The organism is Lacipirellula parvula, from assembly GCF_009177095.1.
Taxonomy (GTDB): Bacteria; Planctomycetota; Planctomycetia; order Pirellulales; family Lacipirellulaceae; genus Lacipirellula; species Lacipirellula parvula.
On record NZ_AP021861.1, the window covers coordinates 4,663,432 to 4,778,774 of the forward strand.

Annotated in this window: 89 protein-coding genes, 1 tRNA gene and 2 pseudogenes (1 of these 92 running past the window's edge); 51 read left to right on the forward strand and 41 right to left on the reverse strand. The window is 60.6% G+C overall.

Going from position 1 to position 115,343, the window contains the following annotated elements; translation table 11 throughout:
* Positions 1–429: 429 nt before the first annotated feature.
* The 6 genes from PLANPX_RS18285 (at position 430) to PLANPX_RS18310 (ending at position 5,196) form a co-directional block, all read left to right on the forward strand.
* Positions 430–612, forward strand: coding sequence for a hypothetical protein (locus PLANPX_RS18285; RefSeq protein ID WP_152100124.1), 183 nt, complete (start codon positions 430–432; stop codon positions 610–612).
* A gap of 126 nt (positions 613–738) precedes the next feature.
* A complete protein-coding gene (locus tag PLANPX_RS18290; RefSeq protein ID WP_152100125.1) occupies positions 739–2,145 on the forward strand; it encodes a primase-helicase family protein in 1,407 nt (468 codons plus the stop codon).
* Positions 2,142–2,465 (forward strand): hypothetical protein, encoded by a 324-nt coding sequence (locus PLANPX_RS18295; RefSeq protein WP_152100126.1) that lies wholly within the window; start codon positions 2,142–2,144, stop codon positions 2,463–2,465. Before PLANPX_RS18290 ends, PLANPX_RS18295 begins: the two co-directional genes overlap by 4 nt.
* Positions 2,466–3,045: 580 nt before the next feature.
* The gene (locus tag PLANPX_RS18300; protein WP_152100127.1) at positions 3,046–3,711 is read left to right on the forward strand and encodes a hypothetical protein; all 666 of its coding nucleotides are present in this window, start codon (positions 3,046–3,048) and stop codon (positions 3,709–3,711) included.
* Positions 3,708–3,968: a hypothetical protein gene (locus tag PLANPX_RS18305; RefSeq protein ID WP_152100128.1), complete on the forward strand. Its 261-nt coding sequence runs from the start codon at positions 3,708–3,710 to the stop codon at positions 3,966–3,968. The genes PLANPX_RS18300 and PLANPX_RS18305 overlap by 4 nt, the downstream gene beginning before the upstream one ends.
* A 715-nt stretch (positions 3,969–4,683) precedes the next feature.
* Positions 4,684–5,196, forward strand: coding sequence for a hypothetical protein (locus PLANPX_RS18310; protein ID WP_152100129.1), 513 nt, complete (start codon positions 4,684–4,686; stop codon positions 5,194–5,196).
* 36 nt (positions 5,197–5,232) lie between these two features.
* On the opposite strand, the gene PLANPX_RS18315 is transcribed toward PLANPX_RS18310, so the two are convergent.
* Both PLANPX_RS18315 and PLANPX_RS18320 read right to left on the reverse strand, forming a co-directional pair.
* The gene (locus tag PLANPX_RS18315; RefSeq protein ID WP_152100130.1) at positions 5,233–5,625 is read right to left on the reverse strand and encodes a hypothetical protein; all 393 of its coding nucleotides are present in this window, start codon (positions 5,623–5,625) and stop codon (positions 5,233–5,235) included.
* A gap of 13 nt (positions 5,626–5,638) precedes the next feature.
* Positions 5,639–5,854, reverse strand: coding sequence for a hypothetical protein (locus PLANPX_RS18320; RefSeq protein WP_152100131.1), 216 nt, complete (start codon positions 5,852–5,854; stop codon positions 5,639–5,641).
* Between the two features lie 150 nt (positions 5,855–6,004).
* Here PLANPX_RS18320 and PLANPX_RS18325 point away from each other — a divergent pair, with 150 nt between their 5' ends.
* Complete coding sequence (locus PLANPX_RS18325) at positions 6,005–6,325, forward strand: hypothetical protein (protein WP_152100132.1); 321 nt, start codon at positions 6,005–6,007, stop codon at positions 6,323–6,325.
* A 118-nt stretch (positions 6,326–6,443) separates the two neighbouring features.
* On the opposite strand, the gene PLANPX_RS18330 is transcribed toward PLANPX_RS18325, so the two are convergent.
* Positions 6,444–7,688 carry a tyrosine-type recombinase/integrase gene (locus tag PLANPX_RS18330; protein WP_172992156.1) on the reverse strand — a complete coding sequence of 415 codons (1,245 nt, stop codon included), beginning with the start codon at positions 7,686–7,688 and terminating at the stop codon, positions 6,444–6,446.
* An 88-nt stretch (positions 7,689–7,776) separates the two neighbouring features.
* Between PLANPX_RS18330 and PLANPX_RS18335 the strand changes: the two genes are divergently transcribed.
* On the forward strand, positions 7,777–7,962 hold the full coding sequence (locus PLANPX_RS18335) for a hypothetical protein (protein WP_152100134.1): 186 nt from the start codon (positions 7,777–7,779) through the stop codon (positions 7,960–7,962).
* 509 nt (positions 7,963–8,471) lie between these two features.
* On the opposite strand, the gene PLANPX_RS18340 is transcribed toward PLANPX_RS18335, so the two are convergent.
* Positions 8,472–9,233 (reverse strand): hypothetical protein, encoded by a 762-nt coding sequence (locus PLANPX_RS18340; RefSeq protein WP_152100135.1) that lies wholly within the window; start codon positions 9,231–9,233, stop codon positions 8,472–8,474.
* A gap of 142 nt (positions 9,234–9,375) precedes the next feature.
* On the reverse strand, positions 9,376–9,894 hold the full coding sequence (locus tag PLANPX_RS18345; protein ID WP_152100136.1) for a hypothetical protein: 519 nt from the start codon (positions 9,892–9,894) through the stop codon (positions 9,376–9,378).
* A gap of 365 nt (positions 9,895–10,259) precedes the next feature.
* Between PLANPX_RS18345 and PLANPX_RS18350 the strand changes: the two genes are divergently transcribed.
* From PLANPX_RS18350 to PLANPX_RS18370, 5 genes are all read left to right on the forward strand, one after another.
* Positions 10,260–10,505, forward strand: coding sequence for a hypothetical protein (locus PLANPX_RS18350; protein ID WP_152100137.1), 246 nt, complete (start codon positions 10,260–10,262; stop codon positions 10,503–10,505).
* A gap of 470 nt (positions 10,506–10,975) precedes the next feature.
* Positions 10,976–11,587 carry a hypothetical protein gene (locus tag PLANPX_RS18355; protein WP_232536170.1) on the forward strand — a complete coding sequence of 204 codons (612 nt, stop codon included), beginning with the start codon at positions 10,976–10,978 and terminating at the stop codon, positions 11,585–11,587.
* Between the two features lie 789 nt (positions 11,588–12,376).
* Entirely contained in the window at positions 12,377–13,363 is a 987-nt protein-coding gene (locus PLANPX_RS18360) for a hypothetical protein (RefSeq protein WP_152100139.1), read from the forward strand.
* Between the two features lie 188 nt (positions 13,364–13,551).
* Entirely contained in the window at positions 13,552–15,489 is a 1,938-nt protein-coding gene (locus PLANPX_RS18365; RefSeq protein ID WP_152100140.1) for a right-handed parallel beta-helix repeat-containing protein, read from the forward strand.
* A gap of 227 nt (positions 15,490–15,716) precedes the next feature.
* Entirely contained in the window at positions 15,717–15,965 is a 249-nt protein-coding gene (locus tag PLANPX_RS18370) for a hypothetical protein (protein WP_152100141.1), read from the forward strand.
* On the opposite strand, the gene PLANPX_RS18375 is transcribed toward PLANPX_RS18370, so the two are convergent.
* Positions 15,962–16,585 (reverse strand): hypothetical protein, encoded by a 624-nt coding sequence (locus tag PLANPX_RS18375; RefSeq protein ID WP_152100142.1) that lies wholly within the window; start codon positions 16,583–16,585, stop codon positions 15,962–15,964. The two genes, PLANPX_RS18370 and PLANPX_RS18375, sit on opposite strands and share 4 nt — an antisense overlap.
* Positions 16,586–16,605: 20 nt before the next feature.
* Complete coding sequence (locus tag PLANPX_RS18380; protein ID WP_172992157.1) at positions 16,606–17,499, reverse strand: recombinase family protein; 894 nt, start codon at positions 17,497–17,499, stop codon at positions 16,606–16,608.
* Between the two features lie 432 nt (positions 17,500–17,931).
* On the opposite strand from PLANPX_RS18380, the gene PLANPX_RS18385 reads away from it, so the two are divergent.
* From PLANPX_RS18385 to PLANPX_RS18405, 5 genes and pseudogenes are all read left to right on the forward strand, one after another.
* Entirely contained in the window at positions 17,932–18,615 is a 684-nt protein-coding gene (locus PLANPX_RS18385) for a hypothetical protein (protein WP_152100144.1), read from the forward strand.
* Positions 18,576–18,935, forward strand: a pseudogene (locus tag PLANPX_RS28505) (MotA/TolQ/ExbB proton channel family protein); the annotation flags it as partial. The gene PLANPX_RS18385 and the pseudogene PLANPX_RS28505, both read left to right, overlap by 40 nt.
* A 55-nt stretch (positions 18,936–18,990) precedes the next feature.
* The gene (locus PLANPX_RS28510; protein WP_152101925.1) at positions 18,991–19,071 is read left to right on the forward strand and encodes a PEP-CTERM sorting domain-containing protein; all 81 of its coding nucleotides are present in this window, start codon (positions 18,991–18,993) and stop codon (positions 19,069–19,071) included.
* A gap of 882 nt (positions 19,072–19,953) precedes the next feature.
* Entirely contained in the window at positions 19,954–21,093 is a 1,140-nt protein-coding gene (locus tag PLANPX_RS18400) for an efflux RND transporter periplasmic adaptor subunit (protein ID WP_172992158.1), read from the forward strand.
* Between the two features lie 98 nt (positions 21,094–21,191).
* A complete protein-coding gene (locus tag PLANPX_RS18405; protein WP_194175132.1) occupies positions 21,192–24,488 on the forward strand; it encodes an efflux RND transporter permease subunit in 3,297 nt (1,098 codons plus the stop codon).
* 311 nt (positions 24,489–24,799) lie between these two features.
* Here the strand turns inward: PLANPX_RS18405 and PLANPX_RS28105 are convergent, their stop codons facing one another.
* The gene (locus tag PLANPX_RS28105; protein WP_232536173.1) at positions 24,800–27,091 is read right to left on the reverse strand and encodes an ATP-binding protein; all 2,292 of its coding nucleotides are present in this window, start codon (positions 27,089–27,091) and stop codon (positions 24,800–24,802) included.
* 90 nt (positions 27,092–27,181) lie between these two features.
* Between PLANPX_RS28105 and PLANPX_RS28110 the strand changes: the two genes are divergently transcribed.
* Complete coding sequence (locus PLANPX_RS28110) at positions 27,182–27,568, forward strand: hypothetical protein (RefSeq protein WP_232536174.1); 387 nt, start codon at positions 27,182–27,184, stop codon at positions 27,566–27,568.
* A 141-nt stretch (positions 27,569–27,709) separates the two neighbouring features.
* Here PLANPX_RS28110 and PLANPX_RS28515 read toward each other — a convergent pair.
* A pseudogene (locus tag PLANPX_RS28515) lies at positions 27,710–28,327 on the reverse strand (ATP-binding protein); the annotation flags it as partial.
* A gap of 5 nt (positions 28,328–28,332) precedes the next feature.
* Entirely contained in the window at positions 28,333–29,574 is a 1,242-nt protein-coding gene (locus PLANPX_RS18415) for a metallophosphoesterase family protein (RefSeq protein WP_152100148.1), read from the reverse strand.
* A 374-nt stretch (positions 29,575–29,948) separates the two neighbouring features.
* Here PLANPX_RS18415 and PLANPX_RS18420 point away from each other — a divergent pair, with 374 nt between their 5' ends.
* Positions 29,949–30,200 carry a hypothetical protein gene (locus tag PLANPX_RS18420; protein WP_172992159.1) on the forward strand — a complete coding sequence of 84 codons (252 nt, stop codon included), beginning with the start codon at positions 29,949–29,951 and terminating at the stop codon, positions 30,198–30,200.
* A gap of 128 nt (positions 30,201–30,328) precedes the next feature.
* Here the strand turns inward: PLANPX_RS18420 and PLANPX_RS18425 are convergent, their stop codons facing one another.
* Together PLANPX_RS18425 and PLANPX_RS18435 are read right to left on the reverse strand one after the other, a co-directional pair.
* Complete coding sequence (locus PLANPX_RS18425) at positions 30,329–31,858, reverse strand: protocadherin (RefSeq protein ID WP_172992160.1); 1,530 nt, start codon at positions 31,856–31,858, stop codon at positions 30,329–30,331.
* Positions 31,859–31,930: 72 nt separating this feature from the next.
* Positions 31,931–32,869 carry a YybH family protein gene (locus tag PLANPX_RS18435; RefSeq protein WP_152100151.1) on the reverse strand — a complete coding sequence of 313 codons (939 nt, stop codon included), beginning with the start codon at positions 32,867–32,869 and terminating at the stop codon, positions 31,931–31,933.
* Between the two features lie 377 nt (positions 32,870–33,246).
* On the opposite strand from PLANPX_RS18435, the gene PLANPX_RS18440 reads away from it, so the two are divergent.
* The 3 genes from PLANPX_RS18440 (at position 33,247) to PLANPX_RS18450 (ending at position 37,211) form a co-directional block, all read left to right on the forward strand.
* Complete coding sequence (locus PLANPX_RS18440; RefSeq protein ID WP_152100152.1) at positions 33,247–34,668, forward strand: DUF1254 domain-containing protein; 1,422 nt, start codon at positions 33,247–33,249, stop codon at positions 34,666–34,668.
* 132 nt (positions 34,669–34,800) lie between these two features.
* Entirely contained in the window at positions 34,801–35,493 is a 693-nt protein-coding gene (locus tag PLANPX_RS18445; RefSeq protein ID WP_232536177.1) for a DUF4239 domain-containing protein, read from the forward strand.
* 41 nt (positions 35,494–35,534) lie between these two features.
* Positions 35,535–37,211, forward strand: coding sequence for a serine/threonine-protein kinase (locus tag PLANPX_RS18450; RefSeq protein ID WP_152100154.1), 1,677 nt, complete (start codon positions 35,535–35,537; stop codon positions 37,209–37,211).
* Between the two features lie 553 nt (positions 37,212–37,764).
* Here PLANPX_RS18450 and PLANPX_RS18455 read toward each other — a convergent pair.
* Positions 37,765–40,656 (reverse strand): beta strand repeat-containing protein, encoded by a 2,892-nt coding sequence (locus tag PLANPX_RS18455; protein WP_172992161.1) that lies wholly within the window; start codon positions 40,654–40,656, stop codon positions 37,765–37,767.
* A 393-nt stretch (positions 40,657–41,049) separates the two neighbouring features.
* On the opposite strand from PLANPX_RS18455, the gene PLANPX_RS28125 reads away from it, so the two are divergent.
* Positions 41,050–41,313: a hypothetical protein gene (locus PLANPX_RS28125; RefSeq protein WP_232536178.1), complete on the forward strand. Its 264-nt coding sequence runs from the start codon at positions 41,050–41,052 to the stop codon at positions 41,311–41,313.
* 240 nt (positions 41,314–41,553) lie between these two features.
* On the opposite strand, the gene PLANPX_RS18465 is transcribed toward PLANPX_RS28125, so the two are convergent.
* The gene (locus PLANPX_RS18465; RefSeq protein WP_152100156.1) at positions 41,554–41,970 is read right to left on the reverse strand and encodes a DUF2177 family protein; all 417 of its coding nucleotides are present in this window, start codon (positions 41,968–41,970) and stop codon (positions 41,554–41,556) included.
* 67 nt (positions 41,971–42,037) lie between these two features.
* On the reverse strand, positions 42,038–42,904 hold the full coding sequence (locus PLANPX_RS18470) for a MerR family transcriptional regulator (RefSeq protein ID WP_152100157.1): 867 nt from the start codon (positions 42,902–42,904) through the stop codon (positions 42,038–42,040).
* Between the two features lie 218 nt (positions 42,905–43,122).
* On the opposite strand from PLANPX_RS18470, the gene PLANPX_RS18475 reads away from it, so the two are divergent.
* From PLANPX_RS18475 to PLANPX_RS18515, 9 genes are all read left to right on the forward strand, one after another.
* Positions 43,123–44,424, forward strand: coding sequence for an NAD(P)/FAD-dependent oxidoreductase (locus PLANPX_RS18475; protein WP_152100158.1), 1,302 nt, complete (start codon positions 43,123–43,125; stop codon positions 44,422–44,424).
* Positions 44,424–45,278, forward strand: a complete 855-nt coding sequence (locus PLANPX_RS18480; protein ID WP_152100159.1) for a DUF1365 domain-containing protein — start codon at positions 44,424–44,426, stop codon at positions 45,276–45,278. The genes PLANPX_RS18475 and PLANPX_RS18480 overlap by 1 nt, the downstream gene beginning before the upstream one ends.
* Positions 45,275–46,702, forward strand: a complete 1,428-nt coding sequence (locus PLANPX_RS18485) for an SAM-dependent methyltransferase (protein ID WP_152100160.1) — start codon at positions 45,275–45,277, stop codon at positions 46,700–46,702. The genes PLANPX_RS18480 and PLANPX_RS18485 overlap by 4 nt, the downstream gene beginning before the upstream one ends.
* Positions 46,642–47,424 (forward strand): DUF1295 domain-containing protein, encoded by a 783-nt coding sequence (locus PLANPX_RS18490; protein WP_232536179.1) that lies wholly within the window; start codon positions 46,642–46,644, stop codon positions 47,422–47,424. Before PLANPX_RS18485 ends, PLANPX_RS18490 begins: the two co-directional genes overlap by 61 nt.
* 468 nt (positions 47,425–47,892) lie before the next feature.
* Positions 47,893–48,897: a LacI family DNA-binding transcriptional regulator gene (locus PLANPX_RS18495; protein ID WP_152100161.1), complete on the forward strand. Its 1,005-nt coding sequence runs from the start codon at positions 47,893–47,895 to the stop codon at positions 48,895–48,897.
* Between the two features lie 183 nt (positions 48,898–49,080).
* Complete coding sequence (locus PLANPX_RS18500) at positions 49,081–51,243, forward strand: dockerin type I domain-containing protein (RefSeq protein WP_152100162.1); 2,163 nt, start codon at positions 49,081–49,083, stop codon at positions 51,241–51,243.
* A 318-nt stretch (positions 51,244–51,561) separates the two neighbouring features.
* Positions 51,562–53,106: a dockerin type I domain-containing protein gene (locus PLANPX_RS18505; RefSeq protein ID WP_152100163.1), complete on the forward strand. Its 1,545-nt coding sequence runs from the start codon at positions 51,562–51,564 to the stop codon at positions 53,104–53,106.
* Between the two features lie 77 nt (positions 53,107–53,183).
* Positions 53,184–54,311, forward strand: a complete 1,128-nt coding sequence (locus tag PLANPX_RS18510; RefSeq protein WP_152101927.1) for a DUF1559 domain-containing protein — start codon at positions 53,184–53,186, stop codon at positions 54,309–54,311.
* Between the two features lie 93 nt (positions 54,312–54,404).
* Positions 54,405–55,232 (forward strand): PEP-CTERM sorting domain-containing protein, encoded by an 828-nt coding sequence (locus PLANPX_RS18515; protein ID WP_152100164.1) that lies wholly within the window; start codon positions 54,405–54,407, stop codon positions 55,230–55,232.
* Positions 55,233–55,327: 95 nt separating this feature from the next.
* Here PLANPX_RS18515 and PLANPX_RS18520 read toward each other — a convergent pair whose 3' ends face one another.
* The 8 genes from PLANPX_RS18520 to PLANPX_RS18555 all read right to left on the reverse strand — a co-directional run bounded on the left by PLANPX_RS18520 (position 55,328) and on the right by PLANPX_RS18555 (position 67,046).
* Entirely contained in the window at positions 55,328–56,548 is a 1,221-nt protein-coding gene (locus PLANPX_RS18520) for a sialidase family protein (protein ID WP_172992162.1), read from the reverse strand.
* Between the two features lie 28 nt (positions 56,549–56,576).
* A complete protein-coding gene (locus PLANPX_RS18525; protein WP_152100166.1) occupies positions 56,577–57,536 on the reverse strand; it encodes a dihydrodipicolinate synthase family protein in 960 nt (319 codons plus the stop codon).
* A 5-nt stretch (positions 57,537–57,541) separates the two neighbouring features.
* The gene (locus tag PLANPX_RS18530; protein WP_152100167.1) at positions 57,542–58,342 is read right to left on the reverse strand and encodes a hypothetical protein; all 801 of its coding nucleotides are present in this window, start codon (positions 58,340–58,342) and stop codon (positions 57,542–57,544) included.
* A gap of 57 nt (positions 58,343–58,399) precedes the next feature.
* Positions 58,400–58,837, reverse strand: a complete 438-nt coding sequence (locus tag PLANPX_RS18535; protein WP_152100168.1) for a hypothetical protein — start codon at positions 58,835–58,837, stop codon at positions 58,400–58,402.
* A 55-nt stretch (positions 58,838–58,892) separates the two neighbouring features.
* The gene (locus tag PLANPX_RS18540) at positions 58,893–60,011 is read right to left on the reverse strand and encodes a DUF1559 domain-containing protein (RefSeq protein WP_172992163.1); all 1,119 of its coding nucleotides are present in this window, start codon (positions 60,009–60,011) and stop codon (positions 58,893–58,895) included.
* A 66-nt stretch (positions 60,012–60,077) separates the two neighbouring features.
* Complete coding sequence (locus tag PLANPX_RS18545; RefSeq protein ID WP_152100170.1) at positions 60,078–64,199, reverse strand: LamG-like jellyroll fold domain-containing protein; 4,122 nt, start codon at positions 64,197–64,199, stop codon at positions 60,078–60,080.
* Positions 64,200–64,336: 137 nt separating this feature from the next.
* Complete coding sequence (locus tag PLANPX_RS18550) at positions 64,337–65,848, reverse strand: exo-alpha-sialidase (RefSeq protein ID WP_152100171.1); 1,512 nt, start codon at positions 65,846–65,848, stop codon at positions 64,337–64,339.
* 88 nt (positions 65,849–65,936) lie between these two features.
* Entirely contained in the window at positions 65,937–67,046 is a 1,110-nt protein-coding gene (locus PLANPX_RS18555; RefSeq protein ID WP_152100172.1) for a substrate-binding domain-containing protein, read from the reverse strand.
* Between the two features lie 357 nt (positions 67,047–67,403).
* Here PLANPX_RS18555 and PLANPX_RS18560 point away from each other — a divergent pair, with 357 nt between their 5' ends.
* The 4 genes from PLANPX_RS18560 to PLANPX_RS18575 all read left to right on the forward strand — a co-directional run bounded on the left by PLANPX_RS18560 (position 67,404) and on the right by PLANPX_RS18575 (position 75,056).
* Positions 67,404–68,375, forward strand: coding sequence for a dihydrodipicolinate synthase family protein (locus PLANPX_RS18560; RefSeq protein ID WP_152100173.1), 972 nt, complete (start codon positions 67,404–67,406; stop codon positions 68,373–68,375).
* An 81-nt stretch (positions 68,376–68,456) separates the two neighbouring features.
* Complete coding sequence (locus PLANPX_RS18565) at positions 68,457–71,117, forward strand: sodium:solute symporter family transporter (RefSeq protein WP_152100174.1); 2,661 nt, start codon at positions 68,457–68,459, stop codon at positions 71,115–71,117.
* A 162-nt stretch (positions 71,118–71,279) separates the two neighbouring features.
* Positions 71,280–73,760, forward strand: a complete 2,481-nt coding sequence (locus PLANPX_RS18570) for a family 16 glycoside hydrolase (RefSeq protein WP_152100175.1) — start codon at positions 71,280–71,282, stop codon at positions 73,758–73,760.
* A 204-nt stretch (positions 73,761–73,964) separates the two neighbouring features.
* Positions 73,965–75,056, forward strand: a complete 1,092-nt coding sequence (locus tag PLANPX_RS18575) for a sugar kinase (RefSeq protein ID WP_152100176.1) — start codon at positions 73,965–73,967, stop codon at positions 75,054–75,056.
* Positions 75,057–75,133: 77 nt separating this feature from the next.
* Here the strand turns inward: PLANPX_RS18575 and glsA are convergent, their stop codons facing one another.
* The 3 genes from glsA to PLANPX_RS18590 form a co-directional block, all read right to left on the reverse strand.
* Positions 75,134–76,138, reverse strand: coding sequence for a glutaminase A (gene glsA / locus PLANPX_RS18580; protein ID WP_152100177.1), 1,005 nt, complete (start codon positions 76,136–76,138; stop codon positions 75,134–75,136).
* Positions 76,139–76,172: 34 nt separating this feature from the next.
* A complete protein-coding gene (locus PLANPX_RS18585) occupies positions 76,173–77,375 on the reverse strand; it encodes a M20/M25/M40 family metallo-hydrolase (protein ID WP_152100178.1) in 1,203 nt (400 codons plus the stop codon).
* Positions 77,376–77,444: 69 nt separating this feature from the next.
* Complete coding sequence (locus tag PLANPX_RS18590) at positions 77,445–79,262, reverse strand: SLC13 family permease (RefSeq protein ID WP_152100179.1); 1,818 nt, start codon at positions 79,260–79,262, stop codon at positions 77,445–77,447.
* A gap of 642 nt (positions 79,263–79,904) precedes the next feature.
* Here PLANPX_RS18590 and PLANPX_RS18595 point away from each other — a divergent pair.
* Both PLANPX_RS18595 and PLANPX_RS18600 read left to right on the forward strand, forming a co-directional pair.
* Positions 79,905–81,608, forward strand: a complete 1,704-nt coding sequence (locus PLANPX_RS18595; protein WP_152100180.1) for an AMP-dependent synthetase/ligase — start codon at positions 79,905–79,907, stop codon at positions 81,606–81,608.
* A gap of 79 nt (positions 81,609–81,687) precedes the next feature.
* Positions 81,688–83,127 (forward strand): PhoPQ-activated pathogenicity-related family protein, encoded by a 1,440-nt coding sequence (locus PLANPX_RS18600; protein WP_172992164.1) that lies wholly within the window; start codon positions 81,688–81,690, stop codon positions 83,125–83,127.
* 38 nt (positions 83,128–83,165) lie between these two features.
* Here the strand turns inward: PLANPX_RS18600 and PLANPX_RS18605 are convergent, their stop codons facing one another.
* From PLANPX_RS18605 to PLANPX_RS18655, 11 genes are all read right to left on the reverse strand, one after another.
* Positions 83,166–84,455, reverse strand: coding sequence for a PhoPQ-activated pathogenicity-related family protein (locus PLANPX_RS18605; protein WP_172992165.1), 1,290 nt, complete (start codon positions 84,453–84,455; stop codon positions 83,166–83,168).
* A 110-nt stretch (positions 84,456–84,565) separates the two neighbouring features.
* Positions 84,566–85,642: a DUF1559 domain-containing protein gene (locus PLANPX_RS18610; protein ID WP_172992166.1), complete on the reverse strand. Its 1,077-nt coding sequence runs from the start codon at positions 85,640–85,642 to the stop codon at positions 84,566–84,568.
* Positions 85,643–85,692: 50 nt separating this feature from the next.
* Entirely contained in the window at positions 85,693–86,685 is a 993-nt protein-coding gene (locus tag PLANPX_RS18615; protein WP_152100184.1) for a hypothetical protein, read from the reverse strand.
* Between the two features lie 459 nt (positions 86,686–87,144).
* A complete protein-coding gene (locus PLANPX_RS18620) occupies positions 87,145–87,588 on the reverse strand; it encodes a hypothetical protein (protein ID WP_152100185.1) in 444 nt (147 codons plus the stop codon).
* A 209-nt stretch (positions 87,589–87,797) separates the two neighbouring features.
* Positions 87,798–88,067: a hypothetical protein gene (locus PLANPX_RS27470; protein ID WP_172992167.1), complete on the reverse strand. Its 270-nt coding sequence runs from the start codon at positions 88,065–88,067 to the stop codon at positions 87,798–87,800.
* Positions 88,068–88,278: 211 nt separating this feature from the next.
* Entirely contained in the window at positions 88,279–89,328 is a 1,050-nt protein-coding gene (locus PLANPX_RS18630; RefSeq protein WP_152100187.1) for a DUF1559 domain-containing protein, read from the reverse strand.
* 341 nt (positions 89,329–89,669) lie between these two features.
* Positions 89,670–91,112, reverse strand: coding sequence for a LamG domain-containing protein (locus tag PLANPX_RS18635; RefSeq protein ID WP_172992168.1), 1,443 nt, complete (start codon positions 91,110–91,112; stop codon positions 89,670–89,672).
* Between the two features lie 107 nt (positions 91,113–91,219).
* Positions 91,220–92,734, reverse strand: coding sequence for a LamG domain-containing protein (locus tag PLANPX_RS18640; protein ID WP_172992169.1), 1,515 nt, complete (start codon positions 92,732–92,734; stop codon positions 91,220–91,222).
* Positions 92,735–92,836: 102 nt separating this feature from the next.
* A complete protein-coding gene (locus PLANPX_RS18645; protein WP_152100189.1) occupies positions 92,837–94,855 on the reverse strand; it encodes a PQQ-dependent sugar dehydrogenase in 2,019 nt (672 codons plus the stop codon).
* 208 nt (positions 94,856–95,063) lie between these two features.
* On the reverse strand, positions 95,064–96,602 hold the full coding sequence (locus PLANPX_RS18650) for an alpha-L-arabinofuranosidase C-terminal domain-containing protein (protein WP_152100190.1): 1,539 nt from the start codon (positions 96,600–96,602) through the stop codon (positions 95,064–95,066).
* A 76-nt stretch (positions 96,603–96,678) separates the two neighbouring features.
* Positions 96,679–96,885, reverse strand: coding sequence for a hypothetical protein (locus tag PLANPX_RS18655; RefSeq protein WP_152100191.1), 207 nt, complete (start codon positions 96,883–96,885; stop codon positions 96,679–96,681).
* A 259-nt stretch (positions 96,886–97,144) separates the two neighbouring features.
* On the opposite strand from PLANPX_RS18655, the gene PLANPX_RS18660 reads away from it, so the two are divergent.
* From PLANPX_RS18660 to PLANPX_RS18675, 4 genes are all read left to right on the forward strand, one after another.
* Positions 97,145–98,377, forward strand: coding sequence for a XylR family transcriptional regulator (locus PLANPX_RS18660; protein WP_152100192.1), 1,233 nt, complete (start codon positions 97,145–97,147; stop codon positions 98,375–98,377).
* A complete protein-coding gene (locus tag PLANPX_RS18665; protein WP_152100193.1) occupies positions 98,374–100,848 on the forward strand; it encodes a PSD1 and planctomycete cytochrome C domain-containing protein in 2,475 nt (824 codons plus the stop codon). The genes PLANPX_RS18660 and PLANPX_RS18665 overlap by 4 nt, the downstream gene beginning before the upstream one ends.
* Before the next feature lie 108 nt (positions 100,849–100,956).
* Positions 100,957–102,393, forward strand: a complete 1,437-nt coding sequence (locus tag PLANPX_RS18670; RefSeq protein WP_152100194.1) for a DUF1501 domain-containing protein — start codon at positions 100,957–100,959, stop codon at positions 102,391–102,393.
* A 76-nt stretch (positions 102,394–102,469) separates the two neighbouring features.
* Positions 102,470–103,291, forward strand: coding sequence for an SDR family NAD(P)-dependent oxidoreductase (locus tag PLANPX_RS18675; RefSeq protein ID WP_152100195.1), 822 nt, complete (start codon positions 102,470–102,472; stop codon positions 103,289–103,291).
* Positions 103,292–103,446: 155 nt separating this feature from the next.
* Here PLANPX_RS18675 and PLANPX_RS18680 read toward each other — a convergent pair whose 3' ends face one another.
* Positions 103,447–103,860, reverse strand: a complete 414-nt coding sequence (locus PLANPX_RS18680) for an Hpt domain-containing protein (protein WP_172992170.1) — start codon at positions 103,858–103,860, stop codon at positions 103,447–103,449.
* Between the two features lie 233 nt (positions 103,861–104,093).
* Here PLANPX_RS18680 and PLANPX_RS18685 point away from each other — a divergent pair.
* From PLANPX_RS18685 to PLANPX_RS18695, 3 genes are all read left to right on the forward strand, one after another.
* A tRNA-Ala gene (locus tag PLANPX_RS18685) sits at positions 104,094–104,166 on the forward strand.
* 77 nt (positions 104,167–104,243) lie between these two features.
* Entirely contained in the window at positions 104,244–104,453 is a 210-nt protein-coding gene (locus PLANPX_RS18690; RefSeq protein WP_152100197.1) for a hypothetical protein, read from the forward strand.
* Positions 104,454–104,532: 79 nt separating this feature from the next.
* Positions 104,533–105,003 carry a hypothetical protein gene (locus PLANPX_RS18695; protein ID WP_152100198.1) on the forward strand — a complete coding sequence of 157 codons (471 nt, stop codon included), beginning with the start codon at positions 104,533–104,535 and terminating at the stop codon, positions 105,001–105,003.
* A gap of 38 nt (positions 105,004–105,041) precedes the next feature.
* Here the strand turns inward: PLANPX_RS18695 and PLANPX_RS18700 are convergent, their stop codons facing one another.
* The 3 genes from PLANPX_RS18700 to PLANPX_RS18710 are packed head-to-tail and all read right to left on the reverse strand — an operon-like array spanning position 105,042 to position 109,978.
* Entirely contained in the window at positions 105,042–106,331 is a 1,290-nt protein-coding gene (locus tag PLANPX_RS18700; protein WP_152100199.1) for a hypothetical protein, read from the reverse strand.
* A 54-nt stretch (positions 106,332–106,385) separates the two neighbouring features.
* Positions 106,386–109,349: a serine/threonine-protein kinase gene (locus PLANPX_RS18705; protein WP_152100200.1), complete on the reverse strand. Its 2,964-nt coding sequence runs from the start codon at positions 109,347–109,349 to the stop codon at positions 106,386–106,388.
* Positions 109,346–109,978 carry a sigma-70 family RNA polymerase sigma factor gene (locus tag PLANPX_RS18710; protein ID WP_152100201.1) on the reverse strand — a complete coding sequence of 211 codons (633 nt, stop codon included), beginning with the start codon at positions 109,976–109,978 and terminating at the stop codon, positions 109,346–109,348. Before PLANPX_RS18710 ends, PLANPX_RS18705 begins: the two co-directional genes overlap by 4 nt.
* Before the next feature lie 218 nt (positions 109,979–110,196).
* Here PLANPX_RS18710 and PLANPX_RS18715 point away from each other — a divergent pair, with 218 nt between their 5' ends.
* The 5 genes from PLANPX_RS18715 to PLANPX_RS18735 form a co-directional block, all read left to right on the forward strand.
* Positions 110,197–111,891 (forward strand): glycoside hydrolase family 9 protein, encoded by a 1,695-nt coding sequence (locus PLANPX_RS18715; protein WP_152100202.1) that lies wholly within the window; start codon positions 110,197–110,199, stop codon positions 111,889–111,891.
* A 338-nt stretch (positions 111,892–112,229) separates the two neighbouring features.
* On the forward strand, positions 112,230–113,240 hold the full coding sequence (locus PLANPX_RS18720) for a LacI family DNA-binding transcriptional regulator (protein ID WP_152100203.1): 1,011 nt from the start codon (positions 112,230–112,232) through the stop codon (positions 113,238–113,240).
* Positions 113,241–113,448: 208 nt separating this feature from the next.
* A complete protein-coding gene (locus tag PLANPX_RS18725; protein WP_172992171.1) occupies positions 113,449–114,003 on the forward strand; it encodes a PEP-CTERM sorting domain-containing protein in 555 nt (184 codons plus the stop codon).
* 311 nt (positions 114,004–114,314) lie between these two features.
* The gene (locus tag PLANPX_RS18730; RefSeq protein ID WP_152100205.1) at positions 114,315–115,220 is read left to right on the forward strand and encodes a hypothetical protein; all 906 of its coding nucleotides are present in this window, start codon (positions 114,315–114,317) and stop codon (positions 115,218–115,220) included.
* Positions 115,221–115,231: 11 nt separating this feature from the next.
* Positions 115,232–115,343, forward strand: partial view of a hypothetical protein gene (locus PLANPX_RS18735; protein WP_152100206.1) — the 5' end (the start) only. The gene runs 362 nt beyond the window's last position; only the first 112 of its 474 coding nucleotides appear in the window; it begins with the start codon at positions 115,232–115,234; the stop codon falls past the right edge of the window.

The following is a 115,343-nucleotide window of genomic DNA, read 5'->3' on the forward strand; positions in this document are numbered from 1 at the left end:
GTTTTACAGTTTTCGCAGTCGAAAAAGCAGTTGTAGCCCGTATTACATCTTCACTACTCACGATTTCAATATTACCCATTAGGTCAAATAAAGATGTAAAAACTGCAAAACCCGCGAGACCCCGTATTTTATAGGGTATTTCGCGCGCAGTTTTCATTCTGCATGAGTTAACGCGCGACGTGCGTTAACTCACAGTGGTCGGGTGGTGTATTGGGTTTGGCGAAAATCCGAGAATCTGTGAAAAATGGAACCGTGCTGCCTGAACTGTGAAGTGTCGGGATATCTCCCTCTCCCGTAACCGCAGCAGCGAGCCAACGCGGCGAGCAAGAGTTTTAGAAAATTGTGAGAAGCTCTGAAAATCCAACCCTTTTTGGTGGAACTGTGAAGTGTAGGGATATCTCTCCCTATGTGTGAACCAAGGAACAAAACATGACCGTCACTTATCATCCCGAAGCTCCGCGCGGCCGGCAGTGGTCCGTTGCCCACGACGGACGCATGATTGCCAATGTAAGCCGCATTGACGCTGCCGCAGCACTGCGCAGCCAAGGCCGCTCGATAAACGAAGCCAGTATCGAACTGGCGAAAGCCAAACTGCAAGTCAGCCGCGCCTGATCCGCGACGGCATTCTGGGTAGTGCGTTCGGGCCGGGCGCACTACCCATTTCCTTTTCTCACGGCCCAAATGAACGGCCCAATGCAAGATGATTTTCATTCCATCTGTCGCAAGGCAGGTGGAGTCGTGACCCTCAAGGGTTACGAGTTCGCCCCCGTCACGAAGTTTACCGCTACTGGCTACCTCACCACGATTCCGACCTGCCTTGCTGACCGTCCCGGCGTGGTAATGCTCCGCGCAAACAGCCTCGTTGTGCAGGTCATTGCAAAACCCGGCGACGATTGCCAATGGTCGCAGACTGAGCGCAAAGGATACTGGACGCTCGTTCTTCCGTTCGACTCTGAACCGACCGATCTCGATTTTATTCGCGTGGTTGTGTACGGCGACGGTGCAATCCAGCAACCCGACGGCACCTACCATAAGAAGAAGGGCGGCGGGTTCACTCGTAGCAGCGACACGACGGCCGGGCGTGTGATTCGAGCCAAACTTGGGGTGGGCAAAAGCGAAGCTGATTGCCTGATTGGTGAATGTCACCTCATCCCGTGGCAACGGGTCTGCATCCCGTTTGCTGGAGAATACCCCGGCGATAGACAGTGGAATATCGGGGCACCGCAGTACGTCTATCAGCCTAGCTGTGGGCCGCATACTAGCTGGGATGCGATCATTGATCACGTCGGCGAAGCATTGAAGATGCCGCCGGAACTTCAAGTAATCGGCATTCGCAGCGGCGGCGACTACCTTCGCGCGTGGTTTGCGTGCATTCTTCGCGATCCTGCCTGTCGCCTACCTTATCTTTTCCTTTTCGGCGACGAGAACTGTGGCAAGTCGATCTTGTGGGAAGCATTCTCGCTTCTCGTTACGGGTGGCGTCGTGAAAGCCGACCGCGCCTTGAACAGTGACTTCAACGGCGAGATCGACGGAGCAATTCTCTGCGTAATTGAAGAGAAGGACGTTAGCGGCATGAACACGCTGCCGCGAATCAAAGACGCCGTAACCGGCCTCACGCTCGCGGTGCGGCGGATGCACACCGACGTTTATCACGTCACTAACTACACCCACTGGATTCAGACGGCGAACAATAGTGGCGCTTGTCGTATTCCGATTGGCGACACTCGATTCGTAGCAATCCACGTTAAGGCACTGACGAGCGAAGTTCCCAAACCTGAACTGTTGGAGCGGCTGAAGGCTGAAGGGCCGGCGATTATGCACACGCTGCTCAACATGACGCTGCCGGAGCCGCAAGGCCGGCTCGCGTTGCCGGTCATCGCGACTGATGCGAAGGCAGGCATTCAGGAAGAAAACCTTGACCCGCTCGCTCACAAGATTGTGGATTTTATGTCGAGCCGTATCGCTTGGGAGGGAAGCGCGAAAGAGCTTCGCGATGCGGTCGGTGGCGCGCCGGGCAACATCGCGGGTCTCAAATCGGCAGTCAGTGGCTTCGCATCGTACCTTCGCGAGAATCGCATCATCGTGAAATTCCCGAAAAGGCAAGTGGATAGACGTTACATCATCAAGCTGCGGAGGGTTGCGTGAACCGCCTAGTCTGGACCGAAAACGGCAATCAGTTCGCGATTCGCGATGCTGACGGCTTCCTCCACTTCCCGAAAGCAACCGAACTCCACGAGTTTGCTAGCACGAAAGAGATCGCAGAAGCTCGCCATCGCTACGAGGCGTCGCAGACGCCGTTGCCTGTCTATGACGTGGCGGCCGACCTCTATCACTGGGGCGACCCGACTGACCTCTGGCCAGCCGAGGACGTAGCCGAAGATATCAGGAAGCTCTGGCCGGGAATGCCAGTTGAGTTTTTACTTGAATCGAGCCGCCAGATGGCAAAGCTCGGCATCACCGATTAGACGGCGGGGCTCTTGCGAATTCCCTCGTCGTCTCGCTCCCCGCCCCTCCACGGGGTGAGCGTTACGCGGGCGCGGTGGCGGGTATCACCGCGCTCGCATTTTCCATAGGACAACAATGAGTACCAATCAGCTAATTCGCCACTGCGCGGCGTTAGGTTTTCGCGACGCGATCAAAGCCGCAACCATTCTGAAACATACCGTCAAAGGATCGGGAAACCTTGAAGCGGCTGTTGAATCGCTAAGGAAGAACGCACCTCACCTCTTCAAATGACACCAAAACCATTCTGGGCAATGCAGCCCGGCGAGCAGCGGCAGCAACTGAAAGTTCGCTACTACGATTACCACGACGCGCGAGACGCTAGTCATTGGCTTGCGACTCACTGCAAACGCTGGGGCATCTTGATGCCCGATATCGTTGAAGCTCGTCATACCGACGACGGGAGAATCCTCCTGCGTCGCGGCGACGGGCGCTTTGAAACAATCAGCAGTGACAGCACTCCTGCCATCCTGCGACTAGTTCTTGAACATTTAAGTCGCGTGCCGCGAGTGCCGGCAAGCGATCAAACCACGGAGAACCCAAATGACTGACTATGCGCGCGGCACCGATGGCCGCTGGTTAAGCAGCGCTGAACGAGTTCAGCGTTATCAAGCTCAGAATCGTTCGCAGCCTGCGAAGGTGACTGAGCCGCTACGGAAACTGTCTAGCGAGCAAATCTCGGAAGCTCAAGAGGCCAAGAGGCAAGGTAAAGCTGAAGCGGCGGAGAAGTTCCGCGAACCGCAATCGCCGAATCCTTGGGAGCGGCAACGGCGGCAGCTGGAAAAGACGGCCGCCACGCCTCGCGACTTCGCGCAGCTGAAGCGATTCGAGCGGCATGCAGCACAGTGGGAACGCGACAATGCGGATCGCCTCCAGCGTGAAGCCGTTGCTGAAACTCGCCGTTCAGACCCCGCCTATAAAAACGCGGTGGAGCATAGCGACGCATTCTTGCGCACCATCGCCCCTGACTTCTTAGCCGCCGCCAGCAATGCCCGTGGTTATCTCGAAGCATCCGGCGACTTCGATGGTTATTGGGCCAAGGTGTCCGCCATCGAATCTGAAGTTTGGAGCCGCGAGGACGCCAAGACGAGCGAACTTGCGCTGAAAGCGAGCGCCTCCATGACTGAATTTAAAGAGCAATGCGACCGCAGCAATGAAGCTGCGGCGCGATTGCGCACTGCCCAATCCCTAACTGGAGAGAGTGAATGAACCCCTATTCAATGATCTTGAATAACATGAACGGTCTGCCGTTTGATGCTGAAGAGGCGATGATCCGCAACACGATTCGCCTGCTTGAAGCGAGCTACGCAAGCGGATACACGCCAATCAGCGGGTATCCCCCTGAAAAGTATCTGGTAGAGCAACTTACGGCACGCTTTGGCGAGGCTGATCTTGCCGTTCGACGGATCACTCGGCGCTTCGCCGGCCCTCTCAACGCGACCTTCAGCTATCCAACGGGGGCGTGATGCAACAGCAAATCAGTCAGTTCCCCGCTCCCGGCACTCCGCTCTACGCGGAGCTTTGCCGGCGGCAGGATGCGATTATTCGCAGCACTGCCATTATTACCGATGAGGAGCGCAAAGCGCTACTCAGCGATGGCGTGGGGCTCTGCTATGTCCCCGACGTACCCCGACCGATTGAACGTCCTCGCTACACTCCCGACGGCGTGATGATTGTCACACCGTCTATCACCGTATTTCCACCCCCGCCACGGCCGACGAAAAATCCGTGGTACTGGAGGCTTATCTATGCGATTTGAGACTACTACGATTCTCGTCGGCAGCGTGCCGACGAGAATTGAGCTAACGGCGTCACGCGAAGTGTGGTTGCGTCCCGCGCCTGATTGCGAGTCTGACTTGTACGTCAGCAACCGGCTTGGCGTCGAGGGATTCCCCGTCCCGTCAGGCGGAATGCGCTTCAACGTGGAAAAAGAAGGTCATCACGTCGTTCTGTACTGTGTTGCGCGGAACGACTTCACCGACAATCAGCTTCATATTCTGGTGCGATAGATGGACCTAATCAAACAAGCGACATACGAGTGCTTAGGGCACGAACGGATTGAGAATCTGATTGAGAGTCAGCCACTGCCGAACATCCCTGCTGGCGCTCGCTGTTGTCTGATTCAACCGACTGCAAACTGCCTACTTTGGCACAGCGCTGGCGAAGACGCCACGCTGGAGAATGGAGCGCATCGGCTCTGCTCGCCGGAAAGCATCGTGCTACAAGTTGAATTGGGCAGCGTTCGCATCGGCCCTGCCGATACCACGGCTGCCGTGTCAATCAGCTACTACAGGTGATGCGATGGAACTAATTCCGAGTGAAGAGAACCCCTACGGCGTTACTGGTCCCGTAGATTGGGCGAGCCTAGACCCACTCGACATCAAGCATGAAATTGCATTGGTGCGAAGCCAGCTTGCGAAGGCGAAGGCGGAAGGCGCGCCGCCGACGATCATCGCGCAGCTAGCGGCAGTTGTCGGCAAGCTCAGTCGCGACTACGCGATCGCATGCGTGAGAAATGGCAAGATGATCCACATTGACCGCGTGAGAGCATTTCTTGGCGATATGGCTGGGCAATTAGCCGTGCAATTCAGCGATGTGCCTAACTGGGAGTCGCGAATTGACGCTGTTGTGGCAAACTTCACACTCGGCAACACGCCGAAGCAAGTGACCGACCTAATTGGCCGCGCAAAATGAAATGAGCCCCTGCCCAACTGGGCAGGGGCTCTTTAGCTAAGCCGATTTAGGTACTTTGCCCTGGAGCCTACCCCAAGATGCCGCCTCAACCTCGGCAGGCGTGAAAGGGGACTGGTCGGGATACTGCGCGAAGAGGGCCGCCTTAGTTAACACTTCAAACGCAAGGGCACCCATCATTGAACGCATCCACGGATGGTTCGGGAACATCGTGAACTCCTCGCCGAGATTAGGCATATAAGCAGGCCACTCGTCAGTGGCGTTCACGCAATCCCAGACGATCAGCGGTAGCAGCTTCAGCACTTGCTCGCGCTCGTGGGGCGTCAAAGTCCAGTGAGTGTCTAGTTTCTCCACAAGGAAGTCGTGGTAGGGGATGTCGATTGTTGGCGTTGGCTGACCCTCAGCGGGAGGGCGGAAACGGATACATTTCATTGGTGTGTCTTAATTATGCAGCGATGGGGTGCCGGGTATAGCCGATGATCCGGACTAGCGAGAAGCGATCCAAGCTGTCGCAAGCGATGAGGAAGTCCGCAGCAGCCTGACCTGAGCTTCGGGCGATTCTGATGCCAGATTGGTGACACAGCTTTACTCTGGCGTACCCTTGCACGAGGGCAACATCGTTGTCACTGAGGGCGTCTAGGCGGGCGAACAGATCGTTCATGGTGAGGACTCCAGAGAAGAGTAGGGCACTACTCAAACATGCAGGCGCCTAGCATCGGCGCCAAATCCGACTCGGGAATAAATCCTCATATTCGAGGCCCGTTTGGCGCCAATTTGGCGCCCGTGCCGGATATGCTGCTATAATGCCCGCATGAAACCTCACATCGTCGGCATGCTGGCTGGATGGGCGTTGTGGGCTGCGTTTTTCGCGGTTGCCTATGTGGTGATGCAGCGGGGAACGGCGATTCTTCCAGAGCCGGGAGTATTTAAAAACTTGATCAGTGTGATAACGATTGCCGCGATGCCGATCGCAATTGGGGGCTTCTTGTTCGTGTGGGGCGATGGAGCTGGGCAGCCGCCGCCGTTCATGACCACGATGTGGTTCAACATAGTCTTCGGCCTTATCCTCTATGGGGCGCTTGGGGCGATGGCTGGGGCCATCTATGGCCGGCTCCGCAAGAAGCGATCGTAGGCTCGTTTGCGCATTTGTCGCGCAGCTTGATATTTTCCGGTGATTACGCAATATTTTTGCAGACTCGAAATCAGGTGCCCCGAAAGGGGTTGTGGGTTCGAATCCCATGCCCTCCGCTCTAGAGTTCGTTGCTCTGCAACGACTTACGCTCTTCACTCGCAGCCGCGCTCGTCGCGGCTGTTGGCGTTTCTGGGGGAATGCTACCTGAAACGTTACCCTGCCAGTTCCAAAGGTCCGCCGAAATGTCGTCGGCGTTGTGCTCCACGTAGTAGCGCATCGTCGTCTCGATCGACGCATGGCGCATCAGCCGCTGGAGCATCACTGGCATCACCCGCTTTGACCACCGGGTTCCGAACGCGCGGCGGAGGTCGTGAGCCGTCGCGCACTTGGGAACCTTGGTGACGGCGCCGGTCTTTTTGTGGACTCTCAGCCGGACGACGTTCGGGTCGACTACGACGAGCGCTTCCTCGCCGATCTTGGCCACGATCCGGCTGGCCCGCTGGGTGTCGATCGGCTTGCCCCGCACCAGCCCTTCGATGCCGAACACCAAGCCGCTGCGTTCCGCCTCGGGAACCGCCAGCAGGAACTCGCCAAACTCCGGCGCGATCGGCAGCAGGGCGTCGCGCTTCGACTTCTGAGCCTCGCCGAAGATCCGCAGCATTGGGTAGCGACCGCCAAGCCGAACGGTGATCGCCGCGTCAGCGTCCCACGACAGCTGCAGCGCTTCGCTGAGCCGCAGTCCCGACAGCCAAAGGCCCCGCAGTAGCCGCTTCCAGAGCTCGGCGTCGCCCTTGCGCACGTTCGCGACCTTTGTCAGCATCCGCTCGTATTCCTCCGCGGTGATCGGCCGGCCGCGCATCGTGCGATCGCCCTTGGTGAGCTTGGGCATATCCACCCGCGGCGCCTTGGTGATCAGCGACCGACGCTCCGCCCAGCTGAACGCGGCGCGCAGCGATCGTAGATGGCTGGCTAGCGTGGTTTGCTTCATACCTCCGGCGAGCAGCTTGGCCTGAAACTGGCTCAGCACGTTCGAGTCGACGGTCGCGAGCAGCTTCGGCGAGACCACCCGCTCGAGGTGATTGGCGGCAGCCTCCCAAGCCGCGAGCGTCTTGCCCGACAGGGTCGCCATCTTCTCCTCTTCGTACCGTTCGCGGAACTCCGCCCAGGTCATGCGGCTCTGACGCTGGTAGCGGCCCTCGCGCAGCTCGGCCTCCCACTTCGCCGCGGCGCGCTCGGCGTCCCGACGGCGCGAGGTCTTGGCAGACTTCGCCACCTGCTTGCCGGTCACAGGGTCGACGTACCGCAGCACGAGGTTAGGTCGTGACTTGTATTTCACGACGTGGACTTTGATCTGGTCACTCATCTGGTGGGTCTCCAAAGGGTTAGGGGTGTCTCGGCATAGCGTTCGCATTGCTTTGCAAAACGAACCTAAGATTCCGAGGAGTCAAAACATGAAACTGCTGCTATCACTTGCCGCGCTGCTCCTTGGCGTCGCGCTATGCGGCGGCTGCTCAAAGTCGGAAGCGCCTGCTCCTAACGACACAACGAGCGGTTCTTCAAATCCGGTGACTGCCCCCGGAACGGGGGGGACGACTAGCGGACAGACGACGCCTGGCGGCGCTGCTCCGAGCAACTAGCTGTGCTCCGTATACCGCCACGATGAACGACTTCTAACCGATCCAGTTCGACGCTTCGTCTCAAGACTGCTCCTGGCTGGGACAAAATGAGGCGAACGTCAAGAGCGGGGAGTCGCCCTGAACCGGCTCTCCGCTTTTCCAATCCTGCCTCGCCGGTTGGCCGTTGCACTTTGGTCCAAGTCCCACCTCGCAACGGCCGCCGGCGAATTTTTTCTCTGCCCGGCAGCTGCAAACTTCTCGTGACAAATTCGCGGTTTTCTGCGATACAACTGCTCGCTTCCGCCGGCGGGCCGCTGTAGATCTCTCAGGCGAGTCTGTGGTGGCCGCCGGTGGTCGCACTCGGACTTCGGTCCCTCTCGATTCGCGGGCTTTTCCCAGGCTTTTCTGCTCGACGTCAACGAAAACGGGCTGATTCGGTCCCGGTTGGTCTGCACCGCTCACTGAGTGGCTTGGTCACCACGCTAAGTCGGATGGTCACAACCGCTTAGCTACGCTCGGCGGTCGTTTGGTCACCGGCACGAGAAACGTAGATACTCCAGGCCCGTTGGTCGATAATTCGCTTCATGGCCGCTAACCGATACTCTCCCGACGAATGGCAACTTCTGATGGCCGCTGAGGCTCGCATTGATACGGCGATGGCCAACCCGCCGGATGCGTTCGATCTCGCGAGCCTTGCACAAATCGCTCCTCTTGAGAGGATTCGAGTCGCTTCCTTTATGGCCTGACGTTCCGCAGCAATCCTTTTCTTGCGTCCAGTCCGACCCGCAGTAGTCGCACTTGTAGTAGACCAGCGACGGCCGAAGCGAAATGTCCTCCCAGGTGATCTCCGATTGCCGCGACATTGCGGAAATGAGCTCATACGAGACGGCAATCGCATAGGGATCGTTGTCGTGCTCACGGCCGCTGGCCATCGTGTCGACCTCCGACGTAGTCTCCCAAAGCAGCTTGAGTTCGGTTAGAACGCGCCCCGACGGCACCTCGATGATCCGATAGCGATCTTCAGTCGAAACGGTGACCGACGAACCGTCGGCGGCAACTTGTTCTACGGCATGGCCCTCACCTGGCTCATCGCCGAGCATCGTTTTCTTGCCAAACCACCGTGGCCAGTTCCTCGGCTCGTATTTATCGTCGCCCTGCGGCTCTGGTCCCAACGCTTCTAGCGCCTGGGCGTAGCTCTCCGGGCTATGGCTAAGAGATAAAGCCTCGCGACCGGCGGGGATTGGCACAGCTGCAAATGATGCTGCTTGGCCAACGGCTTCAGTAACAAACATATCAACTACCTTTCAGAGTCTGCCGCGGTGGAGGCGAGGTACAAAAGCCGGAGAGTACGCACAACGGCCGTCCCCAGGCCTCCAGCGGCACACCAAACGAGGAAATGAGATCGTTCAGTATGATTGGCGTGAGAGGCCGAACTCAGGAAGCGTGTTGTTTCTGCGCTGAGCGAAACGGGCGTTTATCCTCACTCTTCGGCTTAAACAGCTTCACCGTCTCAAACCGCTTAGCCGGGCCAGGTAGCAAGCGACCAAGCTTGAAACCCTGCGCACGGTGGTAGACCTTCCGTCGCACTTTGACGGTGTTCTCGTCAGCGTGTAGTCCGCTGCTGAAGTGGTGAACCTGATACGAGCGCTCGCGCGGATCGTCGGACAGACCGCGGTTGTCGAAGTTCAGTACTTTTCCGGTCTCGTAATCGACGGCTTCAATCCACTCGCCCTCTTGGCAGAAGACCTGCAGCGCCACTTGCTGGTGGGCGAAGCGTCGAGTGACAAACTCAGCGAACACCTTACCCGACGGACGTTCAACGAGTCGGCAAAGACCTTTAACCGACACGACGGCCTTCGCATCAGGCAGCAGTCGGGCGACCGTGAAACGTCCTTGTAAGACCTTGCCGCACGCGCCCCTCAGAGTGGCGGGAAGCTTGGAACCAGCAGCCATGAGTTGCTCTCCATGGCGCCGCTCGGATAGTCGCGAAAAGAAGCCGCCCCAGCGGGGCGATCGCCCCTATCACTGAGGCGACTCTGACAACCCGATGACGACGCGAAAAGACTGTAGGCCCGGTAATGCGGTTCAGAAGGAGCTATGAGACTCCCGCGCGTACCTTGCTCCGGGGCTACCCCCTTCACAGCTTGGCACGCACACACACTACCGGGCCTACGGTCTGACGAAACAGTCATCGAATTGTCCTCATAGATCGGCTTCTGACGGCCGGTCAGCGGTATGCTGACAGGGACAGTATGGACTGCCCCAATGCCCAGTGTCAATATTGCCTCGGCCGCGTTCCCCCTGCGATGGAGAGCACAGTGAAGAAAGACAACCACCCCCGGCACATCCAAATCACCGGGCGCCACATCCGCTGCGACACAATCGACGACCGCGAATTGTTGGCGCAAGCGAAGTCGATTGCTGAAGACCCCTCGGCCGCCGCCGGCATCTCTCTGGCTAACCTCTACGCCATTCGCGATACCTGTCAGCGGTACGCTCTCGGGAGGGCTCAGCGAGCATCGAAAATCGCGATCGACACTAGGTCGCCTACAGGGCCGCGGTAGCGTGACCTCGACTAAGGTGACTCCGCGGTCAGGCCGGCCGCTCCAATCGCACAGAGCGACGTGTCCGGCGTTCACTTTTCTACTCGACTGCCGTTTGGAGCTGGAATGTCGGAACTCATGCGAGCCATGATTGGTTGCATCACGATCACAACCGTCGTGATGGGGACACTGACGTTCATGATGCGATCTTGGCTGCTCAGGCGCCTGAAGGCTTCGCTCCGGTCCGAATTCCAAACCCGGCTCGACCAACTTCGCTCGGAAATGCGGGAGGAGTTCCGTCAACTGCGAGTTGAATCAGCGGAAACTGGACGACGTAACAGGCCGAAGTAAGTAGCCCTCTGGGTATCGCGTCGCCGTAACCCGTTGCCCTACAATGCTCGTCGCTCTGATACGGGATCAGGTGACCTTTTCCAGTCCAGCGGTGCCGAATGATTTGGCTCGACGCAACCCAACGCCATCACCTGCTTCGCATGGAGCCCGACGACAGCGTCATCGCATGGCGCATCAGGCTGCGTGCCCATACGGCTCTTGAGCTGATCGACAATGGCCCCGAGTCGTTCGTTGTCGGCCGCATGCTCGCCGACGAGATCCGTCGCCATGAAGTGACCGAATGGGGCGAGGAAGCATGGGACGTGGCCGACGCTGACAGCCAGGGCTGGGCTGATCTCTACAACTCGTTCCTTAATGCCGACGGCGATTTTGGTGTAGACGAACTCGATACCCTAGCGGACCCGATCGTCTTCCTTTACCGCTTCGACGTGCACCCTGACTTCGCCAACTGGAAGATGGCGGCACTGGACGCCTTTTGCCGGCTCTTTTCGACAGACGCGATCATCGTCGCTCTCTACCGCCAGGCGGAGTTGTCGCTAGAAGAGTTTAAGGCCGTTGGTTTCAACGTCTGGGAAGGCGTTGGGATCGAGCCGCCGATGGAAGCTCGCGAGATCCACGAGACTGCGGTCTGGATGTTAAGGGACAATAGCCTGATGACACCGCTGGCCGTGACGGACTACCCAAAGGAATGCCCGGACGCGACGCGTGAGCACCAGCGATGGGTGAGGGCGCTAAGTGAGAGGCAGGGCTAGGCGCGGCGGGTCCCGCTGGCTGGAGCAGCATGGGCCTTGGCGTGAGTGAGGGACAGTAGTAATGGCGCGGGGGAAGAAGGGAAAGCGAGCCGAGATTTGCGTATACTGCGATCGAGTTGCAGTCACTCGAGATCACGTGCCTCCCAAAGCCATATTCCCTAAGCCGCACCCCAGCACGCTTGTATCAGTTCCTTGCTGTCGAGCTTGCAATCAAGCATTCTCGGCGGACGACCAGTACTTCAGCGTCACTGTGCCGACCAGGCATGACGTTGAGGGAAACGAAGGCGCGTTACAAGTCATGCAAACCGGCCTCCGTGGTCTATTCAGGCCGGAAGCGAAGGGCTTTCGCACTGCAATCCTATCGAGATTGGAGACGGTCAATCTCGTAACACCATCGGGAATTTTTCTAGGTGAAGGGCTCAGAACTGAGGTCGACTACGAACGTCTTGACCGCGTTGTTCGAAGAACCGTCCGCGGGTTGTATTTTCGCGAATATCACGCGCGACTGCCGAAAACAACTCAAATTTCCGCCATGATTGACTCTTCATTCAACGAGGCAGAGGTAGCCGCAAGGAATGGGCGCGATAGAGTTGTCGATTGGCTCCGGGAGTGTCCTCCAAGGGTGATTCAAGCCGGCGTCTTTCATTACTGGCATCGCCTAGATAATGACTCCCCGGAGAACGGCGCCTGGCTGTTGGTGTTCTACGACCGAGTCTGGTATTTAGTGACGACGGCTTCCAGTGAGCGAAAACAGTAATGCCTAATGACCATTCAGCGCCGGATCGATTCGTGATCCGCCGTAGCTTTTCATCGGAAAAAGACTTCGTTATCGAACTAACGAAAGAAGAGTTCACATCGCTCCACGCGGCAAAGAAAGGCGTCTTCGTTGCGCTGGACGTCGAAGAGAAGTACAGCTATATCGTCGGCAATTTTCGCGAGTTTGAACTTGCTCTATTGGAACACTCCCTCGACGGCTTGCTTCGGTTCGAGACCGAATGGAGTCACTTGGCCGGAAACATCCATCGATTCAATCGCCTGCTCGTCAACTTCCTGACAGCGTGCCGGCTTTACCATGACCAAGTAGACCGAGAGATATGTCAGATCTTTGGGCATGAGTCATCTGAACGTGCAAAGCTGAAAGCGGCTCGCAACGAAGAATTTGACGCTAGTGCGTCGTACAGAGTCATGGAGGGCCTGCGCAACTACCTCCAGCATCGCGGATTGCCTCTGCGTCGGGTCAACATGGATATGTTCCGAAACCCTGACGCTCCGTCTGACACCGAATGGAGGTCAATTCCGTACCTTGATGGTCCTGCGCTTGTGGCGGACGGGGGCTTCAAAAAGCAAATCGCCGATGATCTAACATCGCTGGGCAAGCGTGTAGATGTGCGCCGACTTACACGTGATTACTTTCAGTCGATGGCTCGCATTCACCAGCTCGTGCGATCTCTAATCAAGAGCCAAGTAACTATTTGGGTCGAAGAGGTGCTAAGGGGGTTACAGCGTTACGAAGATAAATATCAGCACCGGAAGCACGTTGAGGTAGCGTCGCTCGCGGACGGTAAGTTGGTCGAGCGGTTTGCCATCTTTGAGGAGCCAATCAAAGAACTCAATTCTCTCAATAAAACACTAACTGCAGCCGCAAACATATCTGAGCACTTCGTCAGCAGCCGCCTGTGCCGATCTGGGCCGAGCGTTGAGGAGATTGAAAGAATCGCTGATGAGCGACGATGGGAGCAACTCCACCGTTGGCACGGAAATTTAGGCACGGATTAACACGCCGGCGGTAGCGAAACGAGTAACGACGAGTTTGGGGTTGCGGTTGAACAGCAAGTTTCTTGTGCAAATCGCCTGATCATCAATCAGGTGGCCGACCATTCGCTCGGCAGTCAACAACTATTCGTGAAGAGACGCAAAATTCTTTTTAAGGATTAAGCCACCCCCTCTGTCCAGAAGGAATTGAAATGGAATCCGGAGCGTCCGCCAACAACACGGGTAATCCCATAGGTGGGGGTGAAGGCTACACACGACGCGTAGACCCTGCTCAATCGCAGGTGGTACGGACGTTAGATGAACTCGCAGACGCTCTGCATGCGGCCGATGGCACGCCGCAGATCATTTACGTCGATGATGCAGCAACAATCGAAATCCCTTGGGCGCTAAAAATTCCAGCCAACGTCACCCTAGCTAGCGGACGTGGACTGAATAACTCGAAGGGAGCTTTGCTGACTCGCACGCACGACTTAGAAGACAAGCAGCTTCTTATTGTTGATGGCCCCAGTGTTCGAATCACTGGTATTCGCGTTTGGGGCAGGGATGAGAAAACTGCAGAGTCGCCACGCTCGCGGATTGGGGTTATTAACCAAGAATACGACCGTTTGGAGATAGACAACTGTGAACTTTACGGTTGGACACATGCAGCGATCTTTCTCGGCGGTTTGGATACGATTGGGCCGACAGCCAGCGCTGAGATTCACCATTGCCACATCCACCACAACCAGAAAGATGGCAACGGTTACGGAATCGCCCACAGCAAAGCGCAATCGATCATCGTAGCAAATCGTTTTGAACGAAACCGACATCACATCCAATCAACTGGAACGGCTGGGTCAAATTACACTGCTTCCTTTAACACGTTCCACGCCCGTGGACACAAGACCAATTCCACTGCATGTGACGTGCATGGCGGGTACGACCGACGAGACCAGTCCGATCAAGCCGGCGACCAGTTCGCAATTCAATACAACGATTTCAATGTCCCGAATAGTGATTCCGAACCCGGTGATACGCCGCTGCCGTCAGCGGCGTTCTACCCGCGCGGCAGGCCAAGCAGTGGAGCAGTGTTCTCGAATAATGCCTGCTATGGGTATCGTCAACCTGAGGATGCAATTCGACAGCGATTTCATTTTGGGAACGTTGAAGCTTACAGGAACGAGTTCAACTCACTTAAGCCAGGTTGGTTCGTATCTTGGGGAGGGCGAAGTCCCTGGCTTCGCATTTTCACACCTGGTGATAATCTCGTTGATCCTGGGCAAGCTGCATTCGGCCGGTTTGCGTCCTTTCCTGACCGTCGTCCAAATTGTCAACTATTTGTACGTGGCGAGCGCGTGTCATCTAGTAGCGAGGCGCACTACTGGTGGTGCCTGAGATTTCGTCCCGATTCAGGTGCGTTTGACGATCGCATCAGGTTAGATCTCCACAGTTCGCCTTACCCGGTAGCCGATTTTCTTTTTGGCGACTTCATGGCCGCGGGGTCCACGGGGATACTCAAACTACAAAATGATCGTTTCTATATCACGACGTCATTGAGGCAATGGGATTATGTCAGCCCCGTAGGATTCTCTGTGGGAGTAGATCGCTCCCAGCTTCAAGTCGCTAACGTCGACCTTGATGGGTACACGCGGGTCGTGAAAACGGAGCCTAATTCCACAAACGGCTGCACAAAGATCATGACCTGGAGTTCCGACAACACAGCCGCAGACGGGCCTCGAAATGACTCACAGTGGAAACTGCTTTTCGAAGATCCGTCGCTTCCGAGCATCAATGACATTGCGTTTGCGGATTGGTACGGAGATCGCATATCGCATGCAATGTGGTCGGACGGGAACGAATGGAAGGCGCACTGGTCTACACGGCCTAGCAGCAAGACGGCCACCCTCAAAAAATGGGATCGGCCGTATCCGCTTAGCGATTTAGGCGTCGGACGCTTTTTCCACGACCGGATCGCAGACGTATTCAGGATAGATGGAAATGACTGGCTTGTTTCTCGTGGTGCACGCGAGGACTGGATTAAGATCAACACTGTCCATGCGACTTACAAACCGTCGGATTTTTATTTTGTGGATTTGGACGGCGACGGGATAACTGATATTCTTCGCTTTGGAATCGATGAGCGGATCTAGTGAGGCGGGTCGCCGCAAGGCGGAGATTACGCTGCCAAGTATCATTCGAGGTAGCGTGGTCGATAAATCCTGAATATATCGTGGCGCTATTTAATCCTCGACACCTGATTCGGTGTCAGGCGACCAGCAAAAAAACGCCCCGCGCGATTCGCGACGTCGGCGGGGCGAGTAAGATGTCAAAGAGCGTCAGGCCGGGACCGCCGGCCGCGGGCTGCGAGGATCAAGCTATGTCGACTGTGCCGCCGCCAGTTCAGCCTGCCACGCGTGTCGTCCTGATCGACGGCGACATGCCGTGGCGTTCGGTGTTTCAGCTGACTTGGAAGTTCTCGATCGCGTCGCTGGTGATCTGGACGGTTCTGCTGATTCCGATTCTCACGATTACCAGCGCAGTGCAGTCGTGGCGCGACGCCGGCCGAAGAGCTGATCTTCAGCAGAAGATACGAGACATTGACGCGACGTTCAGGCTTGACCGTTAGTATCCAACCATCAACGCCATCTGAATCTCTGCCATCGCCGCGTTGTTCAACTTCAGTGTTTCGATCATCGAGTTAATCAGGTCGATCTGCTCCTTCTTAAATTCGCTGAACGCCTTCTGAAGCTCCTTCTTCTCGTCTTCAAGTTTGGCGATTGCTTCGGTGCTCGAGAGCCCCTTGGTAAGTTCTTTGAGGGCGGCGGTCATCTCCTGAACGGCAGTCGCCGCCTCCTTCATCGCACCACCATCACCGCCAAGGAACGTGTTACTGTCGATGCCTAGCGAGTCGAATCGCTTGGCGTTGATCTTGTCTGCCTCGCGTCGACCTCGATCACCGCCGTTTCGTTGCAGGGCTTCCATCTCGAACGGATTCAAATCGACGCCCGACTTAAGCTTCATGTCGATGTCTTTGAGTTGGTCAACTTCCATCGGTGACAGCGCGCCGATCTGAGCCTTGAACGACTGAAGCTTCCGTTCCTCCAACTGCAGCTGCCGCTCAGCGTTTGCCAGCATCTTCTCTTGCTGCTGAATAGCTTCAATAGCCGCGTCGCGCTCTGCCATTCGAGCTCGCGCGATCTCTTGCCGCAGGTTGATCTCTTCCTGGAGGTCGCCAATTATCGACATACCTTTCCGGTTCTCAGATTCTAGAATCTCAGCCGCTGCAGCTGGGGCCGATGGATCAGAGAAGGCATTGTCGCGGGCATGCGCACCTTGAAGTCCCAGTCTGGGTCGTCGATGTGGAATCCGTCACTCGCCCCATAGAGCCCGATCTTCATCGTCTTACACATTCCGGCGAGCTTCCATGCTTCTAGATCATTGCGGCTCGCGCGGTCGAAATCGTCGATGATGATTGCTTCGAGCCGTAAGGCTTTGATGCGAACAATCTTCAGCAGATTCTCGAATCCCTGACGGTGGCCTTGAGTGGCACGGCGACCGAAGTCAGCCACAATCAGCCCCCATGGAATAAATAGCCCTCGCGATTTTGCGAACGCAATAGCTTCACGCACCTGGTCTGCGATACTCTTGGGCTGCGAGTTGTGGTCACTGTAGCGGGGGTAGTTCGCCGCAATCTTTAGCCCAACTGTTGCTAGCCGATTCATCGCCTCAACGTCAACTTTGCCGGTCATGTGCCGTTCTTTAAACTCGGCGACCATCGATCCGACAACCAAACTGCCAGCATGAGGGACGTAGCCGCTCGCTAAGTGCTCTGGCCACGCGGCAGCAGCTAGCCGGAGATATTCACGCGCCAGCGATTCAAGTTCGCTGTCCTCCGGTAGCCCTTGCTCTTCGCGGGCTTTGCGGTGCTTCCGAATCGGGCGAGGCAGAATGTCGTCTTCACGATCTGGCGATGAGCCGCCAAGCACTGCCGCGAGGACGAGCGCTAGCAGAACTCCCATCGCACGATGCGCCAAAAAGTTGTCCCGGTTTTGTCCCTGTTGCTGACCTCCACGACGGGATACAACCGGATTTAACGAGAGATGATGGTTACGGCGCAAACCGTTACCGGTATCGACGTTAGGCCCGAAACTGTTCGCCATTAGGCGGTTACGAAAGCGAGGGGGGTAGAATCCCATGCCCTCCGCTTCGTTTCTTCGAGCGCTTCGTTGCAGCGCGTTGAGCTTCTCCCGCACGGTGAATGCGGTTTGGCGAACGGCCCCTTGGGTGTCGCCTCTCTTCTTACCCCGCCCCATAAGCAGCGACCCCATAAGCATCGACGGGCGGTAACGCATAGAAAGCTTGAGAAGCCGGCTTGGCGTCGTTTGAACTCGCCACGTCGATAACGTACCGGTACGCCAAACTGCGAATTGAGACTTACCGATTTTCCAACTACTATTTCCAAGGCGCCGTATTTTCTAAAAATATACATCCACCGGGGCTGATTTGATGCCAGGCGAGCTAGTGACGCGATACTGTCCTTCTTGCGAAGCTCGCGTGAAGGCTCTTGAGCAAGCGTTCTCGCAGCCGCGCAAGTGTCCGAAGTGCCAAACCGTCGTCACGTTTTTCGACTATCCACGGGACGTCCGCGACGCCGTCCCCATCCGCCGGCGCCTGCTCAGACGGAGTGGTTTGATTACGCTCTTTACGCTTCTTTCGCGGTAGCGCCGCTCTTCCTGCTGATCGCGCTCGTTTGCCTCTTGTTCGGCATGGGCGATTTGGCGATGTTTCTGGGGGGGTTCTGCTTCGCCCTGGCGCTGCCGCTGACGCTGCGGTTCGGCCAGCTCAATGCGTCGCTGCTGCTGATGCGGCGGGAACGCGATGAACTTCGCGCCGACAACCTTCAGTTGCGCGATTCGGTCGCCGCCGCCGCTTCGCTGGCGAGTGGATTTCGCAAGAACTTCGATTCAGTGCTCAGCGACTACAAGGACGAAGTCCGCAAACGCTACGCGCGAGCGGAAGATCTGTTCGCCGCCGCGGAGGAGCGGCAGCAAACCGTCGACGCCCTGGGCAAGCGATTTCTCAAGGAAACGGTCGCCAACCTTAGCAGCCGGCTCACGGCCAACAATTTCAATGCTTCGGCCGAACGGCTGCGCAAGACGATCGAGTTCTGCCGCAAGTCGCGTTTCGAGGTACCCGCCTCGCAGGAGCATCAACTCCTGGAAGAACGCGGCACTTCGTGCTTTACAACCGCATCAGCGTCGCGCTGGCGAACCTGAAGAACCTCGGCCGCGTCGGCGACGTCGACGAGATCCTCCGCTCGCAAGCCGAAAACGACGAAGCGGCGCTCGAAACCAGCTACAGCGTCGTCGCCGGGTTCGTCTGGGCGATTCCGGTGCTCGGCTTCATCGGGACCGTGCAGGGGCTGTCGTCGTCCATCGGCGAATTCGGCGGCGTACTGCAATCGGCGGAGAATTTCGACGTCGTCACTTCGAAACTACGGAGCGTGACGGCTGGTCTGACAATGTCGTTCGAGACGACGCTCGTGGCGCTGGTGGCGGCCCTCTGCATCCAGCTGCTCCTGACGTTCATGAAGAAATCGGAGCAGGAATTTCTGGACGAGTGCACCCGCTACTGCGTTTGCTGGCTTTGTAATCACCCCAGAACCGACCAGTCTCGGCCTCGGTGGCGTAGGGGCTATGGCTACAGTCTTACTAACGCGTCGCCGACGGTGAGCAGGCAGCGTGTTTCATGCCATTCTACAGCGGCGGCTCTGATAGTCCCCAACCCGCAGTTTAGTTGGGTGGCAATCTCGTTCACTAGTAGGTCGTGCTGCCACGGTTCCATATTTTCGCTCATCAAGCGCTTGGCTGCACGTTGTTGAGCGACGCGATTTTGGAGCGATCTCCCATCTGGCCGCGACAGACCGTTGGCTTCACACCAGCGCTTTATCGCCTCGTCGACGACTGTATAACTACAGCGATACTTCCTTTCGATATCGCTGATCGATAACCGCGCGTCGAAATCCGACTTGATCTTCTCGGCTAAGAGTTCTTCTTGCGACGCCTCTCAGACGTCAAGTTCGATCTCGCGTACGTCATGGGTGAAGTCGTCTGCGGCAGCGGCGGGCTCAGCGCCGCGTTGAGGCCGACGTTAAATTCTAAGCGATGAAAAGTCGGCATTTGTCAAACGCTCGATTTCAAATACTTATAGGTACGAGAGTTGCGCAATGAGGCTCGCGAGAGTTCTCGTGGTTGACGTTTTCACGTCAGACGCCTCCAGCCGTTGAGTCGTTCAACGAGCGAACGGGAAGAGAGAACTCACGGGCACTCGTCACTGTCGAAGGGCCGACAAAGTACCGTGTAAAGAGCCTGCCCCTGTCATTGTGGTATATTGCCGGTGGAAATAGTAGTGCTTGTCGAATCCCGCAAAGCTCGCAGGTGGAAATACGTTTGAGCTCGCCGCGAGATGCATGCCGACATCGGGTAACCGTTAGACGTGAACGCTTTCCGAACGGCGCTGAAAAAACACGAGCTGCGCAACCATCTGACACGCTCAGAGACGCTTAGCCCAATATGATTACAACAACGAACCTCCACGCACAGTCATGCCTTCGCATGGGCCGACAAGCTCTTCAAACGGCCGCTGCTTTAGTTACAGCGACCTTACTGAGCATTGGTTGTAGTACGACTGCGCCTGTCATCGAGCAGCCGACGCCGCAAGTCACGGTCGCCGAGACGGCGACGCGAGAAATCATCGATACCGACGAGTACACTGGCCGCACGGAAGCGTCGGAGATCGTCGAAATTCGCTCACGGATTTTTGGGTTCCTGAAGTCGATCGACTTCAAAGACGGCAACTACGTGAAGGAGGGGCAGACGCTCTTCACGATCGAGCCGGATGAGTATCAAGCGATTCACGAGCAATCGTTAGCCAAGATCGCCGTCAACAGCGCCAATCTCGAGCTCTCTCGCAGCAAGTTGGCGATGAAGGAAAAGCTGCGGCCCAACGGCGCCATTTCGCAAGAAGAGTATGAGGAAGCCGTAGCCGCGGTGCACGAGGCGGAGGCGACCATCGCGGCGGCCAAGGCCGATGCGAATCGGACCGCCGTCGATTTGAAGTACACCGAGATCAAGGCGCCGATCAGCGGTCGCGTCGACCGGGCACTAGTCAGCAAAGGGAATCTCCTCACTGGCGGGCAGAGTTCCGGCACGTTGCTCACAACGATCGTCAACGAACAGCCGATGTACGTCTATTTCGACGTCGACGAACGTTCGCTGCTGCGCTACATGCGGCAACGCGCGCCCGAAAAGGCGTCGACCGGCAATCTCACCGAGCAGGGCGTGGCGTGCTTCGTGCAACTGGCCGACGAGAAGGATTTTCCGCATCGCGGGCTGATCGACTTTGCATCGGCCGCGGTGAACGCGAGCACCGGCACGGCGCGCCTGCGGGCGGTGTTTGAGAACGCCGACCACGCTCTCGCCAGCGGATTGTTCGTACGAATCCAGATTCCGGTAAGCAAGCCGTACGAAGCTCTGCTCATCCCTGAGCGGGCGCTCTCGACCGATCAGAACGTGAAGTTCGTCTACGTCGTCGGCGACGACGGCGTCGCCAATCGTCGGGTTTTGGAGCTTGGGCGGCGCGAGGGCGATCTGCGCGTAATTACTTCTGGGCTTTCGAAGAGCGACCGCGTGATTGTGAAGGGGATGCAGCGCGTGAAGCCTGGGCAGCGAGTCGAAGCCCAAGTGGAGCAATAAGTTGGAGCCTGGCTAGCCGCTGGCTTCATGCCAGCGGCTAGCCATCGAACGAGTTTGTAAGTAGTTGACGAAGCCGACGCCCCTTGTCTGTTCGATAAATCTTCATGGCGAAATTCTTTATCAACCGTCCGATCTTCGCCGCGGTCATCTCGGTGATCATCACGCTCGCCGGAGCCATCGCCGTAACGGGGCTGCCGGTGGCGCAGTATCCCGAGATCACGCCGCCGACGGTGCAGGTCAGTTGCTTCTACCCCGGCGCCAGTTCGCAGGTGGTCGCCGAGACGGTGGCCGCGCCGATCGAGCAGCAGGTGATCGGCGTCGAAAACATGCTCTACATGAGTTCGCAGTCGACGAACGACGGCGGCTACAACCTAACGGCAACGTTCGCCGTCGGCACGAATCTCGACATGGCGCAGGTGCTGGTGCAGAACCGCGTGAACCTCGCGTTGCCGACGCTGCCGTCTGAGGTGAAGCAGACAGGAGTAAGCGTCAAAAAGAAGTCGCCGAGCATTTTGCTCGTGGTGAATCTTATCTCGCCAAAGGGAACTTACGATCAGCTCTATTTGAGCAACTATGCGACGATCAACCTGCGCGACGAACTCGCACAGATCACCGGCGTCGGCGACGTCACCTTCCTCGGTCAGCTCGATTACAGCATGCGGGCGTGGCTTGATCCAGATAAAGTCGCCGCCCGCAATCTCTCGGCAAGCGACATCGTCGCGGCCCTCCGCGAGCAAAACGTCCAAGTCGCCGCCGGCGCCCTGGGCCGTCCGCCGATTCCAACCGGGCAGGCGTTTCAGTACACGCTTTCGACGCTCGGGCGCCTAACGACGCCGGAAGAGTTCGGCGAGATCGTCGTGAAGACCGGCGGCAGCGGCGAGACGACGCGTCTGCGCGATCTGGTGACCGACGTTCGCACCGACGACGCGGGCGTGGAATTCGGCGGCATTCAGCTTGGCGCCAAGGTCGAAGACACCTCTTGCCGACTCGACGGCCAGCCTTCGGTCGGCTTGGCGATCTTCCAACAGCCGGGCTCGAACGCCCTCGACACGGCCGACGCCATTCGCGCCCGGATGACGGAGCTGAAGCGGAGCTTTCCGCCCGACGTCGACTATGCGATCGTTTACGACACGACGCCGTTCATCAACGAGTCGATCCACGAGGTTTTCAAGGCGCTCCGCGACGCCATCATTCTCGTCGCGGTGGTTGTGCTGGCATTCCTGCAGTCGTGGCGAGCGACGCTCATCCCGCTCATCGCCGTGCCAGTCGCGATCATCGGCACGTTCGCCGTGATGATGGGGCTAGGGTTCAGCATCAACAACCTATCGCTCTTCGGGCTCGTGCTGGCGATTGGCATCGTCGTCGACGATGCGATCGTCGTCGTCGAGGCGGTCGAGCATCACATCGCCCACGGCCTCGCGCCAAAAGCGGCGGCAGAGAAAGCGATGGACGAGGTCACCGGACCGATCATCGCCATTTCGCTCGTGCTGATGTGCGTCTTCATTCCCTGTGCGTTTATCTCCGGCATTACTGGCCAGTTTTTCCGACAGTTTGCCCTCACGATCGCGGTGTCAACGTTTTTCTCGGCGGTGAACTCGCTGACGCTTAGCCCGGCTCTTTGTGCGTTGCTGCTCAAATCAAAAAGCGAAACGCCCGATTCGCTCACGCGCCTGCTGAACCTGGGCCTGGGGTGGTTCTTCAAACTCTTTAACCTAGGCTTCACGAAGGCATCGGACGTCTACGGCCGCGTCGTCGGCATGCTCCTTCGCGGCAGCGTCGTCGTGCTGGCCGTGTACGGCGGGCTGCTCTACTTCACCTACATCGGCTTCACCAGCGTGCCGACTGGGTTCATCCCGAACCAGGACAAAGGCTACCTGCTCGTCGATGTGCGGCTGCCCGATTCGGCGTCGCTCGAACGGACGATGGCCGTCATGAACCAAGTCGAGGCGATTGCCCGCGGCGTTACGTCATCGGCGGCGGACGCGTCGCCTGACGAAGCCGCGCCAAACCAAGTCTCTCTGGTTAACCACGAAGCCTCAGACGAATCGCACGCCCAGGCCAGCGGCGGTATCCCCGGCATCGCCCACACCATCGCCATCTCTGGCCAGTCGATCGTCCAGAACGCCATCGGCTCGAACTACGGCACCGTCTACGTTATCCTCGACGACTTCCACCATCGCCATGGCGCCGAGCTCAACGCCGACGCCGTCGCCGCGAAGCTCCGCGCCGCCTGTTACCGAGAGATTCAAGAAGCGAACGTCGCCGTCTTCGGCGCCCCGCCGGTCGACGGCCTCGGCAGCGCGGGCGGATTCAAGTTGATGGTCCGCGATCTGAGCGCGCTCGGTTTTGAACCGCTCCAAGAAGCGGCCGACGGGCTCGCCGCCGCCGGCAACCAACAACCAGGACTCGTCGGCCTATTCAGCGCCTTTCGCGCCCGCACGCCGCAGATGTTCGTCGACGTCGACCGCGTCCGCTGCAAAGCGATGGGCGTCCAACTCAACGAGGTCTTCCTCACGCTGCAACTCTACCTGGGCGGCTACTACACGAACGACTTCAATCAGTTCGGCCGCACTTGGCAAGTGAACCTGCAAGGCGATCCGAAGTTTCGCCTCAGCCCCGAGCAGGTCCGTCAACTAAAAGTGCGCAACCTGAACGGCGAAATGGTTCCGATCGGCAGCGTCGCCAGTATCCAGGAGATCGCCGGCCCTGCGCTCGTCGTTCGCTACAACGGCAAGACCGCCGCCGCGATCAACGGCGGCTCGCTTCCCGGCGTTAGTTCCGGCACGGTCATCAGCACGATGAACCAGCTTGGCGTTCAAGAACTGCCGCAGGGCATGGACTTCCAATGGACCGAACTAACGCTCCTGCAGATCCTCGCCGGCAATACGGCCATGATCGTGTTCGCGTTGGCGGTGGTGCTGGTGTTCCTCGTCCTAGCGGCGCAGTATGAAAGCCTGACGCTCCCCTTCGCGGTGATCCTCGTCGTGCCAATGTGTTTGCTGTGCTCGGTGATCGGCGTCGCTCTCGCGGGGATGGACATGAATATCTTCGTGCAGATTGGCCTGGTCGTCCTGGTGGGCCTCGCCAGCAAGAACGCGATCCTCATCGTCGAGTTCGCCAAAGAGAAATCGGCCCAGGGCGCCTCGCCGCGCGACGCGACGATTGAAGCCTGCCGTCTCCGCCTGCGGCCGATCATCATGACCTCGCTTGCGTTCATTCTTGGCGTCGTGCCGCTCGCCATCGCCGTCGGGGCCGGCGCGGAAATGCGCCGCGCACTTGGCCTCGCCGTCTTCTCCGGCATGCTCGGCGTCACGCTCTTTGGCATCTTCCTGACGCCGGTCTTCTACTATGTCTTAGCCCGCCGAGCGCGGCGGCCGATGATAGCGACCAACTGATCCGACTGAGCGGAGGTCTGTGCTCATTGCAACTGGCAACGCCGCCTTGTTCCGCAAACCGCCCACAAACCTTGGCCTTGTACGTCTAACTCGACTTGGCTCCAGTGCCGACGCTGTTGAGCGCTTTGATGAATTAAGCAGCGATTTGCGATGTCGCCATCGCGTGGCGCGCTAACGCAGGCCGGCCAACCGAGGGCGAGTCACCGTACTCCATGCTTTCTGTGGGCATCGGCGCCCGGGGGCGGGCCCTCCCCGCTCGCTTGCGAGGGGAGGGCCCGCAATGGTGGAAAGGTGCAAGTTGACGCAAAGACTTAGGTCGAACGATTCCATCCACTTAGGATCTTGCATTGCGTGTCTTCGGCAGCGGATGCGGCTACGTCGCTGGCTAGCTTCGCCACATGGCTGTGGTGGGTGAAGAGCAACACCTGAGTCCTTTTTGAAAGCTCCAGCAATGCTTCAACCGCTGCGCTGGCGCGCTTGTCGTCAAAGGTCAGCAGGACGTCGTCGACGACGAAAGGGATTGGCTCGTGCCGCTCAAACCAGTGTTCTAGCGTCCCCAATCGCAGCGCCAGATAGAGTTGATCGCGCGTCCCTTCGCTCATCGCTTCTACAGCGAGCGCCATGCCATTCTCACGCACGCCGATCAACACCTCCTGGCCGGCGTCGTCGTAGTCTGAACGGAGAGCTTTGAACGCACCGCACGTCAGCTTTGCAAAGTACGTTGAAGCTACTGCGAGGACAGGCCCTTGAGACTTCTCTCGGTACCTTTCCACGGCGAGACGAAGCAGGCGACCGGCAACAGAGGCGATGGCGTACTCTCGCACATCGTCCTCCAGTTGTCGTAACAGGAACTGCCGTTCGTCGGCCTTCTCCGCAGCCGCCGCGGCGCCGGCAAACTGCTGAAGTTTTCCAGTAAAGTTCACGATCGACTTGATCGCTTCGTCGCGTTGCTCGCGTAGCGAAGCGATCTCCGTCTCCAGGTCGTCAATCGCCGACTCCAACCGATCGGCGTCCTCGGACTCCGCATCGGCGTTAAACTCGTCGAGCGTCTTGCCGGCGCAGAATGGGAGCAGTTGGCTTTCAATATCCTGTAAACTCGCTTGTAAGCGGGCTTTCGCGGCGGCGTTCGCGATGGCGGCGGGCAAGTCCGCGAGCGATTCGCACGCCGCCTCTTGGAGTAGCGTCTGAAGCACCGCTCGCGAAGCCCTCAAGTCGCTTTCCGCCTCGCTCAGCTTCCGCCGCTCGGCAAGCAACTGCTCCTCCAACGACTTGCTTTGCTGCAGCGACTCTTTTGCCGAGGCCAGGCGAGCGTTGAGGGTCGCCGCAACGTGCTCGACAGGGGCCGCTGACAGGTCTGGGGCAATCGCCGCGCAGAGTTCTTCGGCAGCTTGAGCGAACTCTTTGGCGGTTTTGTCAATTCCGAATATCCGCGACTTATAACCGTGGGTGCTGTCTAAATTGCGGAACAGCTCATCAAGATTTGCGAGGACCGCTTCTGCCTGCTCAGGAACCGCCTCGGCATCGAGTTGCAGAGGGACAAGAGCGACGCTCCATTCATTTTTCCATGCGATCAGTTCGGCTTGAGCGGCTTCGGCGTCGCGGATGGCGTCGGCAACTTCCGCTTCAAGTCGCGTTTTTTCCGCTTCGCGACGGCAACGTTCTTGGTGCAAGAACTCGACCTCGTCGACGCGGGCTCGCGCGAGCGCCTGGAGCGAATCAAACGGAGTTCCCTGCGGCGGTTGAATGTCGCAGGCAAGCAGTTCGGCTGAGAGGCTCGAGTGCATGGCGTCGATGGACTTCTCGTCCGCTGCCAGCAAGGCAGCTGCAGCGGCCGACTCATCCGCGAGAGTCAATAGTTGGGTATGATTGCGAAGCCAAACCCGCATCTCGCTCGGCGTCATCGGGATGATGTTCGCTCCGCGCCAACTTTGGTTCCACTCCGCTTGCCAGCGAGCTTGCCGTGCATCGGCCTCCATGATCTCGTGGTCGAGCGTTTCGGCCTCTCCCTCCAGAGCGTGGAGTTGCGCCAGCAAGGCGGATTTCTTCGCGACTCGCGCCGACTCGCGACGCAGGCGGTCAACGAGGGCGTCGGAGTGGCGAACGCTCGGTTCCAGCGCTGACGCGACGTCGTCGCCCTCGGCGACGTCGTTGACGAAGGCGGCGCTCGCAGTCGGATCGATTTCCTGCCCGTTCAGCGCCTGCACCGCCATGCGAATGCCGCGATCACGAACGGCTCGCGCCGCTTGCAAGTCTTCTTCTGTTGGCACAGATTCGGCCAGCTCAAGGGCCTCTAACTCTTGGCGCACGCCTTGTGAATTGGTTTGGCAGGAAGCTCTCTGCTTCTGCAACTGATTGAAGGTTCCTTGAATCTCTCTCAGCGATTCGTCGAAAACGTCGGTCGTCTCGATGCTGGGAACCTTGAGCAAGCGAATTTGATCGAGCGAGCCATCGCACAGAGGGAGTCGGGCTGCTGCATCGTTCGCAGCGCCTTGCAACTGCGCGACTCCCCGACGTCGCTCGTCCAAGCGACGGTAGGTTTCCATGAACGCCACTGCCGCTGTCAGCGACTCTTTCAAGGCAGGCGTCGAAGACAACGACGGCATGCCCGCATACGCGATGGTGCACGCTTCTAGCCGACGCCTTAAGCTTTCGACCGCTTGTTGTTGAGAAGAGCAACGTTGCGAGACCTCGCCATGCTTGTGCGCCAGCGCACGCACGCGGGCTTTCTGATCATCGGGCAGCCTACGCTGGGCGGCGTCGTCGAGTTTCAGATCCCACCCCAGCTTCTCGATGGAGCGTTTCGCATTGTCGCGAGCCGTGCGCCTCTGCCCCTCGAGCACGGCTCGGTCGGCAATGGCTTTCTCGTGGCTTCCCAGCCGTCGGTACAGGCTATCGATCTCAATGGCCTTATCGAGCAGGCCGACTGGCACATGAACGGCGTCCCGCCTCGCTTGCAAAAGCTCAATTTCTTCCTTTGTTTGCTTCTCAGCGCCAACAGCGAGAATTTCTTGTTCGCGTGCGCCTTGATAACGCTCTGCCACATCAGCAGACAGGGACACCACATGGGCGAGCGCCGCTAACTCGCTCTTCTTCTGTTTCCAAGAAGCAAGTAAACCGATCGCCGAGTAAATCCTGCCGAGCCGAGCCTTCTTAGCCTCAGATTCGTCAAGCCTCGACTTCAGCGAGCGTTCTAACTCGGTGGCTTGCTGGAGATCTGCGTCGAATTGCGCCCACTCTTCCGGGGAGCGTTGCAACTCGCGAATCTCGTCGTTGAGTCGCTTAACTTGGGAGAGAGACGCATTGATGCGGGGATTTTTTCCCGCCGGCTTGTAGAGCGAATTCGCGGCCTCTTCCAAAGCCAGTTGCTTGTCGCGCAGATGGGCGACGCCGCCAGCGGCAAACAACAGTTCGCCGATCTGGCCTTGCCCGCGCACCACATCCTGGCCGCCTTCTCTGAGGCGCGCATGGTCGATACCGAAAACCGTTAAGAAAAAATCCTCACTCACGCCGCCGAGCATTGACTGCAACAAGGTTTCGTCGACGGGCTTGTCATCGGCGCTGTCCCGGAGCGTCGTCGTGCGGCCTTTCCGTCGAACGCATTCAAGCCGGTTTCCTTGGGAATCGACTAAGACTCCTCCGACGCGCAATTGTTGATAACTGTGAATAAAATTGTCGGTCGTTTTGTGATCGAACCCGAACAAGAGAGAACGAACGGCGCGCAAGGCGGAGCTTTTTCCCGCCTCGTTCGGCCCGTAGAGCACGTTCATCCCTGGATGCAGCGCGATCTTGCATTCCGTGAATGGACCGCACGCGATGAGTTGAAGCTGTTCCAGTCGCATGCAATTTAACCCTTCAACTCGGCAAGCAGCTTGGCTTCCGCATCCGCCAGGATTTCGCGCCACCAGTGGGGATCGGCGGCGAGAATCGTTTCTTTGATATCCACTGGAAGCTTGCGTTCAAGCTCAGCCAAGTCGATGCCGAGTTCGCTGGCCGCGTTCTCCGACGCCGTCAACCGCGCAACGATGGCAGCCACCTCGGCGAGAGGAGAATCGTCGCCCTCGGCTAAGCTTTGTTGCACGGGCATCGAGACTTCGTGCTTCACCTTTTCGACCCACAGCTTCTCTGCGTCAACGTCGATGGCCGTCGCACGAACGTCGGCGTTCCACTGGCGAGAATTGGCCGCAATATCCGCGGCGAGCGGCGTTGTGCCGGTCAACACGATGCGGACCGCCGTCAAACGATTCTCGGAAGCTTCCACGACGCGACGCAAGGCGTCGTCGACGCGTTCTAAAACCTCGCTTTTCGCTTCCGCTCCATCCAGCGGCACCGTCGCCGTCGTCCACCGCAGGACATCTAATGGCACGAACTCCACGGTCGCCTTGTTCTGATCGTCCACCAAGACGCGGAGGCAGCCCTTCGGGCCAGATTCTCTGATGTGCCGGCCTTGGATGTTGCCGGGAAACGCAATCGTCGGCCTTCCTGGCAGCACTTCGCGTTGGTGCACATGTCCGAGCGCCCAGTAGTCGTAGCCGCTCTCCCGCAAGCAAGCTTCCGAGCAGGGCGCGTAGCTCCCGTGCCCTTCGCGGCCGCTCATGCTGGTGTGCAGAACTCCGATGTTGAACCATCCGGGGACGGCGGCGGGATAGCTCCTCGCCAAATCAACGGCCGTGCATTGGCTGGCAAAACTTTGGCCGTGAATAGCAACGTTCAGCTTCTCGATACGCTGCGTGGAGGGAGCGCTCGTCGAAAAGATGTGAACATTGGCAGGAAGCCGAAGGCTGCGAGTAATCTTGCTCGCCGCGTCGTGATTCCCTAGCACGCCGAACACATGGATGTCGGCTTTTCGCAGTCGGCTCATCTGCTCGACGAAGAATAGTCCCGTGTCGAAGTCTTTCCAGTCTCCGTCGTATAAATCGCCTGCCAGAACGACGAAAGCGACTCGCTCGCGGATCGCATACTCAACCAGATTCTCAAACGCTCTTCGACTAGCGATGCGGATCTCTTCAACGGGCGCGCCTTCATAACGATCAAGCCCTCTCAGGGGGCTATCGAGGTGGATGTCGGCGGCGTGAAGGAAAGTGAGCATAACACAGGGCGGGTATCGTGGTTTTTCCGGGGAAAATATTCAAGATGCGGCGAGTATTTCGCCCCACGCGAATCAGTTCGAGGACGCATCGGCAATCAACTTCGACAACCGCTGCAAGCGGCAACCTCCTTCTAGATCGCAAGTTCAATGTAACGCCTCGGAGGCTGTTCGGGCAGCAGGACTGGCGAGCGCCTGCAGGCCAGCCGCCGGCCGTTGGTAAGAATGAACATCCCGGCAGCCGACATCGCGACGCCAAATACATCGGGCAACTTCGCTTAGGGCGCCTGCAACTCGCCGGCGGCTCTTGCGTACGGCTATTTCGGCCTACCAAGATCATGTATGGAGCTGCGACTTCGTCACCGATCAGCGGCGCGATGTTGGCGCGTACGGAGTTCGACGCACTACTGGAGGCGAAGATTCTGATCGAACGGCGGCGCTTCACGCCGGCCGGCCAGAGAGCTCATTCGGCCGTCGAACTCACTGATCAACCGCAAGTTAGCGATTGGCGAACGACCCTGGAGAAGTTGGTTAATCGCTGGCCGCGCAGTCGGCAAACGACGAGCGTCCATGTCGAGCAGGGCGATGGTCGCGTCGATTTACTGAGCTCTCGCACGCTGTTGGTTTAGCACGCTGACCGCTAGTGCGTTTGAGTAACGACGCCATCAAAGGCTTCAACGCGCGATCATGGATGGCTGAAGCGCGTGGCGACTTCAGTCCTCTGGCATCTTGGAGTCTTGCATGCGTGTAGCGGCAGTTAGGGGGCCGGAGTATCAGCGGCGGCTTGCTGCGGTTGCTTGAGCCTCACAAGCAACCACTGCTCGGTCTGATTTTTACCAAGGTGAAGCAAGCAGGGCGCTTCATCCTTTGTAAGGTTATAAAGCCCAGTCTCAATCACGTTCGTTTTGTTGTCGCCGACGGTGAAGGCGACCCGTTGCGTCTTCTTGTCAATCGAACCTTGGACGACTTGATTCTGCTTGGTCGCTGAATCGGTGTAATTTCCGCGGATGACGCCCTCCTTATTCACTGCCAGCTGAATGCTGATGTCGGAATTGGTTTGGTCGGGCTTCATGAAGGCGAAGACGCCTAACGGAAGCCAGTCTCCGTCAGGGGAGGCACTTGCCGCGGCGCCCGCTGCGGCAATCTGATCGGCCTGATCGTAGTACTGCTCAGACGTGCCGGCGTCATCGCCGTTGACGTAGACGTTGCCGTCCTCGTAGGTGACGTTGTTACCGTAGTCGTAGTACGTAGGCGGCACGTCGGAGTAACCGCAGTAGGCCGACGCCGAGTCCCAGGTGCAGGCGTTCCACACAGCGCCCGCCGCCCAACCGGCGGCGAACCAGGCGCCGGGATACTGAGCGTACCAGCCCCGCCCGTAGACGCCCCAGTGCGAGAAGTTGGTTCTCACTGCGGCCCCGGCCACATATCGACCCGACGGCGTGACGCGCGCAAACCCTGCCGCTGCGCCGCGCGGTCCGGCGGTCGCTCCGCGAACGGCGGCTCCCCCTTCAGGACCGCGCACGCCGCCGACGGCAGCGACTTGGCCGCCGGGGCCGACGCCCACCGCACGCCCTGCCTCCGCGCCGCCGGCTCCTTTCACGCCACCTGCCGCGGCGACGCCGCCGCGCGGTCCTTCAGCGACGGCGCGACCAGCCGTATTCCCGCGCGGCCCGGTGACCGAGATCCCCGCCGCTTCGCCGCCGCGAGGTCCCTCCGCAGTTCCCTTGTTCACATCGAACGCGCCGCCGTCTCCCGCGGGAAGCTGACTCGCAGAACGGTTCGTGCCGGCGCTTCGCCCTTGCATGCCTTCATCGGACGGCAGTCCCAAGAAACTGCTGAGCTGATCGCGGCTCGGCGCGGAGTATCGATTGCCCGCGGCGCCAGCGCCGGCTCCGCCAAATTCTCGGCCCGCCGCGCCCCCACCCGCGCGCTCGCCCGCGGCGCCAAAGTTCGCGCCCCCGCGGTTCTGTAAGCCACCTCCACCTGGATTTGCGAGTCGCCCCGGCGAGGGGATCTGCCCGCCGCCAAAATTTGACGGGCCAGGTCGCGCTCCGCCTCCACCGTACGCGCCACCGCCGCCGTAACCGCCGCCACGATATCCGCCGCCGCCATAACCTCCTCCGCCGTACCCGCCGCCAGGCCGCGCTCCGCCGGAGAAGCCGCCGCCTCCGCCGCGACTCATACCGCCGCCACCACCGCCTCCGCCGCGGCCGCGCCCCCACGTAAGATCTGTCGGCAGCAGGCACATCGCGACGCAAACCAGAGTCAGCGCGAATCGAGAAGTCATGGAGATATTCCCAATGAGTTTGTTAAGCATTTGGCAAGCGATCTGCTTTTCAACGTCTTACTTTTGAACGTGTCACTTTTTTACGTTGCGACGCACAATCACTTCGTCGCTGTCTGGCAGCGAAGTTGCGTCGAGCGAACGATCGACCGATTGCCAAGAGTATGCGTTGTCGTCGAGTCGCTGCAGTCGATTGATGGCTGACGTCGTGGCGCCATCGACCGTGACGCCGCTGACTGACGCTTGCCAGCCTCCTTCGGTCGGCGTCCAGACTCCGACGGCGAACGAACCGTCGGCGCCAAAGTTCCACGACTGAACATGCCCCGCTTGAGCGTTCCAGCCGATGATTTGCACGCCGCTGGTCTCGACGCCGTCGGCAGCCTTCGTCGTGTACTTTCTCTCCACGAAGCTCTTGTCGCCGATCCACTTGCATTCAGACTTCGTCGTCACGCCTCCTTCTTCGGCGGTCCACGAACCGATCAGCCACTGCATATCGGCGATGTGCTCGTGAGCCGTGCCGCCGTCCGTACGCGCCTCGCGCACGGAGGCCATTAACCAACGTCCGTCGACTTTGGTGTGGACGACCGAGTAGTCGCTACTCGTCGATTCGCCCGCAGGAGGGAGCGTCAGGACTGTATGCCCATCTTCGATGGCTACCGTCGGACTGACGAACCGCACCGAGTCGATCGCCAGCGCGAGCGAAGCGCCAGGATTCGCCTTGAAGAAATCGGCGTAGCAGCTTTCGATCGCCGCTTGGCCGGCGTGCTCGTTCCCCGATTCGTCGACGTACTCGCCGTTGGCCGTCCAGAGTGCTGCGATCGCCTTCGCATCGCCGCGATTGAATGCGTCGGTAAACGCGTCCGCCGTCTTTTGGATCGCCGCCACGTTTTCGTCGACGGCTTTTGCCGCCGGGGCTGCCGCGCCGCTCGCCTGCGGTTGCTGCGCTCGAGCCAACTGCGAAATTGTTGAGCACGCGACAAGCGAAGCGGCTACGGCTACGGTCCGGAAATTCATGAGAGTGCCTGAAGGAAAAGTCAGCGTCGTTCGGGATCGAACGACTACTTAGATCGGATAGACTGCCGGATGCAGTTTGTTTCAAGCTAGCCGCCGGCAGTCTGGAATACAAGGAAATGCCAAGATGGGGCATGGAGCTCCTAGGGAATCTCTGGGCAGATTCCTGAAAGGACGTCCCGGACGAGCGAAGAGCCGGAGACGTGCAATGCCATTGGGCGGCAAGCGACAACTCCCCTAGCCATGACGTTTATGGTTAAGATTGAGTTTGCGGCTCTGCCATCCCTTGGAGCTGCTCAATACGAGCAACTGCGAGCAAAAGCTCGAAACGACCGAGAAACTGTTAGCGACGCTCCTCAACACCAACAACCGGCGCTTCTATGAGCACTCAACGCTTCATTCAACGTGGCCTTGTCATCCTCGCGCTCTTCGCGACGCTCCGCACAGCGGCAGCCGAAGAAACCGTTTTCGATGCCGTTCCTTCCGGCATCGAGGCGTACATCTACGGCTATCCGTTGGTGACGATGGAAATGACTCGGCGGGCGATGACCAACGTCGAGAAGCCCGCCGGCACACGCGCGCCGATGGGGCAGTTCGTTAGGATGCGCGAGTATCCCACCGCTCAGTTCCGCGATGTGACGGCGCCCAATGCCGACACGCTATATACCACCGCATGGATTGACGTGAGTAAAGAGCCGTGGGTGCTGAGTTTGCCCGATGCCCACGACCGGTACTACCTCTTCCCGATGCTCGATGCTTGGACTAACGTCTTTCAAGTGCCCGGCAAGCGGACCACCGGCACGGGGGCGCAGAAGTATGCGATCACCGGGCCAGGTTGGAAAGGAAAGCTGCCGGCAGACGTCATTGAATACAAGTCGCCGACTTCGATCGTCTGGCTGCTCGGGCGGATCTACTGCACGGGAACTCCGGAAGACTACGCGGCCGTCCACAAGCTGCAGGATGAAATCTCGATCGTGCCGTTGAGTTCCTACGGCAAAGCGTATACGCCGCCGGCCGGCAAAGTCGATCCGAGCGTCGATATGAAGACCGCCGTGCGCGAGCAGGTCAACGCATTGAGCGCGGACGACTATTTCAATTTGCTCGCCAAGTTGATGAAGGACAATCCGCCCGCCGCGGCCGACGCACCAATGCTAGCGAAAATGGCCCGGCTGGGGATCGTCCCCGGCCAACCGTTTGACAGCAGCAAACTTGGCCCCGTGGCGAAGGAAGCGTTTTCAAAAGTGCCGAAGCTCGCCAACGAAAAAATCATGCTGTGGCTGAAGGAAGGCATCGTCGCGGGCGACATGAAGCTAGAGCACGGCTGGCTCTTCACCACCAAAACCGGAGAGTACGGCGTCAACTACATTCAGCGGGCATTGATTACCGCCATCGGCCTCGGCGCTAACCGCCCGCAGGACGCAGTGTATCCCACTTCCGAGGGACCGAACGTTCTCAAGTCGTACACCGGCGCGAAGAAATACGTGATGCACTTCCCGAAAGGCCAGCTGCCGCCAGCGCAGGGATTCTGGTCGCTCACGATGTACGATAAGGACTACTTCTTCGTAGAGAACCCCATCAACCGGCAGAGCATCAGCGCGCGACAACCCTTGAAGTCGAACTCCGACGGTTCTGTAGACCTCTACATTCAAAACGAAAGTCCCGGCGCAGAGTTGGAATCGAACTGGCTACCGGCCCCCAAGGATAAGTTCATTCTCATGCTGCGGCTTTATTGGCCGAAAGAAACGCCGCCGTCGATCATCGACGGCTCGTGGGAGGTTCCGGCAGTTAAGGCGGTGGACTGACCGCCGATCGTCGCGGCATACGCCGTTCCGATTTCCAACCTCTCAACGATCCGCGGTATCGCTTGGCGCATGAACACCGTAGCCACTTCGCTCACCGTTTTTGCATGCGTTTTCGCCGGGGCATTGGTCGGCATGCGCCTACGACGCACGCTGCCGGAACACCATCTCAGTTCGGAGACGAAGGAGACGGTGAAGCTGGCGATGGGTTTCGTGGCGACCATGGCGGCGCTGATTCTCGGCTTGCTGGTCGCATCGGCGAAGGATTCGTACGACACGCAGTCCAGCGGCGTGACGCAATTAGCGGCGAAGGCCGTTTATCTTGACCGGCTGCTGGCCAACTTTGGACCCGAAGCCAACGACGTGCGTCAACTCTACCGTGGCGTCGTGGAGCGGATTACGCACCAAATGTGGCCTGAGCAGTACGCCGGGGAATCTCAACTCGACCCGAGCGCGATGCGAACGGAAGAGCTGTTAGTCGCCATTCAGGCGCTGGCGCCTAAGACCGACTTGCAAAAGACGCTGCAAGCTCAAGCCGTTTCGACGAGCTTGGAAATCGGGCAGATGCGCTGGCTGCAATACGAGCAAGCGGGCACGACGCTTTCGAAGCCGATGCTAGGCATCTTGGTGTTCTGGATCGCCGTACTGTTTGGGAGCTTCGGCCTGTTCGCTCCGAGCAACGGCACGGCGCTAACAGCGCTGCTGCTGGCAGCGCTCTCAGTGGCGGGGGCGATCTTTCTGATTCTTGAATTGCAAAGCCCGTTCACGGGACTGCTGCAGATACCCGACACGCCGTTCCTTGACGCGATCGCCCATCTCGGGCAATAGCGCATCAGGAATTATGATCCCAACATCCGCCCGTTGATCACATGCCATCCGACGAACTCCCAGGCAATCGAACCGTGCGTCCTGACGTGACGATGGACTACGTCGGGGAGCACGATACGTCCACAGCGCCGGGAGATACCTCAGAAGCAGGTCCCGCCAATCTGGGTGATCGTCTCGAAGCTGGCAATCGAGCCGACAAGAAAGCCCGAACTCCCAAGCGAATTGCATCCTACGAAATTCTCGCTGAGATCGGCCGCGGCGGAATGGGAGTCGTCTACAAGGCGGAAGATCCCCGGCTCAAGCGGAACGTCGCCTTGAAAGTGATTCTCGCCGGCGGTCATGCCGGCGACGTCGAACTCGCTCGGTTTCAGATCGAAGCCGAGTCAGTGGCTCGGCTCAAGCACCACACCTTCGTCCAAATCTACGAAGTCGGCGCGGACGAAGGGTTGCCGTTTCTGGCTTTGGAGTACTGCGGCGGCGGTAGCCTGGAAGACCGTATCGACGAGTCGCCGCTAGCGTCGCGCGAATCGGCCGAGTTAGTGGCGAAACTTGCCGAAGCGATGGAGTACGCGCATCAAGCGGGCGTCATCCATCGCGACCTCAAGCCAGGCAATGTGCTGTTCGACGACAGCGGCGAGCCGAAAATCACGGACTTCGGACTGGCGAAGAAAGTTGGCGAGGATGACAGCCACACAAGAACCGTGTCCGTCATGGGCAGTCTCGGCTACATGTCGCCTGAGCAAGCCAGCGGCCACACGCGCGAGGCGACGCCAGCGGTCGACGTGTACGCCCTGGGGGCGATACTTTATCGTTTGCTCGCCGGGAAGACGCCGTTCGAAGGATCGTCGACCGCCGAATCGTTACAACTGGTGATCAACGGCGTCCCCGTACCGATTCGACGCCTGCGGCCCTCGTGCTCGCGAGACCTAGAAACCATCTGCTTAAAGTGTCTCGAAAAGTCGCCCGCTAACCGTTACCAAACGGCCGGCGACTTAGCTGACGATCTGCGTCGCTTCCTCAAAGGAGAACCGATCACAGCCCGCGCGGCCACTCCCTTCGAGCAACTCGTCAGCTGGGCCCGACGCAATCCGCTGCCCTCAACGATTGCTGTGGGCGGCGTCGTCATGCTGGCGTTGCTGGCGGGTGCGATGGCATGGACGACCTATCGCAACTATCGCGTGATCGAAGCCATTCAGCGCCATGAAATGCGCGTCCAAGACCTACGCGCCCAGATACTCTTTCTGGACGAAGTGCTAACCAATTCGTGCTCGCTGGCTGCCGCTACCGGCGAGCCAAGATGGGAAGAACGTTACCGGCGCGTTTTACCCGAACTCGACGCTGCGATTGCCCAAGCAATTGAACTAGTTCCCAGCACACAGTCCGAGCTGGCGGCGGTCGGTGATGCCAACGCCGCCCTTGTCCAATTGGAAGACCAAGCTTTCGCGTTGGTGCGTCAGCATGAAGCAGCGAAGGCCTGGGAACTATTGAACGGCGAAGAATACCTGGGCAAAAAGCACGAGTATACGGACGGACTCGCCGCATTCTCCAAGCGGCTGGAGGAGCTTTCTGAGGTAGCGATCCAAGCGGCGCATCGCGAAGCCATGTCGTATCTCATTGCGGCGCTCGTTTTAGGCGGGGTAGTCGCGCTGATTCTGCTGATGGGGTTTATCAGCCTGTTTCGCGTTCTTCAGCTGCGATCAGTAGTTGGCATGCGTTAGGCCAATCATCTCCGTCGGGTTCGCGCTCTTAAACCAGTTTCAATGACGCTACCGGCGCTAGATTTCTTGCGAGCGTTCTCGCGAAGCAAAATCGAAGAAGAATTGTGTTCTGGAATTCGCGCCGTCTGCATTGGCTCTTCACAATCGTCGGCTAACTTCCATCGAAAGTGGCGCATCGACGCGCACGCTCAGGGCTTTTTAGAGCGCTGCGTGGCACTCTTCGCAACTTTCCTCCCGCGTGTCGGCGCCAACCGTCGGAGGGGCTGCTCTCTACTGCCGGGGCTTCAGATGACCGTTTGCACAGACTGTTACGACACTGGCTGCTGTCGCGCGTGCGGCGGCCGCGGATCGAAGCCTTGCCTCGGGCCGCGCGGTGCGAAACGCCAATGCAGTGTTTGCATCGGCAGCGGCGAATGCACCGAGTGCCGCAGCTTCGATCCAGTAGACCCCGTCCATCTTTATGCCAGGGCGTTGCTGCAAATGGCCGCCGCGGCCGTCCAGAATCGCTCGCCGCTTACGCGCCGCTGAGAAACTCCGCTGATCTTCGCTTGAATCAGTTGGGCGCTTCGTAAGCGACGAATGGCGAGTTGCGGCGGTTCAGCGCCCTTATGGCGAATAGCATGGCAATGAGCGTGAGCGTGCTCGGCTCGGGGATTGAGGCAGCCGCAGTTGCTGACAGTCTCATTCCGGCTTGCCGCTGCCACAGCATGAAATCGGCGCCATCGACGCGGCCGTCTGCATTCGCGTCGCCCTGGGCGCGGCTAGGAGAGTTGGCGCCGAAGCCCGCTTTCCACGCCGCCAGGTCGGCTCCATCCACTGCTCCGTCTGAATTGAAATCGGCTTCGAGCTGCGCGACGACCAATAAGACGCCGGTGGTGTACAACTGCGAACGATCCCAGAACAGCCCACTGAGCTGCGGCAATTGGAGCGACGCAAACTGACCGCTGAGCGTCGCCCAGTTCAGCAGGTCGAACGATTGGCCAGCGGTCGGGGCGAAGTCGCCGAGGAGCGACACTCGCAAGACGCCGTCAAGCGATAGAGCTCCAGCAGCGTTAAGTTGATCGAACTGCGAACCAGCCTCCATTCCGCCAATTTCGATGTCTAGCCGAGAATTCGCGGTCAGCGCTAGATTCTCAAAATTAACCGCAGTTATCCCAAAACCGGGGCTGTAGCTGCCGTCGAACCGAACGTTCCCTGCGAAGCTGCCTGGCCCGCTGACGGCGCCGGTGAACAGCAGGACATCTTCTCCGCTGCCGCCGGTGACGGCGCCCTGATGAAGAAATGCCCCTTGAACGCTACCGAAGCCCGTGAGACGGCGACCGGAGAGGAGATTTAGCCCGTTGAGACTCGCCAACGTTCCGCCGGCGAGCGTGTTGAGCGATCCCAAATTGGCGAATCCGCCGCTCAGCAAATTCAATTGATGAGCGCCCGCCGCCAACGTTCCGTTGAAGCCGCTGAAGCCGTTGATGTAACGGGCATCGCCCAGCGTAAGCGTGCCGCCTGAGGCGGTCCACGACGCACCAACCGGTCCAGAGACCGTGCCGATGACCGTGCCAAAGCCGCTCGCGGCGCCGTTGACGTTCACACCTGCGTTGGCCAGCACGTTTCCCCCCAATATTGTGAGTGCTCCAACGGTAAGCGCTTGCGAATCGCTTACCAAGGAGTGGTAGCCTACAGTCAGCGCCCCCGAAAGCGTTGTATTGCCCTTGAACGTCGTCGCGCCCGTTAGCACTACGGAACTGCCAGGCGCGCTGGCGAGGTCGCCGACAATCATTCCGGCGGCTTGCAACGTGCCGCCGTTTACTTGAACCGCAGCGGTCGTGACTCCCTGGTTTAAGATGAGCGTCCCCGCGCTGACCGTCACCAAACTGGCCGTGAGCGGGGCGTTGACGGTCACCATGCTCGCAGTCGTCTTGCTGACGGCGCCGCTGCTGATTGTCGGCGCGGCGAGCGTGCCGCTTTGCAACGTCATCGAGGCCGGCAATAAGAAGGCGGGAGAGCTGGTGTTGATGGCGCCGCCGGCTAGCGTGACCGCGCCGGTCTTTTGCATGTTGCCCGCGAGTTCGAGCGCGCCGCCGGCAATCGTGACGGCCCCCGTCGTCGGCAGGGCGTTGCTGACGCCGAGCGTCAGCGTGCCGGCTTCGATGCGGGTGCCGCCGGTGTAGGTGCTCGTGCCGGCGAGGATTTGATTGCCGGCGCCAGTCTTGCGAATGCCGCCGGAACCGCCTGGGACGTCGGCGATTGCGCCAGCGTAGGTGGTGGTCGTCGCGACGTCGTCATTGGTGATCTGCAGCGCCGCCGTTGAACCCGCATTCGCTAGCTGAATCAACGGAATCGCGCCGACGTACGTCCCGAGGCGCGGCGTCGTGAACGTTGCTCGATCGACGATCAGCGTGCTGGTCGTGGTGAAGAACCGGGTTTCGGTATTGGCGATCGCCTGGGCGTTTTTGTTCACGGTCATCGTGGCCACGCCGCCGTAGGCCGCGGCGTGATACCCGCCAATCAGGATCGAACCGGCTTGGACGAGCGTGTTCGCATCGGAAACGGTCACTGTTCCGATCGATCCAGCAGAGCCGCCAATCGAAAAAGCGTCCGCGGTCAAAGTAGCGCGCTCGCGAATGGTGGCGGCGCTCCCCAAGGGGCCTTCGTCGTCGATGCCGACGATGAAGATGCCGGTCGAGACGGCGGCGCGATTGCGAATGTCGACGACTCCCGCACCGCCGCCGTGCCCCGCCAGGAAATAGACCGAGCCGGTGGCCGTCGTTCCCTCGCCGTCGAGCGTCAGCACGGGCCGCCCGACGCCTCCGATTCTCAGGAAGCTGGCCGGGGCGTTCGCCAGCGTAGCGCCATGGGTAACGTTCACGGTGGTTTGAAAGTTGAATGCGAAATCGTTCACCAGCCGCGTGCTGACATTCGTCGCATCGATGTTGAGCACGCCCTCCGTCGCCGCAAGCGAGTGGAGGTTGGAGGTTTGGCTTGATAACGTCAGCGTCCCGGCGCCGGTTTTTATCAAGCCGTAGCTGTTGACGCCGTCGGTGACTCCTCGCTCAATCGACAGCGTGGCAGGACCGGCAACGTTGAAGACGCCCGCCGCGCCGAGCGTAAGCGGCGAGCGGATGTCGTGAGTGACCGCCGTGGCGCCGCCGTTGACGTTGATCGCTCCGCTGGCAACCGTGAGCGTTCCGCCGGTGAGGACGTAGGGCTGCGTACCGCCGAAGGTCACGTCGTTGATCGTGCGATCGGTCTGCAGATTGACGGTGGGAGTCGGCGTGTTGGTCGTGAACGCGATCGACTGCGATGCCGAGGGAAGTGCGTTCGGCGACCAGTTTGTGATTAGCCCGTTGAGTCCAGACCACAGACCGTCGCCTGCCGCTCCCGTCCAGGTGTAGGTTGCAGCATTCGCGGAGGAGACGACGACAGCCGTTGCAGCTACGAAGCAAGTCAAACTTAGTGAACGCGTGGCACGGACAAGAAGCATCTGCCGCTGAGAATGAATCATTACTGCTTTCGCGAACCTTGAGATACGTTAGTGAAAAGCCGAGATGCTCTGAGCGAACACCGAGAAAAGCCGCTGTGGACGCTTGCAGGAGAGCAGTATACTCAGCGTCCGATCGTGCGTCATTGCGATTGCGGACCTTGAGTCATTCCCCTCCCAGCAGGGGCGGTGCGGCATGGCGGGTCGCCGACGACTGAAATTTCGCCATCCCGCCCTTATCGATGGTTCGCAAGCCCGCGTCGCGAACCGCTCAGGGCAGGGCGGTGGTTTGAGTGCACGGCGGTCATCAGAGTCCGATAGCGTCCTGCATGCTTCTTAGCGCGACGCCACACGACGACAACCATGGCTCGAAATCCCAATTTGCACCAGAAGCGCGCCGCCGTGAGCGTGCCGGATCAATTCATTCGAGTGAGAGACGCTCGAGAGCATCATCTCGAGAAGATCGACGCCGATATTCCGAGAAATGCCCTGATCCTTTTCACGAGCGTTTCCGGCTCCGGCAAATCCTCGCTGGCATTCAGCATGCTCTATGCGGAAGCTCAATGTCGCTACTTGGAATCAGCGGCGCCGTACGCCCACAGACTCTTTCGTTCCGCAAATCGATGAAATCAACGGACTGCCTCCGACGGTGTCGCTGCAGCGACAACGCGGGACGCCAACCACTCGCTCTTCAGTGAGAAGCGTCATGACGGCGTCCAACTCTCTTGCGAATGTTCTACTCAAGAGCCGGCGATAGAGCTTTCGGGAGTGGAGGCGCAGCGCACCAATCTCGCGACGGAGTTGCAGCGAGCGCAGCGCGGCCGCTAGGACGCGCATTCAGCCGCTACTGGGAGCAAAACTCTCCGCTCAACGCGCCAACCAGCGTTCCAGCAGCGCCATGACGACGCTCATTGACCCGCATAATGTCATTCCCCACGCGACGTCGACGAGGGTCATCCTTACCGTCCATTTCTCAAGCGTCGCCAAGTTTGTGAAGTCGTAGACGCCGTAGAGTATGAAGCCGAAGATGGCTCCGTGAATCAAGGCCGTGATCAAACGGCTTTCTTCGGCAAGCAACGGGCGGACGAATAGGATTAGGCCTGCTGGAATGACCAAGTAGACAAGGAGAGCCGCCCCCCACCTCGGCGTCAACGAACCGCCTTCGCGGCGCGCGATTTCTCCGATCTGGCCCAGGTAAAAGCTTTTCATGAGCACGCCGATCCACAACACGTCGACAATGATCGTGATAGGCGCCAACGCGGCGAACAATTTGATGGAGCTCATTCTTGTTTCTTCGCTAAGGGCGAGACGGATCTCATCGAACGCATGGCGCGCCGTGTAACGCTGCGTTTTAGATCAATCCGCGTTGGAGGGTGTTCGCGAATCTCTCCAGTTGCTGCATCGTGTCGCAGGCAGCGGAATAAACCATGGCGGTTCGAAGTTCGGGCGTGAGTGCTCGGCCGCCGACGACAAGAGCGACGCTCTCCTCATTGCAAGCCGCCGAGAGCCGTGCAAAACCTGTGAGAAACTGCGCGGCGTCGGGCACGTGCGATACGCTTAACCAGAACATCGCCGGCCTGTGCGAACGAACGGCATGAATGCAGGAGTCCGCGGGGATTGACGTCCCGAGCGCAGTCGCGTCCAGGCCGCAGTCGCGCAGTACGAGTTCTGCCATCGTTGACGCCAAGGAGTAGTGGTCTCCGTCGAGCGTCGCACCTAATGCAGACGCGGACGCCGAGGGGGTTTGCAGGGTGCGGATCTCAGCGAGGATGCGGTGAAGGATGACGCAGGCACGACGCTCCTGGTAGACGTCCGCTTCCTGGCATGCCCAGCGCTCCCCGATGATCGCGAAGGCGCCAGCGATCACTTGGTCGCAGAGTTCGCTCAGCGAGTACTTGCTCGCGAGCAGTTCGAAAATAATCTGCCGCACCGATTCGTAGCCGCCCGAGAGGAGCGCAGTAGCCATGGCGTGGGCTTGCTCGGATGCATCGCCGCCAGCGAACTTGCCGCGCGGCGGCAGGCCGACAAGTTCAGGAGCGGCCAAGGGTCGGCCTTGGAGTCGCGCCAGCCTCAAGACTTCGTTAACGGCCAACTTGCGGTGGCCGCCCGCCGTCCGCGTGACCTTTACAATCTCGCGGTCGCACCAGCGCTTGAGCGTCGACTCGCTGACGCCGAGCGCGCGGGAAGCCACTTTTGGTGAAACGGAGGATTCGGGCATGTGGAGCTTAGGCGGCTGAGAACCCGGTTGATATGAACGATTTTACGCCATCGCTAGCTCGGAAGCCACAGATTATATCCGGCGGACTAAGGAATTATTTTCGCAATTTCTCTGAATTATGAGCGAGGAAATCCTTGGCGGCGGCATTCGCCTCCCGTAGGATGAATTGAACGTTTTGAACGTTTTTAAACTCACCATGAGCTGGTGATCGTCCTCCCATGAGAATCGGAATCATCGGCGCAGGTGTTTCTGGGCTCGTCGCTGCCTACAAGCTCGGCGAGCAGCACGAAGTGACTCTCTACGAGGCCAACGGCTACGCGGGCGGGCACGTCAACACGGTCGACGTCGAGGCGGAGGGCGTCTGTCACGCCGTCGATACCGGCTTCATCGTGTTCAACGAGGCAACGTATCCGCACTTCAGTGCGCTGCTCCGAGAACTCGACGTCGCTTCGTCCCCCACCTCGATGAGTTTCAGCGTCGTCGACGCCGCAACGGGGTACGAATACGGCAGCCGCACGCTCTCGGCTCTTTTCGCCCAGCCGCGCAACATCGTCGACCCTGCGCACTTGCGCATGCTGGCTGATGTGCTTCGCTTCAATCACGTTTCACAGGCCGAATTCGCGACGCTGACGGATGAAGCGACGGTCGGCCAATTCTGTGAGCGCCACCGCCTGTCACGATACTTCGTCGATCGCTACCTTCACCCGATGGGCTCGGCGATCTGGTCGTGCCCGCGCGGCGCGTTTCAGCAGTTTCCCGTGAAGTTCATCATTCAGTTCTTCCAGCAACATGGTCTGTTAGCGCTTCGAAACCGGCCGCAGTGGCGCGTTGTCGACGGGGGCTCGCGGACCTACGTCGAGGCCCTAACTCGTGGATTTCGCGATCGCATCCGATTTGGCTCTGCCGTTGTACGCGTCAGCCGCTCAGCCGACCGCGTGGCGCTTACCCTCGAAGGCGGAGAATCGAGAAGCTTCGATCATGTGATTTTCGCATGCCATAGCGACCAAGCGCTGCGTATCCTCGGCAACGACGCGACATGCGTGGAACTTGAGATTCTCTCGGCTTTCCCTTACCAGCGAAATCGGGCGGTTTTGCATACTGACGAGACGCTGTTGCCGCGCTCGCCACGAGCCTGGGCGAGCTGGAATTACCGCATTTGCAAGGAGGATGCGGCGACCGTCACCTACAACATGAACCTGCTGCAAGGGATCGAGTCGCCGCGAACTTACTGCGTCACTCTCAATGATTCGGGGGAAATCAATCCGTCGTCAGTCATTCGCACATTCGACTACGCGCACCCTGTATTCACGTCAAACCGAACCGCTGCGCAGGCTCGCCACCGTGAACTCCTAGACGCGAATCGGACTTCATTCTGCGGGGCGTACTGGCGAAATGGCTTTCACGAAGACGGCGTCGTCAGCGCCCTGTCCGTCGTCGAGGCATTGCAGAGCCGCCTCGGCAGCGTGCCCCAGTGCGTGGTCGCGGATGCTCCCGAAACACTCGTCGCGGAGCATTCCTGATGGTCCGCGCTAGTTGCCTGTACGAAGGCGTTGTCCGACATAGGCGCCATGCGCCGTTCGCGCATGAGTTCGCTTACAAGCTGTTCATGCTTTACCTCGATCTTGATGAGCTACCCACGCTTTTCTCGAACCGCTGGCTGTGGTCGTCGCGCGGAGCCAACGTGGCGTGGTTTCGACGGGACGATCATTTCGGCCCGCCGGCAGAATCGCTCGCTTATTCAGTCCGCGAGCTCGTGAAATCGCGACTTGGCGTCAGGCCGGCTGGCCCGATTCGGTTGCTGACTCACCTAAGATACTTCAGCTTCGTGATCAATCCGATCAGCCTTTATTATTGCTTCGACGCGGAGGAGCGATTAGCGGCGGTCGTGGCTGAGGTGACGAATACGCCGTGGGGCGAGCGACATATCTACGTGCTTGACGCCGGCCAAGTGCAGAACGGCGCGCTTCGAGCGGCGACCGCCAAGCGGTTGCACGTCTCGCCGTTCTTGAAGATGGAGTACGAGTACCGATTTCGGCTAACCGTTCCTGATCACTCATTGGCAATCAAGATTTCGAACGCCAGTACGGAGAATGTTCGAGCGAAGCCGGCCCTTGAAGCGACGATGGTTCTACGCCGCCGCGCGCTGACGGGCTTGGCGCTCGCCCGCGTGCTATGCCGCTACCCGCTGATGACAGTTCAAATCGCCAGCGGAATCTACTGGCAAGCATTGCGACTGTGGCTGAAAGGCGCTGCCTACGTGCCACATCCCAAACACGGCGTGCGGAACGAAATGGCGGGCGCCAGCGACTTCATCGCCGACTCGCGGTCGTCCTCCTCGAATCCAGAAGTGCAAACTCAGGAGGTTTCTTCATGAGCGGCTTGGCTCCGACGTCGCGCAGCCCAATCGGTCCTCAGCGTTGGATCAACGCAGCTGCCCGTCGCCTGGCGTTTGATCGCTTTGCATGCATCGACGACGGCCAGTTGACGTTACGCCTGGGAGACACCGAAACGCTCTTCGGACGCGCGACTGACTTACGCGGCGAGGCGACTGTTCATGACGAGGCGATCTTTCGCCGAGCAGCGCTGGGCGGCAATTTGGCGCTTGCGGAGGGTTACGTCGACGGCGATTGGGATTGCGACGATCTGACTTCCGTGCTGCGAATCTTCGCAAGAAACGCTGCTTCGCTGTCCGCCACCGAGAGTGGCGTCGTGGGAAAGCTCGTGAACCTTGTACGAAGGTTCCAAGCCCGGCGCGAAGACAATTCGCTGTCTGGCAGCAAACGGAACATTGCTGCGCACTACGATCTCGGCAACGAGTTCTTTCGCCTCTGGCTCGACAAAACGATGGCGTACTCATGCGGCGTGTTTCCGGCAGTCAGCTCATCGTTGGAGGAGGCGTCGGTGGAAAAATTCGATCGCGTCTGCCGTAAGCTCAATCTGCAACCCGATGACCGCGTTGTTGAAATCGGAAGCGGATGGGGCGGCTTTGCCATTCACGCTGCCAGTAACTACGGCTGTCACGTGACGACGACGACGATCTCGCCAGCTCAGTTCGACTACGCAACAAATGCCGTTGCCGCCCAAGGACTCCAGGGGCGAGTCGAACTGCTTCAGCAGGATTATCGCGACGTCGCGGGACAGTTTGATAAGCTCGTTTCGATCGAAATGATCGAAGCCGTCGGCCACCAGCGCCTCGACGAATACTTTCGCCGTTGCAGTCAGTTGCTCCGCTCCGACGGCTCGATGCTCATCCAGGCGATCGTCATGCCAGAGCAGGGGTACGATCTTTATCTGAATAGCATCGACTTCATCCAACGGCATATTTTTCCTGGCGGCTGCCTCCCGTCGCTTGGCTCGATCCTCGCTTCGGTCGGCCGAGCGACTGATCTCCGCGTTGTGCACGTCGAGGATTTTGCTCCGCACTATGCGGAGACGTTGCGTCGCTGGCGCCAAACGTTTCGCGACCGACTCGACGAGGTTCGCGACATCGGCTGCACCGAGCGGTTCATACGGCTATGGGATTTTTATTTAAGCGTCTGTGAGGCGGGGTTCGAGGAGCGGACGATTGGCGTGCTGCAAGTCCAACTCGATAAGCCCCGCTGCCGGCGCGAGAAGGCTGATCTTTCGACTCGCATCAGAACGGATGCCGCCTACCAGCTTGCATGTGGACGGCAATCAAACGTTGGGTACGCGAAGATTGACGTTGAACAAAGCGAGATGCGGGGGAACACCGCGCTTTGCGAGAGTTACTCGAACTTCTGCTTCTTAACCTCGCCATCGTCACGACGGCGTCGCTGATGCTATGGGCGGTCAGCGTCCGCCTTCGGGATGCGAGCATCGCCGACGTCTGTTGGGGCTTGGGGTTTGTGCTGCTCGCATGGACTTCGTGGGCCTTTGTCGGGGCGACAGCATGGCGCGTTAAGTGGCTGGTCGCTTTGGTTACCCTGTGGGGGATGCGACTGTCGATCCACTTATTCTGGCGGAAACGCCAAGAACCCGAGGACCGACGATATGCCGCCATGCGGCAACGAGCCGCCGCGCGATTCTGGTGGTCTAGCCTCTTTAGCGTCTTTCTCTTGCAGGCAGCGCTCGTCTGGTTTGTCGCCCTGCCTGTGCAATTAGCGGCTTGGCTCGACGACCGATCTCAATTGAGTTGGCTCGACGGAGCGGGCGCCGTGATCTGGCTGATCGGATTCTGCTTTGAAACAGTTAGCGACTGGCAACTTGCTCGATTCAAGAGCAATCCGTCGAACAACGGGCGCGTGATGGACCAAGGACTATGGCGCCTCACTCGGCATCCAAACTATTTCGGCGACTTCTGCGTCTGGTGGGGAATTTATCTGATTGCTGCAAATGGCGGCGCTGCGGCGATGATCGCGAGCCCGGCGCTCATGTCGTTGCTGTTGCTTCGCATCTCTGGCGTTGCGCTCTTGGAACGGACGCTCGTTGATCGCCGGCCCGAGTATGCAGACTACCAACAGCGCGTTAACGCATTCTTTCCCGGCAAGCCTCGCCGGTGACGTCGCTGCTCCCACGTCAAGAGTAAGGTTCTAACCAGAGATGGAGCGATTCGAGTCGAAAACGATGTTGCATTGAGCTTCGCTGCTAGTCGATTTCGCAAGGCGCCGCGCCAGCGACGCGCAGCGAAATTTGGCGAGGTGGTCCGTTTCGACGTCGGATGAAGGGCAACGAGGATTCAACTTAGTGATGTTGCCTAGCCGCAGCCTGAGCGGTTCCGGCGGGGCCGCCGCTTCGGGCAAACCAGCTTGGCAAACACGCCATCGTCCCGGTTTTGAGAGTCCTGCCCGGAGGACTAAAGCTCTTTCTGTAGCGGCATTGCCGCCGAAAACAGGGCAGGCGCCGGATTCTTTGCACAATTCCGGAGCGCCAATGCAAAACGGAGTAATCGTTGCTCCCGCCCACCGCTCGCCTTATAGTGGCATGAAAGCGCTCTCATCGCCTGGGGAGCGGGCGGAGAAATCGCGATCGTGCCTATTTCGATTCAAGACGTTGCCAAGAAAGCCAATGTGTCGATCAGCACCGTTTCACGGGTGCTGAATCGTCGCAATATCGTCAATGAAGAGACAAGGAAGCGCGTCGAATCGGCAATCAACGACCTCGGCTACAGCCCGAACGTCTTCGCACGGGGATTGATGCTGCGCCGCAGCCACATCTTAGGCTTGGTGCTGCCCGATCTGCATGGCGAGTTCTACTCCGAGATCATTCGCGGCGCCAACCTGCGTGCGCGGGAACTCGGTTACAAGCTGATGATTTCTTCAGCCGTAGCGAAGGACGACGGCAGCGAGTTGATGGCGGCCGTCGCGGACCACGGCATGGTCGACGGTCTCGTCGTGATGATCTCCGAGATCACCTCTCGCATCCGCGAAACGCTGCGCAAGGCGACGGTTCCGCTCGTCATCCTCGACGGAGACGTCGACGGCGTGAAGCATGACAGCGTGGTGATCGATCAACGAACCGGCACCATTGCGATGCTGCGGCATCTCCTGCGGCGTCGTGATCTGCGGCGCATCGTCTTTGTCGGCGGTCCCGTGACGAACATCGACTCGATGGAACGCCTCAACGCCTACCACGAGGTGACGGCGGAATTCGGCATTGAAGTCGGTCCCGACGACGTTCACCATCTTGATTACCAATACGACACGGCGTTTGACCTCGCGGCCGCGAACGTCGGCGAGTGGGCTCGCCGTGGCGCAGCAGTTTTCGCGGCCAACGACGAAATGGCTGCTGGCGTCATCGACGCGGCGCTGGCGGCGCAACTCGCCGTGCCGGCCGATTTGCCGGTCGTCGGCTTTGACGACACCCGCGTTGCTTCCATGACCAGACCGCGATTGACCACCGTTCGCGTCCCGATGAGCGAAATGGGGGCAGCCGCGATTGATCTGCTTTGCCAACGTTTCGACAACGTGGAGCAACCTCCAACGAAACTTGTCCTGCAATCCAAACTGATCGTTCGCGATTCGTGCGGCAGCTGATTGCCTGCCATTGAGAAAACGCCCGCTCGCGTCAGTAGGCCGGAGACGATCCCGCCGGCCGCAGCGGCAAGCGTTCGGCGAGATGCACGCCTGCGAAGGACCGCGATAATTCCCCTACTTTGACAGTCGATTTCTCCTCTTGCACAGCGACGTTAATTTCTCTTCGTAGCTACTCCTTGAACCATGCGACCACTCCTTCTCTTCGCGTTCGGCGTGATGGCTGCCGCTCCGCACTTCCTCGCGGCGCCGCGAGCAGCGGCGGGCGATCTGGCCGTTACGACGCTATTTGACGGCGAGCGAACTGGCCAACTCGGCGCTTCGCAATTTCTCAACAACTGGGGGGGCCCGTTCTCCGCCGGCAACATTTCGGGCGTCACGCGCGAGACGGGCGTCGTCCACTCGGGCGCCGCGTCGATCCGCGCGAACCTCGGCACGATCGCGTCGGGAGGATTTGGCTTCTTCCAAACCTTTGCCAGCCAAACGGCGGGGCAAAGTCTTCGCCAGACCCGCGACCTCACGCGCTACGACGGCTTCGAAACTTACGTGCGCAACGACACGGGCGCGCCGCTCAATCTCAAGTATGAAATCAAAGATTATCGCGACAACGGCGCTCACCAAGCCTACTACAACTTTAGCGTCCCGGCCGGACCTGGTTGGACGAAACTGTCGGCGCCGCTCGACATGAATTCGGCGGGTTGGAACGTCACCGGAACGCCCGATCTCTCGCGAACGTATGTCACGAGTTTCGTCGTCACCCCGCAGTCGGGCAGCGTTTCCGGCTCGATCTACCTCGACGACTTCAAGCTCCGCGAGAAGGGCCCTGCGATTGATTTGCAAACGGCTCCGATCGCAAGCATTGCCGAGCGACTGGCCGAGCGGCAGTTCAGCGGACTTTGGACGGCGCGCAACCGCGCGACCGGCCTCATCTACAACACGTCCAACGACGCCAATGTGGCGGCGATGAACACCACCGGCGGCGTCCTGTGGATGTTGCCGTCGGCCGTCCGCCGAGGTTGGGTGAGCCAAGCCGACGCCGACGCCTTCGCCACTCAAGTCGCGGCGTCGCTGAACACCAACCTCAATCTCACGACGAATGTGCCGACGCGTTTCATCAATCCAGCGTCGGCAGGCCTGCCGGGAGGCGCCAACGAAGAGTCGAGCATTGATGCATCGTTCATCGCGTTGGCGCTTCACCGTTACAAGTCGCAGCCGACGACGCCCGCGCCCCTGGCGGCAGTAATCAATTCGGTCGAGAACAGATTCAAACTCGACGCGTTCGCCGCGCCCAACGGATTTCGTCTCGCCTATCTACCCGCGTCTGGTTTCACTGCTGGCACGTACGATGGCTACACGAACGAAGGAAAGACCATCTCGCTCGCAGCAGAAGTCTCCGATGCACACCATGTGCCGCTGGAGAGCCGCTGGAACGCCGATACCCATCGCTCGCGCGTGTTCCTGGTGAACGCCGACGACGCCCATCTCACGCACAGCCAGTCGCAGTTTCGCGCGCCGTTCGAACAGGCGTTGCTGAACTTGTTCGTCGACACGTCGGATCGCGGCGTCGACAACTACCCGAACCGCTCGTTGGCGACGAATCCCTGGCAAAACTTCGTCCGCTACGAACGCGAAACGGCTGCGAAGCTCGCGCAACTCGGACGCACTGAACTCTTCCAGCCAGATGCAGGCGACGGCGGCACGGGGGGCTATCAGCAGTACAGCCTTTACAACAACTTCGGCCAGTCCGATCTGTTCATGCCGTGGAGCGTCTGCTTCGCGCTGCTGGCCGGCGCTCCGGGCGCCGAAGAGGCGCTCCGCACGCTGCTGGACGACGGCAACTTGCACGGGCCGCTGGGGATCGCCGACTCCGCGCGGTGGGCGACGGGGGCGTCCGGGCCAACGAATGTTCCCGCTTCGCAAGACAACTGGAACGTCGTGTTGTCGACGATGGCCCTCTTGGAGTACTTGGAAGGGGAGCAGAGCGCTTCTCGAGATTTCGCGAATTTGCCCGGCGTCAGGTCAGCCCTCGACGAGGTATTCGTCGACGGCGATCTCAATGGAAATGGCGTCGTCGATGCCGCGGACCTCAGCATTTGGAAAAACGGCTTTGGCGATGCAGCGGGGGCGACGCCAGCTAACGGCGATACAGACGGCGACGGCGACGTCGACGGGGCAGACTTTTTACGCTGGCAACGGGGCTCTGGGAGTGGAGCAGCGAGCGAAACCTCTAGCCAGACCGTTCCGGAGCCTTCGGCCGGCATCATTTTAGCTAGTCTCGTGGGCTGGGCAGCGAAGTTTTGGCCGCGCCAGCACCTTGTCGTATCTGGGATCCATTCGGAAAATCCCTAGAAAAATAGCACTGAAAGCGCTTGCAGTATTCATATCGTCGGCGTAGGTTAAGGGTCAGCGGCAAATCTCATCCAAGCAAGTCTGTTCGCACACGGACGCCTACCCGATCGCGTTCGAGACAATCGATGCGTTGCATCGCGACGAATCAAAACTTTTCAGCTGGATTGAATTGCTAGCCGCTACGTCAATGCGGCCAACTACTCTTTTCGACTCAGCCACTCTTCGAAACCAATCGCTCATCCTCAATTGAGTTCACCGTTAACGGCCGCCCGTGAAGCATTGCTCACGAGCGTCGCGCCGTCTCAGGAGATGTCACCGATGAAACGTTTGCTTCCCTCATGCTTGATCGCTTGCTCGCTCATCGCCTGCGTCATTTCGTCGCCGGTTCGCGCACAGAATCTCTTGCTCAATGGCGATTTGGAAGTTCAGTCGATCGAAGTCCCGAATTGGACGCTGCAAGAATTCCGCACAGGATCATCGGCTGAAGTCAATTCCGTGACTCGCGAGGGCTTTGCCAATCAACCGGCCTCGGTTACCGGCGAGTATGGCATTTGGTTACGCCCTTGGGCCGCGGGCGATACGTCGACGGAAATGGTCAACGGCGTCATCTCGCAAATCGTTCCCGGCGTTGCCAGTGAGAACTACACCTTTACCGGTTGGTCCAAGTTCGAGCAGAACTATGCGGGCGGCGTGACCAATCTCGACTTCTTCTCGCCGCTGGACCCGGGGCAGACCGGTACGGTGCCTTCGCCGACTAACACCCTGTTCGAAATGGCATTCTTGGATGCCAGCAACAGCGTGATCGGCACTCCAATCACCATGGATCTACGCACGGCGCGCGGGCCTGTCCCAAATAACAACACGTGGATTCAGCACACGCTGAGCGGTGCGGCGCCTGCCGGCACGGCAAACATCCGCGTCAGCGCCTCGATGCTCAACGGCGTCTTCAACACGAACCCCAGCCAATCGGCCTTCGTCGACAACTTCTCGCTGACGGGATCGAGTGCGCCGACGACCGAGAAACTCGCGAACCCGAACTTCAACCTGTTGCCGCCCGAGTTCCCCGGCTCCTTCACGCTCACCGAATCGCCCAGTGGTCGCGACACGGCAGGCGGAGCGAGCTTCGCCAATCGTCAAGCGCCGGGCGCTAACGGCGTATGGCTCAAGGCATTCTCCGGTTCGCTGGCCGATCCTTCGGACGCCACGCTCTCGCAAACTGTTGCGGCCACCGTGGGAGGCAACTACACCTTCTCCGCTTGGTCGAAGTGGGAGACGAACTATTCAGGAGGACTGGCGGCGATTTCGGGCTCGCCTTCGCCGACGCAAACGTTGATCGAACTCGCCTTCCTCGATGCAGGCAACGTTGTCATCGGCACGCCAGTGACGGTTAATCTGAAGACGGCTGGTCAGTTGAATGACAATACGTGGCGTCAATACTCGGTGAACGGCATCGCCCCCGCGGGCGCGGTGAATGTACGCGTCTCGGCGATCATGAACGACGGCGTCAACTCCGGAGCCAATCCGCAAAGCGCGTTCTTCGACGATCTGTCGCTGACGCTGGCGGCGGCGCCGGCGAACGATGCAGACTTCAACAACGACGGTATCGTCGACGGCAAAGACTTCTTGATTTGGCAGCGTGGATTCGGCACAGCCGCCGGCGCGACGAATGGCGTCGGCGACGCCAATGCGGATGGCGCCGTCAATGCGGCTGACCTGACTGTTTGGAAGGATCGCTTCGGGCAGCCGTCGGCTGCCGCGGCGGTGCAGGCGGTGCCTGAACCTGCCTCGCTTGCTGGCGCATGCGTTGCGTTGGCACTCATCGGCTATTCCTCGCGCGGACAGCGTGGGCGTCGCAGCAACTGAGCGACGGCGACAGGGCAGGGTAAAAGTGCGTCGGAAACGAAGTGACAGAGAAGTGGCTTTTGGTCGAGGAACTTGTCATGGGACGTCAATTCCGCTCTAGGATTCGCGGCTTCACGCTAGTGGAGCTCCTCGTGGTCATCGCGATCATCGGCGTGCTGGTGGCGCTGCTATTGCCGGCGGTGCAAGCCGCGCGCGAGGCGGCGCGGCGCACTGACTGCGCCAACAGATTGAAGCAGATGGGCTTGGCGATGCAGAACCATCTCAGCGCACAGCGTATCTTCCCTACGGGTGGCGTTGGACCGAACCCCGATATCGCCAATTTCACGAGCGGCGGAACTTCGAACCCAGGCACGCCCAACGGCGCCAACAAGCAGGGGCTCGGCTGGGCGTACCAGCTGCTGCCGTACTTAGAACAAAATGCGGTGAAGGGACTCGTGACCAACGCCCTGCTAACAAAGACAGTGGTGCCGGCCTATAACTGTCCGTCGCGTAGAACATCGACCGGCGGTTCAAACAACGCGTTGATGGACTACGCCGCCGCGCAACCGATGACGCTCAGATGCCCACAGCTCGGCGCCAACGCTGGAGTAAGATACGCACTGTCCCAAGTCAATCCATTCAAAGGCGGCACAGAATGGACCGTTGCCAACGAGGCATTTTGGTGCCGTAGCAATGGGCAACCAGATCCTTCGTCCGTCTTCGACGGCGTCATCGTCCGCACGCCTTGGAAAATGACGACCGCCGCCACAGCGAGCGCTCCAGCCGTTGGCGAACGGCCCAACGGCGCGCCTTCGGCCACGAAGGTCCAAGAAATCACCGACGGCCTCAGCAACACGCTGGTCATCAGCGAAAAAGTCGTCCGCAGCGACCTCTATGAAGGCAATATGGACGGCTCCGGCAACGGCTCGCGATCCGACGATCGCGGCTGGTCGGATGGCTGGGATCCGGACACCATCCGGCTGACGGCCCTTCCCCCGCTGAGCGACGGCGATCTATCAGTCTGCTTCAACGGCGATCCGCAAGTCTCGCAATACTGCACCGGGGGCCAAGACGTGTTCTTCTTCGGCTCCGCTCACACCAGCGGCATCAACTCGGCGTTTGCCGACGGCTCGGTGCACCAGCACAGCTTTAATATCGACGTGGCCGTGTTCAACGCTCTCGGCAGCAAAAATGGCGAAGAGGTCGTCGATGCGAGTCAGTTGTAACTAACGATGCGACGTCTCTTCACCATGCGTTCGCATGGGCGTCGCCGCAATTGTCAGCAGTGGTCAACTTCATTGATTGGGGAGGATCGAATAATGAAAAGAATGTTGGTTCTGTCAGCCGCGATAGCGGCTTGCCTCGGTGCTCAGGTCGCCTTGGCCGGGCCCGCAATCAACGGCCTGAAACTGTCGACGCGAGTCTTCAACGACTTCACGACGACGAACCTCGTCACCGCGAACGGCAACAGCGTCAATCTCGGCGCCCCGAGCACCGTGACGATCAACGAATCTGGATTCGTCAACGACGGCGTCGGCGGCAATTTCGCCAATCGCCACGACGTCACGCTTTCGCCCGACCTAGGCGCCAGCAATCAGCTCTTCAGCATCGACGATTCGTACACCGTGTGGACGACCGTCACGCTCGCCGTCGGCTCGAATTCTCCGCGTAAGGAAGCGGGCTTTCACATCGACAGCCAAATCACGGGCACCGCGTCGTTCATCATCAATTCCGACGCCGGCGAAATCGTCGCCTTCGGCGGCGGGGCTCCCTTCAAGCTCTTCGGCAAGCTCTCCGACGGCAACGGTTACGTCGCCGGCACGCCGATCCTGATGGGCTTCACGATGCGGGCCGCCGGCGACGGCAACGGCCCAGCTCAAAGCACGATCGAGTACTTCATCAATCGCGGCTTGGGGCTCGAAACGAGCGGCCAGCTTCCCTACGCCAATCTGGAAGGCGGCCCGGTGAACTACTCGGTGTCGATGTACACGCAGACGGCTCCGAATCTCACCAACCCGAATGAATTCGCGAACACGACGTTCGCCGACATTCACTATTCGTCGGCGCCCGTGCCGGAACCAGCCTCCATTGCAATGGCGGCGCTGGCTTCGCTGGGGCTGATCAGCATTCGCCGTTCGCGAGCATAAGGGGTAATTGCTCGCAACGATGAACCGAGCGAGCCCTTGCGCCGATGGCGCGGGGGCTCGCTTCTTTTTTTGGCGATCACTCGATTGCCGCGATTTTACTTCTGCTCTTCCTGATCCAACCACGCGCGGTTGAAACGAACCAGCGTCAGCGTGGCGGGGATGAAGGGGCCCTTCGGCTCCAAGCTCTTCGCTTCGTAAAATAGGTAGACCGTTCCATCGGGATCTACCGCAAGGTCGCTGTAGCCGCTGGGGCCGGCGTCGACAACGCGCGGGACACTCCAGGTCTTACCATCGTCGCCGCTAAGGCGGACCGACAGATTGCGGCGTTCGCGGTTGCCCTCCTTGCCGGTCGGGCCAGTGCCGGGACCGCTGTTCGGATAGGAGTAGAGCAGGGCGGTCGTCTTGCCGGCGTCGTCGACGAGCGTCGCGTTCCCACCCATGCAGATCGGCTCGTAGAGAGCTTCTTGGAACTCCGGCTTGCTCCACCCCTTGGCGCCGTCGGCACTGGTTGAGAAGAGCCGGCGGTGGCGTTTCGATTCGTTGCGAACGTTGGCAAGAACGCGGCCGTCGGAGAGTTCGACCAGTTCCGTCTCGCTCGGGTTCGGCGTCTCGTCGGTCGTGGCGACGATTACGTCGCCGGCATGCCAGGTCTCGCCTCGATCGTCGCTGTAGACCGTCGTCGAAATCGACGGGCGATGGCGTTTGTCGGTTGCGAGCCATACTGGCACGACGAGCCGGCCAGTTTTGAGCGTGATGCCGTGGCCGGGGCCCATCGCAATCACTTGCCACTCGTAACCGTCGCGGGTGCGGAACTCGTCGAATGCCGACGTGATCTCGTGCGGGGCCGACCATGTGGCGCCGTCGTCGCGGCTCGTCTTCAAATAGGCGCGCTGGTAAGCGACTTGGTACATCAGGTGAACTTCGCCGTTCTTGGCGTCGACGATGAAGCATGGGTTGTCGACCGTGTTGACGCCATCGTTCACGAGGACTTGCTGCTCGTCCCAAGTTTGGCCGGCGTCGGTGCTGCGGCGGAGCATGAGGTCGGTGTTTGACCAATCGCCGTGGCCGTTGAAACGACCGGCGGCGGCGGCGAGGATCGCCCCCTTCGGCGCGACCGCGATCGCGGGGATGCGGTAGCAGCGATAGCCGTCGCGGCCGGCTTCAAAGAGGGGCTGCGTGTAGAAGTAGGGCTCGGCCGCCGCTGCCGCTTTCGTTTCTGCGGCGATGAGCGGCGCTGGCGCGAAGCAGGCCGAAGAGAAACAGAACGTCGTGGCCAGCAGGGCGCGCGTTACATCAAATAGGCGAAGCATCTTCATAGTCTTGATCAGATTATTGTCTAAATGGCTAAAGGCTGGCGGAAAAACGTTCGGCAGCGAGTTCCTCCGACCACCAATCGCGGAAGTCGGCGGCCAGTCGCCCCGCATCTACGGCCGGCAACGGCTGATAGGGCGAACGCGTCCGGCCGTTATCCTCCAGAAATCCGCTCGCCGCCGCACGGGCCTTGCCAATGATGCCGTGGAGATAACCGCGACGAACGTATTGCTCGACGCACGAAGTTTCCCAGAGGTTGAACTTGCGCTGCATCGCCGACGCCGTGTCCCACTCGCCCCGTTGGCAGAGGTCGACAAGCCGCCTCTGCCATGCGGGAAGCGAGTTCACCCAGAAGCTGTACGTGCCGCGGCCCCCCAGCAGCATCCCGGGGACGACCGTGAAGTCGGTGAGGATGTGCGAAAGCTGCGGCGTGGCGCCAATGATGTCGGAGAGCTCGAGATAGTTCTGCGTGCCGAGCTTCGTGCCGATGAATTGTTCAGGAAACTCGGCGACAAGCGCGCGGTACTCGGCGCCAAGCATGCGAACATGACCACGCGGCGTGTTGTAGTGAATCCAGCGCGCCGCGGGCGCCGCTTCGGCCAGTTCGTTCCAAAACCGCCGCACGTCGCCGGCGTTGAGCGGCATGAAGTAGGGGTAGCAGATGTGGAACGTGTTGATGCCGTGGTCTAGGCAAACTCGTATGCGATCGATGATGCCTTGCGTGTTCGTCCACGTGACGCCGACTTGAGCTCGGCAATCGACGCGTTCCATCGCCCGCGCGAACTGAACGATGATCGAGCGAAACTCGTCGAGTTCAATCGCGTAAAACTCACCGTCGGCGTCGGTGGTGTAAATGCCGTCGACGCGGGCCTCCGCCAGCCGATCGACGTTGCGTGCGAAGATCGCTTCGTCGAGTCGGCCGGCGGCATTCCACGGCATGGGGATGGCCGCCCACAATCCTTTCACGTCATCCGCGACGTTGATCACTTTCATACGAGCTAACCATTCTTTCGATGCCAAGCCAACGCAACCAAGCCGATGACGCAGAGCGAAGCCGTCGTCGGCTCCGGCACATTGAGCGTCTCCATCACCACCGAACGGACATAGAAATCGGCGCCGCGGTTGGCTCCCGACTGGGCTCCGAAATAGAGAGCGGATTCAATCTGCGTCGGCGAGGGATTGACAATGATCGGCAGCGCGACGCTCGCGCCGCCGTCGACAGTATACGAAAATTCGAAGTTGCCGGCGTTCATTTGCCCGCTCACGACCAGCGTGTGGAAGGCGCCGTCGATCGCAGCGAGCGTCGAGCTGAACCCGAGGACTTCGATCGCCTGATCAGCGCCAATGTTGGCGGCTTGCGTTTCGAACTCGGTGCCGTTGAAGCCGAACCGCAGGTTGCCTTTGCCTGAGCTGGTGGTGGCGAGCCCTTGCCAGACCATCGTGAACTTCAAGCCTTGCGTCAGCAACGCCTGCTGCTGGGCGGACGTCCAGGCGTAGTAGTAGTTGGGAAGATCGACCGACGCGTCGGTGAGCGTGTCGCGGATGTGGAGCGCTGGACCGCCGGCGAGCGTCTCCAGCGCGACGTTCGCGTTGTTGGCGGTCGTCCCGCTGCCATTCGCGGCAGTCAACGGGCCGTCGAGGTCGACTTCGTAGGCGAGCCAACCTTGGTCCGTCGGGAGCTGTCCGGTCGAGGCGTCATAGGAGAATAGAAACGCGGCTGATGCCGGCGGAGCACTGAACGCCCCCACAAACACCGCACAAAGTGAGGCGTAGAGAAGCGTGGCACGGGTGTTCATCATTAGTCCCTCGCGGTGGGTTCGAAGTGATGCAGAATTGAAGAGGCGAATCAAGCGTGCTTACTTACTGGTGAGTTGAAAATCTTTTGTTTCAGTGTCAGGCTCGATCGTGGCGGTGAGCGTCGTTTGCGCGTTGTAGCGGGCGTCAAGAAACTGCTCGGCGGCCCCCCCTTCGGCGCTGGCCGTCTTACTCTTCGGATTCGCGCGGTATGCCTTGATCTCGACTTGGTGCGTGCCGATGGGGACGCCTCCTTTAGCTTGAGCGGTGTAGGCTCCATCCTTGATCGCCCCGCCGGAGACTGGTCCAATCGTCCCCGAAGTGGGAATGAAGCGGATCTCGCCGTTGGAAATTGGTTGGCCGTCTAGCGTCACGACGCCGCTAACGACGACTTTGTCGATGGCGGAAGAGTTTCCGCATCCGACGGCGAATAGAAGCGAGGAAGCGACGGCAAGCAGCGACATCCCTGTCGCGCGGACTTCTTGTACTGATAACTTCATGGCTGTTGTTGAGAGGTATGGCGAAACAAATCTGCGTAAGTGCAGGAACGCAGGCTTAGCGCGGCGGCGGGTTGCCGCCGCCAACGCCGTCGCTGCCGGTGACAACGCCGCTCGCTGATCCGCCGCTGACAATGTCGTCGTCCGCTTTGGTGGCGTGAGCCCAAAGAACGAGTGCATCAGTGTTTTCACCGAAAAACTGGACGCTGCCATCGGCGAACGCAAAGTGCGCGCCGCCCGGATGCCAACTCGCAAAGCCATGCTCGCGGTGGAATTCGTCATGGCGATTGCCGCCGTCGCCGTCGAACGGATCGACCGTATCGTCGCGGCCGCCCGGCACCGATTGCGGACCGTTTACCCCCTGGCCCAAGTCGGCGACATTCCGCGTGATCCAACCGTGAGCCACCCAGACTTTTTGCCCAGCGGCGTCGATCCCTTCGGCAGAAACCATTTCACCGATGATGAACGTGTTGCTCAGGCCGTCGGTCACATGGCGGGCTTCGACGGCGCTGAAGTTGTAGAGAATCCCTTTGCCGAACGGCGTCGGCACGAACGGGTGATTTACGTCATCGTCACGTCCAGCCGGCTTGCGGCTGAACGCCTTCCGGCTATCGGCGACGCCGGCCATGTTCGTCATTCGCCAGTCCCACGCGGGAACGCCCGCGTGATCCTTATCGGTGCAACAGTCTATCCATGCTTCCTGATTCCGCTCGCTCGGGCAGATGAAGCTGGGGATGAGCGTCGCCGCCGCTTCCCACGATCGCGGTGCAAAGTTTCCTTGAGCATTGTTGAAGTCAATCATGCTGAAGACTTGCTGCTGCTCCATGTAGGGAAGGATATATGCGCCCCAGCCCATACCGGGATAACTATTCGCGTTGGCGCCGGCCGGGATGCCTTTGGTCGGCGTGAAGTTGTAAACGCCGTTAGTATCGGCCGTGGTGTAGCGTGTGCCGTCTGGAAACGCACCGTGAGCGCTATGGTAGTTCTGCAGCGCGACGCCGACTTGCTTGAAGTTGCTTTGGCAGGTGGAGCGTCGCGCCGCTTCGCGGGCCGCCTGCACCGCAGGGAGGAGCAGCGCGACCAGGACGCCGATGATCGCGATGACGACCAGCAGCTCCACCAGCGTGAAGCCGGCTAGACGAGCAAAGCGGTTGCGGCCGAGTAGTGGCGAGTGCATGTGAGACCTCTTCATGTCGAAACAGGGCGTCCGTGCGACGCGAGATCGAATGGGGGAGTAAGAGCGTTATTGGGCGGAAGATTTCCTGCGACGGCGTGCGTGTGCAATGGCGAGCAATCCCACAGCGGCCATGCCAAGCGTCGTTGGCTCGGGAACGCCGGCAGCAAACACTTCCATGTTCAGTTCCAGTCCGAGTCCCTTGAATGCCTGCCGCAACATAAACGCGTCGTAGAGGTCGACTTCACCGTCGAAGTTGAGGTCGCCTTGCTGCCGCGTCGCCCAATCGCCGAACTGGACTCCGTTGACGAGCTTCGTCGTCCCCCAGCCTTGGAGCATCTTCGTGACGTCGTCGGTCGCGGCGGGGCCCGTCCCTGTTCCGGAGACCACGCCGTCGAGGTTGACGTCGGCGAGCGGCTTGCCGGCCAGCTGCGTCGCGATCCACTCATTGTCGGTGGCAAGGTTGAGCGTGCCATAGTTCGCGGCGTTTGCGGAACTCGTTCCCCAAACCGAGACCTTCACGTCGTCGATCACCCCGCGGAACGGATTGGTTATGGGCAGATCTTGCGTCACCCGCGAGCCGCCAACCGTTAGCAGCTGGTTGACGTTGAACTCGACCGCGTCGTTGCGCGCCGCGACTGCAACGCCGTTGATCAGCAGCGCGCCGCCGACGTTGGACCGGCCGTTCACGCGGTCGCTGAACCCGCTGATCATTTGCACGTGCGACCACTGATTAAAGCCGACGGCGGCGCCGGAGTTGATCACCGGTTCGGCGTCGGAAAGGAGGCCCCACTTGTTGTCTTCGGTGATAACGACGCCATGCTCGCCGGTGTTGTTGATAATCTCCTGGCGAACATTCTGCTGAGCGCTGTTGGGCTTCACCCACAGCTGCATCATCTGGCCGCGAATCCCCTCGTAGTTGTGGGGGAAAGGCGTTGAGGGAAAGAGCGTTGTGCTGTCCCAGACGTCGCTCGGGACAGCCAGATGGATCGGCGTCCACAGATAGTCGTCGACTCCATCGAACGAAGCCCCGCGCGTGCTGCCGGCGCCAGGGCGATCGCTGACGCTAATGTACGTCGGCCCGCCAGCAACATTGAGATCCTGGAGGTCACCGGCGCCATTCGTGCCTGCGCTATCGAAGGTTGAACTAAACCCGTTTCCAGAGCCGAGCACTGCGCCAATCGAGGCGCCTTCGGCTCCGTCGTCGCCGAGGCGGTAGTTGCGGTCGACCGTGACAGCCGCCGTGGCCGTCGTTACCGATAGGGCGAGCATGGCCGCCGTGCCGCACGCGACCGAGCGAGCCGCCGCCAAGCGTTTAGGACGCTGATGCACGACGAGGATCGCCGCCAACGTCAATGCCGCAAGGGCGAACGTCGCCGGTTCAGGTACCGCGGCGACAGTGCTCGTGGCGCTGCCGGGCGTGCCGAACTGGGTTTTCCACACGGTAAGGTCGGCGGCGTTGACGTTGCCATCGCCATTGGCGTCGCCTTGAGCCTTCGTAGCTGACCCGTTGCTGATGCCAAAGTTGCGTTGCCAACGGAGGAAGTCGGCCCCGTCGACGATGCCGTTCGCATCGAAGTCGGCTCCCGAGGCTCCGCCGGTCACATAAGAGACGGCGCCAGTGTAAAGAACCGTCTCGGGCGTCCCAGCGACGTGATATTCGAAGACCAGATCCTTTGCGTTGATCGTCTTGTTGTAGAGCGTGCCCAGGCTGACGTCGGACATGCCAGTCGCCAACAGCGTCGACTCGCCGAAGGCGCCTTCCGAGACCTTGCCAGCCGTCGCCGCGAGTTCGCTCCAGACGTTCGAATCGAAGCTCGAGTCGTCGAGGCTCAGCCATTGCCCAGGAGCCAGCGAGTTGCCGGCGCTGCGAACGCGATAGAGGTCGACGTCGAACGCGACGCCCGACGTGTTCACCAGCGACACGGCGCCCGTCGTCTCGTTCACCTTAAGCGCCAGCTGGGCCGTGAAGGGCGTCGCCGCGTTGATCCCGTTAAGGCCGGCGAGGTAACGGTTCTGTACTTCGCCGTTGGTGAGACGGCCATTCCATACGGCGAGATCGTCGATGGCGCCGTTTAGCGCCCAGGTGTATCCCGGCGTGGTCGTTCCCATCCGGTTGTGGGCGCCAATGGTGACGATGTTGGCGCCAATCGCCGCAGGACTGGCCAAGCCATCGGCAGCGACGCCGCTATCTTCCAGCACGCCGTCGACGTACAAGCTCCAGCCGGAGGTGTTCTGAGCGTAAGTGAGAAATCGCCACTGGCCAGTGTTCACCTTGCTGACCGTGACCGCTTCGCCGGTGCCGACGGTAGGCCGGCCCGAGAAGTCGGCGCTCCCCGACGCGATGCCCAGCGGGCCCTGATCGCTGACGGCCCGGAACATTACTTCTTCGTTCGCGACGCTGTTGTCGGAGATGCTGAACATCGTGCCGAGCGTGGTCGCGGAGGTCTTCACCCAACCGGAGACGGAGAAGTTTTCCCCGAGAGTGAGCAACGCGTCGTTGCTGGCGGAGGTGGCGACTGCTAGATGGTCGGCCGTGGTTCCGCCAAACTGCCAGGCGCTGCCGATGATGCCAGCCGCGCCCGAGTTGACGTTGCCCGCTTTCGTGGCGTTGTGAACGCCGCCGATCGCGTCGGCCGCGGTCGTAGCCCCGGCTGCTTCGTCGAACTTCCAATGGGCGATGAGGTCCGCAGCATTCGCGCCGGTGCTGCCGGTGACGAAGATCGCTGCCGCGACTGTTGTTGCGATCGTTGCCGCTCCGGCACGCCGGGCACGCCCCCGTGCGCGACGGCCGCAAGCGAGCAACATTGCTCCCATGGCCAGCAAACCAGCGGTGGCGGGCTCTGGAATCGCGAACGATAGCGGCGCTGCCCCTGGATTGGCCGCTAGGTACGCGCTGTTAAGCTTCAGAAAGTCGAACTCGTCGACGATCCCGTCTGAGTTGAAGTCGCCCGCCTGATAGCGTTCCGCTTCCGACTTAGCGAGCGTGTTGGTGCCGAAGCTGAGGCGAAACTTTGTTTGGAAATCGGCGACGTCGAAATCGCCGTCGAAGTCGAGATCGCCGAACTTAAAGCGTTGATTGCCGTTACCGTAGTAGCCGATGTGGACTGGCACGACCGATCCATCGGCGAGCAACAACTCGACGGCTAGGTCTTCCGTCGGGCTCTGCACCCAGACATTCCCGAGATTGATCGTTTGCCCCGTGGCAAAGTTCGCGCCGTCGCCGTCCGGTTCGAACTCGGCAAGGTTGTTCCGAACGGAGGCGCCGCTCAGCTTGGCCCATTGATCGTTGGGATCGACCGACTGATTGCCGCCGGCGTCGTAGGCGTCGGTAATCGAAGTCCACCCCGTCGGATCGAGGCCGCCGCCGGCGGATGCGATCGAATAGCCCACGATGTTTAGCGGCGTCGAGTTGTTGACGATCTTCAGCGTGCCGCGCGGGCCGGCGTTGCGATCGATCGTCGCCGTCAGCGGCAACGTCTCCATCGTGATCGTGCGAACAAGAAAGTCGGAACCGAGGCTCGCGCTTGAGTTGCCGCCAAAATAGACGGCCGATTCGAGCTGCGTCGGCGCAGGGTTGACGATGATGCTGCGAGAAACTTCTGCGGCGCCATCGACGCTCAAGCTAAAGATGAACTCCGTGCCTACTTTGCGGCCGTAGATCGTCAGTGTGTGAAACTGGCCATCGAGCGGCGCAAGCGTCGAGCTGAAATTCGTCACCTCGATTGTGCGGTCGGCCGGAATGTTGCTGTTTTGGGCTTCGAACTGCGTGTTGTTAAAACCAAAGCGAACATTGCCGTTGCTCGCTCCCGCAGTGAGGCCTTGCCACACCATGGTGAACTTCACCCCTTTTTGCAGCAGCGTCTCCTGTTGTTGCGTCGTCCAAGCGTAGAGGTAACTCGGCAAGTCGAAGCCGGTGTCGCTAAGCGTGTCGCGCATGTGGAGCGTGGGCACGCCGCCGACGGTTTCGATCACCGCATTGGCGTTCGCTGCTGCCGTGCCGGCGACATTCGCCGCCGTGAGCGGCCCTGTCGTATCGACCTCGAACGCCGTCCATCCCTGCGCCGTCGGCAGCGTGCCGAGCGAGGAGTCGTACGAGAAGACGGCTTCAGCCATCACTGGGTTAGCGATGAGGAGAGTGATCGAGGTAAGGATCGCCGCCGTGAACAATAATTTTGGTATGCGAGTCATCGAGAGTATCCTTGATAAGTCGAAAAGCAGTGCGCGGTCGCCGATTTGCCGTCAGCGCACGCCGCACAGGCCGCACTCTTTGGTTGCCGAAATTTTTTCCACACTGCGTGACGTCGACTCGTCCGGTTGCTGGCCGGTCAAGGCGTGCCGCGCAAGGCGCAGGTGATCAGGCCGATCACGAACAACTGCAGGGAACTGGCTTCAGGGACTTGCGTGAGTTGAGCCAGCCCTTCAGCTGAAAGCCCGCTCGCGATAAGTTGCTGACGAAGTTCGAACACGTCGGCCAAGCTCAGGCGGCCGTCGAAATTAAGATCGCCATTCGCGTAGCTGTCGACGCCGCCCAAAAAGTACTCGCCCGATAGCGGAGTCCAGGCGGCGATGAACGCCGACACGTCTTGCTGATTGAAGACGCCGTCTTGATCGACGTCGCCGTGAACTCCGTTCCACGGCGCGGGATCGAGATCGTCGTAATCCATGTAGGCGAACAGAATCTCGTCGTAGAGCGAATCGCCCGCCTCGAACAGGACGCCGAACCGCTCGTCATTGAGCTTCACGAGATCGGAGTAGGCCGCGGGGCCCTGGTGAATGACTGTCGACTTGCTCCAAGACGCCGTTTCGTCGTTGCTGACGCGAATCGTGAGATCTCGCCGAGCCGATGCATTCCCGGGGCCCGAGTAAAGAATGACGTTCTCCGCATCGCCTTCGTCGACGGCGCGGAAGCGGATTCCGGAGTTCTGCACGACCGGCGTCGTGATCCGTGGATCGTGGACGAACTGCGGCTGATCGTACGTCATTCCGCCGTCGCTACTGTAGGCGAAGACGCGATTGCCAGGATTGTCGGCATGGCCATCGCGAGCATTGAAGTAAACGCGTCCATCAACAAGTTCGACGGCGAAGTTTTCGTTCGGCGACGAGTCGGACTGGCTTCGGACATTCGTGTCGACGGCGCCGATTTGCCACGTTTGGCCGTGATCGTCGCTGTAGAGGACGTGAGCGCCTTGCGCCGCGTTCGGGGCCCCGTGATCGGAGGGGATGATCAGGCGACCGGCGTGATCGCCGCGTGTTAGTTGAATTCCTTGCACTGGCCCCGTCGCGTACCAATCCCACGTTGGATTCTTAGCAGTCGACGTGATTTCGACCTGGTTCGACCAAGTAACGCCATGGTCGTCGCTGTAGGAAATGAAGACGCGATCATTCTCCAGCGTGAACGGCAACCAGATCCGGCCGGGGTGGGCAGGATCGAGCATGTCGACCACCGGCGATTGATTGCCGACGGTAATCGGCGGCGGCGTTTGGCCGGCGGGGAAATATTGGCGAAAGTCGGCGTTGTCTTGCACGACTTCAAGCGGGCTCCACGTTTTACCAGCGTTCGTCGAGCGTTTGACGACAATGTCGATCTCACTCGCGTCGCCTCCCTCGCGGGCTTCGGCGAAGGCAAGCAAATCGCCGTTGGCCGCCTTCACCATCGTGGGAATGCGGTAGATGTTGTAGCCCTCGGTTCCCGACTGGTAGACCGGAACTTTGAAGACGCCGGCAGTCGCCTGGGGCGCCGGCGCGCAGGATGCGGCGACCACGCCCGCAACGACGGCTAGCTTTCGGCAAACAACTTTGCAGACGTGCAATTCCACGCTCATCAGTTCCTTCGTCATGCGAGCAGCGCCTAGGCGCTCGCTGCCGGCCGGGTCGAGCCCGTGCCCGCGTTTCAACGGTCCGCTTGGCCGTTGGGAAAAGTTCGTGCTAGACCGACCGCTTCAGTCCTGCGCTGTCGTCGCTCGCCGCTGCCATTGCATCGAGCTCGACGGGAATAATCTGGTCGCCGGCAGCCTCGCCGCGCGACTGCGCCGCCAGCAGGCGGGCCATCCGCTTGCCTTGCTCCTCGGCCGAGTAAATCGGACGCGGGAACACGTAGGCAGGCTGTTGATTTGGTAACAAGTAGTAGTCGCACACCACGACGTCGACGTCGCGGTAAAGTTCCAACCCTTGCTCCGCCACGACATTGGCGACGGCGTCGGCCATCAGCCGCGAGCGGCAGATAAATCCTGTAGGTCGATCATCGCGAGCCAGCAGATGGCGAACCTCGGCTTCACAGACTTCCGTCGACGAGGGAAGGAACCGCTCGATGAGCTGGTGAGCCAGGAGCCCGCGCTCGCCGACGCAACGCCGGAAGGCGTCCATGGTGTCGTGATCGCCCGGCAAGACTTGCTGGCGTGAGAGGTAACCAATCTGGCGGTGGCCGCGTTCGAGTAGATAGTTCGCCGCCAATTCGCCGATCGCCGACATATCGCGGTCGAACCGCGTCAGCCGCGTGATGCCGGGGTAGCGGGCGCCGTAGACGACTCCCGGGACGCCGCGATCGCAAACGAGCTGCTGCACATCGTGCGGCGTACGGACCAGGATGAATCCGTCCCGGGTCTTCGCCGTGAGCGAATCGTCGATCAGCTCGGCGACGAACTCCTTCGCGTTCATCGTCGGCAGAAAGCTGATCTGCACGTGCACGCCAGGAAGTTCCTCTTGAATCCCGAGAAGCACCAAGTCGTTGCCGATGCCTTCGGAGGTGAGGTAATTCTGGTGAACGAGAAAGTGAACCCGCCGCAACGGGGCAGGGGAGCTTTGCTGAACGGGCCCGGAGATGAACGCCCCGCGCCGCTGCTGCCGCGTGATCACTTGGCGGCGTTCCAACAGCTGCAGAGCGCGATTCGCTACGCCGTTGCCAACGCCGAGCATCCGCGACGCATCGGCCGTCGTCAGATAACGATCGCCCGGCTGGAGTTTCCGCTGGTGGATATCGGCCACCAACTGGTCCGCCAGGTCGACGATCTTCGGCGTTGTGGTAGCGACTTCAGCCATCTTGAGCGGCGTCGGCGGAGGGACGGAACCGGAAACGCAAGTGGACCGGGGGCATTTGGAATCCCACTTCCGAAAGCTTACTTGGGCTCAGTATGATTGTCGATGGAATATTACTGGATTATTGGGAATTTTTAGTTTAAGTTAGATTTCGGCCGGAAAACGGGGCTTTGACGCCTCGCAGTCGGCGGCTTCGCTCCCGTTTGGCGGCGAAAAAATACCCGTCGTGCGAGTCCTCCGCGAAAGATTCGTGCATTTTCGACGGCCAGTTCAACTACCCTTAAAACCAATCTCGCCACGGCCATTCCGGGGATTTTCCCGGCAGGCGGCTGTGGTTCTTGCATCGGAGCTCGATCGGACATGACTCAACCCCTCACGGGATTAATTGCTGCGACCTACACCCCGATGCACGAGGATGGTTCGCTCAACCTCGACGCCGTCCCCGCGATGGTCAACCACTTGGAACGCTCGGGCGTCCGCGGTATCTACATCTGCGGCAGCACAGGCGAAGGGGTCTCGCTTACCGGCGTTGAGCGTTGCGACGTCGCCGAGGCGTACATCAGCGCGGCCAAGGGGCGGCTGAGAACGATCGTGCAGGTCGGGCACAACTCGATCGCCGAGGCCCGGCAGCTGGCGAGTCACGCCCAGCGATGCGGCGCCGACGCCTTCTCGGCAATTCCGCCCTTCTACTACAAAATCGAGACGATGCAGATGCTCGTCGATTGCGCCGCGCAGATCGCCGGCGGCGCGCCGGAATTGCCGTTCTACTACTACCACATTCCGGCGTTCACCGGCACTTCGGTCGACATGGTCGATTTCATGTCCGCGGCGGGCTTGCGGATTCCTAACCTGGTCGGCCTCAAATACACAGCCCACAAAGTTTTCGAATTCCAAGCATGTCGGGAACTCAACAACGGCCGCTTCGACGTCGTGTGGGGCGCCGATGAGATGCTGCTCGCTGGCCTGGCAGTTGGCGCTCGGGGAGCGATCGGCAGCACCTACAACATTGCCGCGCCGCTCTATCGCGACATCATCGACGCGTACGATCGCCAAGACATGGAGCTTGCGCAAGAACTGCAAATGCGTTCGGTCGCGCTCGTGCGGTTGCTCAACAAATATCCGTTCCATGCGGCGACGAAGGTGGTCCTCGAACTGTACGGCCTCGAAGCGGGACCATGCCGTGAGCCGCTGGCCTCGCTTAGCAAGGCCCAGAAGGCTCAGTTGGCGATCGATCTTGAAGAATCGGGCTGCTGGGAATGGCTGCGGCCAGGCGAAGCGGCCGCCACGAAGCCGAAGCACGCTGTCTCCAACGGCGTGGCGGCGCGCGAGTAGTCGTCGAGCTTAGGCGGGCGCGACCACTCTCGGTCGCGCCCGCACCTCTCTTCTTGCTCTTCTCTTCCAGGCAGTGTCACGATGGCCCCATCAGTTACCATTGCTGTCGCGCGGCTGCAGCGTTGCACCGCCTTCGTCTGCGGGGCGGCAATCGTCTGCCTTGCATCCTTACATTCCGCCGCAGGAGCTGAGTTGCCAAAGTTCACGCAAGCGCCCATTCGGTGGGAGCAACTCGCTCCGCTGCCCGACGCGGTCGGATTCGCTGGTTCCGTGGCGGGACTTGATCGCGGGACGCTGCTGGTCGCGGGCGGTGCGAACTTCCCACAAGGGCGCCCCTGGGACGGCGCGACGAAAACCTGGCATGATCGCGTCTTCGTCCTCCGTGCTAACGCGAAGGAGTGGGAAGAACTTGCTGCCCGCCTACCGCGGCCGCTCGGTTATGCGGTTTCAGCAACGACGCCGTATGGCATCGCCGTGGTCGGCGGCAACAATGCCGACGGAGTTTACAGCGACGCATTCTTACTGCGGATTGAAGACAATGATTTAGTGACCGAACCGTTGCCGCCGCTACCGCTGCCGCTCGCAAACGCGGCGGGGGCGATGATCGGCGCGACGCTCTACATCGCCGGCGGGCAATCGGCGGCGGATGCCAACAAGATCGAGTCCTGTTTCCTCTCGATCGATCTCGCCCAACCTGCCGACAAGCGTGCGTGGGTTGAACTCGAAACATGGCCCGGTCCGCCGCGGATGCTGGCAACGGCCGGCGTCCAGGAAGGAGCGTTTTACCTCTTTGGCGGCGTTGAACTCTCCGCCGACGCAGCCGGCACGATTCAGCGGCGCTACTTGAAAGACGGCTACCGTTACCAGCCGCAGCAAGGGTGGCGCCAGGTCGCCGACATGCCGCGACCAGTCGCCGCGGCGCCGACTCCGGCGCCGGCGCTGGGAACTTCGCACCTCTTGATCGTCGGCGGCGATGACGGCGAAAACGCCTCACGAGTAGCGGAACTTAAGGACTCGCACCCCGGCTTCCCCCGTGCGAGCTTGGCTTACCACACCGTCACCGATCGCTGGGTATCCGCCGAGGAACTTCCCTTCTCGCTCGCCACGACGCCGACGATCCGCGACGGTGCGAGCGTCATCATCCCAGGCGGCGAAACTCGTCCCGGCGTACGCACCAATGAAGTGTGGCGGGGTACGCTCACCCCGCAGCGCGCGGAGTTCGGACTTCTCAATCTTTCCGTCCTGGGCGTGTATCCGCTGATCATGCTCGGCATCGGAGTGTGGTGTTCGCGCCGATCGAAAGACGCCGATGGTTTTTTTCGCGGCGGCCAGAGAATCCCGTGGTGGGCCGCCGGGCTGAGCATCTATGCCACGATGCTCAGTTCGATCACGTTCATGGCGATTCCGGCCAAGGCCTTCTTTAGCAATTGGTGGTTCATCTTCAGTCAGATATCAGTGATCGTGCTGGCGCCGGTGATCATTGCCGTCTACTTGCCGTTTTTCCGGCAGCTCAATCTCACGAGTGCGTACGAATATTTGGAGCATCGCTTCAATCTGGCGGTCCGCTGGTTCGGTAGCGCTTCGTTCATCGCGTTTCAGATCGCTCGCACTGGCATCGTCCTCTACCTGCCGGCGCTGGCCCTGTCGACGGTGAGCAGCATCGACACCACCACCTGCATCGTGGGAATGACGCTGCTGACGATCGTCGTCACCTACTTCGGGGGAATGGAGGCGGTGATTTGGACCGACGTCGCGCAGTCGATCATCCTCCTCGCGGCGGCGGCGCTATCGCTGGCCGTAATCGCCTGGCAACTCGATGGCTCGACGATCGACTTATTTCGCGCGGCGGCGAGCGATGGCAAGTTTTTCCCCGCGATTCCCGTGTCGCCTGATTTCGCCATCGAGTCGGTGTGGGTGTTGGTGCTTGGAACATTCTTCGCCACGCTCATCTCCTACACCTCGAACCAAGAAGTCGTGCAGCGATTCATGACCACCAGCGATGAAAAGCAAGCCGCCCGCGCGATCTGGGTAAACGCCTGGCTGTCGCTGCCGTCGGGGATGCTGTTCTTCGCCGTGGGCACGGCGCTCTACCTCTTTTATCAGCAGTTCCCTGAACGCCTCGACCCGGGCCTCGCGCGGAATGATGCGATTTACCCGTTCTTCATGGTCCACGAACTTCCGCCCGGATTGGCAGGTTTTGTGGTCGCCGGTATCTTTGCCGCCGCCCAGCCAACGAGCAGCCTCAACAGCGTCGCCACGGCGGTGGTCACCGATTTCTATCAGCGGATGCGGCCCGCAGCGAGTCCGAAGAGTCGCGTCCGCGTCGGCCGCGCGGCAACGATCATCACCGGGCTGGCCGGCATGGCAGTCGCGCTCACGATGGAGCAGTTTCCCGTCGAATCGCTTTGGGAATTGTTCCTCAACGTGCTCGGTTTAACCACCGGCATACTGGCAGGTCTCTTCTCGCTTGGCATTCTGACGAAGCGAGCTCATGGAACGGGCGCGCTACTCGGCGTCGCGGCGTGCATTGCGGCGATGTGGGCGGTGTCTGAGTACGGAGACGTTCACGCGATGATGTACGGCTGCTTGGCCGTCGTCGTCAGCTTTGGCGCCGGCTATCTTTTTAGCTTGCTGCTCCCCGGCGCCACGAAGCAACTGGAGGGGTTGACGATTCATACGCAGCGATCGATCGCGTCCTCGCCAGTGTCGGCATCGTTGGCTGCGCTTGCCGCGCACTCCTAGCCTGCCGCCAGATGTGCCTATTGGCGGGTCGCGCCGCAGCGACTGAAGAATCGAGAGGCGACGTGACAACCACTCTCAGTCGACTGACTAGCATTCTCCTAGTTCGATGAACCGGCCTGGGTGAAAATTTGAGGAGTCTCCTCACCCCGACGGAACTCTTCGATGGCATCACGCAACGGCTTTTTCCCGATTTGCTGCGCAAGTTTTGTTCTGCTGTCCGCGAGCTTCTCGCTTGCCCAACCGGCGACGATCCGCATCGACGCAGCGAAGGAAATCCACCGCCTGTCGCCGCTGCTGTCCGGCGCGTGCATCGAAGACGTCAACCACGAGATCTACGGCGGGCTCTACAGCCAGATGATCTTCGGCGAGAGTTTCCAGGAGCCGGCCCTTGCTTCTCCGATTGAGGGGATGGCCGCGTACGGAGGCGACTGGAAAATCGCCCACGAAATCCTGCAAAGCCCCGCGGGCGACGGGAACAAGATCGTCGCCAAGGACGCTACGTTTGCCGACGGCGAAGCGAGCGTTGAGATCTGGTTCGACGACAACGCCGCGGGGAACGCCGGTCTCATCATCCGCACATCGCAGCCGGGCATCGGCGCCGACCGCTTCGTGGGATACGAGATCGCTCTCGATCCAGAACGGCAAGTCGTGCGACTCGGTCGCCATCGTCACGATTTTACGTTGCTGCAAGACGCCGCGTGCGACGTGCCGACGCAGGAGTGGGTAACGCTTCGCGTCGTGGCTGAAGGGTCGCAGTTGGAAATCTTCGTAAACGGCCAGAATGTTCTCACCTACGACGACGCCGATCCGCATGCCATCGAAACCGGGGCTGTTGGCCTCCGGCAGTTTCATCGCGCGGCACGCTATCGGAACCTCCAAGCGGGCGCCACTGGGCAGACGCGGGCAATTCCCTTCACGCCCGCGAAAGCGAATGGCCAGGCAATCAGCCGCATGTGGCAGCCGATTCGGACTGGCGACGTGCAGCCGGCGTTCGAACTCCCGCGGACCAATCCATTTGTCGGCGTGCAAAGCCAGCACATCAAGTTCACCGCAGGAACCGGCGAAGCGGGCATCGCCAATCGCGGCCTCAACGGCTGGGGACTCCATTTCGAAGCAGGGCAGCCGTACGAGGGCGAGTTGTACCTTCGCGCCGACGAACCGTGTGAGTTGTACGTTGCGCTTGAGAACAAGGATGGTTCGCGAGTCCTCGCCGAGCAGACGCTGCATGTCGCGGCTGGGAATTGGAGGAAGCTTGACTTCAAGCTCACTCCCTCCGCCACCGTTCGCGATGGGCGGTTTACGATCAAGCTGCGTCGGCCAGGTAACGTCGTCGTAGGTTACGTGTTCCTGCAACCGGGCAGTTGGGGTCGGTTCAAAGACTTGCCAGTTCGCCGCGACGTAGCGGAGCTCCTGCAACAGCAGGGAATCCGGCTGCTTCGCTACGGCGGCACGATGGTCAACAACGACGAGTATCGCTGGCAGAAAATGATTGGGCCGCGCGCGACGCGGCCGCCGTACGACGGTCACTGGTACGACTACTCGACCAACGGCTGGGGAATCATCGACTTCATGAACTTCTGCGAGGCGGCCGACTTCGAGTACGTGCCAACCTTCAGCATGGGTGAAACGCCGGAGAGCATGGCTCAGTTCATCATGTACGCCACGGCGCCGGCGGAGAGCGAGTGGGGCGCCAAGCGGGCGCGCGACGGGCATCCGGAACCATACCGACTGAAGTATTTGCAATTGGGCAACGAAGAGCGGGTCGATCTGGATTATGCCGCCCGCTTCAAGGAGCGTGCCGAAGCGATCTGGAAGGTCGACCCGAACATTCAACTGATCGTCGGCGACTTCGTCTACGATCACCCGATCACCGATCCGCAATGCATCACCGGGGCCGCCTCGGGGATCACGACGCTCGATGGTCAACGGAGCATCCTGGAGTTCGCGAAAGCGGCCGGGCATGAAGTTTGGTTCGACGTCCACGTCTGGACCGACGGGCCCGACCGCCATCAAACGCTGGAGGGGATGTTCTCGTTTATAGACGCCCTGGAGAATCTGCAGACAGGCGCGGACTTCAAGGTGGTCGTCTTTGAATTCAATGCAAACAATCACGACCAGCGGCGTGCGATCGGCAATGCGCTTGCGCTCCACTCGGTGGAGCGCGACGGCCGTATTCCGATCGCCCTCTCGGCGAACTGTCTACAGCCCGACGGCCAGAACGACAATGGCTGGGACCAGGGACTGCTCTTTCTCAATCCCTCACAAGCCTGGCTGCAGCCGCCGGGGTATGTCACGCAGATGTATTCGCAAGCGGCCCAACCGCGGCTTGTCGCGTGCGAGGTCGCCGGCGCCGAGTCGCTCGACGCCAATGCGAAGCTGAGCGATGACGGCAAGTCGCTCACTTGCACCATCGTCAACTCAGGCTCGGCCGCCGTCGGCGTCTCGCTGGTCATCGACGGCTATCGACCCGCGAGCAAACAAGTCGTCGCGACCAGCCTGGCGGGGCCGCTCGCCGTGGCGAACACTGCCGAGCAACCGGAGCGCCTCACGCCGCAGCGGCGGGAGTGGAGGTTTGGCGATCTATCGACAGGCGCGGAGTTTCGCTTTGAGCCTTACTCTGTCACGACGATCGAGTTCAAATAGCGGTGCGTCTGCAGCACTTCGGTCCGTTAGTTGACGCCGCAACCGATGAATGGCCTGGAACGCCGCACGGAGACGCCGCAAGGGGCATGGCTGACGGCGTCGACGACGGATGTTCCAGCTCGCAAACCGGCCGGTTCCAAAAGCCGAGCGTCTACTGCATAATCTTAGGTTCCTTCACTTCTCTCTCCTCAAGGAACTGCCGCAGTGCCGCTTCACGTCCTCTCGCCAGACCAGTGCCATTTCGATTGCGTCGCACTTGGCGAGGTGATGCTACGGCTCGACCCGGGCGAAGGACGTATTCGCCGCACGCGCAGCTTTCAGGCCTGGGAAGGGGGAGGGGAATACAACGTCGCCCGCGGACTGCGTCGTTGCTTCGGGTTGCGAACCGCCGTCGTCACCTCGCTCGTCGACAATGAAGTCGGTCGGCTGGTCGAAGACCTGATGCTGCAGGGCGGGGTCGATCTGAGCTACCTGCAATGGCAAGCCGACGACGGCATCGGGCGGCGCGTGCGAAATGGCTTGAATTTCACTGAGCGCGGCTTTGGCGTTCGCGGCGCGCTGGGCGTTTCCGATCGCGGGCACACTGCCGTCAGCCAACTCACCGTCGGGTCCGTCGACTGGGATGCGCTGTTCGGCACGCAGAAAACTCGCTGGTTCCACACCGGCGGTATTTTTGCCTCGCTCTCCGACTCGACGGCTGAAGTCGCCATCGAAGCCTGCAAGAAAGCGAGCGCCAACGGCGCCATCGTCTCCTACGACCTCAACTATCGCCCCAGCCTCTGGAAAGATCGCGGCGGCGTCGAGCGTGCGCGCGAGGTGAACCGGCAGCTCGCGCCGCTGGTCGACGTGATGATTGGCAACGAAGAGGACTTCTCGGTCGGGCTCGGCATCGAAGTCGGCGGCGCTTCGGAATTGCTCGAAGGCGAAGGAGACTTCGCCCGGATGGTCGACGCCGCCACTTCGGAGTTTCCGAACTTCAAGCTCGTAGGGACGACGCTGCGTTCGGTGAAGTCGGCGACGGTGAACGATTGGTCGGCCATCTGCTGGTACGACGGGGCAATCTACCGTTCTAACAAGTACCCGGCACTGGAGATCTTCGACCGGGTCGGCGGCGGCGATAGTTTTGCGTCCGGTCTGATCTACGGATTCCTCAGCGGCCAAGCGCCGCAGACCGCCGTCAATCTCGGCGCCGCCCATGGCGCATTGGCGATGACGACGCCCGGCGACAACTCGATGGCTTCGCTTGCGGAAGTTGTGAAGCTTGCCGCCGGCGGCAACGCTCGCGTCGTTAGGTAACCGCGCTCGTCGTTGCTTGATTCGTGCTAGAGCGGTTTCGAATGCCGGAGAAGCGGCAAACGCGACGCAAGATGGAATTACGCCTCGGACTGCGAGAGGAACAAGTCGAGTCCGAGACTCTGCGAGAGACGCCGCGCGACGAGTTGGCCCTTCACGCTGTTGCCCGCGGCGTCGAGCGGCGGGGCGAACGTCCCTAGGCCACCCTTGCCGGGGGAAACGGCCACGATGCCGCCGCTGATGCCGCTCTTGCCGGGCAGGCCGATCTCGTAAAGCCAGTCGCCGGAGGTTTCGTACAGACCCGCGGTCGCCATCACCGCGAGGACGTAGTGGCAGACAGCGGGGTCGACGACGCGCTCCCGCGTGATCGGGTTCACGCCGCCGTCGGCGAGCGTGGCCCCCATCACAGCGAGATCCTTCGCTGTGACGTTCAGGGAACATTGCTTCGTGTAGAGATCGATCGCCGCCGCCGGATCCATGTAGAGGCGGTCGAAACTTTGCAGCAATCGCGCGAGGGCCTGATTGCGAAAGTTCGTCGCGGTCGCTGAAGCGTAGACTTCGTCATCGAGTTGCAACTCGCGCCCGGCGAATCGCGAGAGCCCTTCGTGGATGAACTGCCATTGGGCTTCGGGCGAGTCGCCGGGAACCAAGCTGGTCGTCGCGATCGCGCCGGCGTTGACCATCGGGTTCGTCCGGCCGTCGTCGCCCGCTTCGACTGCTGCGAGCGAGTTGAACGCGCGGCCGGTGGCGTTGACGCCGACCTTCTCTTTGAGTTGCTGCGGCCCCAGCAGTTGGCAGACGAGCGCGAAGACAAACGGCTTCGAGACGCTCATGATCGTGAACTCGTGCTCCGCGTCGCCGGCGGAGATCACTTCGCCACTGGCGTCGACGACGCTGATGCCAAAGAGCTCGCTCGGCACGCGGGCAAGGGCAGGGTAGACCTGCGAATTTTCTCCCTCTGAGTTCGTGCGATAACGCTCGTAGGCGCTCTGCACCAACTGCGCGACGCGATCGCGCGGCGGCAGTCTGCCGGTGGAGACGAACGACTCGAAAGCGTCTTCATTATTTGCTGCGTGCGCGAACATGCGCGAACTCCTGAAAACTTCTCGACGCGTGAGATCAATCCGCCAACGTCGCCAGGGCGATTGCCAGCCGGCAGCCTTGGGCGAACTCTGGCAAGTCGACGTACTCCTTCACGGTGTGAATTTCATACTGCCCGGCGCCGAACGTCACGGTCGGCATGTCGTGGTTCACCAGCCAATTGGCGTCGAGCCCGCCGTTGGAAAACTTTGTGTTCGGCGTTAGACCGAGCGACGCGACGGCACGCTTCGCTCGGGCGACGACCGCGGAGTCTTCGGGCAGCTTGAACGACGGGTACGACGGCTTGCTGGTGAACTTCACTTCGGCCGTGGCGCCGTCGGCGTCGGCGACTTCTTGCCGAGCCGTTTCGAACGCCGCGCGGTACGCGGCGGAAATCGTCGCGGCGAAACTCGCCTCGGGGCTGCGGGCTTCGCCGACCATCCGCACGTAGTCGGTGACGACGTTGGTGGCTTCGCCGGCAGGTTGGCCCGGCTTACCGCCGAAAACGCCGATGTTGCTCGTGCCGTAGCCCTCGGGCTTCGTCACCTTGCCGAACCAACCGCCGCGCTTTGCTTCGGTGAGGGCGATGGCGCCGACAAGCGTGGACGAGATCCCTTTCTCCGGTGCAACGCCGGCATGCGCTGCCTTGCCGATGATTTCAGCCTGCCAGCCCTCTTGAGCGACCGCGCCGATCACAAGATCCGCCGCCAGCTTCCCGTCAAAATTGAAACACATTGCAGCGCCGCCTAAGTCCGCGGTGTTCAACTCGCGGGCGCCGTGGAGGCCGCTTTCTTCGCGAACGGTGAACAGCAAGGTGAGCGGCGGGTGAGGGATGTTGTGCTTTAGCAACGTCTCGACCAAGGTGACCAGCACCGTGCAGCCAGTGCGATTGTCTCCGCCGAGGGCCGTCGAGCCATCGGTGCGGATGCGATCGCCTTCGCGAATCGGCTTGGCGCCAGAGCAGAGGGGAACGGTGTCGAGGTGCGTTGAGAAGGCAATTCGCTCGCCGCCGGTTGTGCCGGGGAGCGTGACGATCAGGTTGCCAGTTTCGGTCGGCAGCGGGATGCGCTCGTTCGCGTCGTCGAACCGAATGGCCTCCGCGGGGACGCCGAGGCTCTTGAGGTCCTCGATGACGACGGCCGCGATCGCCGCCTCGCGACCGGTGACGCCTTCGACGGCGAGATACCGCATGAGCCGCGCTTCGGCGGCAGCAACGTCGAGGAGTGAAGCTGGTTGGCTCATCGCGAGGCAGGTCCTATCAGTGAAGTTGCTGAGCATGGTTTGATATTCGCTTCGAACGTCGTCGCAGCATCACGGCGGCAGCAACCACGGCACGAGCGCGACGCTGACCGCCATGACGATGAGACTAAACGGCACGCCGATGCGGACGAAGTCGCCGAAGGTGTAGCGGCCAGGCGTCACCACCAACGTGTTGACCGGCGACGAGACGGGTGTCATGAAGGCAGTCGATGCGGCGAGCGCGACGATCATCGCGAACGGTTGCGCCGAGAGACCGAGCTCCTCGGCAATGGTGATCGCCACCGGCGCCATCAGCACCGCGGTTGCGGTGTTGGAGATGAACATGCCGAGCAGGGCGGTGATCGCAAACAGCGCCGCCAGTACAACGCGAATTCCGGAACCGCCGACGGCATCCATCAGTAGATCCGCCGCAAGCCTCACGCCGCCGGTACGCTCGAGCGCGATCGAAAAAGGGAGCATGCCGACAATGAGGACGAGCGTCTTCCAGTCGATGCTGCGGTACGCGCTGTTGAGGTTCACGCAGCCGAACACGCCCATCAGCAGGGCGCCGATCAGCGCCGCCTGCACATTGGGGACGACGCCGCTGATCATCAGGCCGATCGCGATCATCAAGCAGACAACGGCGTGCAACGCTTTGCCTTGTACCGGCAAGACTTCGTCGAGTTCGGCGGGAAGATTGAACGCCACCAGCTTCGAGGTGACTTGTTGCAGATTGCCAATCGCCTTCCACGGCCCGATAACGAGCAGCGTATCGCCCACGTGGAGATGCTCGTGACGCAATACGCCTTCGAACGCCTCGGCGCCGCGACGGAGGCCGATGACGTTGAGGCGGAACCGCTCGCGGAATGATGCCTCGGCAAGCGACTTGCCCACGAGCGGCGAGGTCGCGGGGACGATCACCTCGGCCATGCCGATCTGTTGCGACATGTCGGAGAAGTAAGCCCCAGTGAGCGGCAGTTCGTCGAGCCCGAAGCGACGCCGTAGCTCCGCGACGTCGGGCTCCGGTGCGAAGAGATCGACCAGCAGCACGTCGCCCGATTGGAGCGTCGTCGAGCCTTCAGGCTGAATGAGCGTTCCTGTTCGTTCGATCGCCACGAGATTGGCGCCCGACACGTCGCGCAAGTTCGCCTCGGCGACCGTTTCGCCGATGAGCGGCGATTCGGGGCGGACGCGAACGCGATGCTCGCGGGCATTGAGCTTGTACTGGTCGATCCAATCGGCCATCCGCGGGCGGCCGAGGCTGGTGGCGTCTTCGGCGGTTTCCGAGGAAAGCCAACGACTGGCGAACTTCATGTAGAGAATCGCGAGCGCCAGCACCGGCAGTCCGAAGGGCGTGAAGCTGAAGAAGCGGAAGCCTTGCTCGCCCATGCGGATGAGTTCGCTGTTGACGACCAGATTGGGCGCTGTGGCGATGAGCGTCATCATGCCGCTGATGAGGGCCGCCATGCTGAGCGGCATCATCAGTCGGCTGGGCGAGATCCGCATGCTTTGCGCGATGCGGAGGACGACTGGGATGAAGATCGCTGTGACGGCAGTCGAGCTCATCGTCGCGCCCAAGCCGCAGACGACGACCATCAGCAGCACGAGCAGTCGGGTTTCGCTGCCGCCCGCCTTATCGGCGAGCCAGTCGCCGAGCCGCCGCGCGACGCCGGTGCGCACCAAGCCGTCGCCAAGCACGAACAGCACGGCGATGAGGACGATGTTCGGATCGGCGAAGCCGGCGAGCGTTTCGCTGACGGTGACCGTTCGCGTGAACGGCAGCAGCGTCAGCATCAGGAGCGCCACGGCGTCCATCCGCGGACGGTTGATTGCGAACATCACAATCGCCGCCGCGAGCAACGCGACGACGACGAGCAGTTCCGTATTCATCGACGGCCTCCCAATCTATCTGCGCGGCGCCCGGGGGCGCCCATTCCAACGTGAGGCATCATCGAAAGCTTTTTTCCGCAGCTAACTCTGTCCTAACGCGTGACTTGCGACGCATTCGCATCGCGTCCTGGAAATTGTAGGGAAAACGCGGGGAGATACGATTGGGCTGGGCGGGTTGGATGTCGAGTTTTTACCCGCACGCGGTGGGGTAGGCGGGTCGTGTGTCGCCTCGTGTCGCCTGATGTCGCGTCGCTTGTGTCGTTTTTTGCATTTTTGGCGACACTTGAGTTGAAGCTGCGTAGGTTGGGTGTTTTTTGCTTGAGTTGTGGTGTTGATGAATTCGGCGCGCAACGGTGGCGCCGAGTTCCCCCCGGATGAACCGGGGGGCTCGCATTTGAATTGGTATGGGACAGCAGGAAACTGGCAGTGCAGCATGCACACTAGCGGATTGGGTGGCCCAGTTTCAACAACTAAATTTGGCCACTGCTTCTTTCCAGCGAGTACGTCTCCGGCTGACGAAATCGCGAAACAAAGTTCGCCGCTTCGTGTTACACTAAACGCCCGTTCGGCCAGCGGCGCTGGCGGCGACTCTTCCGCTTTCTCTTTTCGATCTGGTTGGCAGCGAGTTTTCAGGAGACTTGCATGGCGACGCTCTTATCGGCTCCCGCGACCGAGCGGCCATTAGCGGCTGCGCTGTTTGAACACCTCGACGCGACGCCGGACGTGACGGCGATCTTGCTGCCCGGCGCCGGCGGGGTTCGCGAAGTTAGCTGGCAGCAGCTTGGCGACGACGTCGCGCGGATGTGCGTCTTGCTGCAGCGGCGCGGGATCGGCAGCGGCGATCGGCTGATTTTGTGGAGCGACAATAGTTACGAGTGGATCGTCATTGACCTGGCGATGCAACTTGTGGGAGCGATCAACATCCCGCTGCATGGGTCGTTGCCGGCTCCGGCGGCCGCGGCGCAGATCGCGCACGCCGAACCGCGGTTGGCATTGATCGCGACGGCGGCGCTTGCCCGCGAACTGGAGAAGCATTCGCCAGGGCTGATTGCTCATGATTCGATTGAACTGATTGCAGCGGCGGATGGAACGCCGCCGCTGCTCGAACGGTTGCAGCAATACTCGGTCGACGACGGCCGGCAACTCATCGAGAGCCGGCTGGCGACCTTCGATCCTGCGACCGTCGCGACGATCCTCTACTCGTCGGGGACCAGCGGCGAGCCGAAGGCGGTGGCGCTGACGCACGCCAATCTCAGTTCCAACGCCTACGCCGTCATCGTCGGGCTGACGGAGCCGCGAACCGAGCGGCGAATGAACTTTCTGCCGTTCAGCCACATCTACGCGCGGACGTGCGATCTGTACGCCTGGCTTATCGGCGGGTCGCAGATTGTGCTCGCGGCGAGTCGCGAGTCAGTCATCGCCGATTGTGCGCGAACGCAACCGACGCTGATCAACGGCGTGCCGTACTTTTACCAGCGGGTGGGGCAGAAGGTCGCCGCGGCCGAAGAGAGCGGGGCGGCCGTGACGCTGCGGCAACTGTTCGGCGGCAACTTGCGGGCCTGCATTTGCGGCGGGGCGGCGCTGCCGGTCGCGACGTTCGACTTCTATCACGAGCGCGGGTTGTTGCTGTTGCCTGGCTACGGGCTCACCGAATCTTCGCCGGTGATCTCGATGTCGTCGCCGGAAGAGTATCGCCGCGGCAGCGTCGGCAGAGCAATTCCCGGAGTCGAGGTCCGCATCGCGGAAGACGGCGAACTGCTCACCAAGGGTCCGCATGTCATGCTGGAGTATTGGAAAGATCCGGAACTGACACGGCAGACGATTCGCGACGGTTGGCTCTACACCGGCGACCTTGGCGCCATCGACGCCGACGGATTTATTTCGATTACCGGCCGCAAGAAGGAACTGATCGCCCTCTCCACCGGGAAGAAGGTGGTGCCGCCGCATATCGAAGGGGTGCTGACGCGCGAGCCGCTGATTTTTCAGGCGATGGTCGTCGGCGACAATCAGCCGTATCTGGCGGCGGTGATTGTTCCTGATTTTGATTTGCTCGGGCAGTGGGCAGCCGCGCATAGCGTCGGCGTCTCGTCGCCGGCGGAGTTGATTGAGGAGCCGGTGATCGTCGCCTTTTATTGCGAACTGGTGCGCAAGCAACTCGAAGGATTGCCGCCGTACGAGCAGGTGAAGCGGTTCCGCTTGCTGTACGAACCGTTCACCGTCGCCGAGGGGCTGATCACTCCCAAGTTGAGTTTGCGCCGCGAGATGATTTTGCGGAAGCATCAACCGGCAGTCGCCGCCCTCTATGCGGGGGGCGGGGTTGCGGTAGAGTACTGCGATCGGCACTAACCGCGTTCGCATGTTTCGCCACAATCGTTGCGGCGGCATTGCACCGCCTCACGGTCATCGTTCACTTCGGAGCTTCTCGATGCGTTTCAAGTTGACGCGCGTGCTCGCCTACGTTGCGCTGTCGTTCGGCCTGCAACCATTTTGTGCGGCGAAGGAAGCCGCGACCGCGACCGCTTCCGCAACGTCGCCGCTGATTGAGTACGTCCAGCAGGCCGATCCCAACTTTAAGTGGGAAGTCGCGAAGAAAATCGAGGAAAATCCGAGTGAAACGACGGTCATCAAGCTCACGTCGCAAGGGTGGCGCAGCCCCGAGGAAGTCGACCGGACGGTGTGGGAGCATTACCTCGTCGTCGTGAAGCCGGCGAAACTGACGACGAACAAGGCGTTCCTCATCGTCGCCGGCGGCGGCAACGATCGACCGGCGCCCGACGATGCCAACATGGCGGTGCGGATGATCGCCGAAGCGACCGGCAGCATTGTTGCGGAGCTCAAGATGGTGCCGAACCAGCCGCTCATTTTTCACGGCGACGGCAAGCCGCGGAAGGAAGACGACCTCATCGGCTACGGCTGGGCTCAGTTCCTCGAAACGGGGGACGCGAAGTGGCTGCCGCGGCTGCCGATGGTGAAGAGCGTCGCCGCCGCAATGGATTGCTTGCAGGAGTGGTCGAAAGGGGAGGGGGCGCCGATCGAGAAGTTCGTCGTCGCGGGGGCGTCGAAACGGGGTTGGACGACTTGGATGATCGGCGCCGTCGACCCGCGCGTCGAAGCGATCGTGCCGATCGTCATCGACGTCGTCAACTGCGAGAAGACGATGCAGCACCACGCCGCGGTCTACGGCTTCTGGGCGACGGCGGTTGGCAACTACTACCAGCACAAAATCCTGCAACGTTCAACCCACCCGCGGATGCGCGAGCTCTACGCGATTGAAGACCCATATTTTTACCTCGACCGATTGACGATGCCGAAATACATCGTCAACGGCAGCGGCGATCAGTTCTTCTGCCCCGACTCGTCGCAGTTTTACTTTGACGACCTCAAGGGGGAAAAGCATCTGCGTTACGTGCCAAACGCCGATCACTCGGTCGACGGCAGCATCGATGCGGTCACGAGCATTGTTGCGTTTTACCAAATGTTGCTCGCGGATCGTCCACGCCCAGAAACTAAGTGGACCTTCGAAGCAGACGGCGGGATTCGCGTCACTACCGACCAGAAACCGCGGGCGGTGAAGCTGTGGCAGGCGGTTAATCCCAACGCCCGCGACTTCCGCGTGGTGACGATCGGCAAGGCTTACCAAAGCACCGACATTCAGCCCGAGGCCGACGGAGCGTACGTGGCGAAGATTGCCACGCCGGAGAAAGGGTGGAGCGCGTCGTTCGTAGAGCTTGAGTACGATTCCGGGGGCACGTTCCCCTTCAAGGTCACGACGAGCGTGCGCGTGCTGCCGGAGACGCGACCGTTCGAAGGGATTAACCTCGATGACGTTCCTTACGAGCCGATGTTGAAAAAGGACGGCAAGTAAGGCGTCTCATCGCTTGCGGTGCCCATTTGTAACGCTAGTTACTCGCGGCGGAGCGTCGTTGACAGGTTGTAGGGGAGGGCACCCTGTTTGTAGGTCGCTTCGCCGAAGAGGGCGATGTGACCCTTCTCCGGGCGTGCGACGACGCCGACGTACTCCGCGCTGTCGCCGTCGACGGCTAGCTCGGTCGCTTCCCACTTGGCGTTACGGAAGTCTTTTGTGTCGGACCGGGCGACCCACAGTCGCACCGACTCCGGTTGCGGCGTCGAGTTGATCGTCAGCCGCAGTTCGCCATCGTCGCCGGCGTGCTCCCACTTGAGTTCCGGCAACGGCTCGCCCTCGGCCACATGCTGCGCGAACGCGGCGAGCGTCATCAACGCCGCCTCGCGGCCGCCATCAAGCCCATGCCCGGCGTTCGGCACGTAGCGGACGTGCTTCTCGCCGATGAGGCCGTCCCAGTACAGGTTGAGCGCATCGACCGTCCAGTACTGATCATTGGTGCCGTTGATCAGCAGTTTGGGAAGCTTCAGTTCGCTGCGATAGGTGTAGGGATCGACCCACTGCCAGAGCGGGATATCGGGACGGTTCTGCATCACGTCGACGAGCCCCTTGCTCGTGTAGTCGGCGATCTGCTCGCTGTACTCGCCCCAGGTTTCGAGTTGATACTTCATCTGCGCGGGCAGGTTGAGCGTGTCGATGACGATCGGCGCCACGCCGGCGACGCGATCGTCGGCTGCGGCGGTCAGCCAGCTCGTCCAGCCACGTTTCGAACCGCCGGTAACGACGAATTGCTCCACGTCGACGTCGTATTGCGTCTTGCCGAAGTCCTGAATCGCCGTCATCGCGGCCGTGGCGCTTTTCACCATCGGGAAGAGCAGGGGCCAGGTGGGGTCGCGGCTGTCGACGTAGCGGAGGAAAGTTTCGGAGATGAGATCGTCTTCGACCTTGTCGCCGAGCAGCGGCTGGTTCGGCACCTGATGAAGATAGGCAACCGGCATCGCCGCCGCTTTCGCGAGGCTGGCCCCCAGCTTCATGTCGTCCATGCTCGGCGTGCCGCCGATCCGGCCGCCGGTGATGAAGAGGAGCACTGTTTGTTTGTGTTGCACGTTGTCGGGGACGTAAATGTACAGGGCGTGCTTCCAGGGAATGTCGTGCCACGTTTGTGAGGTGAGTTCCAGTTTGTGGACGGGGGAGCCGTCGACTTTCTCGGAGCCGACGACCTTGTAGCCGTAGCTATCATCGGGGGCGGTGACGTAGTCTTTCAAAGCGGCGGGGATCGACTCCGCCGCCACGGGAGCGGTGGCTACGACGGGCTCTCGAGCTGCACCCACTCCAGCAGAAACGATCGCCCCAAGAACGATTGGCAAAGCTAGCCAGCTCAAACGCATAGTTGTACTCTTCTAAAATTCAAGTTCATTCAAGACCGGCACGTCTGGCGGCTTTAATCGGACACAACCTCTTCGCCGGCGATCGTCGATCGAGCTCGATACGTCGTCATGTCAATTCCTTCGACCAGAAATCGAACCGATCCATCTGCAAACAGGAAATTACATCCGCCCGGATGATCGCTGCGATAATTGCTGGCTGAGTGCGACCCGCCTTCAAAGCTCGCTTTGCAGTAGTACCCGGACGTCCCTTTCTTGAACTCGTTGGCGTCGATGCCGAACTGCGTGAAGCTAATAAATGTATCCGTCACGGGATACTTATTGATGGCTTCGACGGTGCAACCGTAGGATCCCGATCTTGCTCCAAGCGTCTCAAAGAACTGCCTACTATTCGGCTCTCCGATAATCCAGCCCATTGCCGCGGTCGGCAGTTCGCTTCCGCCGGGAATGGGAACCAAATCTTGTTCTCCGCACTTCGCTCCGTGACATACTTTCCAGCGAGGATCTCCGCTGCAATCTCCCATGGCGATGGTGTTGCTCAGCCCGTCAGTGATTTGCTTCATCGAAGCGCCCCACGAGGTATTGAACATGCCATTCTGCGACGCTGGGATATCGCCCTCCTTGCCCCCATTACGGGCGCAGAAAGCATCTGTGTATCCCATGCAAAAGCCGTACTCGCCTACCCCAAAGGACAGCCGCTCGATCGCCGCGAAGAGCTGCGGGTCATCGTAGGGGTTCAACGCCGAAGAAGAAGGGCATTTGAACATTGCTATCGGCGTCGCGATCGTTTCGACCGTCTGGTCCTCCCACTGAAGGTTCTGGTTGTATAACGAGTTCAAAGCCGCTTGCTCGAAATACGGAAGCAAAACGGCGTTTGCATTCGCGTAGACGTCGTTAAGCGAAGAGGGTTTAAGCAGCGAGCCTTTAGGGAATGCTCCCTTGACGGACGCGTAATTCTGCAGAGCTAAGCCGTACTGCTTCAGATTGTTTACGCATTGCGCGCGCCGCGACGCTTCACGCGCCGCCTGGACCGCGGGGAGCAGTAGCGCGACCAGCACGCCGATGATCGCAATGACAACCAGCAATTCAACCAATGTGAAGCCGCGAGCCAAGCGAGAACGAGCATCCATCATCTTTTTCCTCATCTCTGTGCGAGCGCGCCACCGCCTTTCTTAAATCCCGTTTAGCTCCGGTGCAGACATCCCGTCCCGCACCGCACGAGCGCTCCCGCAGCCAGCAGGGCGGGCATGATCAACGCCAGCGTTGCCGGCTCGGGAACTGCAGTCGCTGCCGACGCCAGCGGTGCGCCGGCTCCAAACGCACGCTGCCAAATGAGGAAGTCTTCTCCATCCGTCACATTGTCTCCGTTGGCATCGCCCACGTCCGTTTGCCCGTATGCAGCTTTCCAGATGACGAGATCGTCGTTGTTGACGAGCGTATCGCCATTGAAGTCTCCAGGGATCGCGTTGCTGGGAGCTTCAGAGCGAAAGTTATCAACCGTAAACTCAGCGTAAGCGTGACGCGCTGATCCAGAGTAAGCGAAGAGACCGGAATGCCCGCTCGTGTAGGGATTCGTTAAATCGGTCGCCGTCTTCTCTGCGACGACCCCGCCGCCGATCTCCAAAACCTTTCCATGCAACTGGTTGCCGATGATCTCCAGGGAAAACGTGTAGTCTTTATTGGCGAGATCGAGCGTCACCTGCTGCGACCCCATGTCGTGCAGGTTCAAACCCGTCATCTTGAACAACACCATCTCTCCCAGGCCTCCCGCGGCGAACGGCTCGTACATGTAACCGTACCCCCGGAGTTCGTTGAAGGTGTTGTTTCCATCGATGCGGGCTGTGATTCCGAACGCCGACGCGGTCGCTGGCTCAACAAAGTCAGCGGATACTTTGACGTCGGTAAAGCTCGAATTGACGTAGCTCCCGACAAATCCCAAGTCGCCGTTGGCGCCTAGAGTGTACCCGTTGGTAGGTCCTCGCAGCCGATAACGACCTGTAGAGGCGTCCCACGTCTGGCCGTCAGATAGAACTAGTCCATCTAGATGCGTCCATGCGGGATTGGCGGTGTCGTTCAGATCCGAAAAGTCGTCGAAGACTTGTGCGGCGGCGCGATTCGCCGTCCCTGCTAGCGCGGCGACGCTCAAGAAGAAGGCGGGGACGATTCGTCGACTCATGCTGTTTCGCATTCGTTGAACTCCATCTAGGGCGTTTGGAAACGTGCTCATCATGTCGTTGGATTCGCCGCCGCGCGGTCACGTGAGTTTCCGCCGAAGCGCGCAAGCGAACTGCAGCCGTCGCGTCGATTCACGCCACGTCGGCTGTTTTGATCTGTGGTTGAAAGCTCACGGCCCCAGAGAAAAGCTGCTGGAACCATGCGGGCGATGACGTACCCGCAGGCGTCACCGTACCGTCGAGACTTGTCGACTCACCGAAAAGTGGTCTGAAAAGGAGGCGCGCCCCCAAATGAGGGGCTAGATGTTCGGCAAAATAGCGAACTGACAGATTGATGTCAACTTTGCGCAGATTCTGCTGGCGCTAGCATCAAATGAGCAACGCAGTGGAGAGCGGAACACGAGCGAGTTTCCAAGCGGGCGGGACCGTTCAGGATTTCGCCGGCATCCGCGCCGTATTGTTTAGCGTCCGTTGCGCAGCCGCAGGTAGAGCTCTTGCAAGGCGCCCACGCAGCTGCGGCCATCGGCCGCGAGTTGTTCGCACCGCGCTGCGGTCTTCGCGCGTTCCATGTTCGCCCGCAACCGCGTCGGAACCTCGTCGGCCACGTCGGCCGCGACGTCGTCGTAGTTCAGACCGAAGCAGGCGCAAATCGGCGCGTCGAGATCCTTGGGGTAAACGGGCGTCGTCAACTCGTCGATGCTCACGACGGCGTCGAAGAGGTTGAAGTACGCCGCGTCGCAACGGGGGAACGCGCAGAACCAAGCCGTGTCGCCGAGCATGCCGCGCGATTCAGGCCGGATGTAGCGATTGAGCACCTGATGCTCGACCGGCGATCCGAGCGCCCCGCAGCGGGGGCAGAAGGCGCGGCCGTCGGGTTCTGGCTCGCGGACGAAGGCTTTGTTCATGCTGACGGCGTCGCTAGTTCAACGGGATCGTTGCTCCAAGCGTCACTTTATTCATGATGAGCCCGCACGGGGAAGACGAACGGTCGAGCGAAAACCGAAAAACGCGAACTCCACGAAAAAGACGGCGTCGGTTTCATCAACCGACGCCGTCTTCAACTGTACCGCTCTTATCCGGCGCTCAATCGCTAACCGAGATGAAGCCCGCTCTGCTAGGGGCGGGGTGGACCAGTAATTGCAAAGTCGAGCGTTTGGCCGTCGCCGGTGACTTCAACGCTCTTCCCGTTGCCTTCTGCTTTTCCAGGGATGTAATTCGGCGACGGAGCGTTTCTTCGTTGTTCGGATTCTTCACGGGTGCGAGGAGCGGCGTCGCCGGCGTTTGCGCTAACCATCGCAATGAACGTACCGGCGTTCGCCTTCTCGGTGGTATAGACGCCAGCCACGATCCTGCCGCCGAACGGAGTACCGGAACCCTGGGGCATGAAGCTAATACTTCCAGACTCGACGGGCGCCCCATTGTAGGTCACGCTCCCCGTCAGCGAAGCGTCGCCTGCGCCGCCACATCCAAGCAGCGGAAACGACGCGAGCGCAATTAGCAAACTCTGCCAGCCAACCTTCACCATATCGAGCTCCCAGGAGGCAAAACAAGCGTTCCTTCGCGCGGAAGTTAGCTTCCGCCAACCCCGCAATCCGTTAAGGAAGGTCGAGGGTTTCATCAAAGCTGATCGTAGCAACGGCGCGCCAAGCCAGCTGATCAATTCCATCGGAGACGAACTTGATGGAACCGTCGACCATCGACGTGTTGACGCCGCCGGGGTGCACGCCGCGCGCCGCCGCATATATGGTGGCTCCAGCTTGTTTCCCCGATTGAGAGCCGGGAGCTATTGTTTTGCACAGAGGCAAATAACCCGCGTCGATGGGCGGGCAGTCGCCGGCAATCACATCCTCTGAGCTATTGTTGGGCGTCGTATAGTTAGAAAACAACGCGCCACCCATGTTTCCATAGATCGTCTCCCCAATGGCGCCGCCCCAGGCGGTCGTTAAGGGCACGATACCTTCGGAAAAGAGAACCGTTCGCGAAGTGCCGTCGGAGATTTCCTTCAAACGGACTCCGGGATTCAGAGGCACAGGAGAATTGGCCGCTGAAGAGACGGGCACTGGCACGACCCCCATGGCCCCCTTCCATCCAAACTCGGGGACGACTCCATCAATAAAACCAAGCTTGTTTCCGTACATATCGCCGGCTCCGACGCAGCCACGATACGAGCCCCGCCAGAAACCGAAAGCCGGCGTATCCATTTCATTCGCCGCTGGCGTGATGTCGCTCGGACAGTAGAAGAGCGGAACTTGCGAGTGCCGAGCCTGCCGCAAACGTACCTCATCGCCAATCGGCCCATTCGCGCCAGGAATATTGGTCGTGTACACAGGATCAGGAATCGTCCAGTAGCCCTGATAGACGGCTTGCTGTTCGATGTAAGGGAGAACGAACTGCGTCCAGGTATACGTATCCCAACGGTCGAACTTACGACCGGGCGGGAGCATCTTCTTCGACGATTCGTGGTTCATCGACCCGAGCGAAAGGTTTTTCAAATTATTCAGGCACGACGTCCGACGCGCCGCTTCGCGCGCCGCTTGAACGGCAGGCAACAGCAGGGCGACCAACACGCCAATAATCGCGATGACGACCAGCAGTTCAACAAGAGTAAAACCAAGAACACGCCTGGGGGGGCAAAGACGTTTCATGACAAGCTCATTCCTTTCCGAGAAGAACTAACTTTTGCATTCTAGGCCCGGCTGATAGGCAGGGCGAGGCGTCCATTGCTGGTCGCTAGCGTATTGTCATTTTTCTGCGATTTGCCGCCGCACATCGCTAAGTGGTCTCAAAAGACATTTGAGCGTTTACGGCAGCCATGCGTTCTTGCTGGTTGTTCGTCTACGGATGTCTAAGGCATTCAGGGTCGCGACGATTGTGCCTCTTTTGCACGGCTCGGAAGGGCCCGCCTTGCACCCCGTCTGAACCGTCGACGACATTGGCAAACCGAAGCGGCGTCATGCCGCTTCGGTCTGCCGTAGTCGATTGCGACTTACCGCTGGCGGCGCGTCGCGGCGAGCGCGATTCCCGCCATGACGATCAAGCCGAGCGCGGCCGGCTCTGGGACCGCAGCCGCGGCGACTTCCGCGGCGCCGGCGCCGAAGTTGGCCTTCCACGTCGCCAGCGAGGCAGCGTCGTAGCCCGGCTGACCAAAGTTGCGTTGCCACAACAGGAAGTCGGCGCCGTCGACCTTGCCGCTGTTGTTGAAATCGCCAGGCAGCCCGGCGACGCCAACGTAGGAAACCGTGCTGGTGATCAGAGCGCCGCCATTCAGGCCGAACTCCAACACCAGATCGCCGTCGACGCCGCTGCCGAAGATCGACGTGTTGAACGCGTTGCCCAGGCTAATCGAGGAATTAGCCGCGAGCGTCGAACCCGCAGCGCCCAGGAATTGCTCCACGAGTTGGTTGGCGTTCGAGCCAGCAGTCGCCTTATCCCAACCTTCGCCAGCGGAGTCGCCGGCGACCGAGCCCGCATCCGGGCCGTCGACGGCGCCGAAGTTTTGCGTGTCGAGGCTATTCCAATTGGCGGTGCTGAGGGCGCCGCCGACGCTGCTGATCCGCAGGAAGTCGATGGCCAACGGAGCCGAAGCGGTGTTCTTCAGCGTGACGGCGCCGGTGTTCTTGTTGACTTCAAGAACCACGTTGCCGCCCGGATTCAGCACGTCTGGACCGAACACCGCGTGCGACAGCGCATCGGTGGCCGTCATCGCCGTGTTGTAAACGCGCAGTTCGTTGATCTTGCCGTCGAAGATCGAGTCTGGCCATTGCGACCGACCGAGCCAGATGTTGTTGTCGACGAGCGTCGACAGGTTAAATCCAGCAGCCATCGGGTTGGTGCCGGCGAGCTTGCCGTTGACGTACAGGGTAATCGTCCCCGGCAGCCCTCCGCTTTGATCGTAGACCGTCACCAAGTGCGTCTGATCGGTCGTCGACATCGGAACGTTGAAGTCGACGAAACCTTCCGTACCGACGTTCTTCGTGTGCGTCGTCGTGCGGATGACGTTGGTGGCGCCATTCTGCGGAATAATCTGAATGTAGTCGGCCGCATTGCCGCCGTCGGAAACGCCTTCGCCGCCGTTGCTCGTGCCAGCCGAGAACAGGGCGGCCCAACCGCGATTCGTCGAGGAAGTGGCCCAGGTTTCGATCGTCAGTTGCCCAGGCGTCCCGCCGTTAGCCGCAGCCGAGATGATGCCGTTCGGAAAATCGACGTAGGCATCTTCCGAAATGCCGCTATTCGATCCTTGTCCGGTGTTGGCCGACATATCGAACTGGCCGCCGGCAAACACGCCAGTGGGAACGCCGGCGTCGATCACGGTGCCGTTGGCCCCGCCGATCGAATCGTTGGCGTCGGTCGTGAAGCTATAGCGGTTGGTAATGGCTGCGCCGGCCTCTTGGAGACTGGCGGCCGACATGGCGCCCGTCAAGAGGAGCATGGCCCCAGGGATAAGTTGTCGCCGTTGCATGTTGAAACTCCAGATTGAAGTCAAGTTTTGATCGTTGTGAGAAGTGTTTTCGTTAGCAGACGCTACGACTGAGCCAATTACTTTCCGGCAGCGCGGCGCCGGGCGGCGACGAGCGCGACGGAGGCCAGCCCCGCGAGGCCAAGCGTCGCCGGCTCGGGCACGGCGGCGCCGAGTGCGGCGAAAGCAGCCTCGCCGTTGGCGGCGATATAGTCTGCCTTGAAAAGCTTGAAGTCGGCGTAATCGTTGTCCTTATCGCCGTCCAGGTCGCCTTTGAGGTAGGCCGTGACGGCGGGGTCCGTAGCGAACGCGGTGGAGGCGTTCGGGACGAACACCGCCCAGTCGGCGGCGTTCACCAAACCGTCGCCGTTCAAATCGCTGCGTTTGGCCGCCGTGCCGGTGTAGACGATTTGTCCCGCTCCGGTAGCGCCGCCATTCATCGTGTAGTTGAAGGTCAGATCTTCAATCGGAGTCTTCTTCCAAGCGGCGCCGATCGAGGCCGAGCCGTTGCCGGCAATCGTGCCGCCGTCGAGCGTTCCGCCGGTGACCGATTCGGCAATGCTCAGGTTCGTGGAAGAGCTGCTCGTCCACGTTCCGTTCGGGTCGAACGTGTTGCCGGCGTCGATCGACGTCCAGGTCGCGGGGTTCAAACCGCCGCCGACGGAGCCAATCGAGTAGCCCGTCACGTTGATGCCGCCGCCAGACTGGTTGCTCAACGAGATCACGCCCGTCGACCGGTTGACGGTGAGCACCGGCACCGGTGCGGGCTCAGGCCCGGCGGTGAAGGAAGCCGCGACTTCACCGGCAGTCAGCGCGTTGTCGTAAATCCGGAACTCGTCAATGAGTCCGTCGAACAACGGATCGGGCCACTGAGCGCGTCCGAGCCAGTTGTTGTTGTCATTCAACACAGTGAGGTCAATTCCAGTGGGAATCGCCGCGGTAACTGGGGCGCCGTTGTTGATGTACAGCGTCAGCGTCCCGTTCGGGCCGGCAGTCGTGTTCGTATGGTCGAAAACGGCGACCATGTGGCTTTTGACGCCGACGGCGAGCGGCGCCCCGCTGTGGGCGAAGTTTTCAACGCCGCCCGCGGTGTGGACCGACGCCGACGCTTGGCCATTGATGCTTTGCTGGGCAGTCATCAACACGTAGGCCGACGCGCCAGCGCCGCCGGAGGTATTTTCACCGCCATTGCTGGTGCCGAAGTCGACAAGCCGGGCCCAGTTGCGGTTTTCCTGCGGAGTGGCCCAGATTTCTAGCGTCGCCGCGCCAAAGCTACCGGTGTTCATTGCCGACGAGAACACGCCGTTGGGCAAATCAACGTATGCTCCGACGGTCGTCGGCAAGGAGAAGTCCTGGTTCGAGTTGGCGTTGTTGTTCCGCGTCAGATCGAGTGCACCGCCGGTGTAGCTGGAGATGCCGGTGTTATCGATGACGGTGCCGTTCGCGGTGCCGACTGAATCGTTGGCGTTGCCGTTGTTGAACGTGTACTTGTGCACCAGCACGGCTTCAGCCGGTGCGGCAAACATGGCGAGCGTCCCAGCGGCTAGCAAAAGCCGACGGGCCGCCGATTTCTTGGATTGTCCCACGGTGTTCATCAAACGTCCTCCAAAGAGAGTTCGGGAGAGGCTGCGAGAAGCGGATGTTGATTGCTGCGGGCCGCGAGGGCTCATGAAGGTTCCTTTCAAAGGAGATGCGTCCTAACCGAGTTGACGAGTGGCAGCGACCGCCAGGCAGCGCTGCGCTGTGAAAGCATGAGGGGATCGAACGAGAAGCGTGGCCGCCACGCAGGCGACGCTCAACAAAAACGCCGCACTTGGTTCGGGCACGATGCCCGACATCGCGACGAACGCGCCAACGCCGTTGACCGCGTCGTAATCTTGCTTGAACAAACGGAAGTCGACGAAATCGCTGTCGCCGTCGCCGTCCAAATCGCCGAGGGCGTATGACTCGGCTTTGCTGAGTCCCGAAAGATTGGCGTAGGCCCCGGTGAGGAAGACCGCCCAATCGGCTGCCGTCAGCGTACCGTTGAAGTTGAGATCGCTACGGCCAAAGGCGTGGCCGCCGTTACCCGCGTAGGCGACCGTGGTCGCCAGCGGCGAACCGTTCACCATCAGGCTAATCGCCAAGTCTTGCGTCGGCGATTTCAACCAACCGCCGCCGGCTGACAGGATGATCTGCTGGCCGACGCCCAGCGTGCCGGCGTCGCCAGTGGTGACTTCGGTGAACGTCAGGTTATTCCCGGCGGCTGAGGTGATCTGCCAGGGGTTGTTGCCATCGACCGAGCCGTTGCCGGTCGAGTCGTAATGGCCGGTGATCGACGTCAGCGCCGTTGGATTGATCGCTCCAAACGGCGAGCTGATGGTGAGTGCCGTGAGATTGACGGCTGCCGTCGTATTGTTTGTCAACGTGATCGCGCCCGTGTCGCGATTGACCGTCACATTGATGGCGGCCGCCGGCACGATGCGGAAAATCTCGCCTTGGCCGAGCGCGGGGAAGAAGGCGTTCCCGAACTTTACGATGTACAAATTGCCGGCGTTGTCTTCGCCGAACGACGTCACGAACTGGATGTTCGCTCCGCCGCCGATGGCGGTTTCGAAAGCCGTCGTGTGGTTCGTCAGGCCAGTGAGATTCGTACCGTCGTAGCTAGACGTCGGCGTGCTTGTGTTGAAGTTGCCTGAGTAAACGTTGCCGTTGGAAAAGTCGGAGAAAAAGTAGCGGCCTTGAAGTTCCGGAACAGGGCCGCGATACACGTAACCGCCGGTGATCGAGCTGCCAACAAGTTGCGTCGGGTGGGGCAGGGGGTTGCTGTAGTGGGCGTAGTCGAAGATGGGGTTGAGGTCGCCGGGCGAGCCGGGGCCCCCGACGCCGGGTTGGGTCGTCGCGATGGTGCCCTCGCGCGACGTCCAACCGAAGTTGAGGGGCGGGTTGGCGGGATTGGCGAAGAAGCTGCTGGGGACGTAGTTCACCTCTTCGGCGGTGTTGAACCCGACGTCGCCGATGTAGAAGTCGCCCGTTTGGCGATCAAAGCCCGAGCGGAACGGATTGCGAAGCCCCGTCAACGCCACGCTGACGCCGGCATGCGTGGCGTCCGTAGCCGGGGTGGGGAAGCTGGCCGTCAGATCGAACCGCAGCATCTTTCCGTAAACCGACGTTGGGCTTTCGATGAGCGCGGGGTTGAATCCTGCTTCATCGGCCTGGGTGCCGCCGTCGCCCATCGTGACGAACAACTCGTTGTTGTTGCCATTAGGGCGGAAATGAACTTGGTTGATCGTATGGAAGACGTTGTTGAGGTTCTGATATTGAAGCAGGCGGCGCTGGAGGACGGGCGTACCCGAGACGACTTTGTATTCGTCGAGGGCGTTCGTGCCGTTGTTGTTGCTGGTCGTATAAAAGAGGCCGTTTGTTTGGTAGTCGGGGTTAAAAGTTAGGCCAAGGAGTCCGCCATCGGAATTGATCGATCCGGCAACGTCGAGAAAAGTGCTGAATGTTTGAGTTTGCATGTCGAACTTACGAATGCGACCAAGCTGGTTGCCTGTATCGCTCCGTTCGACGATGTAGAGAGAGCTATTGTCGCCGGGCGCCTGTGTCATGCCGACGGGCTGATTGAGACCGCCGACAACGCGTTCCACCGTGTAGGCGGCGCGCGCCGACTCGCCCCAGCCGGCGGTTAGCCAGCAGGCGACGAGCAAAGCGGTTATCAGCGATTGTTGATGCATGTTGTTGCGGCAGACAAAAACTGGGGCTCAGTTCGGTTCGCTAGATTGGATACGTTTCGTTCGGCAGTTCCAGTTTCACGCGTTCTTAACGTCGTTGTCGGCTCGGTTGCTTGAGCCTTTGATTTAAAGGGGCGCCGCTGTCGACCGCACCTTCCTGGCTGCCCCCCAGGCAGGCAGGCTGCGGATCGACAGCGGCCCCGATGCTTCGCTATCCCGTGAGCTCGATCTCCACCGCGCTCACCGAGGCCGCCGGGAATTCCCACTTCCCGTCGTTCGAGAGCGTCCGCTCGGCGATCTGCATCACGTCGTCACTGTTCAAATCGGAGACCTCGACCATCGGGTCGTCCGCGATTTCAAACGCCGTCGCACGCTTGATCGTCGCGCCCGCGAGGTTTAACTCTGCGGACGCCGCCCGATCGCGATTCGTGTTCACGACGTGCAAGAAAAGTTTGTCGCCGGTCCGGCTTGCCACAACGTCCAAGCCATCCGGAACATCAGTCACTTCCACCGCCTGCTCGCCGATGTGATGGCGGTAGAGCTTCATCACCCGCGCGACCGGCATCAAATACGACTTGCCGTGCGGCGTCGGCATCATCACCGCGTTCACCTGCCACCGCGTGCCGCAAAAATCGGCCGCGGTGGCGATCTTCAGCACGTCGCCGTGCCGCTGGTGGTTGTTCAAAATCCGCCCGTAGGAAACCCCCGTCGCCCAGGTGGAAAGAACATCGCAGCGGTTACGTCCCGGAATCGCAAAGTGGCACTCCGTCATCGCCAGCGGCACGTCGCGGCCCTTTAGTCCGTCGCGTGTTTCGCGAATCTTGCGGTCGTTGATCTGCCAAGCGTTCATCAGGCAATCCCACGTCGCCGCCGGATCGCGACGGTAGAGTTCGCCTCGCAGCACCGGACGCTCATCGCTATCCGGGTTGAACATCTGATGGAACGCGAGCATGTCGACGTGGTCGCCCGCTTGCTCGTACATGTCGGCCGCCCACCCCGAATCGCCCCAGGCGATCACTTGAATGGAGGGATCGACCTGCCGCATCGCCTTTGAAAACTCGATCGTCTTGGCGATCGCCTCGCCCTTGTTGAAGCCTCGGTTGTCGTACGAGGTTTCATTTCCCAACTGCCAGTAGCGAATCGTCAGCGGATCGGCGAATCCGTGGCCGCGGCGTTCGGCGTTATCGGGATCGTTGCAGTAAGCGACCCAGTCGGCCGCTTCCTGAGCGTCGCCCCACCGCATGCTCCCCTTCGCTTCGCGATACTGCTTGCGACCGTCGCCAGCGAAATTGACGCACATCAGCGGCTCAGACTTCACCTGCCGGCAGAAGTCGATGAACTCAGCCGTCCCGATCTGGTTTGATTCGAGGCCGCCCCACATGAGGTTGACCATCGGGGGACGCTTGTCACGCGGCCCGACGCCTTCGCGCCAGCGGTAGAAATCGGTAAAGATCCCGCCCCAACGCATCATCGTCGGCGCCAAATCTTGCGTAGCGGCGATCAAGTCTGGCCGCCAACGATCTTGCAAATGGTCCCACGAAGCCTCGACAGAGCTGTCGGTGACGCCCAACGGCTCCATGAATTGCATATAGAGATAAGGAGACAACTCGAATCGCGGCGTCAGATCGACCTGTAGCAGCGATCCTTTCTCAGCCGCGGCATGCGCGTTGCGCGCACTCGCTAGCGTCGCCGCGGTCGCGCCAACGACCAACGACTTCACCGCATCGCGGCGAGAAAGTTGCCGAGCCATAAGAACTCAAAAGCTGCCGGCTGGTAAATGACAGATGAGGGCCGCCATGACCAAAACAGTCATGCCGCGCCGCTGCCTACCAGCGTGGGAAAAGTAGTTCGCGAATTGCCTGGAAGTAGTAGTGCCGCCTGTCGAGCGTTGCAGCCAACGCCGCATCCATGAAAAGCGAGACGTCCTTGCCGGCCGCGCGAGCGCGGTTCCTTAATGTCTCTACCTGCTCGACAGTGTTTCCATTTTGCTTGGAACCGTAATTTCCAACAATGAGATGGAGCGTCTGCGTCATTGAGATATATTGCTTATTCAAATTGAGATATATTCCGGCCCCGCTTCTCTTGGTTCCGCCGGCCCTCCGGACTAGAATTTACCGAAGATCGCAGCCGTTTCCAGCCCTCCATGGCATAGGCCGACTGCGAACTTCGGACGGATGGCGGCCTTCTTTTCATCCGTTCCGCACCATTCTTGTCGCTCCTTATTGAGAAACTTGTTTCTGGCCGCCATGCTTTGTGCTGGTGCGGCCAGCGCACCTTGCGGAATCTTGGCCTATGTCCGAGCGCCTACGCGTCGCCCTCGACATTGAAACGTCCCTCGTTTACGGACGGCGACTCCTGGAAGGAGTCTCGCGCTACCTCCGCGCCAACCGGCCTTGGTCGATCTATATCGAACAGCACGAACTCGGCAGCGACCTGCCCGGCTTCCTCAAACGCTGGAACGGCGACGGCATTATCACCCGCCAAGCGAGCCCCGAGTCGATCAAGCTCCTCAAGCGGCGTCATCTCGCCGCTATCGATCTCGGCGACATCCATCCCCATCTTGGTTTGCTGCGGATCGGCTCCGCCCAAGTCACCATCGGGCGGATGGCGGCTGAACACCTATTGGAGCGAGGCTTCGAGCATTTCGCCTGCTGCGGGTTCGAAGGCGAGCATTGGTCGCAGCGTCGCCGCGACGGCTTCATCGCCGAGATCGGCCACGCCGGCTTTCAAACGAGCGTCTACGAGTCGCCGAGCGCCGGTCTGCAGGTTTGGAAGCGCGATCAGCAACGGCTCGTCGAGTGGATCAACTCGCTGCCGCGTCCCGTCGGCGTCTTCGCAACGAATGATATGCGCGGCCAACACATTCTCGACGCCTGTGCCCGGCTCGATCTCGCGGTCCCCGAACAAGTCGCGGTGATCGGCGTCGATAACGACGATCTTGTCTGCAATCTCTGCAACCCGGCTCTTTCGAGCATCATCCCCAATCCGGAGCGCATTGGTTACGAAGCGGCTGGTTGGCTCGATCGGATGATGCAAGGCGAAACGCCGGCCGCGCTCGACATCGAGATCCCGCCGCTCGGCATCGCCGTGCGGCAGTCTTCGGATGTGTTCGCCGTTTCCGATCCAACTCTTGCGGCGGCGCTTCGCTTTATCCGCGAACGGGCCTGCGACGGCGCCACGGTCACCGATCTGCTGAACCACCTGTCGGTGTCGCGCAGCTGGCTCGAACGAAACTTCCGCAAGTTGCTCAACCGCTCGCCGCAGGCCGAGATTCGCATGGTGCAGATTAAGCGGTGCAAGGAACTGTTGCGGACAACGAACCTCTCGCTCGAAAAGATCGCCGGCCTCGCCGGATTTGAACACCCCGAATACATGAGCGTGGTGTTCAAGCGCGAGACCGGCCGCACCCCCGGACAGTATCGCAGCAATGGGTCGGCCCCCGTCGGCGCAGCGGCTGCGGGCGGAAACTCGATCAGCGCGGCGAACGCCATCGACGTAAAGAAGCGAAATGGCATGATGATATGAGTGACGAGCAGACCACTGCCGACGTGCGTACGACGCTGCGACGCGCTGCGACCGCTGCACGTCTGTTGTCGGCGATTGCGTTCCTCGGCTTGTTAGTCGGCGACGTCGAGTCGTCCCATGCGGCTCCAGTAAACTTCTCTCGTGAAGTGAAGCCGATCTTGGCCCGCCGTTGCTTTGCCTGCCACGGTCCCGACTCGGGCGAAGGGGGCCTCCGGCTCGACAGCCGCGAGCACGCCCTCGCGGAGCTTGATTCGGGCCTACTTGCGATCGTGCCGAAGGACGTTGATTCGAGTGAGTTGCTCGCAAGAGTCACTGCAGAGGATGAGTTCACGCGGATGCCGCCGGAAGGTAAGCCGCTCACGGAGCACGAGATTGACGTGCTCCGTCGCTGGATCGCCGAAGGTGCGGAGTATCAGAAGCATTGGGCGTTCGTCGCTCCAGAAAAGCACGAGCCGCCGGTGATTGAGGGCGAGAATAAGGCGTGGGTGCGAACGCCAATCGATGCATTCATCCTCGCGCAGCTCGAGGCGAATAATCTGCAGCCGGCGCCGAAGGCGGATAAGCGAACGCTCTGCCGCCGCGCTTACTACGACCTCACCGGCTTGCCGCCCACTGAACAACAGCTTGAGGAATTCCTCGACGACGAATCGCCCGACGCTTGGGAGAAGTTAATCGACAAGCTGCTCGCGTCGCCCCATTACGGCGAGCGTTGGGGCCGGCATTGGCTTGACCTCGTCCGTTTCGCCGAGACCAACAGCTTTGAGCGCGACGGCCAGAAACCGAACGCTTGGAAGTACCGCGATTACGTCATCCGCAGTTTTAACGACGACAAGCCGTATGATCAGTTCATCAAAGAACAGCTCGCGGGCGATGAACTTGACGAGGTGACGCGTGATTCGATCATCGCCACCGGCTACTATCGCCTCGGAATCTGGGACGACGAGCCGGCCGATTCAGTCCAGGCGCGCTCGGATGAGATGGACGATCTCATCGCGACAACCAGCCAGGCGTTCCTCGGCCTCACCGTTGGGTGCGCCCGCTGCCACGATCACAAGATCGATCCGATCCCGCAGAAGGATTACTACGGAATGGCGGCGTTCTTCGGCGACGTCACCTCCTACGGCGATCGCGGCGACCAGACCTCATGCAATCAGTGGGATCTGAGCCCGCCGGAGACGGCGGCACGTCGTCGCGAGCTCCGCGAGCAGGCCGACCTCGTGAATCGTGAAGTGGTCTCGATGGAAGAGGTCGGCGTCAAGCGGATGGAAGCTCCCGACCAGCGCCGGAGCGAAACGCACGATCGCGAGCGACTGCTGAAACGTAAGCTAAAAAAGTATCTCAACGCGTCGGAGTGGGAGCAGTACCAAGCGACGCGGCAGCGGCTCGACGCGGCGCACGCCGAGCTGCGCGAACTCGGCGAACCAGAGTCGGCCCTCGCGCTCGCGCGCTGCAACGCGCATCCCGAGCCAACGCACCTCAACGTCCGCGGCAACCCTCACGTCCCGGGCGAAGTGGTCGAACCCCGCTTCCCGCAACTCTTCGGCGTCGAGCAGCCGACGATTCCCGCAGCGCCGGCAGGCGCGCGTTCGGCCGGCCGGCGCAAGGTGCTCGCCGACTGGATCGCGTCCAACGACAACATGCTCACGTCGCGGGTGATCGCGAACCGCGTCTGGCAGCACCACTTTGGCCGCGGCCTCGTCCGCTCGGCGAACAACTTTGGCGAGCTCGGCGACGTGCCGACGCATCCCGAACTATTAGATTGGCTCGCGATCTGGCTCACCGAGCATGAGTGGAAACTGAAGCCGCTCCACCGGTTGATCATGACCAGTAGCGCCTACCAGATGTCGAGCCAGGCCGACGCCGTCGCGCTCGCCGCCGATCCGCTCAACGACAATCTCTGGCGATTTGACCTGCGCCGCCTCGGCGCCGAAGAACTCCGCGATGCGACGCTTGCCGCTAGCGGGAAGCTGAACCTTGAGATGTACGGCCCGAGCTTTTACCCCGAGATGTCGCCCGAAGTCCTCGCCACGCAGTCGATGCCAGGCCAAGGCTGGGGCAAGTCGTCGTCCAAAGAACAATCGAGACGCAGCGTCTATATCTACGTGAAGCGCTCGCTGCTGACGCCGCTCCTCACGGCATTCGACTTCCCCGACGTCGACGCCAGCTGCGAAGCACGCTTCAACACAACCCAACCGGGCCAAGCGCTGTCAATGCTCAACGGCCAGTTCGCCAACGAGCAAGCCGGCTACCTCGCCAATCGCGTCCGCACCGAAGCGGGCGACGATCCGAAAGACCAAGTCGCCCGCGCGATCGAAATCACCTTAGGCCGCGAAGCGACCAAAGAAGAAATCGCCGACGGCCTCGAGCTATTAAATCAACTCACAAAAGAACACAACCGCGACCCGCAAGAAGCCCTCCGCTACTGGTGCCTAGTCGCGCTCAACCAAAACGAATTCCTGTACCTAGACTAAATCTCCCCCGCATTCCTTTGCGCCTTCGCGCCTTTGCGTGAGACCATCTTCATTAAGATCTCACGCAAAGGCGCGAAGGCGCAAAGAAGACGAAGAGAAAGCAAAGCGATGACTAATCACATGCACAACTTCTGCGGTCGAACGCGGCGGGAGTTTTTGTGGGAGAGCGGCTGCGGGTTCGGCGCGGCGGCGCTCGCGTCGCTGCTGTCGGCCGACGGAGCCCTTGGCGCCGCGGCCAATCCGCTCGCCCCGAAGCCTGCCCCCGGCTCCGCGAAGGCGAAGAGCGTCATCTTCTTGTTCATGTACGGCGGCCCGAGCCACATCGACACGTTTGATTACAAGCCGACGATGGTCGGCATGGACGGCAAGACGATCGCCGTGAAAACCCACGGCCGCGGCGGGCATAAGAACGAAGGCCGCATCGTCGAGCCGCGGTGGAAGTTCAAGCAGTACGGCCAAAGCGGCAAGTGGGTGAGCGATCTGTTCCCGAACCTCGCCCACTGCGTCGACGACATCGCCTTCATGCATTCGATGACGGCCGAGTCGCCGATCCACGGCTCGGCGATGCTGATGATGAACTCGGGCAAGCTGCAAAGCGGCAGCCCGTCGATCGGCAGCTGGGTCAACTACGGCCTCGGCTCGGTGAATGAAAACATGCCGGGCTACGTGGTGATGCTCGATCACACCGGCGGCCCGATCAGCGGCGCGAAGAACTGGTCGAGCGGCTACATGCCGGCGACGTATGCGGGGACGGTGTTTCGGCCCGACGGCTCGCCGATCAACGACCTCAAGCTGCCCGAAGGCACGACGCGGCCGCTGCAGCGCGACCTGCTCGACACGCTGGCGAAGCTGAACGAACGTCATCGCCAGCCGCGGCTCGATCAAGCCGACCTCGCGTCGCGGATCTCGACCTACGAGCTCGCCTACAAGATGCAGCAACACGCCCCCGAGGCGGTCGATCTGAGCCAAGAGACCGAGCATACGAAGAAGCTCTACGGCCTCGACAACGAGCAGACCCGCCAGTTCGGCACACGGTGCCTCTTGGCTCGCCGGTTAGTGGAGCGAGGCGTCCGCTTCATCCAAGTTTACTCGGGCGGTTCGCACAACGACGACAACTGGGACGCCCACGGCGACCTCGTTGCGAACCACACGAAGCACGCCGGCGCGACCGATCTGCCGATCGCGGGCCTCTTGAAAGATCTCAAGCAGCGCGGCCTGCTCGAAGAAACCTTGGTCGTCTGGGGCGGCGAGTTCGGCCGCCAGCCGACGGCCGAGTACGACGTCGGCACGGGCCGCGACCACAACTCGATGGGTTTTACGATGTGGATGGCCGGCGGCGGCGTGAAGGGGGGCGTGAGCGTCGGCCAAACCGACGAAATCGGCAGCGTCGCGGTCGACCAGCCGATGCACGTCAAACGGCTGCATGCCACCGTGCTCAACCAACTCGGCCTCGATCCCAACGCCCTCAGCTACTTCTTCCGCGGACTCGATCAGAAACTTGTCGGCGTCGAGCATACGGAACCGATTAAAGAGATTATTTCGTAATTTGTGAGAAACTTTTCACTCATCTCGTATTAACTATTAGTACGTCTTCACTCGTCAGCATCGAAAGATATCAATCATGTCCAACAACGGCAGAGCCTTCCGACTCGACGGACGCGTCGCCCTCGTCACTGGCAGCACTCGCGGTCTCGGTAAGCAAATCGCGTTGTCGCTGGCCCAAGCTGGCGCCAAGGTGGCGATGAACTACGCCAACGACCACAGCACGGCGATGGCTGCGTTCGCCGATCTGCAATCGGTCTCGCAAGAGTCATGTATCGTCCGCGGCGACGTCACCGACGCGGCGAACGTCGACCGGATGTGTCAGGAAGTCGCCGACACGCTCGGGCCGATCGACATCCTTGTGATCAACGCGACATGCGCTCAACCGGAGCTGCCGTTTGAAGAGTACGAATGGGACTTCTTCCAAACGATGCTCGACTTCTTCGTGAAGAGCCCGGTGCTGTTGATGAAGTCGTGCCTGCCGCACATGAAGGAACAGCAGTGGGGTCGCGTCATCCACATCACGAGCGAGGTCCTCGCACTCGCTTCGTCGCCGTTCAGCGCGTACGTCGCTGCTAAGGGTGGCCAGACGGGCCTCGCGCTCAGCACCGCTCGCGAACTCGCCGGCTCCGGCATCACGGTCAACATGATCGCTCCCGGTTGGATCCCCGTCGAACGACATGCCCACTACTCGAAGGAGCAGATGAACGGGTACCTCGAAAACGTCCCCGCCGGCCGGATGGGAACTCCCGACGACGTGGCGCCGACGGTCATCTACCTCGCCAGCGAGGAATCGCGGTTCGTCACCGGCCAAACGCTTTCGGTCAACGGCGGCAACACGGTGCTGAAGAGCGTCCTCAGCGAGAGCGGCTACATGTTCAGCGGGAACGCGAGCGAATAGTAAGCGAGTTTTTTGGCGTCGCGTTAGATCATGCTTTGAGAAGAGGCGGCAAACAATGAACGGGCAGACACAGGCAAGCAACGGCGAGCAGCAGTCGCCCAAGCGTCGATTGACGCGATGCCTTGAAAATCATGTAAACACGGCGGCTGCGGGAGCTAGCGCGATTGCTGATGCTCAGCCAGCGCTTGACGCAATTGCGCGCCTGCTTGCTCCAGCGTCGGGAGGGCGGCGTGCACCGCTGCCCACTCTTTCCGTCGCGACGCCTCTTCAATCGTAAAGGCCGCATCGACCGCCAGCAGGCCGTCGAAGTTCGCCGCCAGCCCCTTCAAACTGTGCGCGACTCGCTCGGAGGCCGCTGCATCTTGCTTCTCGACGGCGCCGCGCAGCCGCGTCTCCAGCTCAACGCTATCTTCTAGATAGACCGTGATCAGCATCCCGAGCAAATCGCCGTCGCCATCGAGGCGTTCCAACGCCGCCCTTAGGTTGCAAACACGATTGGCCGCCGCCTCGCCTTGGGAATTCCCCGCCGCTTTGCCGCCCGCAGCGGCCCCTGATGATTCCGATTGCATCGATTGCTCTGTTCCGGAGGAGCGTGGTGGCGTCGCGTTCCCATTGTGGAGCATCCTGCCGCACGACGCAATTCGCCCACGCGATTCAGCGTTCCCGTGCCGTCATATCGAATCGATCGCGGCAAATGCAGGCGTTTTCCTACATGGAGACAGCGACTTTGCAAAGCGCCCAAAGCATCGTAGAATCGTGAGTCTCGCCGCGGACCAGCTGCGGCGAGTGAGTCGTTCGCGACGGGGCCATAGCTCAATTGGGAGAGCGCTGCTTTTGCAAGGCAGAGGTTAGGGGTTCGATCCCCCTTGGCTCCACTTCTTCTCGTTCGCATGGAATCGACGGTTGCAGCCGTCGCTTCCAAGCTGATTCATCAGGTAACGGCGTCAGTCAGATGAATCCCTCCACTTGCGACAAATGCGGCGGCAGCGATCTACACGAGGGAACGGTTGACGCGTTCCAGCCGATTGTCTTTCGCCCAACCGGCCCCAACGAATACCTGCCGAAATCCGTGACGGTCCTGGCCCGGCTCTGCGCCACCTGCGGGGTCATTACGCTATCGGCGGACGCCGCCTCGCTCAAGGCGTTTCATTTGAAGCCGTAATTCGGACGGCACGGCATTCGCTCCTAGCGTTGGCAGTCCATTCAACGCCTGCCAACAATTCTTGAATTGGAGCGATGCGATGAGTCTTCTTGCTGATTTCGTGGCGCGTACCCTGCAAACTGCAGCCCCGGCTACTGCTGCGACGACGGCCGCGGTGGCCGCCTGCGGCGCGCTGGAAAACGATAGCAGCGCCGCCCCCGTCAACGCGGTGAGCCACATCGCCTGGGGCGACGAAGCGGCGGAGCACGACGAACTATCTGCGAAGTATACGCTTACCGGCGCTGCCTTGAACGCCGCGGCGATCACGTCGTGGGCGGCTGTTTACGAACTTGGCTTCGGCCGAGCCGCCCGGAACGGGAATGTTTCGCGAGCGCTTCTCGGCGGCGTCGCCACGGCCGCAGCGGCTTACGTGGTTGACTACCACGTCGTGCCGCGACGGCTCACGCCAGGCTTTGAGAAGCGACTCTCGTCGCCGTCGATGTTCGCGGCGTATGCGGCGCTCGCCGCCAGTTTGCCGCTGGCATCGCTGATGCGTTCCAAGCAACGCTAAATAAGCGCCGCTCGCTTCGCTAGCAGGCTGCAGCGACGCTACTTGTGATAATGGTTCGCTGCCGGCAGGTTTGCCTCGCCACGGCGACGCCAGGCCTTCCGTAGCGGAACGAACGTTAACGCCACCGCGGCGCCCAGCCCAAGCATACGCCGATCGCGGTGGTCGTTAGAATCCGCATGAACATCCGCCGACGCGAGGGAGCCTTCGGTTCCCCATTCCGCGAAGGCAGCGTCGTACTTAGCGGCGTCGCTCTGAGAAGTCCCGTTCAACATTGGCGCGACGGCCACGTCGTCGCCGTTCAGGCTTGAGAGTTCGATTGCCTCCAAAAAGTCGACGACTTCCGGCGGCAGGCCCGCCTCTTCGGCAACCGCCGCTTCTTCAGCGGCGGCTGGCGTCGCTGGTGCGTGAGCGGCTTCAGCCGTCTGCTGCTCCCGCTTGTTGAACGACGCCGGCGATAGCGTTGTCAGGGAAGCCAACTCGATTTCAGCACGATCGTCCGCAGGGACGTCGCCTTCGGGCTGATCCGCAAAATGCAGCCTCGTACTCGCGGCGTCCGCTACTTCGTAGACCACGGCCCGGCCGCGCAGACCTTCGCTGCGAATCGCCTCGTCGCTGCGCGCTTCGCCACGGCCGCTAAGCTCTTCGAGGCGAGACTTCGCCCGCGCAATGCCCTCTGTTCCGTGCCCGTTCGAGAGCGTAAGACCCGTCGGCGCCACGAACGGCGTCAGCGCGATTTGCCCTCCCTCGTTGCTGCCATGACTCGGCTGCTCCGACGGCATTGGCGTCGGGATTACGGAGAGGTCGCTGTTGATAGACGGCGACGACTGCTCCGGCGATTGCAGCGTCAGATTGTAATCGCCGTCAGCCGTCAAGCCGGGGACGTCGAACCCCTTATTGTTCGATAGCGATGATTCGCCGAACGAGGTTAGGGTTCCGTCGTTGAACTCCCTCGTCACGAAAATATCTTCGAGGCGGCCTCTGACCACGCTGACCAGCGCTTCGCCGCTAATCGAGAGCGTGCCGTTTGTACTGAGAATGAACGTCTGATCGCGGAGATCTTTGAAATCTTCCACGTTGAACGTGCCGATGGCGCTTTCGCTCGCGGCGACAGTGCTGAAATCGAAGGAAAGAGAGATCAGCCCGCCATCAGTCGCCGCGAACTGCTCACTCCCGTCGAACTCAGTCTTCAAATCGCCGACGTTCGTCGACAGCGCGATCCGCGATTCGCAGCGCTCAAACCGCAACCGACGGCGCGATAATGCTGCGCTCCGCGCGTTGGCGGCGCGAGCAGTCGAGACGGAGCGAATCCATTGGAAAAGGCGACCCATATCGTATGGTCCGAAGCTGGTGGCAGCGGCGACATCCTGTCTGGCGGCGAATCGCTACGGCGATCCGTCGAGCGGCTGGCGAGGAGTTTCTAATTTAACCCAAATCGGGTGATCGTGCAAAAAAGCGAACGCGGCCTCATTTTTCAACGCGGCTAGATCGTTCCCTTGTTCCGCCGCTTGGCGGAGAGTTTCAACGGTGGCCGTTTCCACAGCTGCGAGCGACTCTGGTTCGTCCGGCGTTCTCTCGCCACCGGCGTCCATTTCGCGCAGGAGCGTAGCTGTCTCTGCTAGCTCGCTCGCAACTTTGCCCAGATGTTCGCCATCCTTCGGCCATAGCTGCCGGCGCCGTAGCGTCACGTCGGCCGCATCCTGTAAGCGTCCGGCTGCGCGGAGCGCTCGGGCGTAATTGAAAAAGTGCTTGCTGAGGAATTCGCGATACTCGGCGATTTGCGGAGCGGCGTCGAACGCGATTTGCTGATGCTTGATCGACGTCTGGTACACGGGAAGCGATTCCTCCGCGCGGCCCGACGATTCGATCGCCATCGCGCGGTTGTTCAACACCGCCCCTGCCAGGCTGCGGAAGGTGAGCTCGCGCGGATAGTCTTGCGCGAGCTGCAGCGCGATTTCTTCCGATGCGGCGAACGATTCGATGGCGCCCGAAAAGTCTTGCAGTTCCTGCTGAGCTTGGCCGAGGTTGTTCAAGAACACCGCCAAGTCGCGGCGGTAGAGCACGACGGCGCCCGACTTCCGCGCCAGCTGCCGCTGTAAATCGATCGCTTTACGGTACGAGACGCACGCTTGTTCCCAATCTTTGCGGTGACCGAGGATGGCGCCGAGATTGTTTTGGCACAGCGCGAGGTCGCTGCGGAACGCATCGCGCGAATCGTTCTCGGCGACAAGCTTGTCGAGCAATGCGATCGCGTTCCGGCACGATGCTTCGGAGTGGCTCCAGTCATCGCCGCGCTCGACGAAGCTGAGGTTGTTGAAGCCAATCGCCAGATCGTGCCGCAAATCGACGTCGTTTGGTTTTGCCTCAAGCAATTGTCCCAGCAAGCGGATCGTCGCACTGAGCGATTTGCGAGCGGCCGGCTTCTCGCCCAATTGCCCCTGCAGCAGGCCCAGGTTGCTGTAGGTTTCGGCTAGCGCTTGCTCAGGTGCGTCGGCGCCCGGCTCGCGGTCGGCGATCGCTTGCTGCAAGGCGACCGCCTTCGCGTAGGAATCTAGAGCTTCTTGCGATTCGCCGATCGCCGCCAGCAATAGGCCGAGGCTGTTGTAAGTATTTGCCTGTCGGGCGCGCAGCGACTCATCCTCGGGCGCCGCGGCGATGAGTTGATCGAACAGCGCGAGCGACTGCCGGCAGAATTGGAGTGCATCGTCGCGTTCGCCGAGGGCCTCGGCAATGACGGCGGCCTTGTTGTAGGCGCCTGCCATATCTGAGGCGAGCAGCGCGTCACCGTTCGCCCGCGCAATGAACTGACGGTAGTACTCGAGCGTGTCATTGAGCAGATCGCGCCGCAATGGTTCGCCGCCAGGAAGACGCGCCAGATCGTTCGCGACCGTGCCGAAGCGATCGACCACTTGTCGGGCTTGCTGGTAGTGCTCTTCCGCTCGTTGGCGGTTCGCTTCCGAAGCGGCAAGCGCTTCCTTGGTACGACGCTCGCCCTGTGCGATCATCAGCGCCGAGGTGGCGGAGACGCAGGTGAGCACTACAAGGAACGTGGCGGCCAAGGCTACCGACCTGCGGTGCCGCAACGCCCACTTGGCGGCACGGTCGGTGAGAGTCGGCCGGCGGGCTTCGGTCGGTTCGCCGTTGAGGAAGCGACGCAAATCATCCGCCAGGGACTTCGCCGTGGGATACCGTTCGTCACGCGACTTCGCGAGGGCTCGCAGCGCGATTGTTTCCAAGTCGTACGGCACTGCTGGATTCAAACTGCGCGGCGAAACGGGTTCCACCGATTCAATCTGCTGCAAAATCTCCTGGCGGCCGCTGCCGACATGCGCGGGACGAAGCGTCAGCAGTTCGTACAGCGTCGCGCCGAGCGCGTAGACGTCGGTACGGCAATCGACGAAGGCCGAGTTGCCTGCCGCCTGCTCGGGGCTCATATAGCGGATCGTGCCGACGATGTCGCCGGAAATCGTTACGCCTGAATCGGATTGAATGCGAGCGAGCCCGAAGTCGGTGATCCAGAGCTTACCGTTGCGGTCGAGCAGCAAGTTCGACGGCTTCACGTCGCGATGGATGACGCCCAACTGGTGCGCGTGATCGAGCGCATCAGCCGCCTGCAGCATCAGTCGGGCGACGCTATGGCAGTAAGTGCGACTATGCGTCGACACTCGCGTGGAGAACGCCGAGTCGATCGCCGTCTCTCGTTCACGTTCCGCGGCCTTCATCACCGCGGCGGCGTGCGAGTGAGAGATCGTCGGATCGCTGGGAGTTGCGTAACCACGCAGGTCGTCGATGGCGTGCTCCAGCGACTGCCCAGCGATGAACTGCATCGCAAAGTAATGGACGCCCCGCTCTTGGCCGACGGCGTGAACCGGCACGATGTTCGGATGATGGAGCTGCGCGGCCGCTTGCGCTTCGGTGCGGAAGCGCGCGATCTGCCGCTCGTCGAGCATCGCCGCGAATGGCAGCACCTTCAGCGCGACCTGACGATTAAGCGAGAGCTGCCGTGCTTCGTAAACGACGCCCATGCCGCCGCGGCCGACTTCGCGAATGATTTCGTAGTCGCCCAGCCGCTTGGGCCGTTGCCCGCCCGTCATCACCTCGTCGGGCCGCGTCGCTGCAGCGGGACGGAGGTTCGTCGTCATCTGGTGGAGAACTTGCAAGCTATCGGCGTACGACCGCAGCTCATCCGCAAGGTCTGGATATTCCGCCGCGAGCCGCTCGACGTCGGGCGGAAGCCCTGTCGATTCAAGCTCGCTCATGTATTGATCGAGGATCGTCGCCAGTCGTTCACTGTGCGCCTCGATCTGGGGGGAGACGATCGTTTCGTCTTCGTTGCCGCCGGCGGTCATACCACCCCCCGGGCGCCGAGCCGCTCACGAAGTTGCTTCACGGCCCGCAGCCACAGCATTCGCACCGCGCCAGACGAGCGTTCCATGCGGCGGGCGATCTCTTCGAACGGCAACGCCTCGATGTGCCGCAACACGATCACATCACGGTAGTCGGTTGGCAATTCCGCGAGCTGGTCGGCCAACACAAGCTCCACCTCGCGGCGATGGGCGCCGGCGCTTGGCGAAGATCCTGGATCAGGAATCACCGCTTCCAGCCGCGCGGTCGATTGCTCAAGCGCCGTGGCGAGCCGTTCCAATGACACCTCGCGGCGAACGTCCCGCTTTTCGGCAAGGACGTGCTGCTCGACGACGCGACAGAGGTTGTTAACGAGAATCTTCCGCAGCCAGGCGATGAATTCCGCCGAGCTCTGCCCGCGGAACTGGGGGAAGTCGCGGTGGGCTTCGAAGAATGTTTCCTGCACCACATCGGACGGACTCACCCGCACCCGCAGATTCTTCTCCAGCTGGGCGAGGACGAGGAGCTTTAGGTAGTTTGTGTAAAGCTGCAGCAATTCGCCCAACGACTCGACGGAACCCGTTTGGGCCGCGGTGAGGAGTTCGTCGGTTCTGGTTCGGCTGTGATGGGGCATAAATGGGCGCCATTCCTTTCAGTATGGAACTGGCCGCTTGGCTGGCGAATTGTCACCAGCTTTCGAACATTTTTCCTGATTGCCGAGAAACTGGGCGAATGGAGGGGTAGGGGAAGGGATTCGCCCTTATTTTGCCCCGTCGCTCCCGTTCGATTATAAACGCCGTACGACTTTTCGCCCGCGCCCTGAATCTGACGCAATTCCCCGGGAAAAGCCCGATGCCTGGTCTCCGCTGGCTCTGTTCGACCTGGTGCCTGCTCGCCGTGCTGGCAGCCGATGCGGCAGCGGATGATCAAGCTGCTCCGCCAACGGCCCCCTCGATCCGCCTCAACACCATCGGCTACCTGCCTGGCAAACCGATGGTCGCCACGGTCGCTGCAGTCACCACGGACGGGGGCAAGTATCAGATCCGCCGGCTCCGCGACGGGGCGGTCGTGTGGGAGGGCGATCTGTCGGCGCCGCAGCCGAACGCCGACACCGGCGAACAGCTCGCAACTGCCGACTTCACGAAACTCGCCCCCGCGGCGGGTGAGTACGAAATCGTGCTCGTCGACTCGGGCGAACGCACAAGATTTCACGTTGCAGAGAACCTTTACCACGAGCCGTTCCGCGTGGCGACGCGGGCGATGTATTTGTGGCGCTGCGGCATGCCGGTCTCCGGCGATCACCAAGGCGCCCACTTCGAGCATGGCCCCTGCCATCTCGAGGACGCTTACCTCGACCATGTCGGCGGCGGCCATGTACAGCGGGCGAGCGTCGGCGGCTGGCACGACGCCGGCGACTACAACAAGTACGTCGTCAACGCGGCCGCGACCGTGGGGATGATGTTCCGCGCTTGGGAAGATTTTGGGCCGGCGATTCAACAGATCAAACTCGACATCCCGCCGACGGATTCCAAGCTGCCCGAGTTCCTTGCCGAGATCAAATGGGAACTCGATTGGCTGCTAACGATGCAAGCCGACGATGGCTCGGTCTATCACAAGGTAAGCGCGCTGAACTTCGGCGGCCTGATTGCCTCGGACCGCGACAGCGATCCGCGTTACCTCGCCCCTTGGAGCAGCGCGGCGACCGCCGCGTTCACCGCGACGATGGCCCAAGCGGCGCGGCTCTACGCACCGTACGACGCGACGTTTGCTGACCGGTGCCGGGCGGCTGCGCTCCGCAGTGCGGAGTTCTTGCGAAAGCACCCCGAAGACCACGAGGCGGACCAATCGGCATTCAACACCGGCGGCTACCATGCACCAGACGGCGACGACCGCCTGTGGGCCGCGGCGGAAGTGTGGGAGACGACCGGCGATGCTGCCGCTTTAGCTGAACTTGAAGAGCGCCTCGCCGCTCATCCGAACTTCGACGTCGACTGGGATTGGCAGCATCTTAAGAATCTCGGACTGCTGACTTATCTCTTCTCTGAACGCGAAGGGAGAAACCCCGAGCTCCTCGAGCGATTGCACAAAGGCGTCATCGCCGCGGCTGATGAGACGGTCGCGGCGGCGGCGAGTCATGGGTACGCGCGGCCGTTCACGAAATATTACTGGGGCTGCAACGGCACGGTCGCTCGTCAGGCGACCGGACTCGAGGCCGCCTACCGACTCTCCGGCAACGAAGCCTATCGCCACGCCATGCTCGACGGGCTCAATCATCTATTCGGCCGCAACTGCTTCGGCCGCTCGTTCGTCACGGGCCTCGGCGGGCAACCGCCGCTGTTTCCCCATGATCGTCAATCGGCTGGCGACGCCGTGGCGGCGCCGTGGCCTGGCTATCTGGTCGGCGGCCCCAACCCGAAGGCGACCGATTGGTCCGACGCCACGGAGGACTATCGAACCAACGAAATCGCCATCAACTGGAACGGGGCGTTGATCTATGCGCTTGCTTCGCAGTTGCTGCCGGTCGACCACTCCGCAACATCACGCTAATTCGCAGTGAGACTTTTGCCATTGCGTGCGGAGTCATTCCGAGCGGAGCGAGGAATCTAGCAGCTAAGTGGCGCTCGAAGATTCTTCGCTCTCCCTGCAAAACTTCTCGGCCCTTCTGCCGCCCGTTTGCAAAATCAACGAACGGGCTGGAAATAGAATTGACACCGGTGGCACATTCGACCAAATTGCCATCGGTGGCAACTCATCTTTTCGGCTTTTCTTCGGGTTTATTCACTGGAATACGCATAACCGGCCCCGCACCTGCGACCGGTGGCATATAGTTGGCAAACTGACCTGCCAACTGAAACCCCAGCGTCTTCCACAGAACCGTGACCAAGATGCCCGCAACGATTTACGACATCGCGCGCCAGGCTGGGGTTTCGAGCTCCACAGTCGCCCGCGTCCTCCGCGGCGACACGAAGGGCGATCGCAAGGACAGCGCCGAACGGGCGGCCCGCATCCGGCAAATCGCCGACAGCCTCGGCTATCGCCCGAACCTGCGGGCGCGGGCCTTCTCTGAGCAACGCACCAAGGGAGTCGGCCTCCTCTACACCGACGACGCGTGGGTGTTCGAAGGCGTCAACGATAAGGTCTTGCAAGGCCTCGTCCGCGAATTGCGGAAGCACGATCATCACCTTCTCCTCGTCCCCGTCGACGAAGGGGGCGACTGGGAAGAACTGCTGCTCGGCGGGCACGTTGACGGATGCGTCACGTTCCAGCCACTCTCGGAACCAGTGCGCAACGGCATCCGCCAAGCTGCGCTCCCCTGCGTGCTGCTGGGCGACAACTCCGACTGCGATCTGCCGCACATTGTCGTCGACGACGTCGCCGGCTCTTACTCCGCGGCCCGTCACTTGATCGCGCTCGGCCATCGCCGCATCGGGCTGTACGTTCACAACACGGTCAAGCCGCACTGCAGTATTCAAGAACGCTTCCAAGGTTTCGAAACCGCGATGACGGAAGAGGGGCTGGAGCCCAACTTCTGGCATTGCTCGGAAGACGAAATGATCTCGGTCCTCACGCGCGGCGGCGCTAGGCCGACGGGACTCATTTGCTATAGCGATCTCGAGTCGACGCTTATCGGCCACGCGATGTGGCAATACGGGCTGAAAATCCCCGCCGACCTCAGCCTGATCGGCTTCAACGATAAGTTCGCGACGAAGTACATGACGCCGCCACTGACGACGGTGGGCTTCGACGCGAACCAGATCGGCACGCTTGGCGCCGAGTTGATCATCCGCAGTCTCACGAGCGACGGTTTGTCCGAAGATCAACCGCCGACGTCGATCCAAGTGAAAACGCAACTGATCGTGCGCGGCTCCACCGCCGCTCCGCCCAAGAACGCCTAAATCCAACAACCCGTGAGGGATATCGAATTAACACATTTAACCGTCCCCCAAGGACCCCGCTCTCCTCTGATGAATCAGCCTGAAGCGAACTTCTTTTCTCACTTCTCTTGAAAGGCGACTAATGATGCAGCGAAGCAAACTCCCCGCGCATGTAATTGGCGCAACCCTGGTCGCATTGTTGTACTCAGCGTGTCCCGCACAGGCCGACATGTTGCTCTCCGGATTCGAAGGAGACCTCACGTCATCCGCGGGCCCCGCCTGGGCGACGAATCTGACTCGTAGTTACACGGCGGTCGGAGCGACGCAGGGCGCCACGGCGCTACAACTCACGCACGGCACTGGTTGGACGCAAGACTTCATTCTCGACGGTGGAGCTGTCGCTCCGCTGGTCGCGGCCAGCACGAAGTTCACGCTCGACGCCACGACGCCGGCCACCTCGGAATGGCGGCAGCTTTTCATCGTGATGCAAGGCGCCGGCCTCGGTTGGTCGCAACGCGGGCCGTGGGAACTCCCGGCCGGCGTCACGACGCCGGTGACGCTCGACCTGCAAGCCGAAGGTTTTAACACGGCAGCCGCGGCGGGCGACAAATCGTGGTGGCAGATCGTGTTGATCGTCCAAGGCGGCGACACGGGAGCGCCGTCGCAAATCACCACGACGATCGACAACATTCGTTTGAACCCTGTGCCCGAACCAGCGACTGTCGGTTTGGCGCTCGGCGGAATGATCGGCATGGCGCTCGTCCGTCGACGCCGTGCTGCGTAAGAATCGTTCGCAGGCGGCGTCATCGGCTGCGGGCCGATGGCTCCGACTTGCGAGCCGCGCGACGCCGGCCTGCCCTGCGCCTTGGGGGGCAGTGGGGCAGGTCGGCCGCGGGGCGAAAACTGCTTTTCGAATTCTTTTCAACGGGTCTGAAGCATTGGTCTGAACGATCGGCGGCGCCGCACGAACCGCGGCGCCGCCATCGACGAGAGTCGCATGACCATGGATGCGTGGTCCATGAGTCGCGTCAAACCGGGCAGCGCGGCCGTGCGATTTAGTCACCTACACCTCGATTTCAGGAAAAGGGCGTGGAAATGAACCGCAACACTCTTCGATCCAGCAGACGCCTGGCCGGTTGCATCGCACTAATCGCAACCATCTTCTTCGGCAACGCCGCCGTCGTGAACGCTGACACGCTACTCTCCTCGTTTGACACAGATCTGAGCAGCTCGCTCGGCGTGAATTGGGAAGTCTTTGGACCGAATTGGTCAACCCAGCATGTCGCCCAACTGTCTCAAGGAACGGGGGCCCTCCGCGTTCAACACAACCCAAATTGGGAAGTCGGCCTCAAGCTCGTCGGCGGCGAAGCCCTCGCGCAACTGATCACCACGAGCGATCGACTCGAATTCGACGCGATGGGAGCGTACGGCATGGCTTGGCGTCAAGCATTTGTCGTCCTCAATGGAAACAATGAATACGTTGGCTTTCAACAAACCGAAGAGTTTGGATTGCCGGTTCCAAGCGACCCGTTTAATCACATCGTCATCGAATTGACCGATGCGAACCGCAATGCCGCTGGCGCGCAGAATTGGAAGGCGATGGCTCAAGCATGGCTAAACGCTCCCGCCGGCAATACGAAAACTTACTTCGAGCTGATGATCGGCTTCCAAGGAGGCACCAACGCGCCAACAGCCGACTTCAACTTCGATACCGCCGTCGATGGGAAGGACTTCCTAATCTGGCAGCGCAACTTCGGCAACATGGAAGCAGGGCCTGAGCAGGGCGATACAAACTTCGACGCAATCGTCGACGGCGTTGATCTGAACGCCTGGAGTACCGAGTTCGGTCGGCCAGTCACGTCCACCATCGACAACATTCGCTTCACCACGACGCCGGCAATTTCGGCCGTGCCCGAACCGGCGAGCGGACTCGGCTGCTTCATGGCTTTCGCACTCACTGCGGCGGCACGGCGACGTCACCGATCTCACGTAAGCGCATAAAGGACGGTGCGATGAGAAGATCCGACGACAAGCGTTGGCGCTTCATGTACGGCAGCTGCTCCATGAGCGTTCTTGGCGGAGCAACGCTCTTGCTGCTTCAGCTCGGGTGCTCCGGAAGCAATC

Excerpts from the sequence above, each read along its gene's own strand:
- PLANPX_RS18330 (WP_172992156.1), bottom strand. The coding sequence starts at position 7,688 with ATGAGTGACCAGATCAAAGTCCACGTCGTGAAATACAAGTCACGACCT.
- PLANPX_RS18595 (WP_152100180.1), top strand. The coding sequence starts at position 79,905 with ATGGCGACGCTCTTATCGGCTCCCGCGACCGAGCGGCCATTAGCGGCT.
- PLANPX_RS18635 (WP_172992168.1), bottom strand. The coding sequence starts at position 91,112 with ATGCTCCTCTTGACGGGCGCCATGTCGGCCGCCAGTCTCCAAGAGGCC.
- PLANPX_RS18725 (WP_172992171.1), top strand. The coding sequence starts at position 113,449 with ATGTTGCTCTCCGGATTCGAAGGAGACCTCACGTCATCCGCGGGCCCC.
- PLANPX_RS27470 (WP_172992167.1), bottom strand. The coding sequence starts at position 88,067 with ATGCCCCAGGGTTCCGGTACTCCGTTCGGCGGCAGGATCGTGGCTGGC.
- PLANPX_RS18445 (WP_232536177.1), top strand. The coding sequence starts at position 34,801 with ATGCGCCTACGACGCACGCTGCCGGAACACCATCTCAGTTCGGAGACG.
- PLANPX_RS28110 (WP_232536174.1), top strand. The coding sequence starts at position 27,182 with ATGCTTGTGCGCCAGCGCACGCACGCGGGCTTTCTGATCATCGGGCAG.
- glsA (WP_152100177.1), bottom strand. The coding sequence starts at position 76,138 with ATGTTCGCGCACGCAGCAAATAATGAAGACGCTTTCGAGTCGTTCGTC.
- PLANPX_RS18545 (WP_152100170.1), bottom strand. The coding sequence starts at position 64,199 with ATGACTCGCATACCAAAATTATTGTTCACGGCGGCGATCCTTACCTCG.
- PLANPX_RS18380 (WP_172992157.1), bottom strand. The coding sequence starts at position 17,499 with ATGGCGAACAGTTTCGGGCCTAACGTCGATACCGGTAACGGTTTGCGC.
- PLANPX_RS18630 (WP_152100187.1), bottom strand. The coding sequence starts at position 89,328 with ATGAAACGTCTTTGCCCCCCCAGGCGTGTTCTTGGTTTTACTCTTGTT.
- PLANPX_RS18315 (WP_152100130.1), bottom strand. The coding sequence starts at position 5,625 with ATGAAATGTATCCGTTTCCGCCCTCCCGCTGAGGGTCAGCCAACGCCA.
- PLANPX_RS18650 (WP_152100190.1), bottom strand. The coding sequence starts at position 96,602 with ATGGCTCGGCAACTTTCTCGCCGCGATGCGGTGAAGTCGTTGGTCGTT.
- PLANPX_RS18660 (WP_152100192.1), top strand. The coding sequence starts at position 97,145 with ATGTCCGAGCGCCTACGCGTCGCCCTCGACATTGAAACGTCCCTCGTT.
- PLANPX_RS18585 (WP_152100178.1), bottom strand. The coding sequence starts at position 77,375 with ATGAGCCAACCAGCTTCACTCCTCGACGTTGCTGCCGCCGAAGCGCGG.
- PLANPX_RS18365 (WP_152100140.1), top strand. The coding sequence starts at position 13,552 with ATGGAATCCGGAGCGTCCGCCAACAACACGGGTAATCCCATAGGTGGG.
- PLANPX_RS18340 (WP_152100135.1), bottom strand. The coding sequence starts at position 9,233 with ATGTTTGTTACTGAAGCCGTTGGCCAAGCAGCATCATTTGCAGCTGTG.
- PLANPX_RS18325 (WP_152100132.1), top strand. The coding sequence starts at position 6,005 with ATGAAACCTCACATCGTCGGCATGCTGGCTGGATGGGCGTTGTGGGCT.
- PLANPX_RS18555 (WP_152100172.1), bottom strand. The coding sequence starts at position 67,046 with ATGGCTGAAGTCGCTACCACAACGCCGAAGATCGTCGACCTGGCGGAC.
- PLANPX_RS18530 (WP_152100167.1), bottom strand. The coding sequence starts at position 58,342 with ATGATGAACACCCGTGCCACGCTTCTCTACGCCTCACTTTGTGCGGTG.
- PLANPX_RS18285 (WP_152100124.1), top strand. The coding sequence starts at position 430 with ATGACCGTCACTTATCATCCCGAAGCTCCGCGCGGCCGGCAGTGGTCC.
- PLANPX_RS18415 (WP_152100148.1), bottom strand. The coding sequence starts at position 29,574 with ATGCTCACTTTCCTTCACGCCGCCGACATCCACCTCGATAGCCCCCTG.
- PLANPX_RS18335 (WP_152100134.1), top strand. The coding sequence starts at position 7,777 with ATGAAACTGCTGCTATCACTTGCCGCGCTGCTCCTTGGCGTCGCGCTA.
- PLANPX_RS18620 (WP_152100185.1), bottom strand. The coding sequence starts at position 87,588 with ATGAACAAAGCCTTCGTCCGCGAGCCAGAACCCGACGGCCGCGCCTTC.
- PLANPX_RS18465 (WP_152100156.1), bottom strand. The coding sequence starts at position 41,970 with ATGAGCTCCATCAAATTGTTCGCCGCGTTGGCGCCTATCACGATCATT.
- PLANPX_RS18645 (WP_152100189.1), bottom strand. The coding sequence starts at position 94,855 with ATGCATCAACAATCGCTGATAACCGCTTTGCTCGTCGCCTGCTGGCTA.
- PLANPX_RS18515 (WP_152100164.1), top strand. The coding sequence starts at position 54,405 with ATGAAAAGAATGTTGGTTCTGTCAGCCGCGATAGCGGCTTGCCTCGGT.
- PLANPX_RS18565 (WP_152100174.1), top strand. The coding sequence starts at position 68,457 with ATGGCCCCATCAGTTACCATTGCTGTCGCGCGGCTGCAGCGTTGCACC.
- PLANPX_RS18610 (WP_172992166.1), bottom strand. The coding sequence starts at position 85,642 with ATGATGGATGCTCGTTCTCGCTTGGCTCGCGGCTTCACATTGGTTGAA.
- PLANPX_RS18670 (WP_152100194.1), top strand. The coding sequence starts at position 100,957 with ATGACTAATCACATGCACAACTTCTGCGGTCGAACGCGGCGGGAGTTT.
- PLANPX_RS18590 (WP_152100179.1), bottom strand. The coding sequence starts at position 79,262 with ATGAATACGGAACTGCTCGTCGTCGTCGCGTTGCTCGCGGCGGCGATT.
- PLANPX_RS18690 (WP_152100197.1), top strand. The coding sequence starts at position 104,244 with ATGAATCCCTCCACTTGCGACAAATGCGGCGGCAGCGATCTACACGAG.
- PLANPX_RS18720 (WP_152100203.1), top strand. The coding sequence starts at position 112,230 with ATGCCCGCAACGATTTACGACATCGCGCGCCAGGCTGGGGTTTCGAGC.
- PLANPX_RS18535 (WP_152100168.1), bottom strand. The coding sequence starts at position 58,837 with ATGAAGTTATCAGTACAAGAAGTCCGCGCGACAGGGATGTCGCTGCTT.
- PLANPX_RS18560 (WP_152100173.1), top strand. The coding sequence starts at position 67,404 with ATGACTCAACCCCTCACGGGATTAATTGCTGCGACCTACACCCCGATG.
- PLANPX_RS18310 (WP_152100129.1), top strand. The coding sequence starts at position 4,684 with ATGGAGCGCATCGGCTCTGCTCGCCGGAAAGCATCGTGCTACAAGTTG.
- PLANPX_RS18695 (WP_152100198.1), top strand. The coding sequence starts at position 104,533 with ATGAGTCTTCTTGCTGATTTCGTGGCGCGTACCCTGCAAACTGCAGCC.
- PLANPX_RS18320 (WP_152100131.1), bottom strand. The coding sequence starts at position 5,854 with ATGAACGATCTGTTCGCCCGCCTAGACGCCCTCAGTGACAACGATGTT.
- PLANPX_RS18470 (WP_152100157.1), bottom strand. The coding sequence starts at position 42,904 with ATGCCCGAATCCTCCGTTTCACCAAAAGTGGCTTCCCGCGCGCTCGGC.
- PLANPX_RS18480 (WP_152100159.1), top strand. The coding sequence starts at position 44,424 with ATGGTCCGCGCTAGTTGCCTGTACGAAGGCGTTGTCCGACATAGGCGC.
- PLANPX_RS18370 (WP_152100141.1), top strand. The coding sequence starts at position 15,717 with ATGTCGACTGTGCCGCCGCCAGTTCAGCCTGCCACGCGTGTCGTCCTG.
- PLANPX_RS18615 (WP_152100184.1), bottom strand. The coding sequence starts at position 86,685 with ATGAGTCGACGAATCGTCCCCGCCTTCTTCTTGAGCGTCGCCGCGCTA.
- PLANPX_RS18640 (WP_172992169.1), bottom strand. The coding sequence starts at position 92,734 with ATGAACACCGTGGGACAATCCAAGAAATCGGCGGCCCGTCGGCTTTTG.
- PLANPX_RS28105 (WP_232536173.1), bottom strand. The coding sequence starts at position 27,091 with ATGCCGTCGTTGTCTTCGACGCCTGCCTTGAAAGAGTCGCTGACAGCG.
- PLANPX_RS18710 (WP_152100201.1), bottom strand. The coding sequence starts at position 109,978 with ATGCCCCATCACAGCCGAACCAGAACCGACGAACTCCTCACCGCGGCC.
- PLANPX_RS18665 (WP_152100193.1), top strand. The coding sequence starts at position 98,374 with ATGAGTGACGAGCAGACCACTGCCGACGTGCGTACGACGCTGCGACGC.
- PLANPX_RS18680 (WP_172992170.1), bottom strand. The coding sequence starts at position 103,860 with ATGCAATCGGAATCATCAGGGGCCGCTGCGGGCGGCAAAGCGGCGGGG.
- PLANPX_RS18570 (WP_152100175.1), top strand. The coding sequence starts at position 71,280 with ATGGCATCACGCAACGGCTTTTTCCCGATTTGCTGCGCAAGTTTTGTT.
- PLANPX_RS18675 (WP_152100195.1), top strand. The coding sequence starts at position 102,470 with ATGTCCAACAACGGCAGAGCCTTCCGACTCGACGGACGCGTCGCCCTC.
- PLANPX_RS18425 (WP_172992160.1), bottom strand. The coding sequence starts at position 31,858 with ATGACTTCTCGATTCGCGCTGACTCTGGTTTGCGTCGCGATGTGCCTG.
- PLANPX_RS18435 (WP_152100151.1), bottom strand. The coding sequence starts at position 32,869 with ATGAATTTCCGGACCGTAGCCGTAGCCGCTTCGCTTGTCGCGTGCTCA.
- PLANPX_RS18525 (WP_152100166.1), bottom strand. The coding sequence starts at position 57,536 with ATGAAAGTGATCAACGTCGCGGATGACGTGAAAGGATTGTGGGCGGCC.
- PLANPX_RS18345 (WP_152100136.1), bottom strand. The coding sequence starts at position 9,894 with ATGGCTGCTGGTTCCAAGCTTCCCGCCACTCTGAGGGGCGCGTGCGGC.
- PLANPX_RS18475 (WP_152100158.1), top strand. The coding sequence starts at position 43,123 with ATGAGAATCGGAATCATCGGCGCAGGTGTTTCTGGGCTCGTCGCTGCC.
- PLANPX_RS18305 (WP_152100128.1), top strand. The coding sequence starts at position 3,708 with ATGAACCCCTATTCAATGATCTTGAATAACATGAACGGTCTGCCGTTT.
- PLANPX_RS18450 (WP_152100154.1), top strand. The coding sequence starts at position 35,535 with ATGCCATCCGACGAACTCCCAGGCAATCGAACCGTGCGTCCTGACGTG.
- PLANPX_RS18375 (WP_152100142.1), bottom strand. The coding sequence starts at position 16,585 with ATGTCGATAATTGGCGACCTCCAGGAAGAGATCAACCTGCGGCAAGAG.
- PLANPX_RS18505 (WP_152100163.1), top strand. The coding sequence starts at position 51,562 with ATGAAACGTTTGCTTCCCTCATGCTTGATCGCTTGCTCGCTCATCGCC.
- PLANPX_RS18400 (WP_172992158.1), top strand. The coding sequence starts at position 19,954 with ATGGGCCGACAAGCTCTTCAAACGGCCGCTGCTTTAGTTACAGCGACC.
- PLANPX_RS18520 (WP_172992162.1), bottom strand. The coding sequence starts at position 56,548 with ATGAAGATGCTTCGCCTATTTGATGTAACGCGCGCCCTGCTGGCCACG.
- PLANPX_RS28125 (WP_232536178.1), top strand. The coding sequence starts at position 41,050 with ATGGCTCGAAATCCCAATTTGCACCAGAAGCGCGCCGCCGTGAGCGTG.
- PLANPX_RS18705 (WP_152100200.1), bottom strand. The coding sequence starts at position 109,349 with ATGACCGCCGGCGGCAACGAAGACGAAACGATCGTCTCCCCCCAGATC.
- PLANPX_RS18355 (WP_232536170.1), top strand. The coding sequence starts at position 10,976 with ATGGAGCCCGACGACAGCGTCATCGCATGGCGCATCAGGCTGCGTGCC.
- PLANPX_RS18540 (WP_172992163.1), bottom strand. The coding sequence starts at position 60,011 with ATGCACTCGCCACTACTCGGCCGCAACCGCTTTGCTCGTCTAGCCGGC.
- PLANPX_RS18440 (WP_152100152.1), top strand. The coding sequence starts at position 33,247 with ATGAGCACTCAACGCTTCATTCAACGTGGCCTTGTCATCCTCGCGCTC.
- PLANPX_RS18550 (WP_152100171.1), bottom strand. The coding sequence starts at position 65,848 with ATGACGAAGGAACTGATGAGCGTGGAATTGCACGTCTGCAAAGTTGTT.
- PLANPX_RS18510 (WP_152101927.1), top strand. The coding sequence starts at position 53,184 with ATGGGACGTCAATTCCGCTCTAGGATTCGCGGCTTCACGCTAGTGGAG.
- PLANPX_RS18485 (WP_152100160.1), top strand. The coding sequence starts at position 45,275 with ATGAGCGGCTTGGCTCCGACGTCGCGCAGCCCAATCGGTCCTCAGCGT.
- PLANPX_RS18500 (WP_152100162.1), top strand. The coding sequence starts at position 49,081 with ATGCGACCACTCCTTCTCTTCGCGTTCGGCGTGATGGCTGCCGCTCCG.
- PLANPX_RS18420 (WP_172992159.1), top strand. The coding sequence starts at position 29,949 with ATGTTGGCGCGTACGGAGTTCGACGCACTACTGGAGGCGAAGATTCTG.
- PLANPX_RS18700 (WP_152100199.1), bottom strand. The coding sequence starts at position 106,331 with ATGGGTCGCCTTTTCCAATGGATTCGCTCCGTCTCGACTGCTCGCGCC.
- PLANPX_RS18715 (WP_152100202.1), top strand. The coding sequence starts at position 110,197 with ATGCCTGGTCTCCGCTGGCTCTGTTCGACCTGGTGCCTGCTCGCCGTG.
- PLANPX_RS18730 (WP_152100205.1), top strand. The coding sequence starts at position 114,315 with ATGAACCGCAACACTCTTCGATCCAGCAGACGCCTGGCCGGTTGCATC.
- PLANPX_RS18300 (WP_152100127.1), top strand. The coding sequence starts at position 3,046 with ATGACTGACTATGCGCGCGGCACCGATGGCCGCTGGTTAAGCAGCGCT.
- PLANPX_RS18600 (WP_172992164.1), top strand. The coding sequence starts at position 81,688 with ATGCGTTTCAAGTTGACGCGCGTGCTCGCCTACGTTGCGCTGTCGTTC.
- PLANPX_RS18655 (WP_152100191.1), bottom strand. The coding sequence starts at position 96,885 with ATGACGCAGACGCTCCATCTCATTGTTGGAAATTACGGTTCCAAGCAA.